Annotated in this window: 74 protein-coding genes and 6 pseudogenes (1 of these 80 running past the window's edge); 50 read left to right on the top strand and 30 right to left on the bottom strand. The window is 70.5% G+C overall.

Annotated features, from left to right (window positions below):
* From IPL40_09470 to IPL40_09445, 6 genes and pseudogenes are all read left to right on the top strand, one after another.
* Positions 1–884: the 3' portion of a hypothetical protein gene (locus IPL40_09470; GenBank protein MBK8481386.1), read on the top strand. The gene continues 85 nt to the left of window position 1, outside the view; 884 of the gene's 969 nt are visible here — the last part of the coding sequence; its start codon lies beyond the left edge, outside the window; its stop codon occupies positions 882–884.
* A 219-nt stretch (positions 885–1,103) separates the two neighbouring features.
* Positions 1,104–1,484 (top strand): ribosome silencing factor, encoded by a 381-nt coding sequence (gene rsfS / locus IPL40_09465; GenBank protein MBK8481385.1) that lies wholly within the window; start codon positions 1,104–1,106, stop codon positions 1,482–1,484.
* Between the two features lie 110 nt (positions 1,485–1,594).
* Positions 1,595–2,023, top strand: a complete 429-nt coding sequence (locus tag IPL40_09460; GenBank protein ID MBK8481384.1) for a 23S rRNA (pseudouridine(1915)-N(3))-methyltransferase RlmH — start codon at positions 1,595–1,597, stop codon at positions 2,021–2,023.
* Positions 2,024–2,072: 49 nt separating this feature from the next.
* A pseudogene (gene sctV, locus IPL40_09455) lies at positions 2,073–4,171 on the top strand (type III secretion system export apparatus subunit SctV).
* Between the two features lie 88 nt (positions 4,172–4,259).
* Positions 4,260–7,733: a response regulator gene (locus tag IPL40_09450; protein ID MBK8481383.1), complete on the top strand. Its 3,474-nt coding sequence runs from the start codon at positions 4,260–4,262 to the stop codon at positions 7,731–7,733.
* A 91-nt stretch (positions 7,734–7,824) separates the two neighbouring features.
* The gene (locus IPL40_09445) at positions 7,825–8,532 is read left to right on the top strand and encodes a glutathione S-transferase family protein (protein ID MBK8481382.1); all 708 of its coding nucleotides are present in this window, start codon (positions 7,825–7,827) and stop codon (positions 8,530–8,532) included.
* Here IPL40_09445 and IPL40_09440 read toward each other — a convergent pair.
* Positions 8,524–9,990 (bottom strand): hypothetical protein, encoded by a 1,467-nt coding sequence (locus IPL40_09440; protein ID MBK8481381.1) that lies wholly within the window; start codon positions 9,988–9,990, stop codon positions 8,524–8,526. The two genes, IPL40_09445 and IPL40_09440, sit on opposite strands and share 9 nt — an antisense overlap.
* Before the next feature lie 73 nt (positions 9,991–10,063).
* On the opposite strand from IPL40_09440, the gene IPL40_09435 reads away from it, so the two are divergent.
* Together IPL40_09435 and IPL40_09430 are read left to right on the top strand one after the other, a co-directional pair.
* The gene (locus IPL40_09435; protein ID MBK8481380.1) at positions 10,064–12,922 is read left to right on the top strand and encodes an Hsp70 family protein; all 2,859 of its coding nucleotides are present in this window, start codon (positions 10,064–10,066) and stop codon (positions 12,920–12,922) included.
* Positions 12,919–14,433, top strand: coding sequence for a GMC family oxidoreductase (locus IPL40_09430; GenBank protein ID MBK8481379.1), 1,515 nt, complete (start codon positions 12,919–12,921; stop codon positions 14,431–14,433). The genes IPL40_09435 and IPL40_09430 overlap by 4 nt, the downstream gene beginning before the upstream one ends.
* Before the next feature lie 18 nt (positions 14,434–14,451).
* Here IPL40_09430 and IPL40_09425 read toward each other — a convergent pair whose 3' ends face one another.
* The 3 genes from IPL40_09425 to IPL40_09415 all read right to left on the bottom strand — a co-directional run bounded on the left by IPL40_09425 (position 14,452) and on the right by IPL40_09415 (position 19,524).
* Positions 14,452–16,275 carry an Hsp70 family protein gene (locus IPL40_09425; protein MBK8481378.1) on the bottom strand — a complete coding sequence of 608 codons (1,824 nt, stop codon included), beginning with the start codon at positions 16,273–16,275 and terminating at the stop codon, positions 14,452–14,454.
* Between the two features lie 166 nt (positions 16,276–16,441).
* Positions 16,442–16,948: a DUF2760 domain-containing protein gene (locus IPL40_09420; GenBank protein MBK8481377.1), complete on the bottom strand. Its 507-nt coding sequence runs from the start codon at positions 16,946–16,948 to the stop codon at positions 16,442–16,444.
* Between the two features lie 185 nt (positions 16,949–17,133).
* Positions 17,134–19,524, bottom strand: a complete 2,391-nt coding sequence (locus IPL40_09415) for an ATP-binding domain-containing protein (protein ID MBK8481376.1) — start codon at positions 19,522–19,524, stop codon at positions 17,134–17,136.
* A gap of 191 nt (positions 19,525–19,715) precedes the next feature.
* On the opposite strand from IPL40_09415, the gene IPL40_09410 reads away from it, so the two are divergent.
* Genes IPL40_09410 through IPL40_09390 form a run of 5 tightly spaced genes read left to right on the top strand, consistent with a single transcriptional unit; the run spans position 19,716 to position 23,197 of the window.
* Positions 19,716–20,099 (top strand): hypothetical protein, encoded by a 384-nt coding sequence (locus IPL40_09410; GenBank protein MBK8481375.1) that lies wholly within the window; start codon positions 19,716–19,718, stop codon positions 20,097–20,099.
* A 53-nt stretch (positions 20,100–20,152) separates the two neighbouring features.
* Positions 20,153–20,767, top strand: coding sequence for a hypothetical protein (locus IPL40_09405; protein ID MBK8481374.1), 615 nt, complete (start codon positions 20,153–20,155; stop codon positions 20,765–20,767).
* Between the two features lie 40 nt (positions 20,768–20,807).
* A complete protein-coding gene (locus IPL40_09400) occupies positions 20,808–21,323 on the top strand; it encodes a hypothetical protein (GenBank protein MBK8481373.1) in 516 nt (171 codons plus the stop codon).
* A complete protein-coding gene (locus IPL40_09395; GenBank protein MBK8481372.1) occupies positions 21,316–22,494 on the top strand; it encodes a hypothetical protein in 1,179 nt (392 codons plus the stop codon). Before IPL40_09400 ends, IPL40_09395 begins: the two co-directional genes overlap by 8 nt.
* Before the next feature lie 4 nt (positions 22,495–22,498).
* Positions 22,499–23,197: a hypothetical protein gene (locus IPL40_09390; GenBank protein MBK8481371.1), complete on the top strand. Its 699-nt coding sequence runs from the start codon at positions 22,499–22,501 to the stop codon at positions 23,195–23,197.
* A gap of 160 nt (positions 23,198–23,357) precedes the next feature.
* On the opposite strand, the gene IPL40_09385 is transcribed toward IPL40_09390, so the two are convergent.
* Together IPL40_09385 and ccsA are read right to left on the bottom strand one after the other, a co-directional pair.
* Complete coding sequence (locus tag IPL40_09385; GenBank protein ID MBK8481370.1) at positions 23,358–23,645, bottom strand: hypothetical protein; 288 nt, start codon at positions 23,643–23,645, stop codon at positions 23,358–23,360.
* A gap of 74 nt (positions 23,646–23,719) precedes the next feature.
* Positions 23,720–24,403: a cytochrome c biogenesis protein CcsA gene (gene ccsA / locus IPL40_09380; protein MBK8481369.1), complete on the bottom strand. Its 684-nt coding sequence runs from the start codon at positions 24,401–24,403 to the stop codon at positions 23,720–23,722.
* A gap of 319 nt (positions 24,404–24,722) precedes the next feature.
* Between ccsA and IPL40_09375 the strand changes: the two genes are divergently transcribed.
* Positions 24,723–27,467 (top strand): serine/threonine protein kinase, encoded by a 2,745-nt coding sequence (locus IPL40_09375; GenBank protein ID MBK8481368.1) that lies wholly within the window; start codon positions 24,723–24,725, stop codon positions 27,465–27,467.
* Between the two features lie 34 nt (positions 27,468–27,501).
* Here IPL40_09375 and IPL40_09370 read toward each other — a convergent pair whose 3' ends face one another.
* Both IPL40_09370 and IPL40_09365 read right to left on the bottom strand, forming a co-directional pair.
* Complete coding sequence (locus tag IPL40_09370) at positions 27,502–28,602, bottom strand: hypothetical protein (protein MBK8481367.1); 1,101 nt, start codon at positions 28,600–28,602, stop codon at positions 27,502–27,504.
* A gap of 9 nt (positions 28,603–28,611) precedes the next feature.
* On the bottom strand, positions 28,612–29,307 hold the full coding sequence (locus IPL40_09365) for a hypothetical protein (protein MBK8481366.1): 696 nt from the start codon (positions 29,305–29,307) through the stop codon (positions 28,612–28,614).
* A 172-nt stretch (positions 29,308–29,479) separates the two neighbouring features.
* Here IPL40_09365 and IPL40_09360 point away from each other — a divergent pair, with 172 nt between their 5' ends.
* The 6 genes and pseudogenes from IPL40_09360 (at position 29,480) to IPL40_09335 (ending at position 36,205) form a co-directional block, all read left to right on the top strand.
* Positions 29,480–29,746, top strand: a complete 267-nt coding sequence (locus IPL40_09360; protein ID MBK8481365.1) for a hypothetical protein — start codon at positions 29,480–29,482, stop codon at positions 29,744–29,746.
* Between the two features lie 9 nt (positions 29,747–29,755).
* Positions 29,756–30,310: a prepilin peptidase gene (locus tag IPL40_09355; GenBank protein MBK8481364.1), complete on the top strand. Its 555-nt coding sequence runs from the start codon at positions 29,756–29,758 to the stop codon at positions 30,308–30,310.
* A 166-nt stretch (positions 30,311–30,476) separates the two neighbouring features.
* Entirely contained in the window at positions 30,477–31,931 is a 1,455-nt protein-coding gene (locus tag IPL40_09350) for a pilus assembly protein N-terminal domain-containing protein (protein ID MBK8481363.1), read from the top strand.
* Positions 31,932–31,957: 26 nt separating this feature from the next.
* A pseudogene (locus IPL40_09345) lies at positions 31,958–32,239 on the top strand (FHA domain-containing protein).
* Positions 32,228–34,018 (top strand): Flp pilus assembly complex ATPase component TadA, encoded by a 1,791-nt coding sequence (tadA, locus tag IPL40_09340; protein ID MBK8481362.1) that lies wholly within the window; start codon positions 32,228–32,230, stop codon positions 34,016–34,018. The pseudogene IPL40_09345 and the gene tadA overlap by 12 nt, the downstream one beginning before the upstream one ends.
* A gap of 36 nt (positions 34,019–34,054) precedes the next feature.
* A complete protein-coding gene (locus IPL40_09335; GenBank protein ID MBK8481361.1) occupies positions 34,055–36,205 on the top strand; it encodes an FHA domain-containing protein in 2,151 nt (716 codons plus the stop codon).
* Here the strand turns inward: IPL40_09335 and IPL40_09330 are convergent.
* The 3 genes from IPL40_09330 to IPL40_09320 all read right to left on the bottom strand — a co-directional run bounded on the left by IPL40_09330 (position 36,192) and on the right by IPL40_09320 (position 40,783).
* A complete protein-coding gene (locus IPL40_09330) occupies positions 36,192–38,111 on the bottom strand; it encodes a ThiF family adenylyltransferase (protein ID MBK8481360.1) in 1,920 nt (639 codons plus the stop codon). The genes IPL40_09335 and IPL40_09330 overlap by 14 nt on opposite strands.
* Positions 38,112–38,270: 159 nt before the next feature.
* Entirely contained in the window at positions 38,271–39,860 is a 1,590-nt protein-coding gene (locus IPL40_09325; GenBank protein MBK8481359.1) for a hypothetical protein, read from the bottom strand.
* On the bottom strand, positions 39,857–40,783 hold the full coding sequence (locus IPL40_09320; GenBank protein ID MBK8481358.1) for a hypothetical protein: 927 nt from the start codon (positions 40,781–40,783) through the stop codon (positions 39,857–39,859). Before IPL40_09320 ends, IPL40_09325 begins: the two co-directional genes overlap by 4 nt.
* A 388-nt stretch (positions 40,784–41,171) precedes the next feature.
* On the opposite strand from IPL40_09320, the gene IPL40_09315 reads away from it, so the two are divergent.
* The 3 genes from IPL40_09315 (at position 41,172) to IPL40_09305 (ending at position 44,847) form a co-directional block, all read left to right on the top strand.
* The gene (locus IPL40_09315) at positions 41,172–42,476 is read left to right on the top strand and encodes an FHA domain-containing protein (GenBank protein MBK8481357.1); all 1,305 of its coding nucleotides are present in this window, start codon (positions 41,172–41,174) and stop codon (positions 42,474–42,476) included.
* Positions 42,477–42,510: 34 nt separating this feature from the next.
* Positions 42,511–44,214, top strand: a complete 1,704-nt coding sequence (locus IPL40_09310) for a hypothetical protein (GenBank protein ID MBK8481356.1) — start codon at positions 42,511–42,513, stop codon at positions 44,212–44,214.
* Between the two features lie 144 nt (positions 44,215–44,358).
* Positions 44,359–44,847 carry a hypothetical protein gene (locus IPL40_09305; protein ID MBK8481355.1) on the top strand — a complete coding sequence of 163 codons (489 nt, stop codon included), beginning with the start codon at positions 44,359–44,361 and terminating at the stop codon, positions 44,845–44,847.
* Between the two features lie 115 nt (positions 44,848–44,962).
* On the opposite strand, the gene IPL40_09300 is transcribed toward IPL40_09305, so the two are convergent.
* The 4 genes and pseudogenes from IPL40_09300 to IPL40_09285 all read right to left on the bottom strand — a co-directional run bounded on the left by IPL40_09300 (position 44,963) and on the right by IPL40_09285 (position 52,296).
* Positions 44,963–48,370 (bottom strand): efflux RND transporter permease subunit, encoded by a 3,408-nt coding sequence (locus IPL40_09300; protein MBK8481354.1) that lies wholly within the window; start codon positions 48,368–48,370, stop codon positions 44,963–44,965.
* Positions 48,367–49,491 carry an efflux RND transporter periplasmic adaptor subunit gene (locus IPL40_09295; GenBank protein ID MBK8481353.1) on the bottom strand — a complete coding sequence of 375 codons (1,125 nt, stop codon included), beginning with the start codon at positions 49,489–49,491 and terminating at the stop codon, positions 48,367–48,369. Before IPL40_09295 ends, IPL40_09300 begins: the two co-directional genes overlap by 4 nt.
* 914 nt (positions 49,492–50,405) lie before the next feature.
* A pseudogene (locus IPL40_09290) lies at positions 50,406–50,593 on the bottom strand (hypothetical protein).
* 728 nt (positions 50,594–51,321) lie between these two features.
* The gene (locus IPL40_09285; protein MBK8481352.1) at positions 51,322–52,296 is read right to left on the bottom strand and encodes a carbamate kinase; all 975 of its coding nucleotides are present in this window, start codon (positions 52,294–52,296) and stop codon (positions 51,322–51,324) included.
* A gap of 238 nt (positions 52,297–52,534) precedes the next feature.
* Between IPL40_09285 and IPL40_09280 the strand changes: the two genes are divergently transcribed.
* Positions 52,535–53,671: an SPFH domain-containing protein gene (locus IPL40_09280; protein ID MBK8481351.1), complete on the top strand. Its 1,137-nt coding sequence runs from the start codon at positions 52,535–52,537 to the stop codon at positions 53,669–53,671.
* A gap of 14 nt (positions 53,672–53,685) precedes the next feature.
* On the opposite strand, the gene IPL40_09275 is transcribed toward IPL40_09280, so the two are convergent.
* The 4 genes from IPL40_09275 to IPL40_09260 form a co-directional block, all read right to left on the bottom strand.
* A complete protein-coding gene (locus IPL40_09275) occupies positions 53,686–56,058 on the bottom strand; it encodes a PQQ-binding-like beta-propeller repeat protein (protein MBK8481350.1) in 2,373 nt (790 codons plus the stop codon).
* Positions 56,059–56,143: 85 nt separating this feature from the next.
* Positions 56,144–57,094 (bottom strand): M48 family metallopeptidase, encoded by a 951-nt coding sequence (locus IPL40_09270; protein MBK8481349.1) that lies wholly within the window; start codon positions 57,092–57,094, stop codon positions 56,144–56,146.
* The gene (locus IPL40_09265; GenBank protein ID MBK8481348.1) at positions 57,091–57,552 is read right to left on the bottom strand and encodes a heavy metal-binding domain-containing protein; all 462 of its coding nucleotides are present in this window, start codon (positions 57,550–57,552) and stop codon (positions 57,091–57,093) included. Before IPL40_09265 ends, IPL40_09270 begins: the two co-directional genes overlap by 4 nt.
* 3 nt (positions 57,553–57,555) lie before the next feature.
* Positions 57,556–57,870 carry a YbjQ family protein gene (locus tag IPL40_09260; GenBank protein MBK8481347.1) on the bottom strand — a complete coding sequence of 105 codons (315 nt, stop codon included), beginning with the start codon at positions 57,868–57,870 and terminating at the stop codon, positions 57,556–57,558.
* A gap of 316 nt (positions 57,871–58,186) precedes the next feature.
* Here IPL40_09260 and IPL40_09255 point away from each other — a divergent pair, with 316 nt between their 5' ends.
* Together IPL40_09255 and hypB are read left to right on the top strand one after the other, a co-directional pair.
* A complete protein-coding gene (locus IPL40_09255; GenBank protein ID MBK8481346.1) occupies positions 58,187–58,495 on the top strand; it encodes a hydrogenase maturation nickel metallochaperone HypA in 309 nt (102 codons plus the stop codon).
* 3 nt (positions 58,496–58,498) lie between these two features.
* Positions 58,499–59,164, top strand: a complete 666-nt coding sequence (gene hypB / locus IPL40_09250; GenBank protein MBK8481345.1) for a hydrogenase nickel incorporation protein HypB — start codon at positions 58,499–58,501, stop codon at positions 59,162–59,164.
* A 15-nt stretch (positions 59,165–59,179) separates the two neighbouring features.
* Here hypB and hypE read toward each other — a convergent pair.
* The 3 genes and pseudogenes from hypE to hypF form a co-directional block, all read right to left on the bottom strand.
* Positions 59,180–60,200 (bottom strand): annotated as a pseudogene (gene hypE / locus IPL40_09245) (hydrogenase expression/formation protein HypE).
* 44 nt (positions 60,201–60,244) lie between these two features.
* Positions 60,245–61,333, bottom strand: a complete 1,089-nt coding sequence (gene hypD, locus IPL40_09240; protein ID MBK8481344.1) for a hydrogenase formation protein HypD — start codon at positions 61,331–61,333, stop codon at positions 60,245–60,247.
* Between the two features lie 30 nt (positions 61,334–61,363).
* Complete coding sequence (gene hypF, locus IPL40_09235; GenBank protein MBK8481343.1) at positions 61,364–63,772, bottom strand: carbamoyltransferase HypF; 2,409 nt, start codon at positions 63,770–63,772, stop codon at positions 61,364–61,366.
* A gap of 104 nt (positions 63,773–63,876) precedes the next feature.
* Here hypF and IPL40_09230 point away from each other — a divergent pair, with 104 nt between their 5' ends.
* The 5 genes and pseudogenes from IPL40_09230 to IPL40_09210 all read left to right on the top strand — a co-directional run bounded on the left by IPL40_09230 (position 63,877) and on the right by IPL40_09210 (position 81,467).
* A complete protein-coding gene (locus IPL40_09230) occupies positions 63,877–64,191 on the top strand; it encodes a HypC/HybG/HupF family hydrogenase formation chaperone (protein MBK8481342.1) in 315 nt (104 codons plus the stop codon).
* Between the two features lie 263 nt (positions 64,192–64,454).
* Entirely contained in the window at positions 64,455–66,122 is a 1,668-nt protein-coding gene (locus IPL40_09225) for an acyl-CoA dehydrogenase family protein (GenBank protein MBK8481341.1), read from the top strand.
* Between the two features lie 97 nt (positions 66,123–66,219).
* Positions 66,220–75,351 (top strand): annotated as a pseudogene (locus IPL40_09220) (SDR family NAD(P)-dependent oxidoreductase).
* A gap of 22 nt (positions 75,352–75,373) precedes the next feature.
* Positions 75,374–80,755 carry a hypothetical protein gene (locus tag IPL40_09215; GenBank protein ID MBK8481340.1) on the top strand — a complete coding sequence of 1,794 codons (5,382 nt, stop codon included), beginning with the start codon at positions 75,374–75,376 and terminating at the stop codon, positions 80,753–80,755.
* A 10-nt stretch (positions 80,756–80,765) separates the two neighbouring features.
* Complete coding sequence (locus tag IPL40_09210; protein ID MBK8481339.1) at positions 80,766–81,467, top strand: 4'-phosphopantetheinyl transferase superfamily protein; 702 nt, start codon at positions 80,766–80,768, stop codon at positions 81,465–81,467.
* 41 nt (positions 81,468–81,508) lie between these two features.
* Here the strand turns inward: IPL40_09210 and IPL40_09205 are convergent, their stop codons facing one another.
* Entirely contained in the window at positions 81,509–83,722 is a 2,214-nt protein-coding gene (locus IPL40_09205) for a diguanylate cyclase (protein ID MBK8481338.1), read from the bottom strand.
* Between the two features lie 236 nt (positions 83,723–83,958).
* On the opposite strand from IPL40_09205, the gene IPL40_09200 reads away from it, so the two are divergent.
* From IPL40_09200 to IPL40_09185, 4 genes and pseudogenes are all read left to right on the top strand, one after another.
* On the top strand, positions 83,959–84,390 hold the full coding sequence (locus tag IPL40_09200) for a hypothetical protein (protein MBK8481337.1): 432 nt from the start codon (positions 83,959–83,961) through the stop codon (positions 84,388–84,390).
* Between the two features lie 187 nt (positions 84,391–84,577).
* Positions 84,578–86,008, top strand: coding sequence for a hypothetical protein (locus tag IPL40_09195; protein MBK8481336.1), 1,431 nt, complete (start codon positions 84,578–84,580; stop codon positions 86,006–86,008).
* 41 nt (positions 86,009–86,049) lie between these two features.
* Positions 86,050–86,952 carry a zinc ABC transporter substrate-binding protein gene (locus IPL40_09190; protein ID MBK8481335.1) on the top strand — a complete coding sequence of 301 codons (903 nt, stop codon included), beginning with the start codon at positions 86,050–86,052 and terminating at the stop codon, positions 86,950–86,952.
* Positions 86,949–87,662, top strand: a pseudogene (locus IPL40_09185) (metal ABC transporter permease). Before IPL40_09190 ends, IPL40_09185 begins: the two are co-directional and overlap by 4 nt.
* Positions 87,663–87,731: 69 nt before the next feature.
* On the opposite strand, the gene IPL40_09180 reads toward IPL40_09185, so the two are convergent.
* Positions 87,732–88,460: a methyltransferase domain-containing protein gene (locus IPL40_09180; protein MBK8481334.1), complete on the bottom strand. Its 729-nt coding sequence runs from the start codon at positions 88,458–88,460 to the stop codon at positions 87,732–87,734.
* 308 nt (positions 88,461–88,768) lie between these two features.
* On the opposite strand from IPL40_09180, the gene IPL40_09175 reads away from it, so the two are divergent.
* Together IPL40_09175 and IPL40_09170 are read left to right on the top strand one after the other, a co-directional pair.
* The gene (locus tag IPL40_09175; GenBank protein ID MBK8481333.1) at positions 88,769–89,869 is read left to right on the top strand and encodes a hypothetical protein; all 1,101 of its coding nucleotides are present in this window, start codon (positions 88,769–88,771) and stop codon (positions 89,867–89,869) included.
* A gap of 10 nt (positions 89,870–89,879) precedes the next feature.
* Positions 89,880–90,590 (top strand): hypothetical protein, encoded by a 711-nt coding sequence (locus IPL40_09170; GenBank protein MBK8481332.1) that lies wholly within the window; start codon positions 89,880–89,882, stop codon positions 90,588–90,590.
* Positions 90,591–90,695: 105 nt separating this feature from the next.
* Here the strand turns inward: IPL40_09170 and IPL40_09165 are convergent, their stop codons facing one another.
* Both IPL40_09165 and IPL40_09160 read right to left on the bottom strand, forming a co-directional pair.
* On the bottom strand, positions 90,696–90,851 hold the full coding sequence (locus IPL40_09165) for a hypothetical protein (protein MBK8481331.1): 156 nt from the start codon (positions 90,849–90,851) through the stop codon (positions 90,696–90,698).
* Between the two features lie 420 nt (positions 90,852–91,271).
* A complete protein-coding gene (locus tag IPL40_09160) occupies positions 91,272–93,716 on the bottom strand; it encodes a hypothetical protein (protein MBK8481330.1) in 2,445 nt (814 codons plus the stop codon).
* Between the two features lie 1,537 nt (positions 93,717–95,253).
* Between IPL40_09160 and IPL40_09155 the strand changes: the two genes are divergently transcribed.
* From IPL40_09155 to IPL40_09135, 5 genes are all read left to right on the top strand, one after another.
* Positions 95,254–95,640 carry a hypothetical protein gene (locus tag IPL40_09155; GenBank protein ID MBK8481329.1) on the top strand — a complete coding sequence of 129 codons (387 nt, stop codon included), beginning with the start codon at positions 95,254–95,256 and terminating at the stop codon, positions 95,638–95,640.
* Positions 95,637–95,861 (top strand): hypothetical protein, encoded by a 225-nt coding sequence (locus IPL40_09150; GenBank protein ID MBK8481328.1) that lies wholly within the window; start codon positions 95,637–95,639, stop codon positions 95,859–95,861. The genes IPL40_09155 and IPL40_09150 overlap by 4 nt, the downstream gene beginning before the upstream one ends.
* 389 nt (positions 95,862–96,250) lie before the next feature.
* Entirely contained in the window at positions 96,251–97,450 is a 1,200-nt protein-coding gene (locus IPL40_09145; GenBank protein MBK8481327.1) for a Fic family protein, read from the top strand.
* Positions 97,451–97,587: 137 nt separating this feature from the next.
* Positions 97,588–98,487: a hypothetical protein gene (locus IPL40_09140; protein MBK8481326.1), complete on the top strand. Its 900-nt coding sequence runs from the start codon at positions 97,588–97,590 to the stop codon at positions 98,485–98,487.
* Positions 98,488–99,135: 648 nt separating this feature from the next.
* The gene (locus tag IPL40_09135; GenBank protein ID MBK8481325.1) at positions 99,136–100,821 is read left to right on the top strand and encodes a hypothetical protein; all 1,686 of its coding nucleotides are present in this window, start codon (positions 99,136–99,138) and stop codon (positions 100,819–100,821) included.
* Between the two features lie 1,224 nt (positions 100,822–102,045).
* Here IPL40_09135 and IPL40_09130 read toward each other — a convergent pair.
* The 4 genes from IPL40_09130 to IPL40_09115 form a co-directional block, all read right to left on the bottom strand.
* Positions 102,046–102,987 (bottom strand): FAD-dependent thymidylate synthase, encoded by a 942-nt coding sequence (locus IPL40_09130; protein MBK8481324.1) that lies wholly within the window; start codon positions 102,985–102,987, stop codon positions 102,046–102,048.
* 64 nt (positions 102,988–103,051) lie between these two features.
* Positions 103,052–103,957 carry a prephenate dehydrogenase gene (locus IPL40_09125; GenBank protein MBK8481323.1) on the bottom strand — a complete coding sequence of 302 codons (906 nt, stop codon included), beginning with the start codon at positions 103,955–103,957 and terminating at the stop codon, positions 103,052–103,054.
* A 129-nt stretch (positions 103,958–104,086) separates the two neighbouring features.
* Positions 104,087–105,016, bottom strand: coding sequence for a penicillin-insensitive murein endopeptidase (locus IPL40_09120; GenBank protein MBK8481322.1), 930 nt, complete (start codon positions 105,014–105,016; stop codon positions 104,087–104,089).
* Positions 105,017–105,019: 3 nt separating this feature from the next.
* Complete coding sequence (locus IPL40_09115; protein MBK8481321.1) at positions 105,020–105,643, bottom strand: hypothetical protein; 624 nt, start codon at positions 105,641–105,643, stop codon at positions 105,020–105,022.
* Positions 105,644–105,788: 145 nt separating this feature from the next.
* Between IPL40_09115 and IPL40_09110 the strand changes: the two genes are divergently transcribed.
* From IPL40_09110 to IPL40_09075, 8 genes are all read left to right on the top strand, one after another.
* Positions 105,789–107,798, top strand: coding sequence for a serine/threonine protein kinase (locus tag IPL40_09110; GenBank protein MBK8481320.1), 2,010 nt, complete (start codon positions 105,789–105,791; stop codon positions 107,796–107,798).
* A 341-nt stretch (positions 107,799–108,139) separates the two neighbouring features.
* The gene (locus tag IPL40_09105) at positions 108,140–108,694 is read left to right on the top strand and encodes a MerR family transcriptional regulator (GenBank protein MBK8481319.1); all 555 of its coding nucleotides are present in this window, start codon (positions 108,140–108,142) and stop codon (positions 108,692–108,694) included.
* 63 nt (positions 108,695–108,757) lie between these two features.
* Positions 108,758–109,327, top strand: a complete 570-nt coding sequence (locus IPL40_09100) for a DNA-binding protein (protein MBK8481318.1) — start codon at positions 108,758–108,760, stop codon at positions 109,325–109,327.
* A 136-nt stretch (positions 109,328–109,463) separates the two neighbouring features.
* Positions 109,464–111,023, top strand: a complete 1,560-nt coding sequence (gene purH, locus IPL40_09095) for a bifunctional phosphoribosylaminoimidazolecarboxamide formyltransferase/IMP cyclohydrolase (protein MBK8481317.1) — start codon at positions 109,464–109,466, stop codon at positions 111,021–111,023.
* A gap of 27 nt (positions 111,024–111,050) precedes the next feature.
* Complete coding sequence (gene purD / locus IPL40_09090; protein MBK8481316.1) at positions 111,051–112,328, top strand: phosphoribosylamine--glycine ligase; 1,278 nt, start codon at positions 111,051–111,053, stop codon at positions 112,326–112,328.
* Positions 112,329–112,347: 19 nt separating this feature from the next.
* Positions 112,348–112,956 (top strand): threonylcarbamoyl-AMP synthase, encoded by a 609-nt coding sequence (locus IPL40_09085; protein ID MBK8481315.1) that lies wholly within the window; start codon positions 112,348–112,350, stop codon positions 112,954–112,956.
* The gene (locus IPL40_09080; protein MBK8481314.1) at positions 112,937–113,782 is read left to right on the top strand and encodes a methyltransferase; all 846 of its coding nucleotides are present in this window, start codon (positions 112,937–112,939) and stop codon (positions 113,780–113,782) included. The genes IPL40_09085 and IPL40_09080 overlap by 20 nt, the downstream gene beginning before the upstream one ends.
* Positions 113,782–115,071, top strand: coding sequence for an adenylosuccinate synthase (locus IPL40_09075; GenBank protein ID MBK8481313.1), 1,290 nt, complete (start codon positions 113,782–113,784; stop codon positions 115,069–115,071). Before IPL40_09080 ends, IPL40_09075 begins: the two co-directional genes overlap by 1 nt.
* Positions 115,072–115,343: the final 272 nt, after the last annotated feature.

The raw sequence follows: 115,343 nt of genomic DNA, 5'->3' as shown, positions 1-115,343 counted from the left end.
TCGCTACGCCCCACGCCGCGGACGCGGGGCCGGCACCGCGCCCGGACGAGACCCCAGCGCAGCTGTGGGCGGCGCTGCGGCAGCCCTTCAGCGCTTTTGCTAGGCAGCTCGGCCCGCATCGGCTGCGGATCCACTCGCGCTTGGTGCGCACGGTGCCTGGGCGGCCGGTGGTCGAGGTCGCGCAGACCGTCGAGCTCTCCCTCGACGCGGGCGGCCGCCTCTGGGTTCGCAAGGACACCCACGACCAATATGGCCTCGAGCTGCGCTGGCTCGACGGCTGGCTCTATTTGCGGCAGCGCTGGAATCGCTTCTTACGCCGACGGGCCAGCGATCGGCAGGAGCCCTGGCGGCTGGCCGACCGGGCCTACGGCCTGCTGTCTGACGATCTCGAGCTGCTCGAGCGCTTCGTCGCGCTTGACTCAGCCCGAGCGGTGACCGTGCTCGGTCGCGCCGCCTGGCAGGTGGCGCTGCGCCGCGCGGAGCATCCGCCTGCCGCTTTCGTTGGCGGCGTTGGTCGGTCCGCGAGCGCGGCCGCCCGACGCTGGCGCCGGTCGGTGCAGGTTGAGCTGCTGAGCGGCAGCGTGTCGCTCGACCGAGCAACCGGTGCGCCCATGCTGGCGCGGCTGCGCGCGCGCTGCAGCTTCACCCTGCCCGCGGGTAGGGCGGGACCGACAGGCATACCCGCGCCGGCCGGCGCGGGCGCGGCGCGTGGCCGGCTCGATCTCGAGCTCGAACAAAGCATCACCGAGCTGGGGAGGGCGGGCGTCGTCGCAGCGCCGCCCGCCGAGGAGGTCGTCGCCGCGGTGCGGGGGCGTCGCCTGGAGCTCGAGCGTCAGATGGTGCTCGGTGAGCGTCCGCTCGACCCGGCCTGGCCCGCGCTTTGAGCGGGCGGGTCCTGCTGGCAGGGTTGCCCCGGGGGCCCCTCGGTGCGCTCGATCGCCTGCCTGGCGCCCTCGTGCCTGGCACGATATGGTCGGCGCCAGGTGCCAAGCTCGGCGCGGCGCCTGCCGGCGCTGGCCTGCTGCCGGGCGCTCTGTTGTTCGAGCCACGACGAGGCGCTGGTGGTCCGCCAATTGAGGACTAATTGAGGAGTTGACGAAACCTTGACGAATGCCCACGACTTGGCGCTGCAAGCTGTTGCGGCCGCCTGCAGCAAGAGCGCGCTGGATCCGGTGCTGCTCGATGTGACGGAAATCTGCCCCTACACCGACTTCGTGTTGTTGCTCAGCGGCCGCAGCACCCGGCAGGTCGACGCCATCGCCGAGGCCATTGAACAGGATTTGAAGGAGCATGGGCACGATCTGCGCGGGCGGGAGGGCAAGCGCGGCGGCAACTGGCTGCTGCTCGATTATGGCGACCTGCTCGTCCATGTCTTCCAAGAGTCGCATCGGGGCTACTACGATCTCGAGGGCCTCTGGATCGACGCTGAACGCTTACCCTTGGCCACTGAGAGCCCCCAACGCGCAGCGGCGGAGGCGCGTTGAGCGCCGCGCGCGTCTGAGCGCCTGCCCAGCCGCAGGCTGACCAGCGGCCGCGACGCTCGTGCGGCGCGGCCGTCCTCCCGCTGACAAGCTCCAGGGGCGTCGAGCAAAGCATGCGCCGCGTCGAAGTCGCCTGCGTTGGGAAGCTGCGCGATGCCGGGCTTCGCGCGCTCTGCGATGAGTACTATCGGCGCTGCGCGCCGCTCTTGCAGGTGGCCGAACGCGAGCTGCGCGCCTCGTCGGAGCTCGCGCGCGCGGTCGCGCCGCGCAGCCGTCTGGTGCTGCTCGACGAGCGCGGCGAGCTGCTGACCAGCCGTGCCTTCGCCGGCCGGCTCGACGGTTGGTTGAGCGCCGGCGGCCAGCGTTTGGTCTTCGCCGTGGGGGGCGCCGACGGCTTCGACGAGGCGACGCGGTCGCGCGCCGACGGGCTGCTCGCGCTGGGACGCCTGACCCTTGCCCATCGGATCGCTCGCTTAGTGCTGGCGGAGCAGCTCTATCGCGCGGTATCGATTATCGGCGGCGCGCCCTACCACCGCGATTGATCCGCTGGCCTTCGGCCCGGAGGCCGCGGCACCAGGAGGAGTCCTACCGATGCATTGGTCCCGCCTGAGACCGAGTGTCGCTGGTCTGCTGCGCCACGGCGACTTGCTCCTCGCCGCGCTCGTCGTCGGCATCGTGGGGATGATGATCATCCCGCTGCCGACCCTGCTGCTCGACATCCTGATCGCCACCAATATCGCCCTCGCCGTGGTTCTGCTGCTGGTCAGCATCTACGTGGTCGAGGCCCTGCGCATCGCCACCTTTCCCACGATCCTGCTGATCACGACGCTCTTTCGCCTCGGGCTCAATGTCTCCTCGACGCGGCTGATCTTGCTGCAGGCGGACGCCGGCGAGGTGATCAGCAGCTTCGGCAACTTCGTCGTCGGCGGTAACCTCGTCGTCGGCGCGGTGGTCTTTCTGATCCTGACCTTGATCCAGTTCGTCGTGGTCGCGAAGGGCAGCGAGCGCGTGGCCGAGGTGGCGGCGCGCTTTGCGCTGGATGCGATGCCGGGCAAGCAGATGTCGGTCGACGCCGAGCTGCGGGCGGGCACGATCGACGGGGACGAGGCGCGACGGCAGCGCGCGCGACTCCAGCGGGAGTCGCAGTTCTATGGCGCGATGGACGGCGCGATGAAGTTCGTCAAGGGGGATGCCGTGGCCGGCATCCTGATCACGCTGGTCAATATTCTCGGAGGGCTGGCGATCGGCGTGCTCCAGCGGGGTATGAACCTGGCCGACGCCGGTCGGCTCTACACCCTGCTGACCGTCGGCGATGGCCTGGTGAGCCAGATCCCGGCGCTGCTGGTCTCGACCGCGGCCGGTATCGTGGTCACCCGCGTGGCTGCGGAGGAAGAGGGCACTCATCTCGGTCATGACATCGGCCGGCAGCTGCTCGCGCAGCCGCGGGCCATTGCGATCGCCGCCGTCCTGCTGGCGCTGCTCGGGCTGGTGCCCGGTCTCCCAGGGCTGCCCTTCCTGCTGCTCGCCGCGACGGCGGGAGCCGTCGCCTGGGGCCTGCGCGTGCGGGTCGCCGCCTCGGGCGGGGGCGCTGGCGCTGGCGCTGGCGCGGCCACCTGGCCGGGGAGCCCGCTGCGCCTGGACGACGGGGAGGTCTCGGGGCTGACCAGTCGCCTCGCGCTCGAGGTCGGGCCGGCCCTGCTACCCTACGTCGATGCCAGCGGCGATGGAAGACGTCTGGTCGTCGAGCTGCTGCCGGGGTTGCGTGAGCTGATGCGCGCGGAGCTGGGCCTGCCGATTCCCGGCATCCACGTGCGGCGTGGTCGCGCGCTGCGCGGCGCTCAATACCGCTTCGCGCTCGACGAGACGCCGATCGCCGCCGGTGAGGCGGTGGTCGAGGGCGTGGTGGTGGCCGCCGACGCTGCGCGGCTGGTCGCGGTGGGGCTGCCGGCGGGGCGCGCGCTCGTGCTGCCCGGTCTCGGGGATCGGCGAGCTGCCTGCCCGCGGGGACAGCGCTGCCCCCGGGCGCGGCGCTGGACCTCGTCGATCCAGCGACCCAGCTCGTCCTGCATTTTGCCCAGGTCTTGCGTCAGCACGCGGCCGAGCTGGTTGGCATCCAGGAGACGCAGGAGCTCCTCGATCGGCTCGAGCGCGAGCATCCGGCGCTCGTCCACGAGGTTGTGCCCAAGTTGGTCTCGTTGCCGATGCTGGCCGAAATCCTGCGGCGCCTGCTCGACGAGCAGCTGCCGATTCGCGATCTGCGGACGATCCTGCACGCGATGGCGGAGTGGGCGGTCAGTGAGCGCGACCCGCTGGTGTTGAGCGAATACGCGCGGATGGGTCTACGCCGGCACATCAGCCATCGTTACGCGGGTGGTCCGCGCGGGACCCTGCGCGCCTATCTGCTGGACCCGCTGATCGAGGATGCCGTCCGCGGCGCGGTGCAGCGCACGGACAAGGGCAGCTACCTGGCGCTCGAGCCGACGCTGGCGCGCGACATCGTCGCGGCCGTGGGTCGCGAGCTGGCGGGGATTCCCGCTGATGAGCCCTCGCCGGTGCTGCTGACCAACGTCGAGGTGCGGCGCTTCGTGCGGCGGCTGCTGGAGAACGACTATCCGGCCCTGACGGTGCTGGCGTTCAGCGAGCTGCTCCCCTCGGTCAACATCCAGCCCGTGGCCCGCGTTTCGATCTGAAAGCCGTCGGTGGTTTTTCGGCTCCCGTCCCCGCGCGCGCTGAAGCTCAATTTCAAAGACCGCGCCGAATCTGCTAGCCTCCCGGATTGTGTCGCAGCTCAAGGTTCTCGTCGTCGAGGACGACCTCCACACGCGCAACATCATCGAGATGGTGCTCAAGCGCGATCGCATGCTGCGCTATCACCAGCTCGAGGTGTTGACCGCCAGCGATGGCGCCGAGGGGTTGGCGTTGTTTCGCCAGCACGCGCCGGTGCTGGTGATCACCGACCTGCTGATGCCGAAGCTCGATGGCTTCCAGCTGATCGAGGCGCTGCGCCGCGAGGGTGGCGAGGGGTTGGTGATCGTCGCGACCTCGGCGATCGTCCGCGACCCCGGCGTGCTGCGGAAGCTCGAGCGCGACTTCAGGGTGCACGTACAGCTCAAGCCCTTCAGTCCGCGCGTGCTCGCCGACCAGGTGCGTCGGCTGCTGGCTGACCTGGGCCCGGCGACCCCGGAGCGAGGGGCGGCCGAGACCGAGCTGCCGCCTCCGGCGGCCGGGGCCGCGGTGGCCGAGGCCGCGACGAGCGCGACGAGCGCAGGGCGCGCGCCGCGGGTCGCGACCCCGCCGCGTGTGGCTGTTGCGGCGATCGAGCGCGCCGAGGGCGATCTGGCGCAAGACGCGCCGGCAGCGCTGCTGCTGCGCGCCTTCGAGGAGCAGTGGTCCGGGACGCTCGACCTCGCGCGCGACAAGCTGCAGAAGCGTATCTTCGTGCTCAACGGCTTCCCGATCTTCGTGCAGTCCAATCTGCGCGAGGAGGCGCTCGGCGAGCTGCTCTTGCGCCGCGGCGGGCTGACGGAGGAGCAACACCGCGGGGCGCTGCGTCTGGCGCAGCAGCAGCGCCTGCGCTACGGCGAGGCGCTGGTGCGGGCGCGGATCATGAGCGAGACCGACGTCCTGTCCGAGCTGGTGCAGCAGACGGCCTTCAAGCTCGAGCGCTGCCTGCGCTGGCACGCTGGGCATTGGGTCTATCAAGTGGACGCGGAGGTCGCCGGGAAGGTCCCACGCTGCACCGTCGACCCGGTGCGCGTGGTCTTCGAGGGTCTGCGCGGCTCGATCGACGTGGAGGACGCGGCGGCCCGGCTGCAGCGCTGGCGCGGCTCGCTGAGGTTCTTGTCGCAACCACGCTTCGAGCGCTATCGGGAGGCCTTCGCGGCGGCCGTGGGCGACCGGGTGCTGGGGCCGGCCGCTCGAGGTTGCACGGTCGAGGAGCTGCGAGCGCTCCCGGATCGCTCGACCGTGGCGGTCCAGGTCGAGGTTCTGTTGCAGACGGGGATGGTGCTGCCCGAGGGGGGCAGCGCGGCGCTTGGCGGCCGTGACGCGGTGATCGGCCGGCCGGGCTCGTCGCCGAGGCGCGCCGGCGCCGGCCGCGCTGTGCGGTCGGGCGACCTCGCTGCAGACCCGTCTCCCGGACAGGCGACCGCGCAGAAGCTGCCGAGCTTTGATCTCCTGGCGCTGGACACGCTGGCGGCGCCGCTGCGCCAGGCGCCGGCGCTCGCACCCTTTCCGACAGGGGCCGCGATGGTCGGCGCGGGGGCGTCGCCCTCAGCGGCGGCGAGCGGCAGCCACGCCGCGCCACGCGAAGAGGGCAGCGACGCGCTGCGCCTGGCGCGGCAGCTGATCGAATCGACCTACCTCGGTCTGCACCGCAAGAACCACTATGAGGTGCTCGGCGTGATCGGCGATACCGACGCGGCCGGCATCGAGGTCGCGTACCGCGTCAAGCGCAAGCATTTCGACCTCGGTCGCTACCGCGACCTCGATCTTGGCGAGGCGTACGGGCACCTGGAGGAGATCTGCTCCGCATTCGACGCGGCCTTCGCGGTGCTCAAGGATCGGCAGGCCCGCGCGCGCTACGACCAAGAGCTCGCGACGCAGCGGGGCAGCAACCGAGGCAACGCCGCGATGCGTGCGGAGGACTGCTACCAGCGCGGCAAGGACCTGCTGCAGCGCGGCCACCAGGGCGAGGCGCTGCTGGCCTTCGCCGACGCACGCAAGCTCCACGATCAGCCGCTCTACCGCGCCGAGGAGGCGCTCGCCCACTTCCTTGGCCATGGCCGGACGCCGACCGCAGGTGCCGAGGCGATGTTGCACGTGCAGGAGGCGCTGGCTGCGGATCCGAAGCATCCGGCGCCCTACGTCGCGGCCGGGCGCATCAGCCTCGCGCTTGGCGCCGCCGACGAGGCGGTGGCGCACTTCCAGGAGGCGGTCAAGCTCGACCCGACGCGCGGCGAGGCCTTCGAGCTGCTCGAACAGCATTGGCGCGAGCAGGCGCACCTGGAGGGCCTGGAAGAGGAGTATCGGCGCACGATCTTCTTGCTCGGGAGCGCCGACCGTCGGCGCGCCGCGGCGCTGTGGAAGCGGCTCGCGCGCCTCTATCGCGACGAACTCAAGGATGACCGTCGCGCGCTCTTGGCGGCGAAGGCCGCGCTCAAGCTCGACCCCCACGACAGCGAGCTGCGCCTGGCCGTCGCGCGCAGTGACGGCGCCGATCCGCGGCGCTGGTCGGAGGCGGTGACGGGGCTCCGCGCCTGCCTGCGCCTTGATCCCAGCGACCGCGGCGCGCTCAAACAGCTCTTTGAACTCCATCGCGACGCGGGTCGCCATGAGCCGGCGCGTGACGTCGCCGCGGCCGCGATGCTGCGCGGCGTCGCGGACACCGAGCAACTGCGCTTCATCGAGCAAGCGAGGGCGCCGCTACGGTCGGTCGTCAGGCCGGCTTTCGCTGAGGCAGCTTGGGCGGCCGTGGTGCATCCGGATGCCGCGCCGTGGCTGACGGAGCTGCTCGGGTTGGTGGCGCGGGTCCTGCGCGAGCTGCATCCCACCGTGCCCGTCGCGGCGGGCCTGCCGCCGCCGATCGCCGCCCAATCGCTTTGGCCTGCGGCGCCGACTCAGCTGCTGACGGGTTTGGCCCGGCAGCTCGAGGTGCCCGAACCCTTGCTGGTGATCAGCCCTGCGGCGGACGAGACGGTCGAGCCCTTTGACGGTGAGCCGCCGGTGCTGGTCGTCGGGCCAGGGGCGGCGTCGCAGCCGGAAAGCGGTGTAGCAGCGTTTCGGCTGGCTCGGGCGCTGGCGCAGTTCCGTCCGGGTTGGACTGCGGCCTGTCGGCGCGAGCCGGCCTTGCTGCAGGACTACGTGGTCGCAGCGCTCGAGGTTTGGGGACCGCAGTCAGGCCTCGCCAGCGCCGGGGCGCGGCGCGAGGCGGCGCGGGTGCAGCAGCTCGTGCGCGCCTTCCGTGCGCGCACGACCGTGATGGACGAAGGTGGTCGCTGGGGTGCGCGATGGGGCGCCGAGGTGGCGTCGAGCGCAGGCGATGCCGTGGGACGCTGGCTGGTGGGCGTGCAACGCAGCGCCGATCGGGCTGCGCTCTTGGCCTGTGGCGATCTCGTCGCTGGTGGTCGCGTCGTGGCCGAGCGCGACGCCGCCGCCGAGACAGCGCTGATCGACTTCGCGCTGAGCACGGAATACGCGGAGGCGCGTCGGCGCCTGCTGATCGAGGGTGCGGCCCCAGCTGCGGAAAAATGACACGGGGAAATGACGCGGGCGCATGACGCGAGAGCCCGAGGGCCCTCCGGGTCGCCGGCGGTGGCTCCCGGGAGAGCGAGAGGAAAAGCCGATGAAGGCGACGACGGGAGCGGTGGATCGCGTGCGCTTGGTCAGCTTTGCGCTCTGCCCCTACGCTCAGCGCAGCGCGATCGTGCTGGAGGAGAAGCGGGCCCCCTATCAGCTCGTGCTCATCGATCTCAGCGACAAGCCCGACTGGTTCCTCAAGGTCTCGCCCTTCGGCCGCGTGCCGCTGCTGCTCGTCGATGGTCACGTCTTGTTCGAGTCGGCAGCGATCGCCGAGTATATCGACGAGACGACGACGGAGCCGCACTTGCACCCGCCCGATCCCCTGCGCCGCGCGCAGAACCGCGCGTGGATCGAGACGGCCTCGGCGATCAATGCGGCCTTGCACCGCTTGATGGTCGCCGCGACCGTCGAGCTTGGGGCGCCTGCGCTGGCGACGGTGCGCGAGCTGCTGGCGCGCTTCGCCGACCAGCTCGAGGCGGGGCCCTACTTCAATGGCGCGGCCTTCTCGCTGGTCGATGCCGCGATCGCGCCTGCGCTGCAGCGCCTCGGTCTCTTCGAACGCATCATTCCGGCCTTCGATGGCTTCGGCGCCGTGCCGCGGATCGCTCGTTGGCACGAGGCGCTGCTGGCGCGGCCGAGCGTCCAGCGTTCGACCCCGAGCGAACTCGAGCAGCGGCTGCGCCGCTACCTCCAGGGCGACCATGGCAGCAAGAGGGCGACAGAGGCGCCCTGCTGGCTGCTGTCAAAATAGCGCGGCGGCGGTCAGTCCGGCGATCCCTTGGCCGACCCAAGGACCGATCGATGGCGCGAGCAGCGTGGCGCTCGGCGGCCGCGCGCGCGAGGGCCCGCGGCGTAGTGCGAAGAGCGTAGCGGCTCCCGCCAGGGCGACGCTGCCGGCGGCGGTGAGGATCACCCCGGGCGTCGCCGTTGCGTAGCGTTTGGGGCAGCGAGGGGTCCCGGAGCAGGTGCCGTGTCCATCGATCAGCAGGAGCGGGATACCGGCGCCGAGGCTCGCCAGGCCGCCCGCCAACGCGATCCAGGGCCAGGGGCCGAAGGTCCGCGCGTCGGCGCGCCCTTGCGCGTCCTCGGAGGCCCAAGCGGCGACCAGCAGCGGGCTCGGCGCTCCGCGTAGCAGAAAGCGCGCGAGGGCGTTGATGCCCGCAGTGGCGTCGAGGGTCGGTGCTATCCCGACGCTGGCGCGGCGCAGCAGCCTGCCATCGCGCACGCGAACGACGCTGCCGGTCAACGTCGCCTGGGCGACCGCGCCCTGCACCTCGACGAGCAGTGCCTGGTCTGCCGCGACCGCCGCGCCGATGCTGCGTGCATCGCTGGCGAGCTGGGCGAGCAACTGGCCTTCCGTGGCGTAGCGCAGCGCGACCGCGCCGTTGCCGGTCTGCAGCGCCGCGTCCCGTGCGCAGTCGACGACGAGCCGCTGCGCCCCGGGGCGCAGCTCGACGAAGACCACGCGCCCGCGCTCACCGTCGAGGTGCGCGTAGACACGATAGCGGCCGACGGGGAGGCTGACGGCGCGCAGCGGCGTAACGCCGAGCGGCCGTTCGTCGAGGACAACCATGCAGCGGCGGTCACGCGCGCTCGTCACCGTCAGGAATCCACGGCGCGCCGCGCGGAGCTCGTCCAGCGCGGCGCGAAAATACTCGACCGGCTCGGGGCCCAGCGCGGCGCGACTCGGCTCGCGGTCGGGAAAGCCACGCGCCAGGGCAGACCAGAGCGCGGCGGCCGCCGCGCCCTCGCCCGCTCGCTGTCGGGCCAGCGCCAAGAGCAAGGTCGTCTGGTAGAGGGCGTCGCGCAGCGGCGGCAGCTCGCCGAGCAGAGCGGGCCGGGCCAGCAGCTCGTCGCGCAGATCCGAGAGGATCACGGCAGCAGCGCTGTATTCGCCCTCGACGAAGCGCTCCCGTCCGTGGGCCAGCCGGAGGCCGAGCCGGGACGGCGCCGTCGTTGGTCCCGGCGCCCGCGAGACACGCTGCTCGACCAGGTCGGACAACGCCTCCCCGTGGAGGACGGCGCCAGGGCCGAGCGCGTCGACCAGGCGTTCGATCAGGCGCTGATGCTCGGCGGCCACGGGCCGACCATGCTCGAGGTGGAGCAGCATCCGCCGGGCCTGCACCGGCGCCGCCAGCGCGAGCACGAGCGCGCCCGCGACGGCGCTGGTGAGAGGGATCGAGTTGAGGGTGCGCGCCAAGGCCGGCATGCGAGTCACCTAGGGTTTCCGACGCGTGCCGTCCACGGTCGGCGCCGAGCGGGGATTTTCTCAGCGAGGCGCCATGCTAGCGTGGTCGTCGGCGCCGGGCCAGCGTGATGTCGCCCGCACCGTACCCAAGGCCCTCGTCGCCTGCTATCTTCCCTACGCGATGGCTCAGGCGCGCTATATCGTCGGGATCGATCTGGGCACGACGAACAGCGCCGTCGCCTACGTCGACCTCGGTGATCCTGCGGAGCAACCGCCGCTGCGTCTCTTGCAGCTCCCGCAGCTGGTGGCCCCGGGGCAGGTTGCCGCGCAGCCCACGCTGCCCTCGTTCCTCTACCTGCCTGGCGCGCACGACCTGCCAGGCGGAGCGACGGCGCTCCCGTGGGATGCGGCGCGCGACTACGCCGTCGGCGTGCTTGCGCGCGATCAGGGCGCCGTGGTGCCGGCGCGGCTCGTCTCGTCGGCGAAGTCATGGCTCTGCCACGGCGGCGTCGATCGCCTCGCGCCCCTCTTGCCTTGGGGTAGCCCGTCCGAGGTCCCGCACCTCTCGCCCGTCGTCGCCGCCGCGCGGTATTTGCAGCACCTGCGTGAGGTCTGGGACCGCCAGCGCTCGCAGGGGCGCGTCGAGTGGACCTTGGGCCGCAGCGATGTCGTCCTGACGGTTCCAGCTTCCTTTGACGAGGTCGCGCGCGCGCTGACGATCGAGGCGGCGCGGCAAGCCGGCCTCGATCGCCTGACGCTGCTCGAGGAGCCGCAGGCGGCCTTTTACGCCTGGGTGGGCAGTCAAGGCGAGGGCTGGCGTGAGCAGCTCCGCGACGGTGAGCGGGTGCTCGTCTGTGACGTGGGCGGCGGGACGAGTGACTTCTCGCTCATCGCGGTGCACGGCAGCGGGGCGACGATGTCGCTCGAGCGCACCGCGGTCGGCGATCACCTGCTGCTCGGCGGCGACAACATCGATGTGACCCTCGCGCGCCACCTCGAGCGCCGCCTGGTCAAGCGCGCCGGCGAGCTCGACGCCGTGCAGTGGGCCGCGCTGGTCCACGCCTGCCGCCAGGCCAAAGAGGTGTTGCTCGGCGCCAGTGCACCCGAACGCTTTGGCATCACGGTCGCCGGCCGCGGCTCGCGCCTGGTCGGCGGGACCCTGCGCATCGATCTCTTTCGCGACGAGGTGATCGACCTGGTGCTGGACGGCTTCTTTCCGCTGGTCGCCTTCGACGAGGCCCCCCTGCGCGGACGCGGTGGACTGCAGGAGCTGGGCCTGCCCTATGCCAACGACCCGGCGGTGACCCGCAACCTCGCCGCCTTCCTGCGGCGCCACGACGCTCGGCCCGACGCGGTGCTCTTCAACGGCGGGGCGATGAAGGCCCTGTTGGTCCAGGACCGGGTGGTCGACGCGCTGACGCAATGGCTCGGCGCCGAGCCGCGCGTGCTGGAGAGCCATAGCCTGGACCTCGCGGTCGCCCTTGGCGCTGCCGGCTATGGGCTCGCGCGGGCGGGTAAGGGCGTGCGCATCCGTGGTGGGAGCGCGCGCGCCTACTACGTGGGCGTCGACGATCCTGGTGCGGTGCGCCGGCGGGCCGTATGCCTGATCCCCTTCGGTGTCGAGGAGGGGCAGCGGGTGCGGGTCGAGCAAGGCCGCTTCGAGGTGCTGACGGATCGCCCGGTCAGCTTCGCGCTCTACTGCTCGACGGCGCCGCTGGGGCACGATGCCGGCGAGCTGGTTGAGCTGACCGACGATGTGTTTCTCGAGCTCGCGCCCTTGCATACCGTGTTGGCCTATGGCGAGAGCGGCGCGAGCCAGCGCCTGCCGGTGACCCTCGGCGGCGAGATGACCGAGCTGGGGACGCTGCGCCTTTGGTGTGCCGCGCAAGCCAACGACCACGAGTGGCAGCTCGAGTTCACGCTCCGCGCGCCCGCGGCAGAGGCGGCGCCCGCAGGTCCGAGCCTCGGTGATTCGACCGTGGCGCTCGACGACGCGACCCTGCAGGCTGCCGCGCAGGCGATCCGCGGCACCTTCGCTCGTGGCGCGGCGCGTGGCGAGCAGGACGCGCCCCAGGGGCTGAACAAGCGCCTGGAGGCGATTATCGGCGCCGAGCGTCTGGCCTGGCCCGGACCGGTCATCCGCGCCCTTTGGCAGCCCCTCTGGGACTGCCGCAAAGCGCGCGACGCCAGCGCCGAGCACGAGGCGCTGTGGCTCAACCTCGCCGGTCTGCTGCTGCGCCCCGGCTGGGGCGACCCTCTCGACGCCGAGCGCATCGCAGGGCTCTGGACGGTCTTCCGCGCGGGTCTGGTCCACGACGACGCCCTCGGGCCGCGCGTCGCGTGGTGGGTTCTGTGGCGCCGCGTGGCCGGCGGGCTCGACCGCGGCCAACAGCTCGAGCTGACCAACAAGCTGGCGCCGCAGCTACTGAGCGGCGCGGCTGCCCGCGCGGCCGCAGCGGCAAAGAAGGGCGGCACGCATCGGCAGGAGCTGGGCGAGATGTGGCGCGCGGCGGCCAGCCTGGAGCGCATTCCGGCGCGGTCCAAGGTGGGATTGGGCGACGTCGCGCTGCGCGGCGCGCTGAGCGGGCGTGGCGAGGCGCACTACGTTTGGGCGCTGGGCCGCCTCGGGGCGCGCGTGCCGGTCTACGGCCCCCTCGACGAGGTGGTGCCCGCCGGGCGCGCGGAGCAGTGGCTGCAGCGTCTGCTCGACGCGGACTGGCAGGTTCGACGCGCGATCGTGCCGGCCGTCGTGCAGCTCGCGCGGCGCTGTGGCGACGCCGAGCGTGACGTGCCGGCCGAGCTGCGGGCGATGGTGCTGAAGCGGCTCGAGGCGGCGGGCGCGCCGGCGCGGCTGGTGCACTGCGTGCGAGAGATCACGGTGCTCGACGACGCCGAGCAGGGGCAGCTCTTGGGCGATGCGCTGCCGACGGGGCTGCGCCTCGGGGCCTCGTGAGCGGCGTCGACCTGGCGATCGTGGGGTCCGGCTACGCCGGCAGCGTGATCGCGGCGCGGCTCGCCGCGCAGGGTCGCGTCGTCCTGATCGAGCGCGGACGCCGTTGGCCGCCGGGCAGCTTTCCGACGACCCTGGCCGGGGTCGCGCGCGCGCGGATGTCGCGCCGCAATCCGCTCGGGCTGTGGGCGATGCGCCTGGGCGCGGGCACCGGCAACGCGCTGGTCAGCGGCTACGGCGGCGCGAGTCTGGTCAACTACGGCATCACCGCGCGGCCGGAGCCACGGGTCTTCGAGGCATGGGCGGTGTCGGCCGCAGAGCTCGGACCCTACCTCGATCGGGCCTGGTCAGTGCTCGCGCCCGAGCCGAATCCGCTGGCCGGAGCGCTCGGCGATCAGGCCTTCCTCGATCGCCTCGAGCCGGGGCGTCGCGTCGAGCTGGAAAACACGATCGACTGGCGGCTTTGCACGCAATGCGGTTGCTGCGTGCCCGGCTGCAATCTCGGCGCAAAGCGCTCGCTCGACTTCAGCTACCTGCCGCTGGCCGAGCGGGGAGGGGCCGAGGTGCTGACGGAGACGGAGGTTGTCCACCTCCGGCCGGATCGCGAGCGCGGATGGGTTTTGACGCTGCGTCCGACGGTCGGCGGCGCGGAGGCGTCGCTGCACGCGCGCCAGGTCGTGTTGGCGGCGGGTACCTTCGGCACGCTCGAGCTGCTGAAGCGCAGCGCGACGGCCGTACCGACGAGCGCGGCCTTTGGCCAGCGCATGAGCATGAACGGCGATGGGCTGGCGTTTCTCTACAACACGGCGCTGCCGCTGGCTGGCGAGCACGGGGCGCCGATTACGACGTCCGTGCGGCTGCCCTTTGTCGACGCGGGGGGCACGGCGCGGACGCTGACCGTGATGAGCGGGCGGGTGCCGGCCCTCGCGCGTGGACCCGCGGCCCGGGTGCTGGCGCTCCTTGCCGGCGCGCTGCCCGGCGGCGCGCTGGGCGCGGCGGCGGCCGACGACCCCTGGTGGCGACGCGTGCAGCGGCGGCTGCGTGACGCGGCGGGCGTCGCCGCCGAGGGAGCGCTGGCGCATAGCTTCATGTACAAGCTCGACGCCGAGGACTCCGGCCGCGGTTGGGCCTGCTTCGACGCGCAGGGGCGCGCCGCGATCGACTGGCCCGATTACGCAGAGGATCCGATCCTCTGCTTCGCCGCCGAGCGGCTCGAGCACTGGGCGCGCGTCGTCGGCGGCACGGTCGTGCGCAATGTCGGGAGCTGGCCGGGGATGCGCAGCTTCGGCGTGCATCCGCTGGGAGGCTGCAGTCTCGGCGCGACGTCGCAGACTGGCGTCGTCGATCCGCGCTTGCGGGTCTTCCAGCCCAGCGGCGCCGTCTATCAAGGGCTGCGCATCGTCGATGCCAGCGTCTTTCCGACGGCGCTGGGCGTTCCGCCGAGCCTGACCGTGGCGGCCCTCGCCGAGCGCGCCGCGGCCGACTTGGCCTACTGTGCTCGAGGTGGCGACTAGGGCGCTCCGCGGGCGCGACTAGCCCTGGCGTTCGCGGACCTCGTACTCCAGGCGCCAGCGTCGCCCGTCGGCAGCGTGGAGCGAGAGCTCCAAGGTCCCAATCTCGGTCACCCGACTATGGAGCTTGACGGGAATCGTCGCCCCCGGCGTGTCGCCATGGTCGTCCATCGCCGTATGGACGGGCACCAGCTCCTCGATCTCGTCCTCGGCCCAGCGCTCGAGCAAGGCGCCAAGGGCATCGCCCTGGCGCCGCGTCGACGAGAGGAAGCGAAACTCGACGGGCTCGCCGACGATCATGCCAAACTGCCGCCCCTCGATGCTGGCGTCGGTGCCCTCCTCCATGCCGAAGGGCACGACGCAGAGCGCCTTGAGCGGTGCGGGCAGGCCGGGCACCGCTGGCATCGCGCTCTCGATGCCGATGTAGTAGGAGCGCGCCACGCCGCCGCGGATGCGGATTCCGCGGCCACGCCGCACCAGTCCGTAGTAGGCGGCGCCGTGCGCCACCGCCAGGTCGAGGCTCTCGCTGGGCAGCTCCTGGAGCGCGGGGCGGTCGGCCGCCTGCAGCCAGTCGTTGACGAGCTGGACCACGCGCTCGCGCAGCGGCGCTGCCTTCATCACGCCGCCGTTGAAGAGCAGCGCGGTCGGCAGGACGCCGCTGCCCCCTCCCTGGTCACCGAGGAACTTGGCCAGGTGGCGCGTCACGGCGGCGTCGCTGGCGTAGGGGAGGCCCAGCTCCTGCAACCCGCCGCGTCGTCCACGGGCGGGTCGCGCGTCGGCGCTGCAGCGCGGAAAGAAGCCGTCGACCAGCGCGTCGCCGACGTCGTCGCGCGTCAGGGACGCCTTGATGCTGCCGCCGATCACCTTCGATCCGCGACCGAGGATGGTCACCGGCGCGCTGGGGCGCTCGGGATCGGCGAGGAGCTGCTCCTTGGCCAGCCTGCAAGCGTACCAGAGCGCGCGCGTCTGCCAGGGATCGAGGCGCTGCCCCGCGCCCTCAAGGCGCCCCGCGACCTGAAGCGCCAGCGACAGATCCATGTTGTCGCCGCCGAGCAGGATGTGCTCGCCGACGGCGACGCGCTCGAGCGCGAGGTCGCCCTGCTGGCTCTCCACGCTGATCAGCGTGAAGTCGGTGGTGCCCCCGCCGACATCACAGACGAGCACCAGGTCGCCGACCTTGAGCTGCTGGCGCCAGCCGTCGCCGTGTCGCGCCAGCCAGGCGTAGAAGGCGGCCTGTGGCTCCTCGAGCAGGGTGACCTCGCTCAGGCCGGCGCGGTGCGCGGCGGTCATCGTCAGCTCGCGGGCGACGGCGTCGAAGGACGCGGGGACCGTCAGCAGCACGTCCTGTCGCTCCAGCCGTAGGCTCGCGTCGTCGGTCGCGAAGTGCGCGTTCCAGGCGTCGCGCAGATGCTCCAGGTGTTTGACCGTTGCATCGAGCGGCGAGATCTTGGCGACCTCGTCCTCCGGCGCGCCCCAGGGGAGGATCGGCGCCGTGCGATCGACGCCGGGGTGGCAAAGCCATGACTTGGCGGAGGCCACCGATCGTTGTGGCACGGAGGCGCCCTGATCACGGGCCAACCAGCCCACGGTGTAATCGCGCCCGGCGGCCCACGGCAGATCCAGCGCGCCCGCCGCGAGCTCGTGGCCGGCCGCGAGATAGACGAAGGAGGGCAAGAGGTCGCGCGGCTCGACCACGCCGGGCGCGATGGTTTGCCGAATCGGCAAGAGCTGGACCGCGGCGACGGCCTCGGCGGCCGCGCCGGTCGCGGCGTGCGTGTCAACGTAGGCCACTGCAGAGTGGGTCGTGCCGAGATCGATGCCGATCACGTAGCGAGCGTCGGACATGGAAGCCTCCTGAGAGCCCTGGTCACCGCGGCGCGAAGGCGGCAGCCCGTTGATCGATTGCTCCCGTCGCGAGGCACAGCACTGCGACGCCGACATCAGGCCGCAGCTCTATACCTCGCTCGGTCCGCAGTAGATCAACGGCGGTCCGCAGTAGATCAACGGACTGTTAGGCCAACTCGACCTCGGCCGGGGCGATGATCATCGGGTCGCTCGCCGCGGCCGGATCCGGCAGCGTCACCGTTGCGGCACGCCAGCCGTGATGGCGCAGCAGCCCGGTGAAGGGCGGATCGCCCGTGACGTTGCCGACCAGCCGGATCCGCGAGGGGTCGAAGCCAGGCTCGATGGTCACGGCGCTGTCCTCGCTGCCCTCCAGCACCGGCGCCAGTTGCAGGTGTTCTGCCAGCGCACGCCGGCAGCCCGCGTGGATGCTGCGCACGGCCGCGCCCACCTGGTCGTCGGAGTAGCCTGCGATCTCCTCCTGGAGGAAATCGATCAAGCGGCCCTCTTTCTGGAGCACGCCGAGCCACTGCACGACCCGGGCGTGCTGCGCTGCGGCCAGCTCGGGCCGCGGGAGCGCGCGTGCACCGGGCTGTGCCGCCAGCACCTCGCGCGGCAACGACTTACCGCTGAGTACGCGAAAAAAGCAGCGCAACGCCAGCCCGAGTCGAGTCATCAAGCAGCTCCTTTGGCGGATCCGCAAGTGGACGCGCTGGGCGGGTTCTATGCGAAGCGGTCCTTGAGCGTCAAGAACGACGCCATGCGCGCCGCGGGTGGCAACGCGCGGGCGCCGCGCATGGTCGCCGGGCGATTCGCGCCGCGCGCACAGCCGCCCGCCGAGGAGCAGCGAGCGCTCGTCGCTCAGGCCGGAGCGATCAGCGTCAGCGGGAGCACGGCCGAGGGCGCGCCGGTGCTGGTCAACCAGAGCTGGTGCGCAGCGCGGGTGGCGCCGATGTGGAGCAGGTGACGGCTCTCGACGGTGGCCGGGTAGTTGCTCGCCGAGACATCGAGCAAGACGACGTAGTCGAACTCCAGGCCCTTGACCTGTGCGACGTCGGTGACCTCGATGCCCGGGCGGAAGGAGAAGGCGTGCTGGCGGACCAGGCGCACGCCTGGCACCTCGGCCCGCTGCAGATCCTGGGCATAGAGGGTCGCCTGCGCGGGGTGTCGCGTGATCAGGGCCACCGAGGCGAGCGGCTCGCGGAGGGAAAGTGACCGCAACGCCTCTGCCAGCATCGCGACCGCCTCACCCTGTTCGGCGAAGCGATGGAGCTCGACCGGCGCGCCGCGGCGGGTCGCGCGCGGTGCCGGTCCGCTCGCGGTCGGCCCCAGCAGTCCGCGCGCCAGCGTCATCACCTCCTCGGTCGAGCGGTATCCGAGCTCGAGTGTCGTATTGGCCGTCGGCGTGACGTCGAGGCGCGCCAGCAGCGTCTCCCAATCGGAGAAGGCGTTGTCGAAGACCAGGCGCTGGGCCGTGTCGCCGGCCAGCGTGACGCTGAAGTGCGGGCGCGTGGTCTCCAGCAGCACCTTCAGCTCGAGTGCCGAGAGGTCCTGCGCCTCGTCGATCACCAAGTGCGCGAAGCGCACGGCGTGCTCGCGTGGCGGCGGCTGGCCGGCGCGCAGGACCGGTCGCAGCGCCCCCTGCTTCAACCAGCAGAGATACGCCAGCAGCGCGTCATCGGCCGGGTCGAGTCCGCGGTCCAGGCCGTCGAGCGATTCGCGCCGTCCGTCTGCGGCGACGAAGGCCTCCTCGTCGTTGACGTCCTCGGGCGCACGTTCGGCCGCGCTCGCCGCCTCGCCTTCGGCATCCTGGCGCGCGGCCCAGCGGCAGAGCTCCTCGACGTGGCGCGCGCCGAGCTCGCTCGACCCCTCGCGCGCGACGTGCCGTGCGAGCTGCTCGCGACTGGTCAGCACCTCGGCCCAATCGCTGAGCACGTCGTTGGCGCGCGCGAGGAGCCGGCGCAGCAGCGCCTCCACCCGTTGGCGCAGCGCGACGGGCAAGGCCCGGTGATCATCGAAGCAGCGTCGGACCGCCGCCAGGCGCGGAATCAGCGCTAGAGCCGCCTGCGCCCGCCACTGCTCGAGCAGCGGCGCGGCGGCCTCGAGCGCGCCGAGCTCCGCCATGAGGGCCGCGCTCATCTGGTCGCGCTGGGCCTCGACGTACTCGCGCAGCAGGTCCAGCATCAGCGGATGCTTCTTCAGCTGCGTGACGGCCGCCGGCGGCTCGTCATTGTAGCGGCTGGAGGTGCCTGGAAGCAGCCGCTGACGCAGCCGCCCGAGCCAGGCGCTCGCCGTCACCACGCGCACACCGCGGACATCGAGCGCGGGCAGGACGTGTTCGACGTAGTGCGCCAGCGCACGGCTCGGCACCACGACGAGGATCGGATCGCCGCGGAAGTGCGGCGGGCGTTGGTAGCTGAGGAAGGCGACGCGGTGCAGCGCGACCGTGGTCTTTCCCGTCCCGGCGCCACCCTGCAAGACGATCAGTCCACTCTCCGGCTGCGTGATCAGCTCGAACTGCCGCGGGTCGATCAGCGCCGCGATCTGCGGCAGGTGTTTGTCGGCGCGCAACCGGGCCCCGCCGTGCAAGCCGAGTCGGCTTTGCGGGCTGCCGCGGCGCCAGGTGGGCGGACGCGCCGCTTTCCCTTGCCCGCCCTGCAGCTCGGTCACGCCCACCGGCTCCGCCTCCTGCCAGTGGCCCGCCTGATCGCAGACGTAGGCGGCCTGTGGCGAGCCGATGCGGCGCAGCCGTCCGTCTTCGATCGTCAGGTTGCGGCGCGCGGTTACCAGCCCCTCGCTGACGCGCTCACCGAAGCGCTCTTCGTAGTCGTCACCTTCGCCGTAGCGGTAGTAGATGCGGCTGACTGGCGCATGACGCCAGTCGACGATCTGCACGCCGCGCCGGCGGTCGATGAAGCCACGTCTGCCGATCAGCACGTCGCGCTCCTGCTCCCCCTCCCGCAGCTTGAGATGCGCGAAATACGGCGCGCCGAGGTCGATCGGCAGGTCGCGGCCCCGGCCGTAGCGCTGCGCGAGCGCGCTCAGACGCGTCATTTGCTCGACCAGCGGTGCGACGTCCTCGAGCTTGGCCTCGGCGATCTGGTCGCGCAGGGCGATCAGCGCCGCGTCGAAGTCGACGCTGCCTGGCGCGGCGCCGGCGGGCGCCGCCGCGGCCACGAGCACGCGCTCCAGCAGCCGCTGCTCCTCTTCGACGATCGGAAAGCGTGGGGCAGAAAGATCGAGCTGTTTCATGGTGCGTGAGGCGCAGTTAGGTGGCGCCCTGCGTGATGGCCAGCCTCGCCAGTCGAGGCGCTGGCGCAGCCTAGCCGGCGAGGCCGAGCCCGTCCAGCGCCGCCTTCCTCGATGCCTCTTTGACGCAGTCTCACGACCACCGCGCAACCGATAGGCCCGGCGGCCGATAAAGCGCGCACCAAGGGGGAACGATGGACGCGAAGGCAAGCAGCGCGGGTCTGGGGCAGCCGGCTCCCTTCGTGGGGGCCCAGACGGCGGTGAGAAGCGCAGCAGGCGCCGAGGCTTCCGGCGCCGCGCGCGCCGCCAAGCTCGACGCCGCATGGCGACGGCTACAGGCGCACCATCAACAGCTCGAGCGCGAGCTGCAGCAGGCTTATCGGCGCCTGGGCCTGGAGCGGGAGTCAGACTGGCAGCGCGTACGGGCTGCCAGTCTGCACTGCCCTGAGCGCGTACACGAGCTGGGGCGACAGCTCGCCGCGATCGATGGCGGTGGTCGGGCCAGCTGGGACGAGCTCACGCGGATGGAATTCACCACGCTCGCCGGTCGGATGGGACCGGCGCTGCTTCGCGGCTAGGGCTAGGGAGCGACCCTGGCCCGCCGCCAACTCGAGACAAGCGAGGGAACATCATGCAGGCAGTCGAGGGCAACGGGCGGGTTTCGATCGACCGGTACATACAGGGGCTCGGCGAGCGGATGGCGCTGACGAGCGACGGCGACCTGGCGGCAGTGGTGATGGCCGAGGAGATCAGGGTCCAAGATGGCCGCATCGCGCAAGCCCTGCGCGACGTGCAGCTGACCTCCGCGGCACGCGACGTGATCAGCAAGCGGGTGGCGGTGCTGCGCCAGGCGCTGGCTCAACTGCGCACCGAAAACAAGGGCAAGGACGAGGTCACCAAGCCGGTGCCCTCGCTCACGCGCGACGACCTGACGCCGCTCGACATCTCGGTCAACACGGTGACGAGCCGGATCGAGGTGGCGGACGACGGAGCCCTGTTGGACGGCGTCGTGCCGCTGCCGAAGGGCCCCGACGGCAAGGAGGGCTTCGAGGTGAGCGGGAGCGTCTTGGACGCGGAGATTCGCCGCCTGGAGGGACTTCAACAGGGGCTCGATACGGAGCGCGAGGTGCGCATGATCGACCTCAACAACCTGATGAACAAGCGCTCGAACATGATCCAATGGCTGAGCAATGTCAGCAAGAAGCACAGCGAGACGCAGGCCGGCATCATCAACAACCTGCGCTAGGCCTCGGTGCCGGCGCGCGAAGCAAGGGGGGAGGATTGCGATGCGAGGAGCGCAAGATGGGAAGGCGACGACGAGGGACGCCTGGGGCGAGCTGGGTGCCTTCGCCGCCGAGGGACTGCGGGCAGGGACCTTGACCCTACGCCAGATTGCCGGACTGACCGACGACGAGCTGCTTGCCGTGAGCGATGTGGCCGAGGAACTGCGCCGCAGCGGCGAGCTGGCTGAGGCCGCAGGGCTCTATGGACTCCTGATCGCCTACGACCCGCTGCAGGCGGCTCATTGGCGGGCGTTGGCCGGACTCCAGCAGCGCCTTGGCCAGCACGCGCTGGCGGTCGCTTGTTTCGAGGTGCTCGCGCTCCTCAGCGGCCGCGACAGCGCCGCGACCTGCAGCGAGGCGCGCAGTCTGGCGCAGCTGGGTCAGGCCGAGTTGGGGAGGGACCTGCTCCGCCTCGCCGAGCGTTGCGCTCTCCAGCAAGAGGTTGTTAGCAACCCAGGGGTGAATCCGGGCGCGCAGCGCAGCGCCTCAGCTCAGGGCGTGGGAGGCGAGCATGCCTAGCGTCGCCGCAACCCCAGCAGTGCGAGCAGCGGTCGCCGCGCGCGAGCCCGGGGCGCCAGCCGGTCGCACCAACGCGGCGGCGAAGGCGCCGCCGAGCCCGGCCGCCGCCAAGGCGAAGGGCGGGACCGCGAGCAAGGGCGGGACCGCGAGCAAGGGCGGGACCACGAGCAAGGGCGGGACCGCGAGCAAGGGCGGGATCACGAGCAAGGGCGGCGCAAGCGTCGCAGCGCCGGGAGAGGCGAGCGCCACCGCGAAGGGCGCGGGCGTGATCGCCGCGCAGGGCGCAGCAGGCGCCGTGCCCCAAGAGCTGAGCGAGTTGATCGCCAGCACCGTCGAGGCGCTGAGTCAGCTTCAGCGCGCGGCGACGCGGGTGGCGTCGCCCGCGCTTGCGAGCGCCAGCGCCAAGCTCGAGTTGGCGACGAGGACCCTGCAGTCGGGCACCGCGTCGCTCGGCGATGCCTTGGGGGAGCTAATGCGCCTGCAGAACGAGCAGACGACCCAACGCTCGGAGGACGCGCGCGGCCAGATCAAGAGCAACCTGAAACAGCAGCAGGCCCAAACGCGGAGACAGATCGACGAGATCGCGAAGCGCGCCCGAGCCGCGAGGAAATCGCACTTCTGGGGCAAGGTGATCAGCGTGCTGAAAGCGGTGGCTGCGGCGGTCACGATTGCGGCCGGCGCGCTCTCCGGCAATCCGCTGTTGATCGCCGGCGCGGCGTTGATGCTGGCCTCCCTCGTGACCAGCTCAGTTTCCGACAGCAGCGAGGCCAAATGGACGGCTCTTGGGCTCGGCCTGGCGGGGGCCGCACTATCGGCTGGCGCAGGCTTTCTCGGCGGCGCGGGTCAGGGTGCCTCCGCGCTGACCAAGGTTGTTGGTGAGAGCGCGGCGAGCGGGATCAAGCTGGCGAATCAGATCGTCCCAGGCGTGGCAGGGGGCACCGCGGCAGCGTTCCAGGCACCCCAGGGGCTGGCCGAGCGCGACGCCGGCAACGCCGAGGCGGGGCTCGCGGAGCTGCGGGCGTGGGCTGAGCGCCTGTTTCAGAGCAGCGACGACGAGCGCGATATTTTGCGCACCGTGATGGACGCGCAGACGCGCGCGGTGGAGCTGATTGTGCGGTCACTGGAAATTAACGAAGCAGCGACCGCAGCCGCGGTTGCTGGAGCGAGGTGAAGTCATGGAATCGAGCAGCATTGGTGCGGCGGGCCGCGCGGCGGCCGGGCCGCTCGGTCTGGGCGCGGGGATCGCGGGTAGCGACCCCGAGGTGGTCGCCGCGGTGGTCGCCCTGAAGGATGCGCAGCAGGCGCGGCGCGACGCGCGGGCCCAACGCGCGGAGGCGCACCACGAGCGCATCGCGCTGCAGGAGGGTCAGGTCGCGAAGCTGCGCGAGCTGGCCGGGAACGCTCTTTGGTCCGGTGTCTTCCAGGCGGCCGTGGGTGTCGCCGCCAGCGCCGCTTCCGTCAAGAGCGGGCTCAATGACCTCGCGGCGGCGCGCGCCGAGGGCGAACTGGGGTCGCTCGCGCAGGTGCGGCTCGACTCGAAGCTCGCGGAGCCCCTCGGCGCTGGCGCCCCAGTGGGAGGACCGCTGGATCCGCAGGTCGAGGCGATCAAAGACCTGAGGACCGCCAGTGCCTGGAGCAACGGGGCAGGGAAGATGCTAGACGCGCTGGCGCGGGTGGATCCGCTGCGGATCGCCTCTGCGGGGGTTGAACGCGAGAAGGCCGCAGGGCAGGTGGAGATCGAGCGCGCCAGTCAACGGGCCGAGACAGCCTCGGATGCGCTGGCGGAGGCCAATCGTCAGCAGGGATCGCTGATCGGGTTGCTGCAGCGGGTCGGGGAAGCGCGCGCCCAAGGCTGGGCTGCGGTTGCTCGCTAGCAGCGCAGCGATGGGCGACGGACCGAGCGATGCGTGGGGCTGCCGCCCGAGGCCGCGGCGGGGGGACGCGCATCGAGCGGAGCTGAGGAGCCTTCTTCTCGACCCGGGGCTCGGGTCGCGAAGCCTTGCCTCGCGCCGGGATCAAGAGCCTGGTGGGCCGCTAGGCGCTCCGCTCAGGAGGGGTCGCGGTCTCGCCGGCCAGAGACTGTTGCAGCTCGGCGAGCTGGAGCTCGATGCGGCGTTGGCGACGCCAGATCATCACGCAGAAGCCGACCACACAGAGCCAGATCGCTGAGTACGCCAGCACGACGAAGAGCGGCGCGGAGACCTCGGGGACCGCAGTGGCGGGGTCATAGTCGGCGTAGTCCTCGGCGAAGGCAGCGGCCGCGTCGATGAGGGTCAGCAACGCGGCGACCCAGGCAGAGCAGCGGGCAAAATGCGCATTCATCGGTAACTCCTTCGCGCGCGCCGAGGTTGCGGCGCGCCGGGCTGGCAAAGCAATCCCCCGCGGACCTCGCGCGTTCAGCCGCGATCAGCGGCCCGCTCCTCGGCGGCGACGAGCAGCTCATCGAGCGCGCCGTTGCTGCGCTCGACGAGCAGTCGTAGCCACAGCAGCATGAAGAAGAGCAGGGTGAAGGCGCCGAGGCTGACGAAGAAGGCCAAGCGCATCGACCCGCTGAGCGTGGGTACGACGGAGGTCTTGGGATGGATCGTGTTCCAGATGCGCACCGAGATGTAGATCAGGGGCACGTCGGCGGCGCCGAAGAGCGCAAGCGCGGCGGCAATCTGCTTGCTCCGGGGTCCTGAGTAGCGCCGCGCCAAGAGCACCGCGACGAAGATCAGGAAGAGCAGGAGCATCGTTGTCAGGCGGACGTCCCAGACCCAGTAGTGACCCCACGCGACCTTCGCCCACAGCGGCCCGGTGATCAGCACCAGCAGGCCGAAGAGGACGGCCAGCTCGGCGGCCGCGGTTCCGAGCGCCTCGCCCTGGCGTCCGCCGGTAAAGAGGTAGCGCGCGCCCGCGCCCCCGGCGAGGACCGCGCCGAGGAACATGGCCCAGGCGCAGGGCACGTGGAAGTAGAACACTTTCTGAATCAACCCCATCGTTGGCTCCTGCGGCGCCACGACGAAGATCAGATAGGGCGCCACGGCGAAGCCGAGGGCCGTGCACAGCGCGAGCAGGTAGAAGACGGGCGATCGAGGCACGGCAAGGCTCCCTTTCGTGGTCTGCGTCGTCGCCCGGCGAACTCTGGGGCGGCTGCGAGATCACTCAGACCTCGCCGTCCCTGGCGCTGCGCGAAGGCGAGGGAAGTCTGCATCGACTGCGTTTCTGGAACAAGCCTGGTGAGCAGCCGGCGAGGCTCGCGGGGTGTTTGACCGCCCCCGGCGACTGCTATATTAGTGGCCGGGACCATTGGGACCTCTGTCGGCAGTCGGTGGCGCGCGGGCGCCGAGCCCCTGCTGTTGCGATGAGCGGCGCCGAACTGCCGGCCTGCGGCGGGATCCGGGGCGCGAGGGTTGTGGCGTGAATCTGCCGGCCTCCTTCGGAAAATATGTACTGCTCGAGCGGATCAACGTCGGCGGAATGGCCGAGGTCTTTCGCGCGAGAACGACCGACGATGCCGGCTTTGAGCGTCTCGTCGCGGTCAAGAAGATCCTCGAGGACCTCGGTCGCGATCGCCACTTCATCGACATGTTCATCGATGAGGCGAAGATCGCGGTCCAGCTCAACCACGCGAACATCGCCCAGATCTTCGACCTCGGTCAGGTCGACGGCGCCTACTTCATCGCGATGGAGTACGTGCAGGGCAAGGACCTGCGCGCGATCTTCGAGCGTTGTCGAGCGCAGGCCGATCCGATGCCGATCCGTCAGGCCTGCTTCGTCGTGATGAAGGTCTGTGAGGGGCTCGACTACGCGCACAGCAAGCGTGACGCCACGGGGCGACCGCTCAACCTCGTGCATCGCGATGTCAGCCCGCCAAACTTGATCTTGTCCTATGAGGGCGAGGTCAAGCTGATCGATTTCGGGATCGTCAAGGCGGCGAGCAATGTCTCGAAAACGCAGGCGGGTGCGCTCAAGGGCAAGGTCGGCTACATGTCGCCGGAGCAGGTGCGGGGCCTGCCGGTGGATGCGCGTTCGGACGTCTTCTCGGTTGGCATCATCCTCTATGAGCTGCTGACGGGGCAGACGCTCTTCGAAGGCGTCGACGACTTCGCCCTGCTCGAACAGGTGCGTCGCGCGGAGGTGCCGCGTCCCAGCACGGTCAACCGCAAGATCAGCGACGAGCTGGAGCAGATCGTGCTCCAGGCGCTGGCGCGCGATCCGGACGACCGCTATCAGCACGCGGTTGAGCTCCATGATGACCTGCAGGCGTACCTTTATGCTTCTGGGGCGTTCTACTCGCGCAAGGATCTCGCGGCCTGGATGAAGCGCGTCTTCGCGCGCGAGATGGAGGACGAGCAGCGCAAGCTGAAGGGCTATGAGGAGCTGGAGTTGGCACCGGCGCGGGCCGCGCTGCCAGCGCCGCGGCCTCACGTCCGCGCGACGGGCCCAGCGCGACCGGGCCCGCCGACGGCTCCGCTGCGGGCGACGGGCCGTGATGGTCCGGGTGACCTCGATCGCGCCGCAGGCTCGCCCGCTGAAGCAGCGCCTGTCGAGGTAGGCGCGATCACCCACGCCGCGACCTCCGTCGACGCGCTCCCGGCCGCGCCCTCGCCGCCGCCACCGTTGGTAGAGCCGGCGGCGGTGATCGCGGCCGAGGAGAAGGCTGCGGACGCGGCTGGGGTCGCGCCCGCGGCGGAGCCCCCGACCGCACAGATCGCCTGGGTGCCGGCCTGGCGTCGTGCGCTGCCCTTGCTCGTGGCGAGCGGTGCGGTGGGGGTCGCCGTGATCGCGGCCCTGCTCTATGTGCTGCTCGTTCGCGATCGGCGAGCGGGTAGCCTGCAGCTGACCACGACGCCCGCAGACGTCGAGGTCTTCGTCGACGGTCAGCCGCATCGTGGGCGCCGACAGCCCTTGAGGATCGACGGCCTGAGCCGCGGGACCCACGGCCTTTCGGTGCGGCGGGCCGAATACGTCAACTGGAGCGGCGAGGTCGAGGTGCGACCTGGCGAGGTCACGCAGGTCAGCGTCCAGCTGAGCGTGGCGGCGTCGGGCGGTGTGGAGCTACGTACCGAGCCCGTGGGCGCCGAGGTGCAGCTCGACGGCGTGCGGCTCGAGGGCCGAACCCCGATGCGGGTCCGTCGCCTCGAGCCGGGCGTTCATCGGATCGTGGTCAGCAAGCCACCGGAGTTCAGTGCGGTGACGCGCGAGGTGCGTGTCGTTGCCGGCGCGGTGGAGCAGGTTTCCCTGGTCCTGGCCAACAAGCGCGTGCGGTTGCGGGTCGTCAGCGATCCGCCAGGCGCTGCCTACCTCCTCGAGGGCGACGGGTCGAAGTCCCTGGGCCGTACGCCGGCGGAGACGGTGCTCCAGCTCGGGCGCGCCTACTCCGTGTCTGTGCGGCGCGCTGGTTACGCTCTCTGGTCGGCGCCGGTCGTCTTCTCTGGCGCGCGTGAGGTGACGGTCGAGGCGCGGCTGAAGCTACTGACTGGCACGCCTCAGCCGGCGCGCGGCCGCGCTTCGAGGGGCGGCCCCGGGGGGGCGAAGCCTGGAGCTGAGCCGCGGGTGAAGCCGACGCCGAAGCCGACGCCCAAACCCGCGGCGAGCGCCAAGCCGACGCCGAAGCCGGCGCCCAAACCCGCGGCGAGCGCCAAGCCGACGCCGAAGCCGGCGCCCAAACCCGCGGCGAGCGCCAAGCCGACGCCGAAGCCGGCGCCCAAACCCGCGGCGAGCGCCAAGCCGACGCCGAAGCCGGCGCCCAAACCCGCGGCGAGCGCCAAGCCGACGCCGAAGCCGGTAGCCAACCCCAAGGTGGAGGCGAAGCCCAAGGCTGGAGCGGGTAGTAAGGCAGCAGCGCGGGCGGACGCGAAGCAGGGTCGCGTGGTGCCCAGGGTTGCGGTTGTCAGGAGCAGCGCGTCGGTGCCTGCGCAGAAGGCGCGAGCGACCGGGAACGCGCAGGCGACTGGGCACCTGCTGGTCAACTCGGTTCCGTGGACGAAGATCGTGGTCGACGGGCGCGACACGGGATTGACCACACCCCAGCGCGCGCTCGAGCTCGCAGTTGGGACGCATAAGATCAAATTGCGCAGCGACCAGCTGAGCCTCGAGCAGACGTTCACCGTCGTGATCCGCGCCGGCGAGGTCACGCGACTGGTCAAGACGCTGCGCTAGCGCGCCTTCGGGGCGTTTGCGGTGTGCGGCGCCGTCAGGGCGCGGATCCCGACGTCCCACGGCGCTGCGGCCGGGCACGCGACTCAGCTGCGGCGGTCTGAGCCCGCTGCTGCGGCGCAGCGCGGGCGGCGCGTTGAAACCACGCCTCGATCACGCCCTGCGCTGGCTTGCCGCGGGGTGTGTAGCCTCTGTCGTTTGGACCTCCGTCGCCGTACCAGTCCCAGACGAACACGCCGGCGAGCTCGGGCACGTTGGACCAGGCGCCGACGAAGGCGCTGAACGCTCGTCGTTGCTCCTCGATGTCCACCACTGCGGGTTGGGTATAGTCCCAGGGGAAGCGCGCGCCGCCGTCGATGCTGGGATAGCCGACTTCGGTAAATACGATGCGCCGTCGCTCGCGCCGCGCCCAGGCCACGAGGTCATCGCGCAGGCGCCCCCAGCTCGCCAGCAGCTCTTGCTCGCTGGCGTCGCGACGCGGGGTGAGCTGATGATAGGCGGTGAGGCCGACCATATCGACCAGGTCCCAATGGCCGACAGGCGCGTAGTGATCCCAGTTCGCCGAGTAGAGCAGGGCACCGCGGAAGACCTGGCGCACCTCCGCGATCAGCTCGGCCCAGCGTCCCCGTTGGCCCTCCGTGCTGACGAGCTCCGAGCCGACGCAGTAGACGTCGGCTTGGCCGCGCGCCGAGAGCCGCGCATAGTGCAGGATGAAGCGCCGATACGAGAGCCACCAGCGCCGCCAATCGTCGGGTCGCAGCGTCCCGCGCCACTCCAGCGGTTTGCGCCGCTCGACCTCGACGATCGGGAAGACCATCAGCTCGAGGCCGAGCGCTCGCGCCTGGGCCATCAACCAGCGCAGCTCGGCGTCGCTGGGGGTCCGGCCTGGCCGCGGCGCGAGCCTGTTCTGCCGCACGTCGCGCATCGACCAGACGACGGTCAGCGAGACGTGGCTCGCGCCGAGCGCTTTGATTTCGCCCAGTCGCCGCCGCAGGACCGCGCGGCTCGCGTTGCCCGTGTGGCCGAGCGCGACGCCGCGGAGGAAGGACGGGCGCGGCGGCTCGGCTCTGGCGCCACCGGGGCCGAGCGCGCCGAGCGTCAGCACGCCGAGCACCAGCAGTGGCGCGGTGCGCGACATCGCCTCGGCTCAGGGGCGCCGCTGCCGCGGCCCAGGTCGCGCGCCCGTGCGAGGGGCTCGGGCGCGGGGCGCGCGCCTGACGCGCTGCGGCGCCGCGGGTCTCAGGCTGTCGGCGAAGTCGGCGACGGCGCGCTGAATCGCCTGATCGAGGGCGTCCCGCCGCAGTGCGACCCGCTCCGGTTCGGGCAGCCGCCCGGTCGTGGCCGTCGCGACGCCGACCTCGGCCTCGGCCCCCGTGGTCATGCTGAGCTGCTGCCGCGGGAGCTGCGTTACGGTGATCGAGACGGCGATCTTGGCAAAGGCGACGTGGCGCGGCCTTCCATTTGGCCCGGCGCCGAGGCGTTCCTGACAGGCGGTGACCTGGAGCATCAGTCCTTGGGTGGGTGTTCGGGGCCTCACCGGCGCGGATCGCCGGCGCGCCCGTCGCGGCGGGGCCGGGCGTGCGCTGGTGGCGTCGTCGACCGCGGGTGGCACCGGCGCGGCCGACAACAGTTGCACCGCGCCATGCTTGCCGAGCTCGCGAGCGAGCGCGTCACCCGCCGCTCGGCCAAGGTCGCAGCGCGTGCTGTCATCGACCCGGAGGATCGTCACGGGAGTCGGTGGGGGCGGCGCCGCCTTCGCGGCGCTCGGGCTCGGTGCTGCGCTGAGGCCGACGATGGTGCTCATCAAGATCCAGCGGCGGCGAGTGAGCGGCGCGAGCGACATCGCGGCATCTTAGCCGCAGCCCCACAGCCAGGGAACGCGATTGTGAACGGCTCGAGGGCTGGCGTCGCGGCGGCTTCGGCTGAGGCGGCGCCCCATCGGCTCGTTGACCGATGTTCGGGAGCCTCAGCGATCGGCCATACTGGACCCAGGCGTTACGGGAGGAGGCTGGAGCATGCGCAGGTTTCTGGATCGAATCCGCCGCTGCGACAATGGGCAGGGCATGACTGAATACATCATCATTGTCGCACTCATTGCGATCTTCGCGATCGGGACCATCACGCTCTTCGGTGACAACATCAAGGCACTCTTCGCTGCAGCCTCCGACGTGCTCTCGGGTGAGCAGAGCGTCACCGTTCAGACCCAGAAGTCCTCGGCCAAACACACCCAGACTGGCACACTCAAGGATTTCACTAAGAACATCGCGGGCAAAGGGAAGTAGCGCGCGGCCGTGCTGCTCGTCGCCGACATCGCCTGCTTGGTGCTCTGCCTCATCGCGGTCGCCACGGACCTGAAAAGCTATCGTATTCCCAACGGCTTGACCCTGGGCGGGTTGGCGCTGGGGCTGGCCTTCAATGCGAGCGCCGGGGCGCTCCAGCTCGGCGGTCCAGCGGGTGCCCTCCAGGGGCTGGCGGCTGCGCTTGCGGGCGCGCTGCTGCTGGGTTTTGTCTTCGGCGCGCTGGGTGCACTCGGCCTCCTCGGAATGGGCGACGTCAAGCTCCTTGCCGCCGTGGGTGCCTGGTTGCGCTGGCCACTGGCGCTTCAGACGCTGGTCTATGTGGCGCTGGCGGGCGGCCTGGTGGGGTTGGTCTGGGCCCTGACGCTCGGGCGTCTGCGCGCGGTGCTCGGCAACCTCAGGACGCTGACGGGTCGTTTGCTGGCCAGGCACCCGGTGGCAGCCGCCGAAGCGACCGTGCTGCACCGCATCCCCTACGCGGTCGCGGTCTTCGTGGGCACGGCGTATGCGGTGGCGACGCGCTACTGGCCGGCGATGCGCCTGATTTGACGGGTCGCAAGGAGCATGGCGCGCCGCGGGGCCGGGCTCCACGGATTCTCCGCCACGCCGGCGGGGTGGCGCGCTGCGCTCCCCGCCTCGCGCGGAGGGCGAAGCTGGATGCATGCGGCGGCTTGACCTGCGCGCTGCACCTCGGTACCTTTTCTTCTGGTTTTTGATGGCGAAACGCAATCTCCTGCGCTGCCTGCTGCTTCTGCTCGCCCTCGCGCCGAGTGGCGGTGGTCTGGCGTTCGGCGCACCGGCCGCGCGCGTCGTACGCCTCAACGTCGGTCAGTCGACGACCATCAAGGTCTCCGGGACGATCACGAAGGTGCACGTCCTCAATCCGGAGATCGCCGACGTCGCGACCTACTCGCGGGAGAGCGTCACGGTCGTCGGCATCGACGGCGGCACCACCGAGCTGCTGGTGACCACGGCGCGCGAGACCTCGAAGTTCAGCGTGACGGTCACCCGCGTCGAGGTCGGGCGCCTGTTCAAGCAGATTCGGGAGTTTCTCGGCACGGGTATCGAGGGCATCTACCCGCGGCTGGTCGGCGAGACGGTGGTGCTGAGCGGCGCGGCGCTGACCCCTGACGACTACGGGCGAGCACAACGCGCGGTGCAGCTCTTCGGCGACAAGGTGCTTAATCTTGTTCAGTTTCGACCCTCCGCGATCGAGCAGGTGAACCAGATCCTGCGACGCAGCGGGTTGACGGACGTGCGGGCCCGCCTCGTGGGGGGGACGCTCTTTCTGGAGGGTGCCGTGGGATCGGCAGCCGAAATGGAGAAGCTGAAGTCGATCCTGCGCGCCTATGGCCTCAACGCCGAGAACCTGGTTCGCGTCGGCGGCGACAAGCAGATCCTCGTCGACGTGCAATTCGTCGAGATGCGGCGGCGGTCGGTCGAGGAGCTCGGTGTCGAGTGGCCCTCCCGGCTCGCGATCGGCTCGGATAGCGCGGGTGGCGCGATCGGTACGATTCAGGGCACCGTGCCGATCAAGCCCGGCGGCGCCGCCGATGTGTCGCTGAACTTCTCCGCGCCGCTGCCGCCCCTCTCGGTCGCGCTCAATATGCTGGTCAACTCCGGGCGAGCGCGCCTCTTGGCGCAACCCAAGCTGGTCTGTGGCTCCGGCGAGTCGGCCGAGTTCCTCGTCGGCGGAGAGATCCCGATCGTGATGCAGACGGTCGGTGCCTTCAGTGTTTCCTTCAAGGACTTCGGGATCCGCCTCAATGTCACCCCGACCTCGGACAGCCTGGGAAACATTCAGCTTGCACTCCACGCCGAGGTGAGCGCGCCCGACCAGGCGTTGCGCGTGGCGAATGTGCCGGGATTCCGCACGCGGCGCTTCAAGACCGCCGTCACCGTGCGCACGGGTTCGTCGATAGTCCTGAGCGGCTTGTTCAGCAGTGAGCAGCAAAAGGCCATCAGCAAGGTGCCGCTGCTCGGACACATCCCGATCCTCGGCGAGCTCTTCAAGTCACGCGGCTTCGCCGAAGAGAAGACGACCTTGGTCGTCTTCGTCACGCCAAAGGTCGTTTCTCCCGATCAGCCGTGGGTCGTCAACACGATCCGCGATATTCAGCAGCTCTACGGCGAGTATGAGGACGAGGTGGGGTGGCAGCTCCTCGATTGAGCTGACCGCCACCGCGCGGAGCATCTATGTTTACTGTCGTGATCACCGAAAAGGGCGGCGAGCAGCGTCGCCTGGCGTTCGACAAGGACGAGATCAACATCGGGCGGGTCCAGGGCAATGACATCATCTTGCCCAAGGGGAACGTCTCCAAGCGTCACTCGCGGATCGTCTACAAGGACGGGAAGTTCATCATCGTTGACCTGCGGAGCACCAACGGCACCTATGTCAATGGCCGCAAGATCAGCAGCCCGCAGGTGATCAAGAGCCACGACAAGGTCTACATCGGCGACTTCATCATGTACCTGGAGGACGGCAGCGATTCGGCGCTGAGCGCGTCGGATCCCGCGATCGCCGCCGATGGCGGGCGTCGTTCACCGCCGCCGCCGCCGCCCAAGCGCCAGCCGCGCGCGACGGCGGCAGAGATCGGAGCGCCGACGGCCGCTGAGCACGAGGCGGTGCGTTCGTTCGCGTCGGCGGCCGCGGACGCCTCGCAGGAGTTTCCGGGCGAGCCCTCGCTCGACTTAGCGCAGGAGGCGTCGCACGCCGCGCCCCCCGCGTCTTCGCCGGCGCACCAGCTACCGCCACCCTTCTACGGCGCGCAGGGCAGCGCCCCAGCGCTGCAGGATGCGCATGGCGCACCGGCGCCCGCGTCGTCGATGCTGGAACCAGTCGCCACGCCGCCGCCCTGGGCTGCCCCGCATGCGGCCGAGCGCGGGTCGCAGCCCGTGCCGCGGATGGCCGAGGTCCGCCCGCGAGAGGTGGCCGCTCCCGAGCGTGCAGCGCGTCCCGTGCCGGCGGCCGGCGATCCACGGCGGGCGAAGATCTTCGAGCTGCAGCAGGAGATTCACGAGCGCCTGATCAGTCATCTCGACCTGCGGCGGATGGAGCTCGAGGAGCTGGCCAGCGAGGAGTTGTGGGCCAAGACCGAGCGCGCGATCGCCGATGTCGTCGAGGCGCTGGACAACCAGGGGCAGATCCCGAGCTTCGTCGACCAGGATGCGTTGATCAAGGATGTGCTGAACGAGGCCTTGGGCCTGGGCCCACTCGAGGATCTGCTGGCCGACGCGACTGTCGACGAGATCATGGTCAATCGCGCCGATCAGGTCTTCGTCGAGCGTAGCGGGCGGCTGACGCTGACGGAGTGCGGGTTCTCGAACGACAAGGCGGTGCTCGCCGTGATCGAGCGCATCATCGCCCCCTTGGGGCGCCGGATCGACGAGTCGTCGCCGCTGGTCGATGCTCGCCTCAAGGACGGTAGCCGCGTCAACGCGATCATCCCGCCGCTCTCGCTCAAGGGGCCGACGCTGACGATTCGCAAGTTCCGGCGCGATGTGCTCGGGGCCGAAGACCTGGTGCGGACGGAGACGCTGACGCCGCAGATGATCGACTTCCTCGGCACCTGCGTCGGCGCGCGCAAGAACATCGTGATCAGCGGCGGAACGGGCTCGGGCAAGACGACTACGCTGAACGTGGTCAGCAACGCGATCCCCGAGAGCGAGCGCATCCTGACGATCGAGGATGCGGCGGAGCTTCAGCTCAAGCACGAGCATTGGATTCAGCTCGAGAGCCGGCCGCAGAACATCGAGGGTCGCGGGGCGATCACGATTCGCGATCTCGTGCGCAATTCGCTGCGCATGCGACCCGATCGCATCATCGTCGGCGAGTGTCGCGGCGGCGAGGCGCTCGACATGCTGCAGGCGATGAACACCGGTCACGACGGCTCACTGACGACGGCGCACTCCAATGGACCGCGCGACACCCTCTCGCGCCTGGAGACGATGGTGCTGATGGCCGGCATGGATCTGCCGATTCGCGCCATCCGCGAGCAGATCGCGGCGGCGATCGATTTGATCGTTCATCAGTCGCGCTTCCCTGACGGTACGCGCAAGATCACGCACATCACCGAGGTTTGCGGCATGGAAGGTGACGTGATCACGCTGCAGGACATCTTCGTCTTCAAGCAGGAGGGCTTCGATGCGCGCGGCCGGGTACTTGGTCGCTTCGTGCCCTCTGGCTTCGTTCCGCGCTTCTACGAGGAGCTGCAGCGCCGTGGCGTACAGCTCGACATGGGTGTCTTTCAGGCCTAGCGCCACGCGTCGGCGCAGCGCCACCTTGGTTTGATCGTGCCGAGCATCGCGGCGACGGACAGCAGCGGTCAGCGGGTGGGCACGCTCGAGGTCGTCCACGGCGAGCGCCTGATCGGGCGCGCCGCGGAGTGCGCGCTGGTGTTGCCCGGCCAGGGCGTCTCGCGTGTCCACGCCTCCGTCTACCTCAGCGGCGCGACGGTCGTCGTACGCGACGAGGGCGCCGCCAACGGCGTGCGGGTCGATGGCCGGCGGATCACGGAGCCGACTGCGCTCAGTGGCGCGAGCGTCGTCGGCATCTCTTCCTATCAGCTCCGCTTGGTACCTGAGGAGCGCGAGCCGGGCCCGGCCGCGTCGCGCGGATCGGGCCCGCGCGGGGGACGCGCCGCGCGCGCCGCGCCGGCTGCGCCTCGCGCGCTACCGAATCCGGCGCCCGCGGACGAGGAGGATGCGGGCCCCGAGGATAGCCCTGCTGGCGGCTGGGAACTCGAGACCGTGCTCGAGGGCTCCGCGGCGGCTGCGCGCGCACGCGCGCCGGTGGCGGCGGCTGCGTCGCCCGCGCCGCTGGCGCTGGTCGGTCGCGGTGGCCCCTACGACGGCATGCGCCTTGCGCTCGACAAGCGCGTGCTGACCGTCGGGCGCTACGCCGGGAGCGACCTGGCGCTCGAGCACCCGTCGATCAGTCGCCGCCACGCTCAGCTCCGACCGGGCGTCGCTGGCGAGCAGCTCGAGATCCTGGACCTGCGCAGCGCCAACGGTACCTTCGTCGGCGGTCAGCGAGTCAAGCGGGCGACGGCGCTGGTCGGCAGCGTGCTGCGTTTCGGTGAGCTCTCCTTTCGGCTCGTCGCCGCCGGTCGCGATGCCGAGCGAGGGACGACGCGGCGCCGGAGCTCGTGGCGCCTGGGCGCGAGCGGCGCCGCCGCGCTCGCCGTCGTCGTCGCCGCGCTGGTAGCGGGCTACGCGGTTCGCGCGCGGCATGCGTCGCCCGTGGTCGAGACCCCCGAGGATCGTCTGCGCGCGCAGGCGCAAACAACGCGACAGGTCTTCGAGGAGGCGCGTTTGCGCTTGGCGGCCCAGGATTGGGATGGCGCGCTGGCGCGGCTCGACCGCGTGCTCGAGCGCGATCCGCTCAACGCCGAGGCGAAGCGACTGCGCGAGCACGCCGCCGAGGAGCGCGAGCACGGCCGGAGCTACGAGGCAGCGCTGCGGCTGATCGCACGCGGCGGGCGTGAGGCCTTGCTCGCAGCGAAGACGGCGCTGCGTCGTGTGCCTGCGCAGTCGCCCTACGCGCGCGAGGCACGTGCCCAGACGCGGGCGATCGATGAGCGCCTGGCCGCTGACTATCGCGACGAGGGCCTGGCGCGGTGCCGTCAGGGCGCCGACCGTGAGTGCTACGAGCTGCTCTGCCGCGCCTGGCTGGCGGTGCCGGTCGATGCGCTGATCGTCGGCGAATCGGGGCTGCGCCGGCGAATGAACGAGCTCGAGCGGCGCCATGGCGCGGCGAAGGACTTCGTGCGCTGCCCCGCGCCCCGCTATGTCAAGGCCCAGACCCAGGAGTTCAACGAGGCCGAGGTCGCCGCCGCGCTGGCCGGCCGCTACGCTGACGCAGGGCTGCGTGCGGCGCTGCTGGCCTACGTCAAGGGCGGGGTCGACCAAGCGTTCGGCGAGCTGGCGCGCGCGCGGCGCGCCGCCGAGAGGGCGGGCGCCACGACCAGCCCCTTCACCGACGCCCAACGCCGCCTGCTATTGATCCGCGCGCGCCACAGCGCGGGCTTCGCCGCCCTGCGCCAGCGCGACGCGGAGGCTGCAGACGCCGCGTGGAGCGAGCTGCTCGCGACCGATCGTGAGCTGCTGCCCGAAGCGGTCTCGAGCCTCTACCGTCGCGAGGTCACCCAGGCCCTCGGCGGCTTGTATCGCGCCCTCGGCGAGGAGGAGTGGGCGGTCGGGCGCTACGCGGCCGCGCTCGAGCTCTGGCAGCGCGGCAAGCGCGTCGATCCGACGAACGCCGAGCTGCTCAGTGGGCTGTTGCAGATCGAGCAGCTCGCCGAGCAGGCGCTGCGCGAAGGCCAGGCGTTGAAGGCGACCGGGAAGCCGTCCGAGGCGCGCGCCAAGCTGCTCCGCGCGAAGGAGCTCTGCGGCGCCGCGAAGAGCCTCTGCGATCAGGCGCAGGCGTTGCTCAAGGAGCGCTAGCGGCCGCGCCGCCGCCAGTTCGCGGCGCCCGCGCCGACCTCGCCTCGGAGGGCGTCACGAGGCGGCGCGGCGTTTGGCCCCTGTTGGGGCCCCTGTTGGGGCAATGGACCGCTAGCGCGGCCCTGATCACGACGGCGAGCAGGGCACGGCGCCAAAGCGACGCGTTGCCGCGAATCGGATAGGCGCGGCTCTTGCCCGAGTGAAAGGGATCGACCTGCGTCAAGGTCGAGGGCGTGGGCAGGCCAAGGAGGTGCGCCAGGGTCTGGTGACTCGTCAACGCGGCCGTGAGCACACAGGCGCTGGCTAGCGAGGGCGCGCGGCCCTTCGCGAGGTCGACCTGGGGCTTGATCGTCGGCGTGCGCATGTAGTGAAGATGCGTGCCGAGGCCGCCCGCTACGACAAGCATGTGGCGAGCCAGCATTTCGGTTGCGTTCATGTGAGCAGGATCGCTGCCCGTCAGCGCGCTCCAGAGGCCATCGCGCGGCAGGAAGAGGCCCCCGGCGCTCCCGCGGCCGAAGGGCCCGCGGTCGAGGAAGGGCAGCCCGGCGCGGCCCGCCGCGTCGCAGAGTGCCTGGCGCGCCGGCTCGGCAAAGATATCGACGGCAGGAATGACAGCGTCGAGACCCGCCAGCAGCGCATCGGCGTCGTCGGCCCCGAGCATCTGCTTGCGCGCCTCCACGGTGGGCGCTCCGGCCCCGAGGGCGGCGAGCAGCGAGGCGAGCACCTCGACCTTGGCCTGACCGATGGTCCTGAGCTCGGCGCCGAGCTGGCGTTGGATGTTGGGCCAATCATAGCTATCGCCGTCGACGAGTCGCAGACGATAGGCCACCTGGGGAGCGAGCTGGGCGGTGGTGCGGGCGAGGATCCACGCGACCCAGCCGCCGACCGCGCCAGCGCCGAAGATGCCGATGCCCTTGTCGGCGAGGCGCGACCAGGCCTCGGCCGGAGCCTGCGTGAGCGTGCCGCTCTTCATCCAAAGTGTCGGGGCCAACGTGGCGCCCGTGTGGAAGCTGCCCGTGGAGGGATCGAGAAAGGTCAGCTGCGGTGCAGGCGGCAGGCCGGGGAGCCCGAGCACGCGCGCCATCGTCGCATCGGTCAGCAGCGCGGCCGCCATGCCGATCGCGGAAAACGCCGAGGGTCGGAGGGCGGCCTCGGCGATCGTCGCTCGCGCTCTCGGGGTGGCGAGGAGCTGCGCGCGGGCGGCCGGCTGGGCTCCGGCTGCCGTGCGCGCGACCTGCGACGCGTGATCCTCGCCCTCGCTTAGCCCCATCACCTCGCTGTGGGTCGGCCCGCCCGGCTCGAAGCGCGCGAGGCGCGCGCCGTCGCCCAGCGTCAGCGCCTGGATCACGGGCACATGCCTGAGCCGCGCCGCATGGTGTAAGGCCCAGCGACTATCTGGCGCAGCGTTGGGCAGCACATCGAGGACCAGCGCGGCGCCCCGCGCGAGCTCGGCGAGTTCGCGTGGGCCAGCGCCCTCCGTGACCTCGAGCTGCAGCGAGGGGTTGAGCTGCCGCAGGTAGGCAACGAGCGCCTCGATCGATCCGCGCGCCGGGGCGGTCTGCCCAAGCTCGCGCTCAACCTCGGTCTGGCCGAGTTCGCTCAAGCGCAGCGCGCCCACCCCAAGGCGGGTGAGGAGCTCGGCGCTGAGCCAGCCGAGCTCCGTCGTGGCCCCCGCCACCGCCAGCGTGCTGTCCTGGAGCACGCGATCTTGGCTCGCCGTGAAGCGGAGGTTGCGCTGGAAGATCGCCCGACGGTAGCGCGCCACCAACGCGGCGTCGGCGTCGGCTCCCTGCGACTGAAGCCGAAGCAGCTCCTCAGCCGTGAAGCCGCGCGGGGCATCCGACGCGGGCTGCGCGCGCGCCGGAGTGCTCGGCAGGAGCAGCAGTCCCAGCATCAGCGCGGCCACGAGGCAGCCGCTCGCTTGCGCGCTGGCGCCAAAGGCTGGGCGGCGGCCGGGCCGCTTGGTGAGGGTGCCGCGCCTCGCGGAGCAGCGCCGCGGCGCACGCTCGACCCTGGAGGGGCAAGAGCCGGCGCGCGTTCGGTGGTGCGGGTCGATGGGGCGCTCCTAACGTCCGGGACGGAGCGGCATGCTGGCGACCGCCAGCAGCGGATCGCCCTGCCGGTCGCGGCCACTGAGCTGCGCGAGCAGGCGCCGCGCGCGCGGGTCGGCGCTGAGCGCGCTAACCTGCTGCGCGGAGAGGTCGTCGACCAGCGCGCCGCTCTGGCGCTGATCGCGGTCCAGGGTTCGTTCGGTCAGCAGGCGTCGGTTGCCCTCCAGGTCCTCGACCCACCAGCTCAGCTGGCCGCGACCAAGCGCGGGTCCGAGGTGACGGACGGCCACCCCGCCCGAGGTCAGCGGCTCGAGCGCGAGCGCGCCGCGCAGCAAATGGGCCAGCAGCCCGAGCGTGTAGCGCAGCACGCGTTGCAGCGTGTCGCGGGCGGTCGCGGCGTGACAGCGATCGTCGAGCCAGAACTGCAGTCGATCGTGAGCATCGACGCGATAGGCGAGCTGCGCGCCCTCGGGACCCCGGGCGTAGCACACCCGCGCACGCGCGCAGCCAAGGTCGATCGGCGCCAGCGCCGGCGCCGCGTAACGCAGGTCGCGCGAAAGCGCTCGATGGACGGTCGCGGCGCTGGCGTGTAAACCGATCGGCAGCGATCGAGGCAGCGTGCCGGGCGAGAAGAAGCGCGCGTGGGTCAGGTCCGCCAGGCCTTGCCAGTCTGCCGCGCTGAAGAACGCGCGGAGGTTTGGGCGGGTGATCGTCGGCTGGCGGGCGGCGCGGTCGGCCTGCGCTTGCAATCCAACGCGCCCATAGCGGCGTGCGACGAAGCGCTCAAAGGCCGAGCCGCGGTCGAAGACGCTTCCGCCGAGCCGGTCGAGCATGCCCGGGGCGAAGTCGTTGCGCACGTGCGCCGGTGAGCCCATGTCCTGCAGGAGGTGCAGGACGCCTCCCAGCGCGAGCAGCGCGAGCACCAGATGCTGTTCGCGCGCCGGCCTAGCGCGTGCGCGCGTCGCGCCCTCGAGGTGGAAGAAGAGCGCATCGACCGAGAAGCGGTTGTCTGCGGCCCGCAGCCAGGCCGGCGCCGCCATGCCGCTCAGGTCGAAGCCGACGCCGGCAAGCAGCGCGCGAAGCTGCTCGCCGCCCTCGATCGTCGCCAGCGTTGCCGCGGCGGCACTCGTGCCCCATTGCCCTTGGTCGAGCCCACGCTGCGTCACCGGGTCGAGAAAGTGATGGCGCTCGAGCTGCGCCGGAAGCCCCGCCAGCACGCTGCCCGCGGTGATCCAGCCGAGCGCGGTTTGCACGCCATCGTCGCCCGGACGGTAGCCTTCGGCGGCGTCGAGGCGGGATAGATCAACGCGCAGACGCTGCAGCTCGCCAGCCGAAGCGGCCAGCGCGACCGGGCCGAGGCCCAGTGACGCAAAGAGCCCCTGCGGCTGGCCGAGCGTCCGGAGAAGCTGATGGACCCCGCTCCGCAGCACCGCCTCGCCGGTCAGCCCAGCGTGCGTCGTCGGCCCGTCAAAGGCCGCGGCGGGACCCATCAGCGCGAGCAGCAGCAAGGGGGCGAGGGCGCGGGCCAAAGCATGCCGTGCCGCCAGCGCGTTCCCGCGCGCGCGGCCCTGGGGCCGCGGGGCGAGGGTGGTGCGGGTGGTCATGGCTCCACCGCCGGCGTCGCGTCGGAGGCTGCCGGCGGCGTCGCGTCCCAGCGCGGCAGCCGCGAGAGGCGCGCAGCCGCGCGGCGGGCCAAGCTCACGGCCTGCGCCTCGCTTCGGCATTGCGCGCGGCCGCAGGTCAAGAGCACGAGCGCCGCGTGTTCGGCGTCGAGAAAGGCGACGCCGCGAATGTCCTCCTGGGCGACCACCAGGGCGCGGTCGGCCAACCCTGAGAGGGGGCGACTCCCTGGCAACTCCTCGCGCAGGCCCTCGAGCTTAGCCACCAAATCCTCTGGCGATCGACGCCAGAGGCGCAGCGCGACGTCGTGGCGCTCACCCTGACCTTCGGCCTGCAGGTGCAGCGTGTCGGTGGCGTCGCCGGCCTCCGCCAAGCGTTGCCGCGTGAAGGCGCCGTGGTAGCCGGTCACGGCCTGCACGTCCTCGGTCGCCAGCAACAGCTCGGCCCAGGCAGGCGCGGCCGCCTCGGGCGCGGCCTCCGTCCCGGTTGCGGCGACCTCGTCTGAGCGGGTCGTCGCGCTGAGGGCGGGTTGATCGAGCTCCATCGCGGCGCGGCTCCGCTCGCGCGGGGTGGCTCCGCGGATCCCTGCGTCGCCCCCCAAGAAGAGCAGGTGACGGGCGTGTGAAAGCTCGCTGCCAAAGTGCGAGAGTCGCACCACGTTGCCACGTTGAGCGAAATCGCGGCGGTGCAGCCGTGGCGCGAAGGCGAAGTCCGAGCGGTAGGCCACATAGTTGGGGTGGTAGATCAGCAGTGTGGTCCGCGCCAGGCGGGTGCTCAGGCCACCTGGGAGGTCCTTGAGCTCAGGGATGCGGTAGACGCCATCGAGGTCGGTTTCGCCCTTGAACGCCCGGTTAGCCTCGGGTGCCACCGCGCCGAGGCCGCGCACAAAACTCCAGCTGCAAAGCACCCTCGCGCGCTCGATCGGGCGGCCGGTCTCCGCATCGACGACGCGGCCCTGGAAAGGGCCGAGCGGCCGACCCCGCTGGGCGGCATCGGGACGCGAGCGGAAGGCCGCGGCTCCGACGATGGGGCCGCAGGCGCCAAAGCAGAGCGCGAAAACGGCAAAAGCGCAGGCGAGGAACGCCCGCCGCGGGCAGCAGCGCGGCGTGGCTTGCCTGGGGCGTGCGACTGCGGCAGTCCAGTCGCTGCCAGACCCGTCGCGGCCAGTTCGGCGCCGCGCCTCATGCGTTGCTTGGTTGCGTTGACGTGGAGATGCCAAATTGCTACTTTCTTTCAGCTAATTGGCGTCACTCCTATAGCCCAGTTGCGCTGGCACGGCAAGAGAGGAAAACGGGATGCGAGGTTGTCCGAGCTGTGGGGTTGAGAATCGGTCCGACTTCCGCTTCTGTCGGGCCTGCGGCCGGGCGCTCGGGCAATCGGGCTCCGCCGCCGACCAGGCGGCGGGCGCCTCCGCGGCCCTGGCCGGCGAGGCGCTGGACGATACGGCGATCGATCGCCGCTGTGGGCAGTGCGGCGCGCTCAACGCGCCAACGATGCGCTTCTGCACGCAATGCGGCACGGGCCTTCCGGCTGCCGCGGCGCCTGCCCAGGTCGCGGCCTTTTCCGCCGCCAGCAGCCGCAGCGGCGACGCCGATGCGCCCGCGCCCGCGGCCTCGCCGCCCCTCGTTCGCGGGCCGGCCGTCAGCGAGTTCGAAGCGTCGCAGCGCACGGAGCGCGACGTCGAGGCGGTCCCGCTGGCACCGCTCAAGGCCGCGGCGGGTGAAGCGGCAGGTGAGGCGGCAGTCGAAGCGGCAGTCGAAGCGGCCAAGCAGTCGGGCGAGGCCGAGCGGTCGCTCGCCAGCGCTGCCCGGCCAAGCGCCTCGGCAATAGAGCTGGCGCGCGACGTGGCGTCGCCGGGCGTCTCGAGCGCGCTGCCGCCGACGCAGGCCGTGGGCGCCGTCGCTGCCGTCTCGGGAACGGGTGATTACCCGCAGCCGGGACTGCGCCCAGCGGTGGCTGCGCGCCTGGTCACCGTGCGACGCGACGGCAGCGATGGAGCAGCCTACGAGATCGACGAGGTCTCCTTCGACATTGGGCGCACTGCAGGACGGATGAGCTTCCCTGACGATCCCTATCTCGCGGAGCGTCACGGGCGCTTCCTGTCGCGCGGGGGCGCCTGGTTGGTGCAATGCCTGCAGCCGGCAGGTAATGGCATCTATCTGCGCGTGAGGGAGCCAGAGACGCTACAGGATGGGGATCGCATCTTGGTCGGGCGGCAGGTCTTTCGCTTCGACCGCGTCGCGGAGAGCGAGCGCAATCTCGGACCCGCGCTGCAGGATGGCGTGCTGCTCTTTGGCTCGCCGATCAATCACCCCTGGGCGCGCTTGCGTCAGCTCTCCGTCGCCGGGGTCTATCGCGATTGCCACTACCTCCACCGACCGCGGGTGGCGATCGGGCGCGAGGGGCCGGACATTTGTTTCCCTGACGACGAGTTCATGTCGCGCCGCCATGTGGCGATCGCCTTCGACGGCCAGCGCGCGGAGCTGCATGACCTGGGCAGCTCCAACGGCACCTACCTGCGCTTGCGCGGTGAGGCTGCGCTGCGCAGCGGTGATCAGCTGCGGCTCGGCGATCAGCTCTTCCGCTTCGAGCTCCTGTGACGCCGCGCCCCTACCGAGCCGGCTAGCGGCGCGCATGGCCCTTCGCGGAAACAGTCGTAGCCCACGTGAACGGCGCAAGCTGCTGTGGCGTCGCCTGCTGCGCGCGGCGCTGCTCGTCGTGGTGGCAATCGTCCTGGTGCTGACGGCGCTGCGCCGCTGGACCGAGTTCCCCGCGCCCGAGGACGAGCGCGCGCAGGCGGAGGTCGGTCGCCTGCGCAGCGAGCTCACGCCGAGCGGTGTACGCTTGCTCGTCGGTCAGGGCTGGGCCGAGCAGCGAGACGGTGTTTGGCAGCTTCATCTCGCCGGCGATCCGCAGGCGCTCGGGCGGGCCCACGGGCAGCTCGTGGCGCCGTGGCTGGGGGCGCTCGATCGCGAGCTCGCGCGTGACCGGCACGAGGCGGGGCGTGGCGCGCTTGCCCGCTGGTGGGGCGATCAGCGCTTGCGCTGGCAGCTTCGCGGGCTCGCGCATGCGGTACCCGCGGCGCAGTTGCTCGAAATGGCCGCGCTCTCGGCGCAGATCGTCGAAACGGAGCCTCTCCCCGCCACGCCCTTTCAGCGCCTCGTCTCCTATCATGCGCTTCCCGAGCTGGCGCTGCGACGCGAGCCGTCGGGCGCCGAGGCCTGGCGTTGCCTCGCGGCTGCGGGCTGGCGCGGCGGCAGCGTGGACGGGCGCGTGGTGGTCGGCTACTCGATCGACCCGGGCGTCGGTCGCGCGGCTCAGCGTCGGGTCGTGCTGGTCGTGCGGCCCCGGGCGGGCCTGCCCTTCGTGGCGCTCGGTTGGGCCGGTGCCACCGGGGTCCCGATGGGCGTCAACGCCCGCCGGCTGCTGATCGCTGGCTGCCCCGCGCGGACGGATGGCGGGCTGCAGTCGGGGATTCCCCTCTTGCCGCTGGTGCGCGAGCTGCTGGAACGCGCGGGCAGCCTGGGTGAGGCGCTGAAGCTGGTGCAGCGCACCCCACGGATGGGCGCGGGCTCGTTGCTGGTCGCCGACGGCAAGACGAATGAGGTTGCGATCCTCGAATGGTCCCCCGACCGGGTCGTGCTGCGGACGGATGCTCGCCAGCTGATCGCCATGGTCAACCATCTGCAGGACGAACGCTTCGAGGCCGATGCGAGCAATGACCGGGTCCGTCGTTATTCGACGAGCGAGGCCCGCGGCAGGCGCGTGGCTGAGCTGCTGCGGCGCGGTGCGGGGCGCTTCGATGCGGGCTTTGCGCTCCGCCTGCTGCGCGACCGAGCGGGGCCTGGTGGCGCGCCGCTGGCCCCAGGGCATCCGCAGGCCCTCGACGCGCTCGGCTTCAGCGCCGCTGGCGTGGTGGATCTGCGCGAGCTGGTGTTCTGGACTACGGGAGGACCGCTGCTGTCCGGGCCCTTTGCGGCGATCGACCTCAAGCCGATCTTCGGTCTGCCCGTGCAGGCGGGCCAACTCGCGCAGGCGTTGCCCGCCGACGCCACGCTCGGTGGCGCCGAGCTCTTGCGGTGGCGGCTGGCCCGCGAGGAGCTCGTGCGCGCCCGTGAGCTGGCGCGGGCCGGGGCTTGGGCAGCGGCGGCGGCGATGGCCGAGCGCGTCGAGCAGATCGCACCAGCGCTGCCCCAGGCGCAGATCTTGGCCGGCGACGCGCTTTGGGCGGCGGGGGCGGCCGGTGCCGCCAAGCTGCAGTACCGTGCCCTGCTCGCGAGTCACCCGCCCTTCCTCGAGGACGTCGAACGGGCGCGCGCGCGCCTCGCGGAGAACTAGCCGAGGCCAGGCGAGGTGCAAAAAGGGAGCAAGGCGGCGCGGCCGCGGCCATCTCGCTGCGTCGCGCGATCGCTAGCCGCGGCTAGACGAGAAGTGTTATGAGCGGGCGGTTGCGGCGCGGCCGCCGCTGGAGGGGGCAAGAACGTGGGCGCAGAGAGCACTCTATATACGCATCTGCTCGGCGTGCATTCCTATTGGCGCTGGGTGGTCCTGCTGACCCTGCTCGCGGCCATCGGTCGGGCGCTCGCCGCCGGCTTGGGGCGGCGTCCCTTCGGCCGGCTCGATCGAACGCTCGGGCTGGCGGCGACCATCGCGGTCGATCTCCAGCTGCTGACCGGGCTCGTGCTCTTCGCTGGTGTCAGCCCTCTGACGCGGGCCGCCTTCGCCCACTTCGCTGCGGCGATGCGGAGCCGCGCGCTGCGCTTCTGGGCCGTCGAGCACCTGACCTTGATGCTCACGGCGGTCATCGTGCTGCACGTCGGCCAGCGCCTGGCTCGCCGTGTCGCCGTCGACCAACCGGGGCGGCAGCAGCAGCGCACCTTGATCACGTTGGTCGCCGCGCTGCTGCTGATCCTCGCCGCGATACCCTGGCCCTTCCTGGTGCCTGAGGTTGCCCGCCCGCTCTGGCGCTGACGCTGGGCGCCGGGAGGCGCGGGTGGATCGCGGAAGACGCGCCGCCGAGCGCCTGGCGTGGCCTCCGCCCTGGCACCGCCGGGGTCACCCAGCCGAGCGCGCCGAATTGCTCGCGCTAGCTCGCGGTAGCGGCGGCTGCCGCCCGCCGTGGAACGCGCTGGCGGTAGGCCATGTAATAGAGCACGGGGACGGCCATCCGGCTGATCGCGAGCGAGGCGATCTCGCCGGCCATCAGGGCAATGGCCAGCCCTTGGAAGATCGGATCGAAGAGAATCACCCCGGCCCCGACCACGACCGCGAGCGCGGTCAAGAGCATCGGCCGAAAGCGGACGGCGCCTGCGTCGACGACGGCCTCCGCCAGCGGCATGCCCTCGGCCAGCCGCAGCTCGATGAAATCGACGAGGATGATCGAGTTGCGCACGACGATCCCTGCGCCCGCCATGAAGCCGATCATCGACGTAGCGCTGAAGAACGCATTCAGCGCGCCGTGGGCCGGCAGGATGCCGATCAGCGAGAAGGGAATCGCGGCCATCACGATGATCGGCGTGAGGAAGGACGCGAACCAGCCCACCATCAGCACGTAGATCAGCAGCAAGACGGCCGCGAAGGCGAGGCCCAGGTCGCGGAAGACCTCGAGCGTGATCTGCCATTCCCCATCCCACTTGAGGGAGGGGAAAGCGTCACTGACCGGCTGGCTGGCGTTGAGGACCTCGAGTCGCGCGCTCGACGCGCCGAACTGGCGCGCGTCGAGCTGCGCCAGCTCGCGGTTCATCGCGAAGATCGCGTAGACGGGGCTCTCGATGACGCCCGCGACGTCGCCGATTACGTAGCTCACCGGCATCAGGTTCTTGTGGTAGATGGACTTGTCGCTGATCGTGCGCTCGATCCGCAGCAGCTCGCGCAGCGGCACCAGCGGCGGAGCACCCGCAGCGCGACCCGGCTCCGGCAGGGCATTGCCGTCCCCCGAGCGCACGCGCAGCCCGAGCAGATCCTCGGGCAGTGAGCGCGCCCCAGGCGGGAGGCGCAGCACCAGCTCGACGTCTTCCTTCTCGCGCGGGAAGTGCACCAGGTCGACGGCCTCGCCGCCGACGGCGATACGGAGCGTCTGCGAGATCGTCGCCACGCTGATGCCGTGGAGCGCGGCCTTCTCCTTATCGACGACGAAGCGCGCCTTGGGCTGGTCAGCCTCCAGGTACCAGTCGACGTCGACGACGCCTGGCGTGCGCTGGAAGATCGCGCGCACCTCGGCGGCCAGGGCGTGGCGCTGCGCCTCGCTCGGCCCGTAGATCTCGGCGACCAGCGTCTGCAGGACGGGGGGGCCGGGTGGCACCTCGGCCACGGCCACGCGTGCGCCGTGACGCGCCGCGATGGCGGTGACCTTGGGTCGGATGCGCTTGGCGATCGCGTGGCTCTGCGCCGAGCGCTGATGCTTGTCGACGAGGTTGATCTGCACGTCGGCCACGCTGGCGCCACGTCGCATGAAGTAGTGCCGCACCAGGCCGTTGAAATTGAAGGGTGCCGCGGCCCCGACGTAGATCTGGTAGTCGCTGACCTCGGGCTCCCCGCGCACGGCGGCGGCCATCGCGCGCGCCACGCGGGCCGTATGCTCGAGCGAGCTTCCCTCGGGCATGTTGAGGATCAGCTGTAGCTCGCTCTTGTTGTCGAAGGGCAGCATCTTGACCTTGACCCAACCACTGACGACGAGACCACAGGCGAGGAGCAGCAGCGTGCTGGTGCCCAGCAGAAAGAACCAGCGCCAGCGGACGCTCGCCAGCAGAGGTGCCATCAGCCGCCGATAGACCCGGGTGAAGGCGTCCTCCTCATGATCGCCGTGACCGCCGTGGCCGCCGGTGGTGGTCTCGGCGACGGGGAGGGAGTCGCCCGCGTCAGCGGTGGACTCGCCGCCTTCGGCCGGCAGGTCGCCTGGCGCCTTGCTCGCGGTGGCGGGTAGCGCCGCGCCAACCCGCCGGCGCCCGAGGAGGCGCAGCGCGGCCCACGGCGTGACGATGAAGGCGATCGCCAGCGAGAAGAACATGGCCGCGCTGGCGCCGATCGGGATCGGCCGCATGTACGGCCCCATCAGGCCGCCGACGTAGGCCATGGGCAGGACGGCGAAGATCACGGTGAACGTGGCCAGAATCGTGGGATTGCCCACCTCGTTGACGGCCTCGACCGCGATCGTGGCGGCGCTGCGCGCGCGGTTGCCCGGGAGACGAAGGTGGCGAACGATGTTCTCGACCACGACGATCGCGTCATCGACGAGGATCCCGATCGAGAAGATCAGGGCGAAGAGCGTGATGCGGTTGAGCGTGAAGCCGTAGAGATAGAAGACGAGCAGCGTCAACGCCAGCGTCGAGGGAATCGCGACGGCGACGATCAACGACTCGCGCCAGCCCAGCGTGAAGAGGATCAGCAGCGAGACGCTGAGCACGGCGATCGCCATGTGAAAGAGGAGCTCGTTCGACTTCTCGGCGGCCGTCTTGCCATAGTGGCGCGTCGTCGTGATGCTGACGTCGGCGGGCACGATCCGGCCGCGCTGCTGCGCGATCTTGTGCAGCACGGCCTCGGCGACGGCGACGGCGTTGGCGCCCGGACGCTTCGCCACGCTCAACGTGACCGCGGGCTGCTCGTTCGCCCGCGAGGCCTTGGCGGCGCCCTCACCGTAGAACACGTACTGCGCCGGCTCCTCCGCCGCGTCCACCACCTGAGCGACCTCGCGCAGGTAGACCGGCTTGCCGGCGTTGATGCCGACGACGACGTTGCCGACCTCCTCGGCCGTGCTGAGGAAGCCGCCCGTCTCGATCACCACCTCGCGGTCGTCGGTGGTCAGGCCACCGGCACGAAACTGCCGATTGCTCTGCTGCAGCAGCGGGATCAGCCCCGCCGCGCTCAGCTCACGCGAAACCAGTCGCGCCGGGTCGAGCAGCACTCGAATCTGCCGGCGCGCGCCGCCGGTGATTGTGGTCTCGGCGACGTCAGGAACCTGCTTGATGGCGTCGTCGAGCTGCGCGGCGAGCCGTCGCAGCGCCAGGTGGTCGTGCACTGCGCTATGCAGCGTTAGCGCCAGAATCGGCACGTCGTCGATCGACCGCGGCTTGATCAAGGGCAGTGAAACGCCCTGGGGCATGCGGTCGTAGTTGGACTGCAGCTTCTGATTGAGCTTGACCAGGCTGCGCTCGACGTCCTCGCCGACCTTGAAGCGCACGATCACCAGCGCTTCGCCCGGGCGCGAGGTGGAGTAGAGGTACTCGACGCCCGGGATCTCCCAGAGCAGCTTCTCCATCGGGCGGGTGGCGCGTTCCTCGATCTCGCGCGCGCTCGTGCCGGGCATCGCCACGAGGACGTCGACCATCGGCACCTTGATCTGGGGTTCCTCCTCGCGCGCCAGCAGCACGACGGCGCCGAGCCCCAGCAGCACCGAAGTCACGACGACCAAGGGCGTCAGCTTGGAGTCGATGAAGGTGCGGGCGATCCGCCCCGCGAGGCCGAGCTCGGCGTCGCCCTGCGGCTGCACGGCGCTCATCGTTGCGCCTCGAGCGGCTGGCCGTCGACCAACATCGCCGCACCCATGACCACCACCGCCTCGCCGGCGCTCAGACCGGAGACGATCTCGATCGTCGTGGCGAAGCGCTTGCCGGTCTTGACCAGCCGCAGCTCGGCGCGCCCGTCCCGCGCGACGAAGACGATCTCGAGCTGACCGCGCTCGACGACGGCGTCAAGCGGTGCACGCAAGATGCTCGTGTGTCCGGTCGGGACGAGCGCACGGCCGAATTGGCCGCTGCGCAGGACGGGGCTCCCCGCCAGGTCGAGCTGGGCGCGGAAGGTCCGGCTGTTGGGGTCAGAGCTCGGGCCGACCTCGGTGACGGTGCCCTGCACCAGCTCGGGCAGCGTGTCGATGCGCACCGGCAGCGTGACGCCGACCCGGACGTGTTCGATCAACGCCTCGGGTACATCGATCTCCAGACGTAACGCCGAGGGATCCTCTAGCTCGATCAGCGCGCGACCGGGACTGGCGAGGTCACCAACGTCGGCCAGCTTGCGCGTGACCACGCCGGCGAAGGGCGCCGTCAAGGTGGCATAGCCGAGCATCGTGCTCACTTCGCGCAGTGACGCCTCGGCGATCCGCGCACGGGCCTGCGCGGCATCGAAGTCCTGGCGAGTGATCGCCTGCCGCGCCAGCAAGGCGCTGACGCGCACCAGGTCGGCGTTGGCCTGCTCAGCGACAGCCTTTGCCTGGGCCACGCGCGCCTGCGTCTCGCGCAGATCGAGCCGCACCAGCAGGGCACCGGCGGCGACGCGCTGGCCGAGGGCGACCGGGAGCTTGAGAATGCGCCCGCTGACCTTCGCCTCGATGCTCGCGCGTAGCTTGGCGCGCACGGTGCCCATCACCTCTTCGCGGCCCTCATGGGACTGAGCCAGCACGCGCTGCGTGCGCACCCGAGCCACCGCGAGGGCCGGGGCCGCGGGCGGCGCGGGCGGCGCGCTGTGGCATCCGGCGGTGTGGCCCGCGAGCGTCAGCGCGAGGGCGAGAGGCGCCAGGCCGGTATGGCGCCGCGACGATTCGCTGCGCGCGGCGGGGCCTGCGGAGGGCTGGTGACTCGTGGCGCCCGTCGCGTTGCGCGGATTGGGCCTGAAGGTGCTCATCGTGTGGTCCTGGGGCAGCGCGCTCCGCACGTCGCCGAGCCCCGTGCCCGCGCCGCCGTCTCGCGTTCTCTTGGCTCCGTGCGCGGCACCGAAGCGATCCGTCGGCGACGACGGTCGCGCTCCGCGCGCAGGCCCGCTTCTACCCCGCGGAAGGCCGGCGAACAAGCAAGGGGCAACAGCGAGGGGCGGCGGCGGAGAGGAGGGGCGAAGGGCCGCCGCGGCGAGTGAGCGCGGCGCGTTCAGGCGTGAGCGCCGCGGAGGCAGACCGGCGTGACTGCTGACTAGGAGGTGGGGATCAGCGTCAGCGCGAGCGTCAGGCTCTTCATCGCCTTGCCGCAGGGGGTAATCGTGACCTGTCCGGCGTTCAGCTCGGCGCGGGTGATCAGCTGGTTGCAGCTGCCATAATGGCCGTCACCGAAGGTCAGGAAGCTGTCGGCCTCGCTGACCTCGAGGCGCAGCCAGCGGTTGAGGAGCTGATCCTCGGTCGCCTCGAAGACGACCTCGTGCCACTCTGGATCCTCGTTGCTGTCCTCGTCCGTTTCGCCGCTGAGCACCGGCTCGCTGTTGACGCCGAAGAGGGTCGCGGTCACGTACCAGTCGGGGTCGCCGAAGAGGCCGTCCACCAGGTACTCGATCGGGTTGTAGCGCGCATCGTTGCCGTAGTTGCGGCTCGACCGCCCGCTGACCACGATCACCTGGTAGCGCCGGACCTCGCAGCTGCCGCGTGAGGGCGTGCACTGCTGCGTCAGCGAGCAGGTGCTGCAGCTTCCGCCGCTCAGGCCGCAATGCTCGGCGCTGGGCGTATGGCAGGCGCCCAGAGCGTCGCAGCAACCGCTGCAATTGGAGGCGTCGCAGACCGGGATCGGGACCGTCGCGGGCGTCGCACCGCCCGGGTTGCTCGGAACAGCCGGGTCGCCGCCGGGGCCGCCGGTATCGCCGGGGCCGCCGGGGCCGCCGGTATCGCCGGGGCCGCCGGGGCCGCCGGGGCCGCCGTTGTCGATCGGCGCATCCCAGCAGTTCTCGGCCCACGGCGTCGCCGCACAGGGATTCGCGGTGGGTCCGCCAGCGCCGGGATTGCCGCCGCCAGAGGAGGGCTTGCAAAGCGCCTCGTCGTCGACCTCTCCGTTGCAGTCATTGTCTATCCCGTCGCCGCAGACATCCGGGAGGGGGGTGGCCTCGTCGCTGCAGTGACCCCAGGTCTTGAACTCCTGGTCGCCCAGGCAGCGCTGCGTGCCGACGTGGCAGATGCCCTGGCCGTGCGAGGCAGCCGAGCCCGTGTAGCACTCCTGCACGCCCCCGTTGACGGCGGGGTCGCAGGGACAGTTCTCGTCGACCTGGCCGTCGTGGTCGTCGTCGAGCTGGTTGTTGCACTCCTCCGGCCTCACCGGATCGTCGTTGGTGAGGGGAAGGTTCGCGACCTCGTTGGTGGGGCTCACCGGGTCGAAGCTCGGGTCGAAGAGCTCCGGGTTGTCGCCGTCGGTGGAGTCGGTGCTCCCGACCGTGCCGGCCCCGCAGCCGATAAGGAGCGTCGCGGCCAGTCCGAAGGTGAGTGTGTACGTCTTGAACATCGGAAACCCCTCGATGAAGAACCTTGCTCGCTTCTCAAGCAACGAGCGTGCCGAGCGCCGATGGCCTGCGCTGCCCATCAGCGGCGAGGGTGGATCCAGCGATCACTGGCAGTTACGGATCCTGGTCTGCGCGCGGCATTGGTGGTGGCGTGTCGCCTGGCCTGGTCGTGGGGTCGCTAAACCGTAGCCCCGGTGTCAGTCGGCCCGAGGGTGGAGGCCCCAGCCGAGGGCTCCGCTCCGGGCCGCTGGCGCGGGTTGCGCCCTAGAGCCGCCCGACGAAGTGCGTGCCGCCGCGCCCCTCCAGGGCTGCGGCGAGGTCGGCGGGCGCGGTGATCAAGCCACGTCGTCCGCCCTTGCGCAGAAAAGCGTCGATCGCCTCGACCTTCGGCCCCATGCTGCCCGGCGCGAAGTGGCCTTCCGCGATCAGTCGCTCGGCCTCTTGCATGGTCACGGCATCCAGGCCTCGCTGGCTGGGCCTGCGGTAGTCGACGTAGACCTGCGGCACATCGGTCAGGACGATCAGCAGGTCCGCGCCGATCGCGGCGGCCAGGACGCTCGACGTCCGATCCTTGTCGATCACCGCCTCGACGCCGCGCAGTTGGCCCTCCGCCGACCGCACGACCGGAATGCCGCCACCCCCGGCCGCGATCACGATGTGGCCCTGCAGCGCGGCATCGCGAATCATGCGCCACTGGACGACCTGGCGCGGTTGCGGCGACGGCACATGGCGCCGCCAACCCCGACCGGCGTCCTCGGCGACGTGCCAACCCAGCCGATCGCGCGCGCTCTCGGCCTCCGCTGCCGACATGAACGCTCCGACGGGCTTGGTCGGCGCGGCGAAGGCCGGGTCGTCCTCGTCGACCAGCACTTGGGTGATCATCGTGACGACGAAGCGCTGCGCGTGCCGCGCCTGGAGCTGATTGAGCAGCGCCTGTTGCAGCACGTAGCCGAGCCAGCCCTCCGTGTCGGCGACGAGCACGTCGAGCGGCATCGCCGGCACCTGGTCGCGCGTCAGATCGGTCTGCAGCAGCAGCTGCCCGACCTGCGGCCCGTTGCCGTGGGTGAGGACGAGATCGTAGTTGCGCTCGACGAGGTTGAGCAGCACCGCCGAGATCTCGGCGGCACAACGCTCGTGGATCGCAATCGATGCGCTCTCGCCCTGGCGCACGAACGCATGCCCGCCGAGCGCCACCACCGCCAGCGGCCGCTCCGGGCCGCGACCTTGTCCGCTGCGCATGGGCTTCAGTCTACCCGATTCGCGACCGGGGGGCCCTTCGCCGCTCAGGGGGGACGCGGCGGCTCACGGGCCGGGTGCGGCGACTTGCTGCCTGGCAATTGACCGCGTCGAGTGCCTCCGCAACAATGATGCGGCCCAAATGATGCCGCCCACGCAGTCGCGGCTCGCGCGCTCGCGCGGGCCGCGGAAAGCCCGGTCGCCGCAACCCGCGGCGGCCGCCACGTGAAGGGAGCGCCGCATGCTGGTCGAAGTCGTTCAGAGCTTGGACAACACGGGCGAGCTGATCGTCAGCCGTTTCCCCGAGGATGGTCAGGCCGACCTGAAGCTCGGCGCCCAGCTGATTGTGCGGCAGACGCAGACTGCGGTCTTCTTCCGCGGCGGCAAAGCCCTCGATACCTTTGGTCCCGGGCGTCATACGCTGGTCAGCGGAAACCTGCCGCTGCTCGGCGAGGTGCTCAACTGGGCCGTCTTCCGCGGCGACAGTCCCTTCAACGCCGAGGTGATCTTCACCAACCACAAGGTCTTCACCAATCAGAAGTGGGGCACCAAGGAGCCCGTGCTCTTTCGCGATCGCGAGCTCTCGATGGTGCGGCTGCGGGCCTTTGGCATCCATTCGTTCCGCGTCGAGGACGCGCACCGCTTCGTCGACACGATTGTGGGCACGCAGGGCATCGTCACCACGCCGCAGATCGCCGACTTCTTGCGCAATATCATCATCGGCCGACTGACCGACTTCCTCGGTGAGACGCTCAAGACGATCTTCGACCTGCCGAGCAGCTACGATGAGATCGGCACGGCGATGAAGGCGCGCATCCGCGATGACTTCGGCAAGTACGGCCTTTGCGTCGAGGATTTCATCATCTCGGCGATCACGCCGCCCGAGGAGGTGCAGAAGCGCATCGACGAGCGCTCGGGGATGGCCCTCTTCGGCAATCTCGACCACTACATGAAGTACAAGACGGCTCAGGCCTTACAGGATGCCGCGCAACAGCCCGGAGGCGCCGCTGGCGCCGGCGTCGGCGCTGGGCTTGGGCTCGGCGTTGGGTTGGGCATGCTCGGCGGCTTGCAGCAGGCGCTGCAGCCGGCGGGTGGCGGCGCCCAACCCGCTGCGCCCGCAGCGGCGGCGCCCTCCGGTCCGCGCTGCGAGCAATGCCAGACCGCCAACCCGCCGGGCGCGAAGTTCTGCAGCGCCTGCGGCACTCCCTTTCGCAGCGCGCAGGCCTGTCCTCAGTGTCGGGAGCTAGTCGCCGCGGGGGCGAAGTTCTGCAGCGGCTGCGGCGCGGCGCAGGTCGTGACCCCGGTGGCTTGCCCGCAATGCCAGACGCCCGTGGCCCCTGGCGCGAAGTTCTGCGCCGACTGCGGGCACCGCTTCTAGTGGGGCGCTAGGGCCTAGGGCGCGAAGGGCACGTCGAAGCGGAAGATCCGTCCGTCGGTCGTGCTGACATAGAGTCGCTGGGCGTGAACCGGGCTGCCCACGGCCGCGCTGCCGTCGCCCACGACCCGGCTGCCCTGCGCGGCGCCGTCGGCCAGGTTGAACTGGTAGAGGCGGCCGTCACTCGAGCCGACGTAGACGCGATTGGTCGGCTCCGGCAGCACCAGGGGGGCGCTCGCGCCGGCGATCGGTGCTGCGCTCTTCCATTGCAGGCCCCCGTTGCCGTCGAGCATCCGCAGGAAGCCGTCCGCGGTGGCAAAGACGACGCGGCCGGCGGAGGGTCCGCTGAAGATCGGTGAGGGACCGCCGACCACGCTGCTGCCCGCGGCACAGCTCGCGGCCCGGGCGTCGCTCGCCGTGCAGAAGGCCTCTTCGGCCCCCGAGGCATCCGCGCAGGTGGTGCCGCTCGCCGCCCAGCAGCTGGCACCGTCACTGGCGCGGACGCGCCAGAATCGCCCATCGGCGCTGCCGAAGTAAAAGCTGACGCGCGGCGCACTGGCCTCGCCGAAGGCTGGCGAACCGCTGCTCGGACCCAGATCCCTGCTCCAGAGCACGCTGCCGCCCGCGCTCTCACCGGCGTCGATGGCCCAGAGCGTGGCGCCGCCAGCGCGGCGTGTGCTGCCGAGGTAGAGCGGCCGTGCGGCAGCGTCATGAATCGGGCCGGCGTCGGTGGCGCCGACCGCGAGCGTGCCCGTGGCCCCATCGCAGTCGCCGTTGAAGACCCAGCGGCAGACCCCCGTCTTGGCGTCGAAGGCAAAGAGGCGGCTGGCCGCCGAGGCGGCGCCGCGGGCCGCAAAGAAGGCCAGGTTGCGCGAAGGCGACACCACGGGGGAGGCCGCCAGCGCCTCACCCAGGGGTTGCAGTCCCGTGCTGCTGGCATCGCCGTCGGTGCGCCAGCGAAGCGCGCCATCCGCCGCGTTGACCGCGTAGCCAAAGCCGCCCTTGGTGCCGACGAAGATCGTCGCCCCGGTCTCGCCCTCGAGCCCGCCGACGGGCGCGCGGTTGCCGACAGCGCCGTCGAGGGCGACCGGCCGGTAGAGCGGAATGCGCTCGAAGTCGCGGAGGGCGAAGAGCAGGCCCGCGCTGGTGCCGGCGAAGATCACCCGGTCGGCCGGCGTCGCACCCGGCAGGATCGAGATCCGCGGCTGACCGGCCAGCTCGGTGTCATAGAGCACCGTCTCGTCCCAGGCTGGTTGGCGCTTGGCGATCACGCCGCCGCGACCCACCGCGTAGCCATGAACCCAGTGCGCGGGGAAGGAGAGTCCGCGCAGCGCCGGGTTGCCCCGGACGTTTTCGCGGCGCCAGCTCGCCCCGCCGTCACGCGTGCGCAGCACGATCCCCGTGTCGCCGACCACGCAGCCGTGGAGGGCATCGACAGGGAAGGCGACCGCCCGGAGGTCCGGCGCACCGTCGATGATCAGCCGCTGCCAGCTGAGCCCGGCGTCCGCGCTCTTGATCAGGGCGCCGTCGGCCCCGACCGCGTAGGCCGTGCTCGTGCCCGGCCCAAAGGCGACCGCGCGCAGGTCAGTGGCGACGGCGGCGGTGATCACCGGTGTCCAGCTGTTGCCGCCGTCGCTGCTGCGGACGATCAGCCCACCGTCGCCGACGGCAAGCGCATGCTGCGCATCGGCGAAGGCCACCGAGCGGAGCGTGGCGCCGGCGCTGTTGCTCGCGCTGCCCCAGCTCGCCCCGCCGTCGCTGGTGCGCAGGATGGCTCCCCCATCGCCGACGGCCAGGCCGTGCAGCGCATCGACGAAGGCCACGCCGCGCAGCGCGCCCGTGAAGCCAGCGGCGCTCGTGGTCCAGCTCGCTCCGCCGTCGACAGTGCGCAGGATCGTGCCGCTGTCGCCGACGACCACGCCCTGCAGCGCGTCGACGAAGTGCATCGCGCGCAGGGTCGCCTCGACGGCGGGCGTCGTCGGGGCCACGCTGGTCCAGAGCAGGCCGCCGTTGCTGGTGGCGAGCAGCGTGCCCGCGGCGCCGGCGGCATAGCCGCGCAGCGAGTTGACCGGAAAGAAGACGGTCTCGAGATCGCTGGCTGCCGGTGCGCTCTGGCTCGTCCACAGGCCGCAGGCCCCGCAATCGCGCTCGCAGCTGTTGCAGTCCTCGCCGGCGCTGCAGAGCCCGTCGCCGCAGCCAAGCACCGCGGCGTCCGTGCTCACCCCGCGATCGGCGGCGCCATCCCGCAGCGGTGGGGCACTGTCCGTCCGGACGCCTTGGGCATCGAGGCGAGCGGCGTCGAGGCCGCCGTCGCGCTGGGAGGAAGCGCTATCGCTGCAGCCCGCTGCCAGGCCCGTGATGACGATGATCCAGAAGCCTCGCTGCGCCATGCTGCCCCCCCTTTGCGCGGTACCACCTTGGCGCGGTATCAACACCGCGACTGGCCCCCCTCATACCACCCTGTCATGGGGCGAGCTAGCGAGCTCCTTGGCGAGTTCCTGGGCGTTGCCCTGGTCCTGCCTGCGCCCCTCCACTCCCCTCAGGCCGAGGCGCCGCGTCCTTCTGCCCCTGCGGGGGCGATGATCGCGGCTTTTCGACCAGCGGAGGGCAGCCGCTCTCGACCTTGGCCCAGGGCTGTCGTGGCCCTTCGCGCCAGCCGCGCTGCTGCACCAGCGCCCTCAGCCGCGCCAGCCGCTGCGTTGCCGCGGGGTGCGTCGAGAACCAACCGAGGAGCGCCGCTTCCGGCCGTTCGCGGGCCATCCGCAGGAAGAAATCGGCGAGCCCGCCCACGTGGCCGTAGACCTTGGCCAAGAGCTCGGCGCCAAAGCGGTCAGCGGCCACCTCCTGCTCCTGGCTGTAGCGCATCGCCACCAGCCGGCCCGTGCCGTTGATTAGGGCCGAAGCGTAGTGGGTGCCGAGGTGCAGCAGCGCCATCACGCTGACCCAGACCAGGCCGCGACCGAGCCCCCGCAGGTGGTGCCGCAGGTGAAAATGACCGAGCTCGTGCGCGAGGATCAGCGCCAGCTCGTTCTCTGAGCGCACACGATCGAGCAGGCCTTGTAGCAGCACGATATGCCCGCCGGGCAGGGCCAGGGCGTTGATCGCTGGGTCGCAGGCGATCTGCACCCGGATCGGATAGGGCAGCGGCGGGGCCTTCTCTACCAGCCGGTCGAGGAGCTGCTGCGGGGCGCGCCGAGCGCGGCGCTTGGGCGCGAGCGCCTCGGTCGCCGGGAGGAGCAGCCGTGCAAGTCGGGCCTCGGTTTGCGGGGAGATGCGGGCCACGAGCGCGTCCGCGACCAGGCCAAGCGCGAAATAGACGAGCACGACGGCTGCGACGACCCCGGCGAGGAGGTACCCGAGCTCGACGAGAGGGCTTTGCGCGCTGGCGTTGATCCCCTCGGGGGGCAGGCGATTCGTGAGCTTCAAGCGAGTGCGAGGGCCGTGCCGTAGGCGAGGACCTCGATCGAGGCGACGCGGCTGGAGCGACCGTCCGCCTTCATCCCACTGATCGACGAGGTCTCGAGCCGCACGTTGACCACGACGACCTTGCTACCCAGCACGGCCGCCTCCTCCTTCATCCGCAGCAGCGCCTCACGGCGCGCGCGATCGAGCAGGTGCTCATAGGCCGAGACGCGCCCGCCCACCAGGTTGCGCAGGCTGGCCGCCACGCTCTTGAAGTAGTCGACCGAGATCACGCAGACCCCGGTGACCAAGGTTGCCTGGGTCACCTGCCAGTCTGGATCGATCGCCTTGCCGGTCAGCAGCGAGAGCGAGAGCGAGGCCGCCTCACGCGCGCGAATGCTGCGATAGTGGCTGCGTTCGTAGTATCCGCCGATGAAGTACCCGCAGCCCAACAACCCGGCGAAGACGATGAGATCGAACATGGCCTACTCGACGCGCACGGCGGTGCCGTAGGCATAGAGCTCGGCGGCTCCGGCCGCGACAGCGGAGGTCGAGAAGCGCACGTTGACGATCGCGTTCGCTCCCAACGCCCTGGCCTGCTGGGTCATCCGCTCGATGGCCTCCCCGCGGGCCTCGTTCAGGAGCTCGGTGTAGCCCTTGAGCTCGCCACCGAAGATGTTCTTCAGCCCGGCCATCAGGTCGCGCCCGACGTGCTTCGAGCGCACGGTGCTGCCGGAGACCAGCCCCATGTGCTCGACCACCTGGAAGCCGGGCACGTTTTCGATGTTGGTCAGAATCATGGGACCCCTCTGCTTCGAGACGCCATTGTCGTCTGGTCGTGCGACGGTGTCCACGCACATCTGGGCGCACATCTGGGCGCGGCCCAGACGGCGCCTGATCGGCGGCGCAGGTTCTCTCCGACCGGGCCTCGTTCGCCCAGCGCCCAGCGGTCGGCGCTGAGCGCGGCGGCGGCGGCGGCGCGCCCACGTGCAAGGCGATGGGCGCGCGGGGGCGGAAAGGGTACATTGCCGGCGGTCCAGGTTACCGCTCGGCGCAGCGGGTGGCCTGCGTGAGTCCCTCGTGCATGAGCTGACTGTTGCCTATGAATTGCTGGCGTTGATTGCGCGAGTCGCTCGCGAGCAGGGTGCCGCCCGCGTGAACTCGGCGACAGTCGCCATCGGCGAGCTCTCGACCGTTGCGCCCGCGGCGCTCGAGTTCGCCTTCGAGGCGCTGCGGGCGGGCACCGTCGCCGCGGACTGCCGGATCGTGGTGCAGTCCGTGCCGCTGGTGCTGTGTTGTCCACGCTGCGAACTGGAGCGCCCGGGCCGCCGCGAGCGACCCGGCTGTCCACGCTGCGGGGCGGAGTCAGCGGCTGTCGTGGCTGGACGTGAGCTGCGCCTCTTGGCCATCGACGTGGAGGACTAGGCCATGCACGAGATCGCCGTCGGGGCCGGAATCTTGGCCCACAATGACACGCTGGCGCAGCAGAACCGGAAGCACTTCCGCGAGCACGGCGTCTATGTGCTGAACCTGATGAGCGCCCCGGGGGCCGGCAAGACGACCCTGCTCGAGCGGACGGTCGTCGCGTTGGCGGCGCGCTATCGCCTGGCCGTGATCGAGGGCGACGTGCAGACGCGCCTCGATGCCGATCGCATCGCGCGTCATGGCGTCCCGGCAGTGCAGATCAATACCGGCGCCGCTTGTCATCTCGATGCCCGCATGATCCAGCAGGCGCTGCAGGTCTTCGACCTCGATGCCCTCGATCTCCTGCTGATCGAGAACGTCGGCAATCTCGTCTGCCCGGCGGAGTTCGACCTCGGCGAGCAGGAGAAGGTGATGCTCCTCTCGGTCGCCGAGGGGGACGACAAGCCGCTCAAGTACCCCGTGATGTTCCATGCCGCGCGGGCGTTGCTAATTAATAAGGTCGACCTGCTGCCCTATGTCGACTTCGATCCGGCGCGCGCCGAGCGCGATGCCCGGGCGCTCAATCTCGACCTCGAGGTCTTGCGGCTGTCGGCGCGCACGGGGGAGGGGCTGGAGGCCTGGTACGCCTGGCTCGCCGGACGCATCGAAGGCCAGCGGGCGCGGGGCTGACCGGCGCGGGCGGCCTCAGCAGATCCGCGGCAGTTGCTCGCCGCTGAGCAGGTCGACGACGCGCGAGCCGCCGATCGTGGTGCGCAGGACGACGCGGCCCGCATGCTCTGCGGTCACCGTGCCGATCGCGACAGCGTCGCAACCCAGAGGGTCGGCGCGCAGCGCGGCCAAGAGCGCCTCCGCCGCGTCCGCGGCGACGATAGCGAGAAAGACGCCCTCGTTGGCGACGTAGAGCGGATCGAGGCCGAGCAGCTCGCAGGCGTTGCGCGCGCCCTCTGGCACGGGGATCGCCGCCTCCTCGAGGCGCAGCCCCACGCCCGCCGCCGCCGCGATCTCGTTGAGGGCGCTGGCCACGCCGCCGCGCGTCGGATCCCGCAAGACGTGGACGGCCTGCGGGGCGACCTCGAGCAGACGGCCGACCGGGCGGTGGAGCGCGGCGCTGTCGCTCTCGAGGGTGCTCTCGAAGCCGAGGCTCGCGTTGCGCCATGATCGCCATGCCGTGGACGGCGATCGGCCCGCTCAGCAGGACGACGTCGCCGGGCCGCGCGCGCTGGGGCGCGATCTCGACCCCGGGGCGCACGAGGCCGATGCCGCTGGTGTTGATGAAGACGCCGTCGGCCTGACCCCGACCGACGACTTTGGTGTCGCCGGTGACGATGCTGACGGGGACCGCGCTCGCGGCCTGCTGCAGCGAGCCGACGATGCGCCGCAGCGTCGCGAGCGGCAGACCCTCCTCGAGGATCAAGGCCAGCGAGAGGCAGAGGGGCGTCGCGCCGCACATCGCCAGGTCGTTGACCGTGCCATGGATGGCCAGCGAACCGATGTCGCCGCCGGGAAAGAAGAGCGGGCTAACCACGAAGGAGTCGGTGGTGAAGGCCAGGCGCCCGCTCGGCACCGCGAGCACCGCGCCATCGTGGAGGCGCCGCAGCTCGGGATTGTCGAAGGTCGGTAGCAGCAGCTCTGCGAGCAAGCGCTGGCTCAGGCGCCCGCCGCCGCCGTGGGCGAGGAGCAGCGTGTCGTCGCCGTCGATCGGCAGCGGGCAGCCAGGATGCGTGCTCGGGGCGGAACCCGCGGTGTCGCTCACGTGATGCTCCGGTAGCGATAGTAGGCGGCGCAGGCGCCTTCCGACGAGACCATTGGCGCGCCGAGCGGATGGTCGGGCGTGCAGTGCGCGCCGAAGGCGGGGCAGGAGGGCGGCTTGCGCAGGCCGCGCAGAACCTCCCCGGCCAGGCACGCCGTGCTCTCCGCTGCCGCGGGCTGGGTCAGGGGAAAGCGCGCGGCGGCATCGTAATCGCGCCAGGCGTCGCGCAGGCGTAGGCCGCTGGCAGGCAAGGTCCCGAGGCCGCGCCACGGCCGGTCGCAGCGCTCGAAGACGCGCTCGAGGAGCTGCTGCGCCGCTCGATTGCCCTCTCTGCGGACCGCGCGCCGGTACTGGTTCCAGACCCCGGCGCGCCCCGCTGCCAGCGCCGTCACGGCGCGGTAGATGCCCTGCAGCAGGTCGAGGGGCTCGAAGCCGGTGACGACGATGGGGACCTGGTGGCGTGCTGCGATGGGCTCGTATTGCCAGTAGCCCATCACCGCGCAGACATGCCCCGCGGCGAGGAAGCCCTCGACGCGATGGTCGCCCTCGCTGAGGATCGCCTCGATCGCGGGCGGAACCAGCACGTGGGCGCTGAGCAGCGAGAAGTTCCGCAGCCCCGCGGCGTGCGCCTGCAGTAGGGCGAGGGCGTTGGCGGGCGCGGTGGTTTCGAAGCCGACGCCGAAGAAGACCACCTCGCGCGCCGGATGCTGCTGTGCCAGGCGCAGAGCGTCGAGCGGCGAGTAAACGACGCGCACGTCGGCCCCGCGCGCCTTCAGGGCGCGCAGATCGTCGCGGCTCCCGGGCACGCGCAGCATGTCGCCGAAGGAGGTGAAGATCACGCCTGGCTGCGCGGCGATCGCCAACGCATGGTCGATCAGCGCGATCGGCGTGACGCAGACCGGGCAGCCGGGACCGTGGACCAGGGTCAAGGCCTCCGGCAGGAGGCCGTCGAGGCCGCACCTCAAGAAGGTATTCGTCTGGCCGCCGCAGACCTCCATCAAGGTCAACGGGCGCGTGATTGCGGCGCCGATCGCCGCCAGCCACGGCGCGACCTGCTCGCTGCGACGATACTCGTCAAGGTAGCGCACGCTCGAATCCTCGCGCGCGGCAGCGTAGCATCAGTGCGCGCCCGCGGCGCAGGGGCGCGCGTCGAGCGGGTCGGGTTGCTCCAGCCGAGCCGCAGCGACGAGGAGCTGGCCGACGCTAAGCCCGCCGTCATTGGGCGGTAGCTGCCGATGCAGCAGCACCTCGAAGCCCGCCGCGCCCAGCGCGCGCGTCGTGCGCTCGACGAGCGCTGTGTTCTGAAAACAGCCACCGCTGAGCGCCACGCGCGCTTGCCCGCTGCGCTCCGCGACCGCGACGATCGCCGCGGCCAGGGTTTGGTGAAAGCGAGCCGCCAGCCGCGGCAGCGGCAGGCCGCGGCGCAGGTCCGCGAGGAGCCCCTCGAGCAGGGGCTGCCAATCGAGCAGCAGCGGGCTCGCGGCGCTCGGGCCCGCGCGAAGCGGCAGCGGGTAGCACCCTGCCTCCCGCGGATCGGCCAGCGCCTCGAGCGCGATCGCCCCCTGGGCCTCGTAGCTGACGCGCCCGGGTCGCCCGAGCAGCGCTGCCACGCCGTCGAAGAGGCGACCGGCGCTGCTGGTCAGGGGCGTGTTGATCCCGCGCTCCAGCATCTGCAGCAGCACGCGGGCCTCGACCGCGCTGGCGTCGCGCAGCCCGGGCAGGTCGCCGGCCGCGGCCAGCGCGGCAGACCCACCGGCCGTCCACAGCAGGGCACGCGCCACGCGCCAAGGCTCGCGGATGCTGGCCTCGCCGCCGGGCAGCGGAAAGTGGCGCAAATGGGCGAAGCGACGATAGCCGCGGGCGTCGCCCAACAGAAACTCGCCGCCCCAGATCGTGCCGTCGGTGCCGTAGCCGCTGCCATCGAAGATGACCCCCAGGGCGGGCCCCTCTGCCGCGTTGTCGGCCAGGCAGGCCGCCAGGTGGGCGTGGTGATGCTGGACGCCGATCAGCGGCAGCCCGGCGAGCCGCGCCGTCTCCGTCCTCGCCTGCGCTTGCTCCCCCGCCGCGACGCGGTGGGCCCACTGGGTCGAGACGTAGTCCGGATGCAAATCGTGGGCGATGGCGCGGGGACAGGTCTCGTAGAGGCGCATCAGGTCGGTGGCCGCGCGCAGGAAGGCGCCTTGGCTCTCGAGCGTGCCCAGGTCGCCGAGGTGCTGGCTGATCAAGAGCTGTGCGCCGGCGCTCAGCGCCACGGTGCTCTTGAGCTGGCCACCGACGGCGAGCAGCGCGGGCAGCGCGCGCGAGTGGCGCAGGGGCAGGGGCGCAAAGCCTCGCGCGCGGCGCAGGAGCCGCGGGGTGTCGCCCGTCAGCCAGACCACGCTGTCGTCGACGGGTCGCGCGACCGGGCGGTCGTGGACGAGAAACACGTCGGCGAGGTCGCCGAGCCGGGCCAGCGCCTCGCGTTCGTCGATGCAGAGCGGTTCCTGGCTCCGATTGCCGCTGGTCGCGACCACGGGGCCCGGCAGCGCGGCGAGCAGCAGCGCATGCAGCGGCGTCGTGGGCAGGAGCAGGCCGAGACGATGGCTCTCCGGCGCGACCGCCGCGGCGAGTGGCGCAGCGGGTCGTCGGGGCAGCAGGACGATCGGTCCGGCGGCCGAGGCGAGCACCTCGGCCGCCGCCGCCGAGAGCGACACCAGGGACGCGGCCGCCTGGAGGTCGCGCACCATCACCGCGAAGGGCTGGTGCGGGCGCCGCTTGCGTCGGCGAAGGGTCTGCACGGCCTGCTCGTCGGTGGCGCTGACCAGCAGCTGAAAGCCGCCCAGCCCCTTCAACGCGAGGACCGCGCCGGCGAGGAGGGCCGCGGCGGCCGAGCGCAGCGCGGCCGGGCCGAGCGCCAGCGCGCGGCCGTCGGGCGCCCAGAGCGCCAAACGAGGACCGCAGCGCGCGCAGGCGTTGGGTTGGGCGTGAAAGCGCCGATCGCCCGGAGCGTCGTACTCGCCCTGACAGGCCGCGCACATGGCGAAGCGAGCCATCGTCGTCTTGCCGCGATCGTAGGGCAGCGCCGCGATAATGCTGAAGCGCGGTCCGCAGTCGGTGCAGTTGGTGAAAGGGTAGCCACAGCGACGATCGCCCGCCGTCATGATCTCCGCGCGGCAGGCGCCGCAGAGCACGAGGTCGGGCACGATCAGCGCCGTCTTGAGCGTGGTCGCCGGGTCGCTGTTCCGGATCGTGAAGGCCGTGTCGCCCTCAACGCTGAGCCAGCGCTGCGCTTGGGCCACCACCCGCGCCTGGCGCGGCGCCTCGCGCAGCAGGCGGTCGGCGAAGCGCTGCAGCGCGCGGGCCTCGCCCTCGACCTCGATCTGCAGGCCCGCGCTGTCGTTGCGGACCCATCCGCTGAGGCCGAGCTCGGTGGCCAGACGAAAGACGAAGGGGCGATACCCGACGCCCTGCACGACCCCCTGCAGCTCGAGGCCGAGGCGGCGCCGCGCTGCGTCTCCAGCGGCTGAGGTCTCCGTCCGGCTGCCCATCGTCGCGGCGCTACCCCGAGGCTTCGGCGGGTTGTTGCCCGACCCGAGGGTCGCTAGAGTAGCACTCGTTGAGCGGGCGCTCGTCGCCGTCAGGAGTCAGGTCCGTGTGTCTCGCCGTTCCAGGACGCATCCTTAGCCTCAGCGGGAGCGAGCTGGCGCGCGCGGCGCGGGTCGATTTTGGCGGTGCAGTGCGTGAGGTCAGCCTCGCCTTCGTGCCCGAGGCGCAGCTCGGCGACTACGTCGTCGTGCATGTCGGGGTCGCCATCAGCCGCCTGGACGAGGAGGAGGCAGCGGCGACGCTGCAACTCCTCGGGCAGCTCGGCGAGGAGGCGGGCGCGGACACTGCCGCCGAGCGCGCCGAGGGCGCCGACAGCGCAGCGGCAGCCCGCCCGCCCGCCGCTGCCCGCACGCGCGGCTGAGCCCAAGACGCGCGGCCGGGCCGCCGCGGGGGCCGCGCCCCTTTGACGTCCGAGGATCTTGGTGCGGGCCTGGTGCGGGCCTTTACACGACCGAGGGTGCGACGTAGGCTGCCCGCCGCCATTGCCTCCCAGCGGGTTGCCTGTGCTCGGCGCGCCGCGCGCGCGGCCGGGCCCACGTCTTGCGCCCGATCCCGGGGCGCGGCGCGATCCACGACGAGGGCGAGGCGCGGCTACACGGCTACACGGCTACACGGAGGAGAGGCATGGCGCAGGCATTGCGTGGATTGGACAGAGAGACGCTCGATCTCACCCTTGCCGCCTTTCGCGACTTCGCGCGCGATCACCTGCCCGACGCGCGGCTGATCGACCTCGACACGCGCGACGAGTTCCCGAACGAGACGGTGCGCAGTCTCGGGGGCGAGGGCTTGGGGATCCAGCTCGCGTTCATTCCGGAGGCCTACGGCGGGATGGGTGGCGGGGCCTTCGACGTCTACCGGATCTGCGAGGCGCTGGCCCGCGTCGACGTCGGGGTCGCCACGGGCGTGCTCGCCACTTTCTTGGGCAGCGACCCGATCGTCTACGGTGGCACGCCTGAGCAGCAGGCTCGCTGGCTCGGTCGCATCGCCAACGAGGGCATCCTGATGGCCTATGGGGCGACGGAGCCCGAGGCTGGCAGCGATCTCGGTACGCTGCGGAGCACGGCGGAGCCCGTGCGCGAGCATGGCGTCGTCGTCGGTTACCGCCTCAACGGCAACAAGCAGTGGATCAGCAACGGCGGCTTCGCCGACGTATATACCTTCCTCGCCAACGCCCCTGGAGGGCCGAGCTGGTTCGTCGTCGAGCGCGGAGCCAAGGGCCTCAGCCACGGCAAACCCGAGGACAAGCACGGCATTCGCCTGAGCAACACCGCCACCGTGCACTGCGAGGACGTCTATGTCGACGCCGACCGGCTGGTGGGGGAGGTCGAGGGACAGGGCCTGGTGCAGGCCCAGCTCGTCTTCGGCTTCACGCGCCTGATGGTGGCGGCCTTCGGGCTCGGTGGTGGTTGGGCGGCGGTCGATCGCGCGATCGCCTACTCGCTCGAGCGGGTCCAAGGTGGCGGCCTGTTGGCCACCAAGCAGGGCTACACGCATAAGCTGATCGTTCCACACGTCGTTCAGCTCGAGGGTGCGCGGGCCTTCATCGAGGAGACCGCCGAGCGCATCGATGCCGGTGAGGGAACGCTCAACACCGAGGGGGCGATCTCCAAGTACCTGGCGACCGAGGCGGGCAATAACGCGGCCGAGGCGGCGATCCAGGCCCACGGCGGCTACGGCTACACCAAGGAATACATGGTCGAGAAGATCAAGCGCGACGTGCGCATCACCACGATCTACGAGGGCACCTCGGAGATCATGGAGATGACCATCGCGCGCGATCGCTGGCAGATCCAGATCAAGAGCCGAGGACAGCACTACCACGCGCAGGCGCGCGAGCTGGAGCAGCTCCACGCGCGGCAACCAGCGGTGGGTGCCGACGTGGCGGCGCTGGCGGCGCATGCCTTGGCGGAGGTGCTGGAGGCCGCGCGCGTGGCGCGCTTGACGCGGCATCAGCATGTGCTCTTTCGCGTCGGTGAGCTGGTGGCGTTTGTCGAGGCCGCTGGCGCCTTTGCGCGACGGGCCGCGCGGGCGGCCGAGGGCGAGCTGCCTGAGAAGACGGATCGGCGCTTCGACGCGACCGTCCTCGCCACGATGAGCCGGGTCTTCGCCCGCAAGGTGGCCCTGAAGGTGGTCTTGGAGGGCCCGCAGTGGGTCGCCGGCGCTGATGGCTTGCCAGACAGCGAGGGACCAGCCTTCGCGCAGCGCTGCGGCCTCGCCGCCGTGCAGGGGGCACAGCGCGGGCTGATCGCCGATATGGACCGAGTCGCCGACGCGCTCTATCAGCGCGGTTGAAGCGGGCGCTCGTCGGCGCCGCTGGGCACGCGGGCCTTCGCTGGCCGGCACCGGCGGCGCGCGGCTCTGGCGCGGCCTGCACAGGGAGTTTGTAGAGATGCGAGACACGTCAGCACGAGCGGTGGCGATCGTTGGTGTCGGAGCCGTAATGCCCGACGCGGCCGATGTGCCGTCCTTTTGGAACAATATTAGGTCCGGTCGCTACAGCATCACCGACGTGCCCCGCGAGCGCTGGAATGCGGACCTCTACTACGATCCGGATCGCGGCGCGCCCGACAAGACCTATTCGAAGATCGGCGGTTGGGCGCTGCACTGGAACTGGGATCCCCTCGCCTGGAAGCTGCCCGTGCCGCCGCGCGTGGGCGAGTCGATGGACCGTGGTCAGAAGTGGGCCGTGATCACCGCGCGTGAGGCGCTCGAGGACTACGGCTACCCAGAGCGGCCGCTCGATCCCGAGCGTACGGCGGTGATCATCGGCACCGCGATGGGCGGCGACCGGGCGGTCTTCAGCGCCGCGCGGGTGCTCTTCCCCGAGCTGGCCGAGGAGCTGCGGCAAGCGCCGACCTTTGCCGCGCTCACGCAGCAGCAGCAGCAGGCGATCCTCGAGGAGGGGCTGCGCGGTTACCGCCAGCGGATGCCGGACGTGACCGAGGACGCGATGCCCGGCGAGCTGGCGAATATCGTCGCCGGACGCGTGGCGGCGCTCTTCAACTTCCGCGGACCCAACTACATCGTCGATGCGGCCTGTGCCTCCGCGACGGCGGCGATCGGCACGGCGATCGAGGGCCTCGTGCAGGGCGACTACGACGCTGTGATCACCGGCGGCGTCGACGCCAATATGAACCCGTCGAGCTTTATCAAGTTCTGCAAGGTCGGCGCGCTCTCGGCCACGGGTACGCGGCCCTTTTCAGCGGGTGCCGACGGCTTCGTGATGGGGGAGGGTGCCGCGGCCTTCTTGCTCAAGCGTTTGGCCGACGCCGAGCGCGACGAGGATCGCATCTATGCGGTCATTCGCGGCGTCGGAGGTTCGAGCGACGGACGGGGCAAGGGCATCACTGCGCCCAACCCCGTCGGCCAAAGGCTGGCCGTGCGACGGGCCTGGGAGCACGCGGGCGTGTCGCCGGCCACGCTGAGCTTGCTCGAGGCGCATGGTACCTCGACGCGCGTCGGCGATGCGACCGAGGTCGGATCGCTCAACGAGGTTTTCGGCAGCCTCGGCTTGCCTCTCGGCGCGATCGCCCTCGGCTCGGTCAAGTCCAACGTCGGCCACCTCAAGGGCGCGGCTGGGGCTGCTGGGCTGCTCAAGGCGGTCCTGGCGCTGCACGATAAGGTGCTGCCGCCGAGCCTCGGCTTCGCCCAGCCCAACCCCAACATCGACTTCGCGCGCTCACCCTTTCGCGTCAACACGGAGCTGCGGCCCTGGGAGCAGCGCGCCGACGGGGTGCGTTGCGCGGCGGTCAGCTCGTTTGGCTTCGGGGGCACGAACTTCCACGCCGTGCTCGAAGAGCATGTGCCGGGCCGGCTGACCCGCGGCAGCCGGCGCAGCGCCAGCGTGCCGGGCGCCTGGGGCGACGCGGTCTCTGGGCTGGTCGCTGGGGCCGCGAGCGCGGCTCTCGGGTCGTCGCCCGCGGTCGTCGCGCTGGCCGCGGCGCCCTTGCGCGGGGCCCTCGTGTTGGGGGCCGCGGCGCCGGCTGCCCTGGCCGATCGCCTGCGCCAGGTCTGCGTCGAGGCGGAGGCGGGGCGGGTGCCGTCGGCGGCGCGGCCCGCGCTGGCCGATCTGCGCGCGCCGGAGCGCGTGGCGATCGACTACGGCGACGCATCAGAGCTGGCGAGCAAGGGCGCCAAGGCGCTCAAGGCGCTGGCCAGCGATCAGCTTGGAGTGTGGAAGGCGCTGCGAGCGCAGGGCATCTTTCGCGGCCGCGGGGCGGCGCCGAAGGTCGCGTTTCTCTACACCGGCCAGGGGTCGCAGTACGTCAACATGCTGCAGGTGCTGCGCCAGCAGCAGCCAATCGTGGCTGAGGTCTTCGCCGAGGCCGACCGCGTGATGTCGCCGCTGCTCGGGCGTCCGCTCAGCGATTACATCTTCGTCGACAGCGCGGACGCAGCCGAGATGGCTCGCGCAGAGGAGGATCTGCGGCAGACGGCGATTACGCAGCCTGCAGTGCTCGCGGCGGACGAGGCGCTGACGCGGCTGCTCGCGGCCTATGGCATCGCGCCCGACATGGTGATGGGGCACAGCCTCGGCGAGTACGGCGCGCTGGTAGCGGCCGGGGGCCTGCCCTTCGGTGACGCGCTCGAGGCGGTCAGCGCCCGTGGCCGCGAGATGACGCGCGTGGCGATCGGGGATTCTGGTGCGATGGCGGCGGTCTTCGCGCCCCTGGCCGAGGTCGAACGCATCGTCGCAGCGGTCAACGGCTACGTCGTCGTGGCCAATCACAACAGCAACAGCCAGGCGGTGGTCGGCGGGACGGTCGAGGCCGTCGCGCACGCCGTCGCCGCCGTCGAAGCGGCGGGCTATCGGGCCGTGCCCTTGACGGTCAGCCATGCCTTCCACACCAAGCTCGTGGCGCCCGCGAGCGCGCCGCTCTGCACAGTGCTGCAGCGGCTGCGCCTGCAACCCCCACAACTACCGCTGGTGGCCAACCTCAGCGGTGAGTTCTATCCGATGGGCGCGGCCGCGGTGCCGCAGATGATCGAGATCCTCGGTCAACAGGTCGCGGCGCCGGTGCAGTTCATCCATGGGCTACGCACCCTGCATCGGGCGGGCGCACGCCTCTTCGTCGAGATCGGGCCGAAGAAGGCGCTTCACGGCTTTGCCGAGGATGTCCTCGGCGACCAGCCCGACGTCTCCGCGCTCTTCACCAATCATCCGCGCCAGGGTGATGTCGTGTCCTTCAACCAGGCGCTCTGCGGGCTCTACGCGGCGGGGCTTGGCGCGTCGCGCGAGCAGGTGGCGGCTTTCGCGGCGACGCCTGCGGTGGCCTCGGGCGGCGGGTACGCGCTGCTCGGCGCGGCGGCTGCCGGAGGGGCGAGCGCTGGCGCCGAGGCGCTGGTGAGCGGGGGCCGTCGCCACGGCTCGGCGGAGGAGCACGAGCCGGTGGTGATCACCGGCGCCGCGATCGGTCTGCCCGGCGCCGGACGCGTCTTCGATCCGACCAACGTCGAGCGCATCCTGCGCGGCGACCAGCTGATCGACGCGCTACCCCTACGGCAGCGACGCGAGATCTTGGCCAAGCAGATCGTGCGCTTGGTCAAGAGTGAAGAGGGCGCGCGCTTCGAGCCGATCACTGATCTGAAACAGATCATCAAGCTCGCGGGGCGCGGCGGGACCTTCGACCTGACCGCCGAGTTCGGCTACCCGGCGGATCGGCTGCCCGCGCTCGACATCGTCACCCGCCTGGCGATCGCGGCAGGGATCGACGCGCTCAACGACGCCGGGCTGCCGCTGGTGCAGCACTACAAGACGACGACCCGCGGCACCCAGCTGCCGGCCGGTTGGCGCTTGCCCCAGGCGTTGCGCGACGACACCGGGGTGATCTTCGCCTCGTCCTTCCCCGGCTACGACGCGCTGGTTGCCGATCTCAAGCACTACTACACCGATCGCGCGCGGCGCGAGCGACTGGAGGAGCTCGAGAGCCTGCTGGTGCGCGTCAGCGGCGCCGACGCGCTGCTGCGTACGGAGCTCGAGCGACGGATCACCGCGCTGCGGGGTGAGCTCGAGCGTGAGGGCTACCAGTTTGATCGCCGCTTCGTGCTCAAGGTGCTGCCGATGGGGCACTCGCAGCTCGCCGACTTCATCGGTGCGCGTGGCCCCAATACGCACGTCAACGCGGCCTGCGCCAGCACGACGCATGCGCTTTCGGTGGCCGAGGACTGGATTCGACGCGGGCGCTGCCGGCGCGTGCTCGTGGTCTCCGGCGACAATGTCACCAGCGACCACATGATGGAGTGGTTCGGGTCGGGCTTCCTCGCCAGCGGCGCTGCAGCCACCGACGAGATCGTCGAAGAGGCGGCCGTGCCCTTCGATCGGCGACGCCACGGGCTGATCCTGGGGATGGGCGCCTCGGCGATCGTGCTCGAGAGCGCCGCGGCGGCCCGCGAGCGGGGTGTGCGCCCGATTTGCGAGCTGCTCGGCTCGCTGACCGCGAACAGCGCCTTCCACGCGACACGGCTCGATGTCGAGCATATCTGTGGGTTGTTGGAGCGGCTGATCGGCGACGCGGAGGCGCAGTGGGGCCTCGATCGGCGCGAGCTGGCGCCGCGTACGCTCTTTGTCTCGCACGAGACCTACACGCCGGCGCGCGGGGGCAGCGCGCAGGCCGAGATCGAGGCGCTGCGGCGCACCTTTGGTGCCAGCGCCGAGCAGATCCTGGTGGCGAATACCAAGGGACTGACCGGTCATGCGATGGGGGTTGGCATCGAGGACGTGGTGGCGATCAAGGCGCTCGAGACGGGCGTGGTGCCGCCGGTGCCGAACTACCGCGAGCCGGATCCGGACCTTGGCCCGATCAACCTCTCACGGGGCGGCGCGCACGAGCTTGGCTATGCCCTGCGGCTCGGCGCTGGCTTTGGATCGCAGATCAGCTTCGCGCTGCTGCGCTGGGCGCCGACGGCCGACGGCCGGCGCCCGGCCCCGAGCGCCCTTGGGCACGCAACCCGCGTCGTGGACCGTCAGCGATGGGAACGCTGGTTGGCGGAGGTCAGCGGGCAGGCAGCGCCCGAGACCGAGGTCGTACAGCGAACCTTGCGGATCAAGGACCATGGGCCGACGCCGGCCGTGATCCAGCCTTTGGCGCCAGCGTCTGCCGGACAGTCGGCGCAGGGACGGGCGAGCGTCGGCTCCCTGCCGGCGCCCGCCGCGACCAGCGCTGCCTCGCGCGCGCCCGCGGCGGTGGCGCTGTCTGCGCCGATCTCGGTGGCCGCGCCTGCTGGGGCTGCAGCACCTTCAGCCCTGGCGGCCAGTCCGCCGCTAGGCGCTGGGCCGGCCAGCACGGGCGTGTTGTCCGAGATCCTGCAGCTGGTGGCAGACAGTACGGGCTACGCGACGGACATGCTCGATCCCGAGCTCGATCTGGAGGCAGATCTGGGAATCGACACGGTGAAGCAGGCGGAGACCTTCGCCCAGGTACGGGAGCGCTACGCGATCCCGCGCGCAGATCACGGCGTTGGTGGCGGAGAGCACGGGCTACGCCGCGGACATGCTCGATCCCGAGCTCGATCTGGAGGCAGATCTGGGGATCGACACGGTGAAGCAGGCGGAGACCTTCGCCCAGGTGCGGGAGCGCTACGCGATCCCGCGCGATGAGGGGCTGCGGCTGCGCGACTTCCCGACGCTGCGGCACGTGACGCAGTTCGTCTACGACCATCGGCCCGACCTGCGCGTGGCGCAGGCGGTGGCGCCCGTGCTCGTGGCGGCGCCTGCAGCGCCTGCAGCGCCTGCCGTGTCTGCCGTGTCTGCCGTGCCTGCAGCGCTGCCCGCGCCTGCAGCGCTGCCCGCGCCCGCGGTCGTTGGTAGCGCGCCCGCGGCCGGCCGGGTCGACTCGGTGTTGGCGCAGATCACGGCGTTGGTGGCGGAGAGCACGGGCTACGCCGCGGACATGCTCGATCCCGAGCTCGATCTGGAGGCAGATCTGGGATCGACACGGTGAAGCAGGCGGAGACCTTCGCCCAGGTGCGGGAGCGCTACGCGATCCCGCGCGATGAGGGGCTGCGGCTGCGCGACTTCCCGACGCTGCGGCACGTGACGCAGTTCGTCTACGACCACCGGCCCGACCTGCGCGTGGCGCAGGCGGTGGCGCCCGTGCTCGTGGCGGCGCCTGCGGCGCCTGCAGCGCCTGCCGTGTCTGCCGTGCCTGCAGCGCTGCCCGCGCCTGCAGCGCTGCCCGCGCCCGCGGTCGTTGGTAGCGCGCCCGCGGCCGGCCGGGTCGACTCGGTGCTGGCGCAGATCACGGCGTTGGTGGCGGAGAGCACGGGCTACGCCGCGGACATGCTCGATCCCGAGCTCGATCTGGAGGCAGATCTGGGGATCGACACGGTGAAGCAGGCGGAGACCTTCGCCCAGGTGCGGGAGCGCTACGCGATCCCGCGCGATGAGGGGCTGCGGCTGCGCGACTTCCCGACGCTGCGGCACGTGACGCAGTTCGTCTACGACCACCGGCCCGACCTGCGCGTGGCGCAGGCGGTGGCGCCCGTGCTCGTGGCGGCGCCTGCAGCGCCTGCAGCGCCTGCCGTGTCTGCCGTGCCTGCAGCGCTGCCCGCGCCTGCAGCGCTGCCCGCGCCCGCGGTCGTTGGTAGCGCGCCCGCGGCTGCCCGGGTCGACTCGGTGCTGGCGCAGATCACGGCGTTGGTGGCGGAGAGCACGGGCTACGCCGCGGACATGCTCGATCCCGAGCTCGATCTGGAGGCAGATCTGGGGATCGACACGGTGAAGCAGGCGGAGACCTTCGCCCAGGTGCGGGAGCGCTACGCGATCCCGCGCGATGAGGGGCTGCGGCTGCGCGACTTCCCGACGCTGCGGCACGTGACGCAGTTCGTCTACGACCACCGGCCCGACCTGCGCGTGGCGCTCCAGGGCGTGGTCGGCCGGTCCGCGTCAGCCGCGACGGCGGACGTCCAGGTCGCCACGCCGGAGCGCGCGTCGGGGTCCGCGAGTCTCGCGGCGGCGCCCGTCGCGCTGCTGCCGCGGGCCAGCCGCGAGGCGATGGACTCGGTGCCTCGCCGCGTGCCCCTGCCGCAGCTACGCCCCGCGCTCGAGCTCTGTCAGCCGACGGAGATCGAGCTCGATGCGCGAAGCCGCGTGGTCGTCATGCTCGACCGCGGAGGCGTCGGTGCACAGTTGGTCGCGCGTCTCGAGGGAGCAGGCGTATCGGTCTTGGCGATCGGCGACGCGCCAGATGCGGCGACGCTGCTCCAGCGGCTGACGGCGTTCAGCGCCGAAGGGTCAGTGCAGGGCGTCTATTGGTTGCCTGCGCTCGACCCCGAGGGCGACTTCACCGCGCTCTCCCCAGAGGCCTTCCGCGAGGCGCTGCGCCTGCGGGTCAAGCTGCTGCACGCGACGATGCGCGCGCTCTATGATCAGGTGGCGGCGTCGAGCAGCTTTCTTGTCGCGGCGACGCGTTTGGGTGGGCTCCACGGCTACGAGCCCGTGGGTCCCTTCGCCCCGCTCGGCGGCGCGGTCAGCGGCTTCGTCAAGGCCTTCAAGCGTGAGCGGCCCGAGGCGCTCGTCAAATGCGTCGACTTCGAGCGCGATTGCGAGAGCGTAGCCGTCGCGGCGCTGGTCCTCGACGAGACCCGGCGTGATCGCGGCATCGTCGAGGTCGGCTACCAGGACAATCTGCGCTGGACCGTGGGCCTGGCCGACGTTCCCCTCGCCGCGAGCGCTGGGGGGGCGGCGGCCCTCGCGCCGGCTGGTGAGCGGCCGGTCCTCGTCGTGACGGGCGCTGCAGGCAGCATTGTGGCGGCCATCGTGGCTGACCTGGCAGCGGCCTGGCCGGGGGTCTTCTATCTGCTCGACCGCGTGGCCGAGCCGGTGGCCGACGACCCCGACCTGCTGCGCTTCTCGTCGGACCGCGAGGGGCTCAAGCTCGAGCTCTTCGAGCGCCGTCGAGCGCGCGGCGAGCGCGTCACCCCGGCCCAGATCGAGCGAGAGCTCGCGGGTTTCGAGCGGGCCGCCGCTGCGCAGTCGGCGATCGACGCCGTGCGCGCCGCTGGGGGTGAGGTGCGCTACCGGTGCCTGGATCTGCTCGACGGGGGTGCCGTCGCGCAGGTCCTCGACGAGGTGCGGCGTGCGCATGGCCGCATCGACGTCCTGCTCCACGCCGCTGGTGTCGAGATCAGCCACTTCCTTCCCGATAAGGAGCCAGCCGAGTTCGACCTCGTCTTCGACGTCAAGGCCGAGGGCTGGTTCAACCTGCTGCGCGCCGCGCGCGGGCTTACGGTCGGGACCACCGTGATTTTCAGCTCGATATCGGGGCGCTTCGGCAACGGCGGGCAGACCGACTACAGCGCGGCGAATGACCTGCTCTGCAAGACCAGCGCAAGCCTGCCACGCTTCTGGCCCGGCACGCGGACGATCAGCATCGACTGGACGGCGTGGGGCGGGATCGGGATGGCGGCGCGGGGATCGATTCCCAAGCTGATGGAGCGCGCCGGCATCGACATGCTGCGACCGGAGGCGGGAATCGGCATCGTGCGGCGTGAGCTCCAGGCGGAACCCGTCGGTGCGGTCGAGGTGCTCGTTGCCGATCGGCTCGGTCTCCTGCTCGCGGAGTGGGAGCCTACGGGAGGGCTCGCGCCGGCGCTGGCGCCCGCGGGCACGGCTGGTCCGATGCTGACGCGTGCTACGGCGATGACGCTGCACGGCGGCCTCTCGGTCGAGGTGAGGCTGGATCCGAGTGAGCAGCCCTTCCTCTTCGACCATCGAATCGAAGGTACGGCGCTGCTGCCCGGCGTGATGGGGATCGAGGCCTTCGCCGAGGCCGCGCGCTGGGCCTTGCCGCAATGGCAGGTCGCGGCGGTCGAAGACGTCGAGTTCTCGAAGCCCTTCAAGTTCTACCGCGGCGAGCCGCGGACCGTGACCGTCAACGCACAGTTCCAGCGCGACGGTGAGTATGTCGTGGCGCACTGTGTGCTGCGGGGCCTGCGGCAGCTCAGCGGCCAAGCGGCTCCGCAGCTCAGCACGCACTTCCGCGCGCGCGTACGGCTCGCGCGCGGGGGCGGCGCGGGCCTGAAGGCCGAGCAACCACGCCTCAGCGAGCTGCCCCGCGTCGTCGCCGAGGACATCTACCGGGTCTACTTCCACGGTCCGGCCTATCGCGTGCTGGAGGCCGCCTGGCGTGATGGCGAGGTCATCTATGGGCTCTTGCCGGCCGAGCTGCCCGTGCACCATCGGCCCGAGACCCTGCTGACGGTGATGGCCCCACGCTTGATCGAACTCTGCTTCCAGACCGCCGGGGCCTACGAGATCGGCGTGCTCGGCCGCATGGGCCTGCCGGCGACGGTTGAGCGGGTCGAGACCCTGCGCGATCCCGCCACGGCCGAGGGCCGGCTCTACGCCGTGGTGCGTCCCGTCGCGGGGCGCGCCGGTGGGCTCGCTGAGCCCAGCTTCGACGCTTATGTCACCGACGAGGCCGGCAACGTCTTCGTCACTCTGCGTGGCTACCGCACGATCGCTCTGCCGAGCGGCGTTGCCGAGGCCGCGCGCGCGCCGCTGCGCTTGGCTATGCGCTGACCCAGCGCTTCGACGGACACCGATGCAACCATCAGCCTTTCAACGAATTGCGGTAGTGAGCCGCGGCGAGCCTGCCGCGCGCTTCGTACGTACGGCCCGCGAGTGGGCGATCGCCCGGGGGCGCGCGCTGCGCACCGTGGCGCTGCACACGGCAGCCGATGCGCGTAGCCTCTTCGTGCGCGAGGCTGACGTGTCCTGCGCGCTCGCCGCGCCCTGGCTGCCCGGTGAGGGCGGCGCCAACGCCCGGGGGGGCGGATCTAGCCCCGACCTCGCCGTGCTCGAGGTCGCGCTGCGGGCCTCTGGCGCCGACGCGCTTTGGGTCGGCTGGGATCTCAGCGCGCACTACGCCGTGCTGGCGCAGCTGGCTCAGCGCCTCGGTCTGAGCTTCCTGGGCCCGACCGGCGACGCCCTGCAGCGAAGCGCTGACCGGTCCGCGTTGCAGGGGTTATGCGAGCGTCTGACCCTGCCTTGGGCCGGCGGCGATCTCGCTGGCTGGGCGCGCGCGCGGCGCATCGCCGTCCACCTGGCGAGCGACGGCGCCGGGACGGTTTGGACCCTCGGCGCCTGTGACGTGACCTTGCAAGCGCAGGGTCAGGCGCAGTTGGTTGAAGCGCCGCCGCCGGGGATCGCGCGCTCGCTCGGCGACGCCCTGGACTGCGCGGCGCTGCGTCTCGTGCGTGAGCTTGGCCTGAACAGCCTCTGCGCCGTCGAGTTCGTTTTCCAGCCGGAGACGGAGCGCTGGGGCGTGGAGCGGCTACAGCTCGGGCTCTCGCTCACGCATGGCGCTGTCGAGGCCAGCAGCGGCGTCGACCTGATCAAGCTCCAGCTCGATCTCGCCGACGGGCAGCGGCTCGAAGGGGAGGCGCCGCTTGCGACTGGCTCTGCCCTGGAGGTGCGCCTGCAGGCCGACGCGCGGGTCGGGGTCGGCGCTGCGAGTGGCAGCCCGCTGCACACGCTGCGACTGCCACTGGGCACCGGTGTCAGCGTCGAGATCGGTTATGCGGCCGGGGACCTGGTCCCGGCCGGCGCGGCCGTCGACGTGGCGCGGCTGGTGACGACCGGGCTGCGCCGCGAGCAGGCGCTGGCGCGGATGGAGCAGGCCCTGCGCGACACCGCGCTGTTGATCGGCGACGGGGCCAGCAATCAGGGCCTGCTGCTCGGTCTGCTGGCCCAGCCCGAGGTGCAGTCAGGCCGTGCCGACGCGACCTGGCTCGAGCGCTGGTCGGCCGCCCGTGGCGGAGAGGTGGCTCCCGGTGCTGCGCTGGCCGTGGTGGTTGCGGCCGTCGTGACCTACCGCGCCGAGCTGGCGGCCGAGCGGCTGCACTTCTACGTGACGGCGGCTCATGGGCGCCCCGAGCTCGACGATGAGGTCGGCCGGGCGATCGAGCTGAGCTACGCCGGGGAGAGCTATCGCCTGCAGGTGCGCCGACTCGGACCACAATCCTACCGCGCCTACGTCAGCGGGTTATTCATCGACCTCGACCTCGAGGAGCTCGAACCCTCGAGCTACCGTGTTCACTGTGCGGGACGGCGGTACCGCGTGGTGGCTGGCGCCAACGGCCCCGCGCAGGTCGTCTTGCTCGATGGCGTTCCCCATCGCGTGCAGGGCGACCGCGGGGGCGTTGTCAGGGCGCCGGCGCCCGCGGTGGTGGTGTCGGTCGGGGTGAAGGAAGGCGATGAGGTCGCGATCGGCGACCGGCTCGCCGTGCTCGAGGCGATGAAGAGCGAGACTGCGCTGCTGGCGCGCTTTTCCGGTCGCGTCCGCCGCGTGTTGGTCGTCAACAACGGGCAGGTCGCCGCGGGCGCGCCCCTGTTCGTGATCGAGCCGCCGGCGGCGGCCGGCGAAGCGGCGGGCGAGGGCGTGCGGCTGCGCTTCGACGGGGTCGGCGTGCGTGAACGCGATGGAATGGGCGAGAGCGCGGGGCGCGAGCTGCTCGCCGAGCTGCGAGCGTCCGTCCTCGGCTTCGACGCGGACGCCGCCCGGCTGCGTCAGGCGGTCGCCGAGCACGGTGTGCTGACGCCAGGGCTGCCCGCCGACGACGCCGAGGCGCTGCGGCTGGAGGACGAGCTGCTCGGCTTCTTCGTCGACCTGCGCTCGCTCTTTCGCCGCAAGGGCCTCGATCGCCACGAGGACGAGGAGACGGCCGAGAGTGCCACGGAATACCTGCTGACCTACCTACGCGAGCTCGACGCGCAGGGCGAGAGCCTGCCGCGCGACTTCGTCGAGCGCTTGCAGCGCGCGCTGCAGCACTATGGCGTTCGCCAGCTCGAGCGCTCTGCGGCGCTGGAGGAGGCGCTCTTTCGCATCTTCAAGGCGCAGCAACGGCTCGAGGATCAGCTCACGCCGGTTTACAGCGTGCTGCAGCGGCGGCTCGACCGCCGCGACACGCTGGCGCCGCTGGTCAGCAGGGGATTTCTGGCGGTGCTCGATCGGCTGATCGTCGAAACCCAGGGCCGCTTTCCGGCGCTCAACGATCTGGCGCATGAGGTTCGCTACCGGTATTTCGACCAGCCGGTGCTCGATCGGAATCGCAGCCGCGCGCAGGCGGAGGCGGCCGCCCAGGTCGCCACGCTGGCGCGGCTGCCCGCCGGACGAAGCGACGAGGCCGCGATGCAGGCCCTCGTCGAGCTACCGCAACCGCTGACCCGGCTGCTCTTCGAGCGCTCCGACGAGGACGCGCCCGGCCGGCAGCGGGTGCTGCTCGAGCTGCTGCTGCGGCGGCACTACCGCATTCGGTCACTCGAGCATGTGCGCGCGCTCGGGCACGAAGACGGCCCAGTGCTGGCCGGCGACTACCCCTACGAGGGGCAGCGGATCCGAGTGTTGAGTGCGTGCAGCGAGCCTGCGCGCCTGGCACAAACCCTCCGCGCGCTCGCGTCCCTGGACGAGGGCGGTGAAGCGGGGGCGGAGCTCGCGCTCGAGATCTACTGCCGACGACAGGAACCGATCGCCGAGGTCGAGCAACTCGGTGACGAGCTGCTCGCGCTGCTGCAGCGCGTCGAGCTCGGACGACCACTGCGGCGCGTGGTGATCGGGGTCTCGCATGCCGGTGGGGCCTCGCGGGTGGCCTACTTCACGTTCCGGCAGCGGGCGGAGGGCTTCTACGAGGATCGCCTCTATCGGGGCCTTCACCCGATGATCGGCAAGCGCTTGCAGCTCTGGCGACTGAGCAACTTCGCGATCGAGCGCCTGCCCTCCGTCGAGGACGTCTACCTCTACCGCGCCAAGGGGCGCGACAACCCGAAGGATGAGCGGCTCTTCGCCTTGGCCGAGGTCCGTGACCTGACCGCCGTGCGCGACAGCCAGGGCCGCGTCGAGCGCCTGCCCGAGCTCGAGCGGATGTTACAGGAGGCGTTGGCGGGCATTCGCCGCGTGCAAGCGCAGCGGCTCCCGCAGCAGCGCCTGCAGTGGAACCGCGTGCAGCTCTTCGTCTGGCCGGTCTTCGACCTGCGCGCCGAGGAGCTCAACGCGGTCGTGCATCGACTGGCGCCGACGACCGCGGGTCTCGGGCTCGAGCGCGTGCTGCTTCGCGCGATGATGCCCGATCCCGAGACCGGCGAATTGCGCGATCGCGTGCTCGACATCGCCAAGCGCGGCGGCGCCGGGGTCACGGTGCGCTTTCGCGAGCCACCGACCGCGCCGATGCAGCCGGTGACGGAGTACGTGCGGAAGGTCGTCTCTCTGCGCCAGCGCGGCTTGCTCTACCCCTACGAGCTGATCGAAATGCTGACGCCGGCGCGCGAAGGGGTGCAGGCCGAGTACCCGCCCGGGGAGTTCGTCGAGTACGATCTCGACGCCGAGGGCAAGCTCGTGCCGGTTGAGCGGCCTTACGGTTTGAATCAGGCGAACATCGTCGTGGGCGTGATTCGGCATTTCACGACGCGCTACCCGGAGGGGATGAGCCGCGTCGTGCTCCTCGGCGATCCGAGCCGGGGCATGGGGGCGCTGGCGGAGCCGGAGTGCCGCCGCATCAACGCCGCGCTGGCCTTGGCGCAGGCGCTCGGGCTGCCGCTCGAGTGGTTTGCCGTCTCGGCGGGGGCGAAGATCTCGATGAGCAGCGGCGTCGAGAACATGGATTGGATTTCGTTGGTCTTGCGCCGGCTGATCGAGTTCACGCAGGCCGGCGGCGAGGTCAACGTCGTCGTGATGGGCATCAACGTCGGCGCCCAGCCCTATTGGAACGCCGAGGCGACGATGCTGATGCATACCCGCGGCATTCTGATCATGACGGCGCAAGGCTCGATGGTGCTGACGGGCAAGCGAGCGCTCGACTACTCGGGTGGCGTCTCGGCGGCCGACAACGAGGGCATCGGCGGTTACGATCACATCATGGGGCCCAACGGGCAGGCGCAGTACTTCGCGGCCGACGTCCACGAGGCCTGCAAGCTGCTGCTGCGCTACTACGAGCACAGCTACGTCGCGCCGGGCGAGCGCTTCCCGCGGCGCGGCGTCAGCAGCGATGCCGTCGATCGCGACGTGCGCAGCGCTAAGCACGGCCATATCGACGGCACGAGCTTTCTCACGGTGGGTGAGATCTTCTCCGATGAGCACAATCCCGGGCGCAAGAAGCCCTTCGACATTCGCCGGGTGATGCATGCGGTGGTCGACCAGGACGACCAGGCCCTCGAGCGCTGGCGCAACATGCGGGACGCCGAGACCTCGGTCGTCTGGGATGCCTGTATCGGCGGTTATCCGGTCTGTCTGCTCGGCCTGGAGTCGCGGCCGCTGCCGCGCCTGGGCTTCGTCCCGGCCGACGGGCCGCGGCGCTGGACCGCGGGGACGCTCTTTCCTCAGTCCTCGAAGAAGGTGGCGCGCGCGATCAACAGCGTGGGCGGTCGGCGCCCGCTCGTGGTGCTGGCGAACCTCTCCGGCTTCGACGGCTCGCCCGAGTCGATGCGCAACGTGCAGCTCGAGTACGGCGCCGAGATCGGTCGCGCCGTGGTCAACTTCCGCGGACCGATCGTCTTCGCGGTCGTCTCGCGCTACCACGGCGGTGCCTTCGTCGTGTTCTCGAGCCAGCTCAACGAGCGGATGGAGGTGGCCGCCCTCGATGGCACCTTCGCCTCGGTCATCGGCGGTGCTCCGGCGGCGGCCGTCGTCTTCTCGCGCGATGTCGACAAGCGCACGCGGGACGATGCGCGCATGCGCGAGCTCGAGGCCCAGTGCCAGCAGGCCGAAGGGGTCGAGAAGGTGCGCTTGCGGGCGCGGCTCGACGCCCTGATGCGCGTCGTCGAGTCCGAGAAGCTCGGAGAGGTCGCCGAGGAGTACGATCGCGTCCACGATATCTTCCGGGCGCAGAAGATGGGCTCGGTGCATCACATCATCCCGCCGGAACGGCTGCGGCCCTACCTGGTCGAGGCGATCGAGCGCGGCCTGCAGCGCGAGCTGACGCGGCCGGCCTGAGCAGATCGCGATGCTGCCGCCCGGCGTGGCCTGGTTGCTGCAAACCGCGGCCGCTGTTGCCGAGGGCGATGCGTGGCTGGCGCCGGCAGAGCGTCTGGTCCAGGGCGGCCTGCTGCTGCCACGGCGCCGCGGGCAGTGGCGACTGGGGCGCTGGACGGCCAAGCGCGCGCTGGCTGACCGGCTCGGGGTCGCGCCTCAGGAGCTTGCGCGACTCGAGGTGCGGGCCGCGAGCGACGGGGCGCCCGAGGCCCAACTCGACGGCACTGCCCTGCCGCTCGTGCTTTCGCTCAGCCACTGCGCCGACCACGGTCTCGCCGCGCTCGCGGCTGAGGGCATCGCGCTCGGCGCCGACCTCGAGAAGGTCGAGGCGCGCAGCGGCGCCTTTGTTCGTGAGTTTTTCACGCCTGCCGAGCAGCGCTGGCTCGCCGAGCTGTCGGCCGACCAGCAGGCCGAGTCGGCGACGCTGATCTGGAGCGCCAAGGAAAGCGCGCTGAAGGCGCTGCGCACGGGTCTGCGCCGCGACACGCGCAGCGTCGAGGTGAGGCGCGCGCCTGCACTGCGGGTCGCCCCTTCGGGCGCGGCCGATGCGCCCTGGACCGCGCTGACCGTCCGCGATCTCGAGGGTCGCCGCAGCTTCAGCGGCGTCTGGCGCCGGGTCGGCGAGCGGGTCCTGACGCTGGTCGCCGACCCGTGGGAGGGCGTGCTTCCCTGAGGCCGCGCAGCGACCTGGGGTGCGAGCCCGGCGGCAGCAGCTCAGGTCGAAGGCGGCGCTTCCTCGGTTGCCACGACGACCCGGTTGCGGCCGGCGCTCTTGGCTTGATAGAGGGCCGCGTCCGCCTGTCGCAACAAAGCGGGCAGGTCGTCGGGTTGGGCCCGGCCGGCGACGCCGACCGAGAGCGTTACGGGGATCGTCTGCCCATCGACCATGATGCTCAGGGCCTCGATGGTTCGGCGGATGCGCTCCCCCACCTCTCGCGCCAGGGGCGGGGGCGTTTGGGGCAGGAGCGCTGCGAATTCCTCGCCGCCGTAGCGCCCGACGAGATCCATCTCGCGGATCTTCGTCTTCAGGCATTCGCCCACGCGGGCCAGTACCAGGTCTCCGGCCTGGTGGCCGTAGCGGTCGTTGATCCGCTTGAAATGGTCGACGTCCACCATCAGCACGGAGACCGGACCGCCGAGCCGGCGGCAGCGTCGTAGCTCCTGCTCGGCAAGGTGGAAGAAATGCGTGCGGTTGAGCAGACCCGTCAGGCCATCCGTCGTCGCCAACGAACGCGTCTCGCCAAAGAGCCGCGCGTTCTGGGCGGCCACGCCCGCCGTCCCGGTGAAGGTGTTCACGAGATCCAGGTCGCGCTCGGAAAAGGGCTCGCCCGTCCTGCGGTCCAGCGCGAGGATGCCGATGACCTCGTCGCGGGCCCGCAGCGGTAGGGCGAGCCATGACGACACCCGTTGCAGGCCCAGGTAGTGCCCCTCGCCCGGGGAGGGGGATGTCGGCGTGCAAAGGACCTGCTCGCCACTTCGCGCGATCTTGGACAAGGCGCGAAGCTCGTCCAAGGGCACGGGGCCCGAGGGGAGCTGCTGCGCAGCGAAGCCCCGCGACGCGACGACACGAATCCCTTCACCTTCAAGCGCGAACACGACCGCCTGATCGAACCTCACGAAGCGAGCCACATGACCGAGCAGCCGATCCAACACCTCCGGAAGCTCGAGGGTCGAGTTGAGGTCCGCGCCAACCTGCCGCACCGTATCCGCGAGGCGTGCCTGCGCCTGTTCGGCCCGTAGCACGTTCAACTCGCGCTGGCGGCGGATGATCAGCGCGGCGAGCCAGAAGGCGGCTTGAACGAGGCTGCCGAGGGGAAAGGCGAACGCCGCCAGACGGTTGACCTGGAGGCCGGTGCCGATGACTGAAAAGGCCTGCACGCCCCCACCGATCATGGTCGCGCCCAGTCCGAGCGTGAAGAGGCGGATCGAGGCATCGCCGCTAACCACCGCCCGCGCCAGTTGGACGATCGTGGCCAGGGCCAGACCGGAAAGAATGGCCGCCCCGACGCGATACCCCGCCGCATGCCAGGCCGAAGCGAGGAAGCCGAGCGCGCTGAGCACGACGAAGCCGCCGACCGCGGCGCGTGCGCGCCCGCGAAGCCGCAGAAACTCGAGCACGGCAAGACCTACGCCGAGCACGACGCCGGCGACCGAGATCGCCTGCAAGAGCGGAAAGGACTGCGGGCCCGGCCAGGAGGAGAAGCACGCCGCGCCGATGCCGAAGTTCTGCACCAGCCAGACCTGCAGCGCCAGGCAGTAGAGGGCGTAGGCCGAGGCGACGCGGCTCCCCGCGTAGGCGCCGAAGCCGAGGGCGACGACGATCATCATCAGCAGGAGACCGCTGTAGACGCCTGCACCGACCCATAGCAGGGCGTTCTCGCGGACAAAGCGGGTCTCGTCGGCGAGCATGATCCACGGACGAATCGTCTTGAAGTCCTGCACGATCGCCGTGATCACCGCGCCCTCGGGTAGGTCGGGCAGCCGCGCATTGGGGAAGGGGCTGATGATCGCCCGCTGCGCGAAGGGCAGGGCGCGACCGGAGACGAAGATCGAGGGGCAACCGCGCACGTCGGTGGCGACGACCATAAAGATCTCGGCGATTGGATCCTGCAGGTAGACGATCGGCGATCGCCCCGCGCGTTGCTGGCGATCGACCTTGAGCTGCAAGGCGCGGGCTGGCTTGCTCAACGACAGGTCTGGGAGCGCGAGGCGATCGCAACCCGCGCGCGGCCGCGAGACGGCGTCGCGGAGCTTGGTTAGCCAACGGAGCGCATCGTCCGAAGCCGCGGGACCGCGCGGGGCATCCCAGAGCATGGTCAAGGGCGCCGAGGCGGTCTTCGCGTGCGCTGCAGCCCCGGGGAAGAACCCGGCGAGCACAGCCCATAGCAGCAGAGCGAAGCAAGGCCGCTTGCCGATCGGAGGCGTCATGTTGAACGCGCCCTCCAAGCTCCGGTCGCCGGCCCCGGGACCTTGGCCGCCCCTTGACCTTCGAAGATTGACTCCTGGAACTTTCGCAGGTTAAGTGACATTTGCGCGCTCGTCCATCTGGGGCTTGGATTGGAATGCCCTCGAAGGGACGACTCTCCGGCAGGTCGCTCGCAACCAAGAAGCGGCTCAGCGCCGGTTGACCAGCCCGCGGGTGCGCTGATAGCGTGCCCGCGCTGATGGCTTCCAACGGCTTCCGCTATCGCTCGGCCTTGCTCGTCGCCCTCTGGCTCTCGGCGCCGCTGGCCAGCGCGCTGCACGCGATCGCGTCGTCTTCCCCGCTGGGTCGCGCCCACGTCCATCGCTACTGCGGTCAGCACCGAACGATCGAGGAAGGGCCGGCGGCCGCAAGGCAGGCGCCTTCGCCCGCGCCGCAGCAGCGCTCGGCGTTGCTGCAAGGCAGCGCGGCGCACGGCGGCGACGATCACGCCTCCTGTCCGCTGGCCGATCGCTCCAACCTCAGCGAGAAGCTCCGCCACGGCGTGCGGGGGATCAGCGCTGGCTTTTGCGGCAGGGGGGCCTCCCGCGGTCCCTGGCTCCCAGCGCCCGCCGCCGATCGATCGACCGGCTTGCTGCGCGTCGCGCCAAAGACCTCGCCTCCGCTCGTGTGATCCCCTGATCCCTTGATCCCCTGATTCAGTGATTCACTGCTTTAGTGGTCACCGATCCCTGATCACTGTTTGCTCCTGCCCTGATCGTCAGGGGCACGCGGACGGCACGCTTGCGCGGCCCGCCTGCGCGCGGCGGCGGCGGCGGCGGCGGCGGCCATGGGTCTGCACCCGCGGAGAAGGTAAAGCCATGTCCCAGCGTCCTCGTCGCCTCCGCGCAGCCTGCGTGGGTCGCCTGACGCTCCTGCTGCTCGTCCCCGCGCCGCTCGGCGCAGGTCTGGCGCGCGCCCAGAACCCATCGGATGGCGCGCCTGCCGACCACGTCGCCCCCGCCGCGCGGGAAGCGGAGCCCTTGCCCTCCCGCGTCGAGCTGCTGCGGCGTATCGAGGCGTTGGAGCAGGCGGTGACCGAGCGCACCCCGTCGCCCGGGCCACCGCCCGTGGGCGCGCCGGCCTCGACCCAGAACGCTTTCAATCCCGAGATCTCCATCATCACCGACCTCACCTTCGCTGCGCCGAACCTCGCGGATCGGGAGGCGAGTGCCCTGGCCCTTCCCGGGCTGCTCGAGCAAAGCGATCGCGGCGGGAAGCTGCGCGGCATCAACTTCAACTACTTCGAGCTGGTCTTCAACGCCGCGGTCGACCCCTACTTCGACTTCTTCGGTGTCCTCACGCTCGAGCCTGATGGCCTCGAGATCGAAGAAGCGTACATCGACCTGCGCTCCTTGCCCTTCGGGTGCCGCCTCCGCGTCGGGAAGTTCCTCTCGGCCTTCGGGCGGCTCAACGGCCTGCATAAGCACCTTTGGGACTTCAATGATCCACCGCTGATCTACGAGGGACTGATCGGCGGCGAAGGGCTCAAGAACCCCGGCGTCCGGCTCTCCTGGACGGCTCCCCTCGACTACCTGCTGCAGGCTCACGCCGAGGTCTATCAAGGGGCCTTCGACCAGGCGCCGACCTTCAACGCCGCCGGCTTTGAGCTGTCCACGGCAGACGGAGCGACGCTCTCGGCCAAGGCCCCTGCCGTCCCTGTCTTGTACATCGGCTCGCTCAAGACCTCCTTCGATGTCGGCGATCACGTCCTTCTCCTCGGCGGGTCGCTGATCTACGGTCACTCGACCCAGAGCCGCATCGAGGGCCTGCCGACCGATATGGCCCTCAGCGCCCCGGGCACCCTCGTCTACGACGCCGAGCTCACCTACAAGTACCTGCTCAGCTCGTACAGGAGCATTACCTGGCAGACCGAGTACCTAGGGCGCCTCTCGTCCGGGCGACTCGCCCTGGCCTCTGACGGCGCGATCCACGAGGCCGAAAAGCGGCAGGGCGGGGGCTATAGCGAGCTGATCTGGCGCTTCGATGCTGCGGGCCAATGGCGAGTGGGTGGCCGTCTGGATCTGCTGACGGAGAACGTGGTCAGCGTCGACGACGTGCGGCAGCCGCTCCAGCGCCTGCTTCCACGCTATGCCGCGATGTTGGAGTTCAGCCCCTCCGAGTACTCCAGATTTCGACTCCAGTACGACCTCGATCGCTCGCGCTTTCTTGAGGGGGCGCAGCGGGACGTCCACGAGCTCCTGCTGCAGGTGAACATCGCCGTCGGCCCCCACGGCGCGCATGCCTTCTGACGAACCCAGGCGCCTGTTGGCGCCAGCAGAGGAGCGTTGAGATGAAGCTCAGGTTGATCGGCGTGCTGGCCGCTGCGGTGGTCGGCTTCGCCCACGCAGGCTCCGCCCAGGCCAAGCGCAAGATCGTCGTCAGCTATCCCTACGTGGCGTCGTTGGTGCGGGAGATCGCGCGCGAGCGAAGCGAGGTCGCCGTGCTCGCCAAGGGCGACGAGGATCCGCATTTCGTGGTGCCGCGGCCCTCCTTCATCGGCAAGCTGCGCCAGGCCGACCTGCTGATCATCAACGGCGCGTCGCTCGAGATCGGCTTCATCCCGCCGCTGATCCGCCAGGCCAGCAACCCCCGGATTCTGCCTAGCGCTCCCGGCTTCCTCGATCTATCCGCGTCTGTCGCGCTGATCGACAAGCCCCGCTCCCTGAGCCGATCCGAGGGCGACGTCCATCCAGAGGGCAATCCGCACTTCATCCTCGACTGGCATAACGTGCCGGCGCTGGCGCGGGCGATCGCCGAGGCGCTCGGCCGCATCGACCGCGCGGGGGCGGCGGGCTATCAGCAGAACCTCGAGGCCTTTCTGTCGCGCTGGAGGCCGCGGTCGGCGGCCTGGGACCGGCGCGCCGCGCCGTTGCGCGGCCAGAAGCTGCTCCAGTACCACCGACTCTTCAATTACTTCGCCGGACGCACGGGCATGATAATCGTCGGCGAACTGGAGCCGAAGCCCGGCATTCCACCGACCAGCAGGCACCTCGCGGAGCTGATCGAGGCGAATGGCTCCGGCACGGTCCACCTGATCGCCGCCGACGCCTATCACGAGCAGTCCTCGCCCGCCGGCCTGGCGAAGAAGCTGTCGGCGCGCTGGGCCGTCTTGCCGCATGACCTGGGCGCCGTTCCCGGCGTGCAGGACCTCTTCGGCCTCTATGACACGCTGCTCGCGAGGGCGCTGCCATGATCGACGTGCTCTTTGGCGCCTTCTTGCTCTCGGTCGTCCTGCTCGGCATCCATTCCTACTATGGGCTGCACATCATCGAGCGCGGCATCATCTTCACCGACCTCGGGATTGGCCAGATGGCCGCCCTGGGCGCCGCGACGGCCATCTGGTGCTTCGACGGCCAGCACGTCTACCTGGTGTCGCTCCTCTTCTCGCTCGCCGGTGCGCTGCTGATCGCCCTCTCGACGAAGCGCGCGAAGCATCAGGAGGCCTTCATCGGGCTGCTCTACGCCTTTGGCATGAGCGCCGCCGTCCTGGTGCTCAGCCGCGCGCCGCGCGGGGGTGAGGAGCTACAGCACCTGATCGCCGCCGACATCCTCTTCGTACCGCTGAGCGCGGTGCTCAAGACAGCCGGGCTCTATCTGGCCATTGGCGCGCTGCTCTGGCTGACGATGGGGCGACTGCGGGGGTTGTGGAAGGAGCTGGTGTTCTTCGGCTCCTTCTCGCTGACGGTCACCAGCTCTGTGAACCTCGCCGGAGTGCTGGTGGTCTTCGCCATCCTCGTCTCGCCCGCCTTCATCATGTCGGCGACGCGCTACTCCTTTAAGGTGAAGCTGCTCGGCGCGTGGGGGCTAGGGACGGCGCTGAACCTGATCGCCATCACCGCCTCATACTTCTTCGACCTCCCGACCGGCTATACGGTGGTCGCGCTCTACGCGCTCAGCGGGATGGTCTTCGCGCTCGCTCGGGGGCCAGGAGCGAACGAGCGTCCCCCCGTTCAGGCTCGGCCGGCGGCTACGCTAGCCCGTCTTGCGCAGCTCGAGCAGATTGAGGAAGCAGAAGCCTGGCCAAGCGGCGGTGGCATTGAGCAGCCGGTGCAGGGGGAGGGCGCGGGCCGGGGCGAGCCAGGTCAGGGCGGAGACGATCGGGTACGTCGGAAAGATGCCGCGCCGGCTCAGGACCTCGAAGCCGCAGGCTTCGAGCAGCTCGAGGTACTCGGCGATCGGCCGATCGCCCGGGTGGCGCTCTGGCTCGGAGGTGCGAATCAGCCGTCCAGCGAAGAGGAGCGCCAGGCGTGAGGCGAAGTGCGCGAGGTTTGGGAGCGAGACGTAGGCGCGCCCACCTGGTTTCAGCACCCGCGCCATCTCGCGCAGCGCCTCGGGCTGCCTCGCGTAGCCGAGGTGCTCGATCACGTCGAGCGCTAGCACCAGGTCGAAGCTCTCGGCCTCCCAGGGCATGTGCCCGACGTCGCCGCGGGTCACCGCGGGTGAGCTGTAGTTCAGGTCGAGCCCCTGAATATCGCGCCCCTGCTTGCGATACTCCTCGACGAGCAGCCCCTCGCCGCAGCCGACGTCGAGGATGCGCGCCCGCTCCAGGGCCGGCTGGTCGAGATACGCACGCACCCGAGCCATCTTCTCGACGTAGACCGGGTAGTAGCGCCAGCTCGGGTCCGGCGCGCGATGGTAATCGCCGCGCTGCTGATACTCGCCAGCGCGAGCCGCCGGGGTTGAGGAGGTTGCGCCGTCCATGCGGCCCCCTATAGCGCGAGAGGGGCCCGGCGCGTCAATCGAAAAGCCGCAAACGAGCCAAGCACCGGCGAGCCGCCTTGGTGACTGGGCCCCCGGGGCTGCGCCCCCACTACCCAGGCCCCTGGAGTTCAGGGCAGACAAAAGTCCCTGTCTCGGCGTGCGGCGCGGGCGGCGCGCCGCTGGGCGGAAGAGGGCACGGCCCTTGCTGAGGGCCTTGCTAATCGGACGAGCAGTCGCGTGCCCGCTTGGCTTTCACGCGTTGAGCCCAATCCACCAGGGCCCGCAGCACCGCAGAGGAGGATCCGCCAATGAAGTCTCGCCACACCCTGATCTTCGCATCATGCCTGCTCCTCGCATCCTGCGGCCTCGCGGCGGACGAAGGACCGCCCATCGGAGGCGACGGTGTCGACGCCCTCCCGGAACGGGTCGGCTCGACCGCGCAGGCGCTCAGCGCCAACCCGATCAAGGGCCATGTCGATCAGGTCCTGCAGGTCAACGGCAGCTGGTACATCACCGGCTGGGCCTGTGAGAAGGCGCAAAGCCGCTCGATAAAGGTGCTCTTCTACGCGTCGCCCAGCAGCAGCGCCTACGCGAGTGGCGCCCTGATCAGCAGCACCCTGGCCAATCTTCCCAGCTCGGCAGCCGTGGCGAGCGCCTGCGGCAGCACCCTGCTGACCCATCGCTACCGGATTAGGATCCCCACGACGACGCTGCAGCTCCGCGGTGGCGCCTATGTTCACGTGCTCGGCGTTCGGGCCACGAACAGGAACGCCGCGGCGCCGCTCATCAGCTCTGGCTCGTTCCGGGTGCCGAGCCTGACGGAGAACTACGCCTGCACCGAGAGGAACGCCGATCTCTGCGTCTTCCCGTCCGCGAGCGCCAACAACACGCTCGCGATCCTGTCCGAGTCGCACGACAGCAACACCACCACACACCGGCTGAGCTCCGGCGGCGTGGTCCTCGGCGTTAGCAGCTTCGGTGGCGGCTTCATCAACGAGCTCGCCTTGCCCGGTGTCGGCGACATCATCGGCGCCAAGTCCGGCCGCTTCGGTCGCGGCGGTCAATCGGCGATTCGTGACCGGCTGCACAAGGCGGTCTACAACCCGACGCAGGCCGGGTTTTCCGACATCGCTGGAACCTCGGCTCGGGTCACCATAACCCGTGACTACCAGACGCTGATCCTGCGGCCGCGCCGCCTGGCCACCTATAACGGCGACGGCAACTACGACTACGTCAAGGCGACGGACCTCGCGCGCGACCGCTATCTCCCCGCCAACGGCGACAAGGACAACTTCGCCGACTCCGGTTCCCAGGCCGACGAGGTCACCTCGGAGTTCGACTTACGGCACCTACAGAAACTGCCGGGACGGCGCCTCGATCACCATCCCCTGCTTCAAACACTACTATGAGTATCGCTTCGTGCGGACAACGGATGAGTCGGCGGCGCTGAAGCAGTTCATCCACGGGACGATGGAGAAGAACGGCTCCAGCGTGCTCGACAGCACGCTCTTGGGTCGGACGATCACGTCGCTCTATGGCCCCGCGATCGGCAACGCGGGTCAGTATGACCTTGGACAGCTTATCGCGCGTTGGTCGCTGCGCTTCGACAACGCCGTATGGAACCCCACCTTCCTCTTCTACCTCAAGAGAGGGAACATTCTGACCAGCGCGATCGCCCGGAGCGGCGGCGCAAAAGAGGCTGCGCTAGGTAACAAGATCAGCAATCCGCTCCAGGCCGGCTATGAGAAGGCGCTGATCCTCAGCACCTCGAGCAATCCGACCCAGGGCACGGCGATCGCCATCTACAAGCCGCGCTCGGCCGCGAACGCCGAGCCGATCGTGACGAGGGTCTTCGGCGGACAGACGCTGCGGGCCGAAAGCCGCCGCACGAGCGACAACCTCTTCGACGACAACGCCGCCCTCTCCAACGTCGGACTTGGCGAGAACATGTCAAAGCTCGCGTTCACCGATGTCTTCACCGGGCTGCTCAACCCGACCAAGCTGAACAGATCTGGAACGGCGCTGGCCGAGCGAAAGTACGAGCTGCTCCGTTCAGAGGTCTATCTGCTGATCGGCACCCCAATCGCAATCAGGGACACAATCGCCCGCATCGCTGCCACGACGCACTAGTCGCCGCATCGGAAGAGGCTAAACGCACCATCGCTAGGGTGAGCTACGGATGTCATGGCACGCACCGAACGTGTCAACGCGGTTGAGACAGTGGGCACGTGAATTCTATGTAGCGATAGCCACCGCGGCCGGTCGCCCGTAGGTCGGCCCGGTCGGCATCGGCATGTCGGTGGCAGTTGGGTTTGGTGGCGCAGGACCGTAGTCGTCGGTGACCGGGTCCGGTGCGCTGTCGATGGCCAGCGCGGCGATATCGGCCTTCAAGCTGTTATGCTTGGCCGTGCACAACGCGCAGAAGAACTGGGGAGGCCGACACCGACGCTGGAACAACGCGCTGCTGCAGTTCGCCATCTACTTCGAGGGGCGTATCCCAGAATGAACAACCGCCGCCGGCCCCGTACACAGAATTCCTGACACCCTCGGGCGAAGTAGTGCTGGATTGCTGCGGCGCGATAGTGTTCGGTGTTCAGGTCCTCGCTGACCGCCAACTGACGAACCTGCATCAGGAGGGACGCCTCATCGATCAGGCCGTACTCGAGCCAGCGCGCGTCATAGCCCAAGGTGTTGATGGCGTTGAGTGCTTGGCTGGGCGTGGTCATGACAGCAGTCTCATGTTGCGCCATCGGCCCCGTGTGGGCGTTGCGAGAGCAACTCTCGCATGAAGGCCGCGCGGCGCGTGGGCGACTACTCCACGACCACCACCGTATATACCCGCACCGCCGGCACTTGAACGCGGCCGTCCTTGATCGCAAGCGGCTGGATCGCCCCGTCTGGGGTCAGCAGCCGCGCCGACCGTGCCTGTCCGACATTCAGCGTGACGGGTCCCGCCGGCTCGATCCGTTGCAGCGCGTAGTCCGCATCGTAGCGGAAGTCGCTGTTGACGAGGTGCGCAAGCAGCGCGCCTCCCGGCCGCGCGCGCGTGAGATTGAGCAACAGCGTGTTCGGCCAGGCGCCGACGGGCGTCAGCGGCTCCAGATCGCGCAGCGCCGCCCAAACCGCTGCCGCCGCCGTCTCTTCGGCCGCCGTCAGCTGCGCCAGCGAGGCTCCCACCTGCCAAACCCATCCCTTGCCAATCGGTGTTTTGGCAGCCAGCGTCGAGCCCAGGTCTGTGTCCACGCGCAGGCCATCGAAGCGCGCGAACTCGCCACCACCGGGGTACCCCACCACCACGATCTTTGCTCCGGCCTGCAGCCGCACCGCCGGTGATACGTAGTCGAGGGACTTGTCGTTGTCCTGATCGTTGTCCCACTTGCCGACGAGTCGGCCGTCGACCAACAGCTCGAAGCGGCCCTGTCCGTCATGCTCGTCGAAGTAGGAGACGGTCAGCCGGTAGGAGCCGGCCACCCCTGCGAAGGTGAAGGTAGCCTTCCCCACTGGGTGCTTGACCCCTACTGTTGTGACCTTCACGCGGGGCAGGACCCCAATCGGCTCGGGCTCGTAGCCGTCCAGCGCCCCCTCGTCGGCCTTGAAGGCGTAGCTGTTCACGGCCGTGGCCAGCTCCGGAAAGAAGGCACCGACCGAGCGCGCCTGCGTCAGGGCCGCATAGCGCTCGCGCACCATGCCCGGTTTGGCGAAGACCACCATCCCACCGGCCTCGGCGAAGTTCCTCAGGCCTGTGACCGCCGACGGCTCCAGCGAGCTGATGTCGTCGACCACCACCGCTTTGAGTCCCGCCCACCGCGCGGGCGTGAGGTCGGTTTCGACGATTACTTCCCCAGCGATGCCGTGCGCGTTCAGCGCCGCAAGCAGGCTGTTGATGTTCGCGCGGTTCATGCCCAGCAACTCGCCCTCACGCGGCCCCTTGGTCAGGCTGAAGAGCGCGGCGACCGTCGCTCCGCGTTGCGCCTCCCCGTAGAACTCTGGATGGGCCTTGGCGAAGTCGCCGTACTTGCGCAGCGCTGCCCAGATCCGCGCGTCCTCGGGATCCGTGAGCTCCTCGATGCGTCGCCCGAGATTGAGCTGGGTGTTGACGATGAAGTTGCCGCCGAGCGCCAGTCCCGTGGCATAGCCGAGCTCGAACTCCTCGGCGATCGGCGCGCCCTCCCACATCGTGCCTTGTTCGGTGGAGGTATTGGGTACCTCGTTTCCGCGCTTTTTCATCACCGCAGTGGGCAGGTAGTTCAAGATCCCGGTTGGCTTGCCACCCGAGGCGGCCAGCCCGAGTTTGTACGCTGCCACATCCATCTGGAACGGCGGATGAGCGCTGGCCTCGCCAAACACCCCATCCACGAGGCCCTGAGCGACGAGGTGGTAGGTCAGGTTGTTGGCAACGATGAACAGGTGTTTGCGCCGGGCGTAGGCGTGGAGCTCCTTCCAGAAGCGCTCGGCGGTCTCGATGGTAAACCAGCGCTGGAGCTCGACGTGCTGATGCTGGGCCGGGTGCTCGGCGAGCTGCAGCTCCTGGCCGGTCTTCTCCTTTGCGAACTCCGTGTAGAGCTGCTGACAGCGCGGGCAATGGCATTCCCAGGTCATCGGGTTGTCGAAAAAGACCGCCTCCACGCCGCTCTGCTCGAGCTGGTCCATCCGGCCCTTGAGGTAGTCGACCCAGGCGGGTTGATTCCAGCAGCCGGCATAGCGCTTGTCGTTGAAGTAGATCACCCTGTAGGTCTGGTCGGCGTTGCGGATCGCGGCATCCCGCAGCTCGGGATGCTTGGGAAAGAGCTGCTCGTGATAGATGGTCCGGCTGCAGATGTACTGCATCGCGTGCGCGTCGGGGGTGTCCTTGATCAGCTGGAGCGCCTCGGGATCGTGAACACCCTGAATTAGGTTGATTTGCGCGTCCAGCATCAGCTTGACCTGGGCCCGATTCACTTCCTTGTAGTCGATCAGCCAGCGGACCTGGCCCGGTACGGCCCAGGGAAAGGCCGGGGCCGCACCGTCCGCAGGGGGGAGCCCGGCGTCCGAGCCACGCTCGCTGCCGGAAACGACGGTCCGGTGGTCGCAGGCACCCAGCGTAGCGACCGCGACCGCGAAGGCCCCGCCGCAGCAGAAGGCGTGGCGCAGCTGACCCCACTGCCGACCCTGGTGCGCGTTCCGGTTGCCAGGTGAGCGCCCAGCCGCTTGGGCCACTGTCCTACCGGCGAGTGCGGGTTGGCCGAGCACCGATGGGCTTGCGTGAGGGGATGACAACTCGGTCTTCTCCTGGTCGAAGACAAGGATCCGTCAAGGGGCGACGATCGATCTTAGCGGCGCCGCGGACTTCCTCAAGCGCCGTTCCGTTGCGTGCCCAGGAGGGCGCCCGGCGCAATTCGGGCGCCGGGGTGTCGATCTCGGTGTGGGGTGGAGCGCGCTACTTCACGTAGCCTTGAACCCCCTCAATGGTGTAGCCGGCCTGGGCGCACTCGACGCGGTTGGTGGTGGTGAGATGATCTCGCGTCTGCGGCTGGTAGCACCGCACCAGCTCGCGGCTCGCCAGCGGTCCGGGGCTCGCAGCAATCCACCCCGGGGTCCCATCCGCGAGCTGGCCTTCGCAGCTGTAGGCCTCCCCCGACCCGAGGCGCCCCACCCGGAGGCGCCCCACCCGGGTTGATGATCTCCCGCACCCGACTCGAGGCGCCCCACCCGGGTTGATCACCGAGGCGCCCCACCCGGGTTGATGATCGTAGGCCTCCCCCGATTCAGCATGCGGAGGCGCCCCACCCGGGTTGATGATCTCCCGCACCCTGCGGAGGCGCCCCACCCGGGTTGATGATCTCCCGCGCCCGACTCTGCGGTGGCGCCCCACCCGGGTTGATGATCTCCCGCACCCTGCGGAGGCGCCCTGCGGAGGCGCCCCACCCGGGTTGATGATCTCCCGCACCCGACTCGGAGGCGCCCCACCCGAGGCGCCCCACCCGGGTTGATGATCGTAGGCCTCCCCCGATTCAGCAGGTTTGGCGCAACCGGCTCGAGGCTCGAGGCGCCCCACCCGGCGGGGGCGCCCCACCCGGCGGGGGCGCCCCACCCGGGTTGATGATCGGGCGGGGGCGGGCGGGGGCGCCCGATTCAGCAGGTTTGGCGCAACCGGCTCGAGGCTCGAGGCGCCCCACCCGGCGGGGGCGCCCCACCCGGGTTGATGATCGGGCGGGGGCGGGCGGGGGCGCCCCAGCCGGGTTGATGATCGGGCGGGGGCGCCCCACCCGGGTTGATGATCGGGGATGGTCGGGCCCGCAACGCGCGACGCCGCCGGCGACGGCCCTTCGTCGCGGCGAGGCTGCCGGAGCAGGGGCGGGGTGCCGGGCTGCCGGCGGGGCCGGTCCGACGTTCGGACGGAAGGCGCAGCGCTTTGGGCTAACCGTTCAGGATCAGGCAGCTGGGTGATGGGCACGTGGTCTGCAGACGTCCCGGGGCCGCATGAGCCTGCCGCAGCCTGTGATCGCTGGAGAGACGGTGATGGTGACGCGCCGCTGCGCGCAGCGGCAGTTTCTGTTGCGGGCGTCGGGCGCGGTCAACGGCATCGTCGGCTACTGTCTCGCCGTCGCGGCCGAACGATATGGCGTGCGGGTGCACGCCTTCTGCGTGCTCTCCAATCACCTGCATCTCGTGATCACCTACGTCCGCGGAACGCGGCCGGTACGTCCGCGGAACGCGGCCGGAGTTCTTCCGCTGGCTCTTCGAATTCACGGCGAAGTGCCTCAACGCGCACTGGGGACTCTGGGAGAACCTCTGGGCGAGCGAGCCGCCGTCGGTGGTGCGGCTGGTCGATGGCGAGGCCCAGCTCGCCAAGGTCGTCTACACGCTGACCAACCCCATGGCAGCGGGCCTGGTGACAGAGCACCATCACTGGCCGGGGCTGATCAGCCGTCCGGCGCGGATCGGGCGCGCCGAGTCTTTCAAGCGGCCGAAGCGCTTCTTCCGTGAGCAGGGCCCGCTGCCGGCAGCGGCTAGCCTGACGGTAGCGCCGCTGCCGGCGTACGCGGCCCTGCAGGCGGCGCAGTACGTCGCGCTGCTGAAGGACGCGGTCGCCGCGCGCGAACTCGCGCTTGCAGAGCAGCGCCGCGTGGAGGCCAGGGGCGTGCTCGGCCGCCGGGCTGGCTCGAGATTCACTACACGCCGAAGCACGCCAGCTGGATGAACATGGTGGAAACCGAGATCGGCGTCATGGTCTCGCAGTGCCTAGACCGGCGCATCCCGACGGAGGAGCACCTGGTCAAGGAGGTGCGCGCCTGGGAGAAGCGCCGCAATCTCGAGAGGGCGCGGACTCGCAGGCTCTTTACGCTCGAGAAGGCACGGCGGACGCTCGGCCGCTCGTATCCTGATCGCGCTGCAGCCACTGCCAATCAGGCGGCAGCCTGATCACAGTTATCTTCCCTGTGGAGCGGTACTATCTGCGTTCAGGCGCGTAAAGGCGCCCCCTCACGCGCCTGAAACCAGCGTCTATCGGCGCCGTCGTGGTCAATCGCGTCCCGCCTCTGGTCCCGCTCACGCGCACCTTCGCGCGTCGCACCTCCTGTGCACCCTGACCGCAGGCATCCCGAACGCATCAACCGGGGTCGGGGCCCTGCGCACACTGGCGGCCCTGCGCATGTCGTGGTCTCGGCGGGGCACGACCCAGCATCGCTAGTAACGCATGCTTGACTAACGACTGGCGCTGGTAAAGGATTCGTTCCTAGCGAGTCGGCCTAGTAACGCCAGCTTTCCTAGCCTGCGCACCTGGTCAAGCGGGCGTTCCGAGCGGAGCCGACATGCCCAGACGAGTCACCGGACGATACGAGCGGGCCACCGTGGGTGGGGAGGAGGTCGCGGCCTTCTTCCCGTACGCGCTGCCGCCCGCGGATCCGCCCATCGTCGTCGACGCCGCCCTTGCCGAGCGCCTCCGTGGAGCTGAGCAAGCGCTCGTTCGCCTCGAGCTGGCTGGGGAGATGGTCCCGTCGCTCGACTGGTTCATCTACGCGTTCGTCCGCAAGGAGGCCGTGCTCTCGTCTCAGATCGAGGGGACACAGGCGACCCTCGTCGACCTGCTCACGTTCGAGGCCCAGGAAGGCGCCGAGCAGAGCGCTGCGCCCAACGCCGACGTCGAGGAGGTGTGCAACTACCTCGACGCGCTCGCGTACTCGCGCGCCCAGCTCGCCGACCCAAAGGGCCTGCCGCTCTCGATGCGCCTCCTGAGCGAGACGCACCAGCGGCTCATGCGCGGCGTCCGCGGCGCCGAGAAGCTGCCCGGCGAGGTGCGTCGCAGCCAGAACTGGATCGGTGGAAGCCGCCCCGGCAACGCCGCGTACCTGCCGCCACCTCCGCACGCACTCGGCGAGGTGCTCGGCGCGTTCGAGAAGTACCTGCACGGAGGCGACTCTCTGCCGCCGCTCGTGCGCGCCGGGCTCCTGCACGTGCAGTTCGAGACCATCCACCCGTACCTCGACGGCAACGGTCGCATCGGGCGCTTGCTCGTGACGTTGCTGCTCGAGCACTGGAAGCTGCTGACCAAGCCACTCCTTTACCTGAGCCTCTTCTTCAAGCGCCATCGCGAGGACTACTACCGTCGCCTCAACGCGGTGCGGGTCGAGGGCGACTGGGAGGGGTGGCTCGACTTCTTCCTCGACGGGGTCGCGACGATCGCCGACGAAGCGGTCGCGTCCGCCCGGGAGCTCTTCGCACTCGTGGCCGCGGATCGCGCACGCGTGCTCGCGCAGGAGGGGATGTCCGTCGTCGCGCTGCGGCTCTTCGAGCTGCTGCCGCGCCACCCAGTCGTCACCGTCGCATCCGTGATGAAGCTGGTGGAGACCACCAAGCCCACCGCGGGACGTGGGATCGAGCTGCTCGTGGCCGCGGGCATTCTCGTCGAGACGACCGGCAAGAAGCGCGACCGCTCCTTCGTGTACCGGGGCTACCTCGATCGACTCCGGGTTGGAACCGAGCTCGACGGCGCCTCGCGAACCAGGACGTAGCCCTGCTGCGGCGCCCCACCGGGCTGCCGGCGGGGCCGGGACCGAAGGTCGGACGGAAGGCGCAGCGCTATGGGCTAACCGTTCAGGATCATGCAGCGGCATGATCGGCACGTCGTCTGCAATCGCCCCGGCGCTGCATGAGCCTGCCGCGGCCTGTAATCGCTGGTGAGACGCTGATGGTGACGCGCCGCTGTGCGCAGCGGCAGTTTCTGCTGCGGCCGTCGGGCGCGGTCAATGGCATTGTCGGCTACTGTCTCGCCGTCGCGGCCGAACGTTATGGCGTGCGGGTGCACGCCTTCTGCGTGCTCTCCAATCACCTGCATCTCGTGATCACCGACGTTCGCGGGACGCGGCCGGAGTTCTGCCGCTGGCTCTTCGAGTTCACGGCGAAGTGCCTCAACGCGCACTGGGGACGCTGGGAAAACCTCTGGGCGAGCGAGCCGCCGTCGGTCGTGCGCCTGGTGGATGCTGAAGCCCAGCTCGACAAGGCCGTCTACACGCTGACCAACCCGGCGGCAGCGGGCCTGGTGACAGAGCACCATCACTGGCCCGGGCTCATCAGCCGGCCGGCACGGCTCGGGCGCGCCGAGTCCTATAAGCGGCCCAAGCGCTTCTTTCGTGAGCGGGGGCCGCTGCCAGCAGAGGCCAGTTTGACGGTAGCTCCGCTGCCCGCGTACGTGGACCTGGACGCGGATGAGTACGTTGCGCTGCTGACCGACGCGGTCACTGCGCGCGAGCTGGCGCTTGCAGACCAACGCCGCCTGGAGGGCAGGGGCGTGCTTGGCCGCCGCGCCGTGCTGCGGCAGTCGGCGTTCGATACGCCGAGCCGGCCCGAACCACGCCGTAAAACGAGTCCTCGGGTGGCCGGTGGGAACAAATGGGCGCGCATCGAGGCGCTGCAACGCCTGCGCGATTTCGTCGCGGGCTACCGGGACGCTTGGTTACGCTGGCGCGCGGGCGACCGGGGCGCAACCTTTCCCTTTGGCACCTACGCGCTGCGGCTTTACGCGGGCGCGTGTTGCGCCCAGGCGCCCTGAGGCAAAGTCCACCCGGCCCGCGCGCTCCCCGCTGCCCTCGTGCCTCGCGCCTCGCCACGCTGAGATGGGCTGGCTGCGTTCAGGCGCGCAAAGACGCCCCCTCACGCGCCTGAAACCAGCGTCTGTCGACGCCGTCGTGGTCAATCGCGTCCCCGGCCTGGCCCCCGCCGCGCGCATCTTCGCGCTTCGCACCTCCTGGGCACCGGGACCGCAGCTATCCGGAACGCATCAACCTATCCGGCACGCAGCAACCCGGGTCGGGGACCTCCGGCGGGGACCTCCGGCGGGTCGGGGACCTCCGGGGGCACGCATCAACCCGGGTCGGGGACCTCTGGCGGGACCTCCGGCAGGTCGGGGACCTCCGGGGGCACGCATCAACCCGGGTCGGGGACCTCCGGGTCGGGGACCTCGGGCGGGGGCACGCATCAACCCGGGTCGGGGACCTCTGGCATCAACCCGGGTCGGGGACCTCGGGCGGCGGGTCGGGGACCTCCGGGGGCACGCATCAACCCGGGTCGGGGACCTCTGGCATCAACCCGGGTCGGGGACCTTCCTCGGCCTGGCGACGATGGCCTGGCGCGGGCCTGCCCTCGCGTCTTCGGCGACGATGGCCTAGCGCGGGCGGCAATGTTATTTGTCGCGACTGCGATGTTGCGATTGACGGAAATTAAGCTGCCGCTGGATTGCGGCGCGAGCGAGCTCGAGGCGGCGATCGTCAGGCGACTCGGCATCGACCGCGCTGAGCTCGTCGGTTACACGATCTTTCGTCGCGGCTACGATGCGCGCAGGCGCTCCGCCATCGGCTTCATCTATACGGTGGACGTCGAGCTCCGGGAGGAGCGCGCGGTAGCCGAGCGGCTACGCGGGGATGGCCGTGTGCGCCCGACGCCCGATCTTCGCTACCGGCACGTCGCCGCGGCGCCGCCAGGTTTCGCAAACCGCCCGCTGGTGATCGGGGCCGGACCCTGCGGCCTCTTCGCGGCGCTGACGCTCGCTCAGATGGGCTTCCGGCCGATCCTGCTCGAGCGGGGCAAGGCGGTGCGCGAGCGCACGAAGGACACCTGGGCGCTGTGGCGCCGTGGCGAGCTCGATCCGGAGTCGAACGTGCAGTTCGGCGAGGGCGGCGCGGGCACGTTCTCCGACGGCAAGCTGCACAGTGGGATCAAGGACCCCGGCCACCGCGGGCGCAAGGTGCTGAGCGAGCTGGTCGCCGCCGGCGCGCCGTCCGAGATCATGTACGTGAGCAAACCGCATATCGGCACCTTCCGCCTGGTGCGCGTGGTCGAGCACCTGCGCGCGACGATCACCGCGCTGGGCGGCGAGCTTCGCTTCCAGAGCCGTGTCGCCGAGCTCGAGCTGGAGCGCGAGGCCGACGGGACCGGTCGGTTGCGCGGGGTCGTCCTGGCGCAGGGCGAGCGCCTCGCCGCTGATCACGTCGTGCTGGCGATCGGCCACAGTGCCCGCGACACCTTCGAGCTCCTCTTTGCGCGGGGCGTCCACCTCGAGGCGAAGCCCTTCTCAATCGGCCTGCGCGTGGAGCATCCGCAGGCCCTGATCGATCGCGCGCGCTTGGGTGCGGCCGCCAGCCATCCGCTGCTGCGCGGCGCCGACTACAAGCTGGTGCATCACTGCGCCAACGGACGCTCCGTCTACAGCTTCTGCATGTGCCCTGGCGGCCAGGTGGTGGCCGCGGCCTCCGAGCGCGGGGGCGTCGTGACCAACGGCATGAGCCAGTACTCACGGGCTGAGCGTAACGCCAACGCCGCGCTGGTCGTTGGCATCGATCCGAGCGATTTCCCGGGCGACGCAGCCGTCGACCCGCTCGCTGGCCTGGCCTTGCAGCGCCATTGGGAGGCGCGGGCCTTCGAGGCCGGTGGGCGCAGCTACGCCGCGCCGGCGCAGAAGGTCGGTGACTTCCTCGCAGGTCGTCCATCCACTGAGCTTGGATCGGTGCAGCCTTCGTACACGCCGGGCGTGCGCTTGACGGACCTGGCCTCCTGCCTCCCGGACTACGCCCTCGCCGCGCTGCGCGAGGCGCTACGCGCCTTCGATCGGCAGATCCCTGGGTTCGCGATGGATGACGCGCTGCTGACGGGCGTCGAGACGCGGACGTCGTCGCCCGTGCGCATTACGCGCGACGAGCGCTTCGAGAGCCTGAACACTCAGGGCCTCTATCCGGCCGGTGAGGGTGCGGGCTACGCCGGGGGAATTCTGTCCTCGGCGGTCGATGGCATCCGCGTGGCCGAGGCGGTGGCGCTCGACTTGCTTGGGCTGGCACCCGTCGCCACGCGGTCGAGTAGCTTGCGGCCGAGCCGGCGCAGCGTGCGCGTGTAGGGCTCCCAGAGGGCGCCAGAGTCGAGGTCATCGACCAGCTCGTCGTAGAGCGGCGCCATTTGCTGCGTCCAATTGGGGTCGATCGTCACCGCCTTATCGGCCCAGTGGTGGCAGTAGCGGCAGGCCTCGCAGTCGAGCTCCATGCAGCCCTCGGTCTTGAAGCGCTCGATGAAGCCGTCCAGCGCGCGGTTGTCGATCTGCACCGGATTGGGCCCCTTGCGCGGATAGAGCATGCTCGCCGCCTTGCCGAAGCCGATCAGCGACGGCAGGCGCAGCAGGTTGATCCCCCCGGGCTTGGCGAAGTACTTGACCAAGCGCCGATAGGAGTAAGCGTCGCGCGCGCGGCCGCCGAAGGCCTCGACCGGGTAGGCATAGTTCTGCACCAGGTCGAGCAGGTTGCCGTCGTAGCGCCGCTCGGCGTAGGCTTTGGTCCGCAGCAAGAGGATCGGCGTCGGGGTGTTGCGTTCGACGATCTTGAAGTTGTGATAGCCGAGCGCCTCGTAGACTTCGAGGTCTTCGGGGCGGATCCAGTTGGCGCGCACGTAGTTCACCGGCGCGTTGAGCCGGATGTGATTGCAGCGCACGGAGCAGTAGTCGAGCGGGTAGCCCTTGCTCTTGCGCTGCGAGGCCGACGAGAGCGTGACGGCATGGTTGCCGGCGATAGCGCAGTCCTGACGACACCAGTTGTTGACGATCAGCGAGAGCTCGACGTTGCCGTTGGCCGCCTGCTGCATCGCCTCGAGCACCTTCAGCTCGCGGTGAATGTTGACCTCGGAGACAACGACCGTGTCGGCTCCCTCCTCGGCCCAGAAGCGCACTTTGCGCGCGTTGTCGGTGAACCGATGCGAGCTGATGCGCACGCGCAGGCGCGGGTGCCGGCGCTTGATTAGCCGTAGGAGATAGATGGTCGCGACGGTGACGGCGTCGACGCCGATCTCGTCCAGCCAGGTCAAGAGCTCGTCGATCTGCCGCTGCCCCTCGCGCGTGAACTCGCGATTGTCCATCGTCGAGGCGTTGAGCAGGTAGTTGAACTCGACGCCGTGCTGGTGCGCGAGGCGCACGTAGCGCGCCAGCTCGCTCCGGCCAATCTGTGGCAGGTAGAACGACGGTCGTCCGCCGCCGAAGTAGTCGCTGGTCAGCTTGCCGTAGACCTCGTAGACCGGATAGGGCGCCAGGCCGGGCAGGAGCGCGTCGTCGAAGTTGCATGCCACCGAGAGTTTCATCTCAATCCCTCCAAGGAATTTGCAGGCCGAGCTGAAGCAGCTTCTGCTCCAGCTCGGCGCGTTCACGGTTGCGCTTGTAGCTGCCCGCGCTATCGCGCTGCAGCAGCCCGAGCTCGCTGGCGCGGGCGGAGGCGGCTGCGCCACCGCCTTCGTTGAGCGCGCGCAGCACCTCGAGCTCGAGTCGCGTCAGCTCCAGACGCTCTAGTCGGTAGTCGACGAAGGCCTCCCACGTCAGCGGGCACCAGCGGCGGACGATCTCGTAGCCGATGGTGCGCGCATAGCTGCGGATCTCGAGCTGCGCGTGGCTGTCCATCCGCAGCGCGAGGAAGTGCAGCAGGTTGTGCAGGTCGATCTTCCAGTAGGCCTCGGTGTAGGTCGAGAGCGGCAGGTCCTTGCGCGCCAGCTCCCGGGCCACGCCTTGACTGAGGCGACCCTGGTAGACCTCACGGGCGCGGGCTTGGAACTCGAGCTCCTGCTCTGACAGGAGCGCACCGGCCGCGGCATCGAGGACGCCGGCGCTCCCCTGGCGGTTGTCGCTGGTTTGCAGCCGCCACTGCTCAGCGCTCGTTTGATAGGCCGCATCGACCGCCATCGAGTAGCGCGTCGAGTATTCGTTGACGTTGGCTGTGCGGTGGCGAATCCACTGACGCCAACAGTCCATCGGCACGCGGACGTGGAGCTTAAGCTCGCACATCTCGAAGGGGGTGCTGTGGCGATGGCGCATCAGGTAGCGCAGCAGCCCGCGATCCTCGTGCACCTGGCGCGTGCCCGTGCCGTAGGAGACCCGCGCGGCCTGCACGACCGCGGCGTCGCAGCCGAGGTAGTCGACGACACGCACGAAGCCGTCGTCGAGCACTGGCAGCGGCTGGCCGAGGATCTCATCCAACTCGGCGATCGCAGGCCGTGTGACGTGCTCTGCTGCTTGCCCGTCCAGCTTCCCCATGGTCCGGATTACTACTCTGGGTTGCGCGCCCGGGTCCACTGCCGTTTAGGGCGGGCCGTTGCGATTAGGGTTGACCCTTGGCTGGGACTGAGGGCGGCCGCTGGCGCTGGATGGCGGCCAAATGGGTTTCGAGCGCGGCCTCCGCCCCCGGGGCCAGCAGATCAGCGAGCCGTCCAAGGGCGTCACGCGCGCGCTGCAGGGCCTCGCCGACCGCCTCGCGGTTGGTCAGCAGCACGTCCGCCATCATCTTCGGATCGCTGGCGGCCAGGCGTGAGGTGTCGCGGAAGCCGCTGGCGGCCACCTGGCGTGCCGAGCGCGGCAGCTCGGCGCAGGCCGCGACCAGCGCCACGGAGAGCAGGTAGGGCAGGTGACTGACATGCGCTACGGCGTGGTCGTGCGCCTGCGGGTCGAGCAGCAGCGGGAGCGCCCCGACGGCGTGGACGAGCCGCTCCGTCAGCGCCAGCGCCGCGTCGTCGCTGCGCAGACTGCGGCAGAGCACGAAGACGCGCCCGCGAAAGAGCGCGCCATCGGCATGCGCCACCCCGGCCTGCTCCTTGCCGCACATCGGATGCGCTCCGACCGCGCGCACCTGCACGGGCAGGGCGTCCATCGCCGCGATCATCGCCGTCTTGGTGCTGCTCAGGTCGATCAGCAGCGTGCCGGGCGCGACGATCGTTCCGAGCTTTGCGATCAGCGCCAGATTGGTCCGCACTGGCGCCGCGAGCACGACGAGCTGCGCCTCGCGCACGCCCTCCTCGAGCGTCGCGTAGGTCGCGTCGACCAGTCCGCCCGCCAGCGCGAGTTCGCGCGTGGCGGGATTCGGGTCGACCCCATGCACTCGGGCGACCTGCGCGCGGAGCGCCAGCGCCAGCGAGCCGCCCATCAGTCCGCAGCCGACGATACACAGGGTCTGGGTCGCGAGCGTGTCGGCGGCGGGCTCGCGCGGTAGCTGCATGTGACTTGCCTTCATCGCCGCGGCGGCTCCTTTCGGGGCGGGCGATGATAGCCGGTCTGCTCCGATCAGGGGATGCTCGATCTGGTCCCCTTGGAGATCGGCGCAGGGTGCCCCACGCGCTGGCCGCAGCAGGTCAACCTGTTGCTAGAGCAGGGGATATCGTCGCGCGAGCAGCGTGAACCGCTCCAGCAAGAGCGGTGGCATGGGCGGCGAGGGAGGGCCGGCGAAGCCGAGCGCCTGCTCGTCCCAACGTGAAGGGCCAGCATCCTGACAGCCGAACGCGCGATCATTGACCGGGCAGTAGATTCGCAGATGCAGGTGGTCGTCGTGCAGCCCCGCGTCGCTGGGCTGATGCATCACGCTGGCCGCGCGTTCCAGCAAGGACGCTGACTCGCCCGTGCGGCGTGCATGGTCGAGCAGGAGGCGTGCGAGGTCGCGATTGATGAAGATCCACTGCACAGCGATCGCGCGGTCGTTGAGCAGCGCGCGAACGAAGCTCCAATTGCGACGGACATCGAAGCGTTGTGGGGGAGGACGAGGCTGCTCGGCGAGATCGTGATCGCTCGCTGGCGTTGGCGGCGGGCCGGCTCGGTCGTCGGGCGCCGCCTCAGACGCGGGCATTGGACCGAGGGCAGCCGGCAGCGCCAGGCCTGCCGCGTCGTAGGCGACCATCGCCTGCGGGATCACCGGCCGACCCTCGAGGTTCGTGGCGTAGAAGATGACGTCGGCATCGCGGCCGCTGGTATGCGAACCGTGCTCGCTGGTCGGTCCGCCCCCGGCAGGGCTGAGATCGGCGAAGCCGACGACGGCACCACGATGCCCGCGCTCGACCTTATAGGCCGCGCGCATCAGCGCACTCACCAACTCGTCGGTGCCGTAGTTGCGGCGTCGAAGGCGCCAGCGCTCGGGCACGACGAAGCCGCGGCCCCGGAAGGGTAGGCGCGTGCCGTGGCGGAGCAGGCCACTGCGGTGGTCGCCGATCGACACCGAGCTACCATCTGTCAGCAGCGCTGGACCGATGCAGCTGACGATCGCTGGCAGCAGCGTGACCAGGGCGACCGGCGGTGCGCGCACGGTCTAGTCCTTCCCCGGGGCGACGCCGGTCGTGTTCGTGCCCCGGTTGAGCGGGCCCGCCAGAGGGCCCGTCACCGCCGCCGGAAGCGGAGCCCCGCCAGCCTCGATCGAGGCGAGGAGCGCGTCGCGGTCCAGTAAGAAGGTCTTGATCTGGCGCTTCGGCGCCGCGAGCGTCAGCACGAGCAGCCGCCCAACGAGCGCCGGCAGGTAGAGCTGGCGCAGCTCCCAGGGGCCGGCCGCATCCGCCGCGTCGCGCCGCGCGATCACCCGCCAACCGGCCTGCGGCTGCGGCTGCCGCGGCGTGGCGCTTTCGAGCTGCAGGCCCACCGCGCGCATCGCCGCCAGGTTGGCACGGACGCTCGCCGCCACCTCGTCGACGCCTACACGCGAGCGCGTGCTGGCGACCGCCAGTGCCATACGGGCGTTGCTGTGGCTGTGCGTCACCACCGCCAACAAGCCGGGATAGCCGGTCTGTCGCGATAACACCCAACCCTCCGGCACGGCGAAGCGAAGGCCGAGCTCGCGGTTCGAGTAAATCTGATCGTCCAGGTCGAGGGCCAGCGCGCGTGCCGGCAGGAGCGGCCAGAGCAGCAGGCCGAGCAGTAAGCTTGAGCCGTAACGCAGCATGCTGATGCTAGTATACCCGCGACGCCCGGCCGGTGCGCGTGGGTAGGCGCGGCGGGGCGTGGCCGACGCTCCGCCTTGGCATAGCGCCGCTGTGGCCCTGGGGGGCAGGCGCGCGAGACGCGCGCGGCCGATGACGGTGGGGACCATGGCTGAGCGTTTCGGCAAGTACGAGCTGGTGCGGCGCATCGGCGCGGGCGGCATGGCCGAGGTTCACGTCGCGCGAGCCTTCGGCGCTGAGGGCTTCGTCAAGGACGTGGTCATCAAGCGCATCTTGCCGGCCTTCAATGCCGATCGCGAATTCGTCGGTATGTTCATCAATGAGGCGCGGCTCGCCGCGCGCCTGCACCACGCGAACATCGTGCAGGTGATCGAGTTCGATCAGGTCGAGGGCGTCTTCTACATCGCGATGGAGTGGGTGGACGGCACGGACCTGCGGCACATCCGCAGCGTGTCGCGTCGGCGCCGACTGCCGATCCCCGAGGTGCTGGCCGTGCACGTGGGGGTCGAGGCGCTCAAGGGGCTGCACTACGCGCACGGCAAGATCGAGCACGGTCGCCCGTTGGGGCTGGTCCACCGCGATATCAGCCCGCACAATCTGCTGCTCTCCTTCGCGGGCGAGCTCAAAATCGCAGATTTTGGCATCGCCAAGGTGGCGGCACTCGCCTCCGTCACCCGTACGGGGGCGGTCAAGGGCAAGCTGACCTACATGGCACCGGAGCAGGTGCGCGGGGAGGCGATCGATCAGCGGACGGATCTCTACGCGCTAGGCATCGTGCTCTGGGAATTGCTGAGCGACCGACGCCTCTATGGCGATAGCGGCAGCGAGGGGGAGCTGATTGCGGCAGTGCGTCGCGGCGGCGCGCCCCCGCTCGCCTCCGTCAGCCCGACGGTGGCGGCGGGGCTCGCGGCGGTGATCGATCGGCTCCTGGCGCCGCGCAGCGAGGAGCGCTTCGGCAGCGCCGCTGAGGTGCTCCCGGCGCTCAGTCAGTTCGCCTCGACCGGCGACGGCTTGGCCGTTGCCGACTACCTGAGACGCTTGCTGCCGGCTGAAGCGGAGCGGGACCAGCGCGGCGTGACGGTGCCGCAGGGGGCGGTGCTGACCACGGACATGCCGATCGCGGGGCCCGATGCGGCGACGCATAGCGCGACGCCAGGCCTCGAGACAGGGCCGCCTCGCCCCGCCGCGCCCGCAGCGCGAGCGGGGGTGCTCGTGCCGAACGCAGGAAGCGCTGACGCTAGCGCTGCGCTGGCTGCCGTCGACGCGCCGGCGGCGGTTGGCGGGGCGGCTGCCGGTGGCGAGGCGAGCGAAGCGCGGCGCCGGTGGCGGTCCAGCCGCGGTCGCGTGGTGCTGGCGCTGGGGTTGGCGCTGGCCTTGGGGGGGGTCCTGATCGGCAGCCCGTGGCTGATCCGTACCCTTGGCGGCGGTGGACGGTCTCAGCGCGGTCCCGCGGCGGATCCTCGGTCCATGCCCATGCCCTCGACCGCTAGCCTGGTGATTGGGTTGGTTCCGCCCGATGGCGAGCTGATCGCCGATGGCGTGGCCTTGGGGAGACGCGGTCGCTGGACCCTCACGGGGCAACCTGGCTATCGCGTCGGGCTGATCGCGCGCTGGCCCCAGGGCACGGTGGCGCGGCAGGTCGCCTTTGGGCGAGGGGGAGCAGAGGTGCAGCTCGTCGCGCCCGCGGGGACGGCGGAGGTGCGTCCATCGGCGGACGCCGGGGTCACCGCGGCCAAGATCGCCAAGATGCCGTCGCCCACAATTGGCGCCGAACCCGCTCACGCTGAGCGTCAGCCCGCACGCAGCGGGCAGGCAGCGCCCTCGAGGGCCCTCGGCCTTCGGCCCGCGGCCGGCACAGGGAGGCCGGCGCCGGCGGGCGGTGGCGGTCCTCGCGCGTCGCGTCGTGCCGCGCCTGCGCCGGCGACGCTCGACGTGATTGTTATCCCGTGGGCGCAGGTGCTGCTCGACGGTCGGTCCATCGGCACGACGCCGATCACCGGCTTGAATCCGGGCGCGGGCCGACATCTCGTCGAGCTGCGCAACGACGATCTCGGTCGACACGAGCGCGTGCGCCTGAGTCTCAAGGCGGGCGAGCATCGCCGCCTGCGCCGCGAATGGACGGGCGCTCCGAGCGCGGTCCCCACCGCCGATCGGTAGTCCTCGCTTTCGCTCCAGCCCTGCTGTGCGCAGCGCCCACGGGGCCTTGTGGGCCCTGTGGCTGAGGATCCGCGCGCCCACCCTGCAGAGCTGACCAGGCAAAGGGGCGGCGGCAGCGAACACCCCAAGAGAGCCGTCTATTCCGTCGGAGCCGAACCCTGCCGGTGAATTTGTTTGACCGTGATCTATTCAGTGGAATACATTCAGCGCCTACCAATCAGTATCTTCCTTTCAGTAGCATCTATTCAGTAGACTCCACTGAATAGATGATGCGGAGGCGGGTTCGCGATGCTGCGCTGCCGTGCGTACGAGACCGGGCCAAGCAGAAGGGCCGTCGGACGGTGAGCGAGCTGCTGCGCGACTCCTTGCTGAGCGAGCGCGATCTGATCGAGATCGAGCGGGCGCACCCGCAGGGGCTCAGCTCGGCGCAGATCATCGGCATCTGTCAGGCGCGGGGTCTGCGGCTCTCCGAAGCGACCTTCCGCAAGTACGTGCAGCTCGGGCTGCTGCCGCGCAGCCGCCGCGTGGGGACCAAGGGAAAGCACCGTGGTTCGCACGGCGTCTATCCCTGCGCCACCGTGCGGCGCATCAACGGGATCAAGCATCTGATGGCTCAGAGCCTGACGATTGAGCAGATCCAGTCGCGCCTGGCCGGTTTCAAGCAGCGCATCGACAGCGTCGAGTCGGCGCTCGACGAGCTGCTCGACGCGTTCGAGCGCGAGATCGTTCGACCGCAGCTCGATTTGTCGCTCCGTCGGGATCTGAGCCGGGACGTGCACGCTGCGCGGCGTACGGCGGCCGACCTGATGCGGCAGCTGATGCAGATCGAAGGCCGAGTCACGCTCGCTGACCAAGAGGGGCGAGGTGCGCAGGCCGGGGTGTTCGCGGATCGCTAGGGCCGTGAGGCCGTGGTGTCGTTCAAGGTTGCGTCGATGGCCAGTGGTGCCGAGGAGGTTTGCATGGATCCCGAGAGCCAACTCAAGCTCGATCCCGTCGCTGACGAGGAGGACACCGGCGAGCCGGAAGGTGAGGGCGAGGACGTGGCCGAGGTCAGTCGCAAGCTGCGGCGCCGGCGGCGGCGCGACCGGCCGCGCAGCAAGACGATCGCGATGCGGCGGCTGACTCGCGAGGAGGTCAAGCAGGGCGCGCTGCTGCTGCCCTTCATGGACTACTCGAAGCCGCTGACCCGCGGCGAGTGCGCAGGCGCGGAGCGCCCCTGCGCCTACGTCAGCTGCAAGTATCACCTCTACCTCGACGTCAATCCCGAGACGGGATCGATCAAGCTCAACTTCCCGCACATCGATGTCTGGGAGATGCAGGATAGCTGCGCGCTCGACATCGCGGGTCGCGGCGGGATCACGCTCGAGGATGTCGGCGAGATCATGAACCTGACGCGCGAGCGCATCCGCCAGGTCGAGGTCCGAGGCCTGCTCAAGCTGAAGATGAGCGCCGAGGAGGGGACATCGCCCCCGGTTAGGCATGCCTCGGCCGCCTGCCCCGCGACGCCCGCAGCCCCTTGCCGGCGCTGACGCCATGACGCCACAGCGACGCCGTCGCGGGCCGCGGCGCCCTGCCTCGACCCCGGCGCGCTGGCGCTTGACCCCGTCGGAAGCGCGTTGCTAGGTTGCACCCCCGCAAGAGGCGAGGCGGGGAGGAGGGTGCACCATGGCGCGAATCGAGCGGGCGCTGCTCAGCGTCTCCGACAAGAGCGGGTTGGTCGACTTCGCGCGGGCCCTGCGGCGGCGTGGGGTGGAGCTCATTTCCTCGGGCGGGACCGCGGCGCTGCTGCGCCAGCACGAGGTGCCGGTAACCGCGGTCTCCGACTACACGGGTGCGCCCGAGGTCCTCGACGGGCGCGTCAAGACCCTTCACCCCAAGATCTTCGGCGGGATCCTGGCGCGAGCGACCGCCGAGCACGATCGGCAATGCGCCGAGCACGGGATGGCGCGGATCGACCTGGTCGTCGTCAACCTCTACCCCTTCGAGCAGACTGTGGCGCGCGCCGAGACGACGCTGGCCGAGGCCATCGAGCAGATCGACATCGGTGGCCCCTCGCTCATTCGAGCGGCGGCGAAAAACCACGAGCGCGTGGCGGTGGTGGTCGACGCGGAGGATTACGTGCCGCTGCTTGCCGAGCTGGACGCAAGCGACGGCGAGGTGGGAGCGCTCCTGCGCCAGCGGTTAGCGACCCGCGCCTTCGGCTATACGGCCGCCTACGACGCTGCGATCAGCAACTATCTGCAGCGGGCGACGGCGCCGGAGCCGGGTTGGCCAGAGGTGCTGTCGGTTCAGTTGCGGCGCGCGCAGGCGCTGCGCTACGGGGAGAACCCGCATCAGGCGGCGGCGTTCTATCTGCCTGCGAGCGCCATCGACCCGCGGCCGGTCCTGCCCTACCAGCAGCTTCAGGGCAAGGAGCTGAGCTACAACAACCTGCTCGACGCGGATGCGGCCTGGAGCCTCGCGGCCGAGCTCCCACGCTGCGGCGTCTGCATCGTCAAGCACACGAACCCCTGCGGTGCGGCGACGGCGGCCCCGGGCGCCGTCGCGGAGGCCTTCCAGCGCGCGCTCGCGACGGATCCCGCGAGTGCGTTCGGTGGCATCGTCGGCTGCAACGAGGCGGTCGATGAGGCGCTGGCGCTCCAGCTCAATGAGCTTTTCCTCGAGGCCGTGATCGCCCCGGCCTTCAGTGATGAGGCCCTCGCGCTGCTCGGCAAGAAGAAGAAGGTCCGCCTGCTGCGGGCGCGGGCGCGGTCCGCGGCGGGACCTGCGGCGGGGCGCTGGCGCAGCGCGCTCGGTGGTCTGCTGCTGCAGGACGACGACCAGGCCCTGGAGTCGTTGGCGGCCGCCGCGCAGCGCAGCCAGCGCGCCGCGAGTGCGCAGCAGCTCGCCGATTTGCAGCTCGGCTGGGTGATTGCCAAGCACGTCAAGAGCAACGCGATCGTCTTGGTCAAGGACGGTCAGCTGCTCGGCGTCGGTGCGGGCCAGATGTCGCGGGTCGACTCGGTGGAGCTCGCCGTGCACAAGGCGCGTTTGCCGCTCGAGGGTTGCGCGCTGGCATCGGACGCATTCTTCCCCTTCCGCGATGGGATCGACCGCGCGGCGGCCGCCGGCGTCGCCGCGGTGGTTCAGCCGGGAGGCTCGCTGCGTGACGAGGAAGTCATCGCCGCGGCCAATGAGCACGGGCTGGTGTTGCTCTGCACCGGCGTGCGGCATTTTCGGCACTGAGCTCCGGGTCGGCCGGGAGGAGACGGCGTGAAGGTACTTGTCGTTGGGGGAGGGGGCCGCGAGCACGCGCTGTGCTGGCGACTTGCGCGCAGTCCGCTGCTGACGCGGCTCTATTGCGCGCCGGGCAATCCCGGCAGCGAGCGCTGCGCGACGAACGTTCCGATTGCTGCCGATGACCTGACAGGGCTCGCTGATTTCGCTGCGCGTGAGTCGATCGATCTGACGGTCGTTGGGCCGGAGGTGCCGCTCTGCGCCGGTCTTCAGGCGGTCTTCGCGTCGCGTGGACTGCTCGTCTTCGGGCCAAGTCCGGCTGCGGCTCAATTGGAGGGATCGAAGATCTTTGCCAAGCAGGTGATGGAGCGCTGCGGTCTGCGCACGGCGCCCTTTGCCGTCTGTGAGCAGCTCGCCGAGGCGCGGGCGTACATCACCGCGCATCCGGAGGCACGGGTGGTCAAAGCCGACGGATTGGCCGCCGGTAAGGGCGTCGTCGTGGCGGCGGACGCGGATCAGGCCTGCCGGGCGGCGGAGGGCTTTCTCGAGCGCGCGGTGCTCGGATCGGCCGGTCGACGCATCTTGATTGAAGAGCGCTTGCGGGGCGAGGAGGTCTCGGTGCTGGCGCTCTGCGATGGCGAGCGCATCTTGGCGCTGCCGAGCTGCCAGGATCACAAGGCCGTGCTCGACGGCGACGAGGGGCCGAACACCGGCGGCATGGGCGCCTACTCGCCGGCGCCAGTGCTGGGGCCTGAGCTGCAGCGGCGCGTTGAGCAGGAGATATTGCTGCCGGTGGTGCGCGGTATGGCTGCGCAGGGCAACCCCTATCGCGGGGTGCTCTATGCCGGGTTGATGATCGTGGAAGGCGAGCCCTATGTGCTCGAGTTCAACTGCCGCTTCGGCGATCCCGAGACGCAGTCGCTGATGCTGCGTTGCAGTGATGACCTCCTGCCCTACCTCCATGGCGCGGCACGCGGTGAGCTGCCGCCGGCTCCGATGCAGTGGGATGCTCGCGCGGCGCTTTGTGTCGTGCTGACGGCAGAGGGCTATCCGGGCGCCTACGCCAAGGGCCAGCCGATCGCCGACCTCGAGCCGGCCGAGGCGCTCAGCGACGTGGTGGTCTTCCACGCCGGGACGGCGCGGGATGCGCAGGGCAGGTTGGTCACCGCCGGCGGTCGCGTGCTGGGCGTGACGGCGCTCGGCGAGGATGTGGCGGCCGCGCAGCAGCGCGCCTACGCCGCGGTGAACGCGATCGACGGCAAGGGCCTGCACTACAGGCGCGACATAGGTCATCGCGCCTTGGGCCGGCGCTGAGCGCGAGGCGTTGGGCTTGATGCACGACGATCGGGCGGCCGAGGTATGCGCGGCCGACGCGACGACCATTGCGCGGGCCGCGCGCTATCTGCGTGACGAGAGCGCGGTGGTGGGCTTTCCCACGGAGACCTGCTACGGCTTCGCGGTGGCGCTCGACGCTACGGCCCTGGCGCGCCTCGCGCGCGTCAAGGGGCGCGCTGCCGACCACGCGCTGCCGCTGATTGTGGCTGATCACGCGATGCTCGCGCAGCTCGTCGCGCGGCTGCCGCCGCTGGCCGAGCGGCTCATCGCGCGTTACTGGCCGGGCGCCTTGACGCTGGTGCTCCCGGCGGTCTCCGGTCTCCCGGCCGCGGTCGTTGGCCCCGGCGGCGGCGTCGGTGTGCGGATGAGCGCCGACCCCGTGGCGCAGCAACTCGTGCGCGCGCTGGGCGCGCCGCTGACTGCGACGAGCGCCAATCGCTCGGGTGCAAGGCCGGCGCAGTCCGCCGCAGAGGCCGCTCTTCCCGGGGTGGCGCTGGTGCTCGATGACGGGCACCGTGGTGAGCTGCCGACGACGCTGATCGAGCTGCTCGACACGCCAAGGATATTGCGGCAGGGACGTTGTGTCGTTGACCTCGACAGCGCCTGACGCCTCGCAGGCTGGGCTCACCGACGACGCGATTTTGCGCGGCAGGCTGCGCCTGCTCCAGCCGGCGCGCGGCTATCGCTTCAACCTCGATGCGTTGCTGCTGGCGCATTTCGCCGCGGCTGTCGTGCCCCAGCCGCCGACGCTGGTGATCGACCTCGGCGCCGGCTGCGGGGTCGTCGGACTGCTCCTGGCGCGGCGCTGGGTGCGGTCGCGCTCGCGGCTGGTGGAGCGCCAGCCCGCGCTGGCGCGCCTGGCGGCGAAGAATGCCGCGCGCAACGGTCTCGCGGGTCGCGTGCGCGTGCTATTGGGTGACCTGCGCGACAGCGGGCAGTGGCGGCCGCGGGCCACGGCAGCGCGCGTGCTCGCGGTCTGCAACCCGCCGTTCTTTCGGCTCAACAGCGGGCGGTTCAGCCCAGACCCAATGGTGGCGGGGGCGAAGCACGAGCTGACCTGCACCTTGGCCGAGCTGCTGCAGGCGAGCGCGGACGGTTTGCGGCCGGGCGATACGCTGGCCCTGATCCACCTGGCGACGCGCCAGGACGAACTCCTGCGCGCGTTGCCCGAGCATCGGCTGCAGCCGCTGCGCTCGCGGATCGTGCTGCCCGCGCCCGGGCGGTCGGCGACGCGTGTGCTGGTCTTGGCGCGCCGCCGGGCCGATTCCAGTGCGGACGAACGCCGCGCGAGCACCCACGCGGGGCCGAGGCGAATCGAGGATCCACCGCTGGTCGTGCATTGCGCGCCGGGAGTATACTCCGCCGAATTGCGGCAGCTACTGGGTGACGAGCACACGGTCCCGCTGGGACCGCGGAGGGCGAGGAGACTGTGATGGGTAATTTGTCCGTGGTGGGCGCGCAGTGGGGGGACGAGGGCAAGGGCAAGATCGTTGATCTGCTGACGCCGGGCGCCGATATCGTCGTGCGCTTCGCCGGAGGCAGCAATGCCGGCCACACCCTGGTCGTCGACGGCAAGCGCATTGTCGTCCATCTGTTGCCCAGCGGGGTCGTGCACCGCGGCAAGGTCTGTGTGCTCGGCGACGGGGTCGTCGTCGATCCCGCGGGGCTCCTGCAGGAGCTGAGCGACCTCGATGCGAGCGGCCTTCGGCCCGAACCGGCCGGGCTGCGGCTCAGCGCGCGGGCGCATCTCGTGCTCCCTTATCACCGCGAGCTCGATCGGCGCCGCGAGGGTGTGGCCGAGACGCTGGGAACGACGCAGCGCGGGATCGGACCCGCGTATGAAGATAAGATGGCGCGGCGCGGCCTGCGGGTTTGTGACCTGCGTGCGCCGGAGCGCCTGCGTGCCCGTCTGGCGGTGGCGGTCGACCACGTCAACGGGCAGCTCGCCCTGCTCGGCGGCCCCCGCTTCACGGTCGACGAGTTGCTGCCGCAGGTCCTCGAGCATGCGCGCCAGCTCGAGCCCTATATCGAGGACACCGGGGCGTTCTTGCAGCGCGCCGTCGCTGACGGGCGGAAGATCCTCTTCGAAGGCGCCCAGGGTGTGCTGTTGGACATCGATCACGGCACCTATCCCTTCGTCACCTCGAGCACGACGCTGGCTGGGGGAGCCATCGCCGGGGCGGGCGTGGCGGCGCGCGACCTTGGGGCGGTGGTTGGCGTTGCCAAGGCCTATATCACCCGCGTGGGCAAGGGCCCCTTTCCTACCGAGCTGCACGGCGACGACGGGGCGCGCCTGCGCAAGGAGGGGGGAGAGTTCGGTTCGACGACGGGGCGGCCGCGGCGCTGCGGCTGGCTCGATTTGCCCCAGCTGCGCTATGCCGCGCGGGTCGGCGGGCTCGACTGGCTCGCGCTGACCAAGGCTGATGTCTTGGCGGGAATCGAGCAGATAAAGGTCTGTGTCGCCTACCGCTGGCAGGGCAAGCAAATCGAGACCCCGCCGGTCGACGCCGAGGACTTGGCCGACTGCGAGCCGATCCTCGAGGATTTGCTGCCCTTTACTGGCTCCCTTCGCGAGGTGCGCGACTATGACGCGCTTCCGGCTGGACTGCGCGCGCTGGTTGCGTTGATCGAGCGTGAGGTTGGGGTGCGCATCGGGTTGCTTTCGCTGGGACCGCAGCGCGATCAGACGATCCTGCGGCACGGCTTCGAGTCCGTGAAGTGAGCCGAATAGTGGTGCGAAAGGTACGTTATCGCAGCGAAATTGCATTTCGCTGAACGGCTCTTCTATAATGTTTCGGTTGGGCGACGGGTGCTCGGGCGGTCGAGCGGTGGGCCATGTGGTGGCTCACCGGGTGCGGCTGCTGTTCCGACGCACTCCCGGCATCGCTCGGAATCAGGCGCGGGCGCGTCCAGCGGGCCCGCCGGACGCGCGGCGAGGCACACGATGAGGATCACCTGCGACAGCTGTGGCGCTAAGTACTCGATCGCCGACGA

The sequence above is a fragment of the Pseudomonadota bacterium genome, from assembly GCA_016711215.1.
Classification (GTDB): domain Bacteria; phylum Myxococcota_A; class Polyangia.
Note: the sequence above shows the minus strand (reverse complement) of the source record. Positions and strands in the feature narration are given on the sequence as shown.

Excerpts from the sequence above, each read along its gene's own strand:
- IPL40_09440 (MBK8481381.1), bottom strand. The coding sequence starts at position 9,990 with ATGCCGGCCTTGGCGCGCACCCTCAACTCGATCCCTCTCACCAGCGCC.
- IPL40_09425 (MBK8481378.1), bottom strand. The coding sequence starts at position 16,275 with ATGTCCGACGCTCGCTACGTGATCGGCATCGATCTCGGCACGACCCAC.
- IPL40_09395 (MBK8481372.1), top strand. The coding sequence starts at position 21,316 with ATGCCTAGCGTCGCCGCAACCCCAGCAGTGCGAGCAGCGGTCGCCGCG.
- tadA (MBK8481362.1), top strand. The coding sequence starts at position 32,228 with ATGTACCTGGAGGACGGCAGCGATTCGGCGCTGAGCGCGTCGGATCCC.
- IPL40_09205 (MBK8481338.1), bottom strand. The coding sequence starts at position 83,722 with ATGACGCCTCCGATCGGCAAGCGGCCTTGCTTCGCTCTGCTGCTATGG.
- IPL40_09415 (MBK8481376.1), bottom strand. The coding sequence starts at position 19,524 with ATGAAACAGCTCGATCTTTCTGCCCCACGCTTTCCGATCGTCGAAGAG.
- IPL40_09385 (MBK8481370.1), bottom strand. The coding sequence starts at position 23,645 with ATGAATGCGCATTTTGCCCGCTGCTCTGCCTGGGTCGCCGCGTTGCTG.
- IPL40_09225 (MBK8481341.1), top strand. The coding sequence starts at position 64,455 with ATGGCGCAGGCATTGCGTGGATTGGACAGAGAGACGCTCGATCTCACC.
- IPL40_09285 (MBK8481352.1), bottom strand. The coding sequence starts at position 52,296 with ATGCGCAGCGGACAAGGTCGCGGCCCGGAGCGGCCGCTGGCGGTGGTG.
- IPL40_09180 (MBK8481334.1), bottom strand. The coding sequence starts at position 88,460 with ATGGACGGCGCAACCTCCTCAACCCCGGCGGCTCGCGCTGGCGAGTAT.
- IPL40_09435 (MBK8481380.1), top strand. The coding sequence starts at position 10,064 with ATGCTAGCGTGGTCGTCGGCGCCGGGCCAGCGTGATGTCGCCCGCACC.
- IPL40_09215 (MBK8481340.1), top strand. The coding sequence starts at position 75,374 with ATGCAACCATCAGCCTTTCAACGAATTGCGGTAGTGAGCCGCGGCGAG.
- IPL40_09460 (MBK8481384.1), top strand. The coding sequence starts at position 1,595 with ATGCGCCGCGTCGAAGTCGCCTGCGTTGGGAAGCTGCGCGATGCCGGG.
- IPL40_09365 (MBK8481366.1), bottom strand. The coding sequence starts at position 29,307 with ATGTCGCTCGCGCCGCTCACTCGCCGCCGCTGGATCTTGATGAGCACC.
- IPL40_09210 (MBK8481339.1), top strand. The coding sequence starts at position 80,766 with ATGCTGCCGCCCGGCGTGGCCTGGTTGCTGCAAACCGCGGCCGCTGTT.
- IPL40_09130 (MBK8481324.1), bottom strand. The coding sequence starts at position 102,987 with ATGGGGAAGCTGGACGGGCAAGCAGCAGAGCACGTCACACGGCCTGCG.
- IPL40_09405 (MBK8481374.1), top strand. The coding sequence starts at position 20,153 with ATGCAGGCAGTCGAGGGCAACGGGCGGGTTTCGATCGACCGGTACATA.
- IPL40_09400 (MBK8481373.1), top strand. The coding sequence starts at position 20,808 with ATGCGAGGAGCGCAAGATGGGAAGGCGACGACGAGGGACGCCTGGGGC.
- purH (MBK8481317.1), top strand. The coding sequence starts at position 109,464 with ATGGCGCGAATCGAGCGGGCGCTGCTCAGCGTCTCCGACAAGAGCGGG.
- IPL40_09085 (MBK8481315.1), top strand. The coding sequence starts at position 112,348 with ATGCACGACGATCGGGCGGCCGAGGTATGCGCGGCCGACGCGACGACC.
- IPL40_09310 (MBK8481356.1), top strand. The coding sequence starts at position 42,511 with ATGGCCCTTCGCGGAAACAGTCGTAGCCCACGTGAACGGCGCAAGCTG.
- IPL40_09100 (MBK8481318.1), top strand. The coding sequence starts at position 108,758 with ATGGATCCCGAGAGCCAACTCAAGCTCGATCCCGTCGCTGACGAGGAG.
- IPL40_09420 (MBK8481377.1), bottom strand. The coding sequence starts at position 16,948 with ATGACTCGACTCGGGCTGGCGTTGCGCTGCTTTTTTCGCGTACTCAGC.
- IPL40_09265 (MBK8481348.1), bottom strand. The coding sequence starts at position 57,552 with ATGTTCGATCTCATCGTCTTCGCCGGGTTGTTGGGCTGCGGGTACTTC.
- IPL40_09445 (MBK8481382.1), top strand. The coding sequence starts at position 7,825 with ATGAAGGCGACGACGGGAGCGGTGGATCGCGTGCGCTTGGTCAGCTTT.
- IPL40_09325 (MBK8481359.1), bottom strand. The coding sequence starts at position 39,860 with ATGACCACCCGCACCACCCTCGCCCCGCGGCCCCAGGGCCGCGCGCGC.
- IPL40_09390 (MBK8481371.1), top strand. The coding sequence starts at position 22,499 with ATGGAATCGAGCAGCATTGGTGCGGCGGGCCGCGCGGCGGCCGGGCCG.
- IPL40_09190 (MBK8481335.1), top strand. The coding sequence starts at position 86,050 with ATGAAGCTCAGGTTGATCGGCGTGCTGGCCGCTGCGGTGGTCGGCTTC.
- IPL40_09350 (MBK8481363.1), top strand. The coding sequence starts at position 30,477 with ATGGCGAAACGCAATCTCCTGCGCTGCCTGCTGCTTCTGCTCGCCCTC.
- IPL40_09360 (MBK8481365.1), top strand. The coding sequence starts at position 29,480 with ATGCGCAGGTTTCTGGATCGAATCCGCCGCTGCGACAATGGGCAGGGC.
- IPL40_09295 (MBK8481353.1), bottom strand. The coding sequence starts at position 49,491 with ATGAGCACCTTCAGGCCCAATCCGCGCAACGCGACGGGCGCCACGAGT.
- IPL40_09175 (MBK8481333.1), top strand. The coding sequence starts at position 88,769 with ATGAAGTCTCGCCACACCCTGATCTTCGCATCATGCCTGCTCCTCGCA.
- IPL40_09300 (MBK8481354.1), bottom strand. The coding sequence starts at position 48,370 with ATGAGCGCCGTGCAGCCGCAGGGCGACGCCGAGCTCGGCCTCGCGGGG.
- IPL40_09280 (MBK8481351.1), top strand. The coding sequence starts at position 52,535 with ATGCTGGTCGAAGTCGTTCAGAGCTTGGACAACACGGGCGAGCTGATC.
- IPL40_09195 (MBK8481336.1), top strand. The coding sequence starts at position 84,578 with ATGTCCCAGCGTCCTCGTCGCCTCCGCGCAGCCTGCGTGGGTCGCCTG.
- IPL40_09145 (MBK8481327.1), top strand. The coding sequence starts at position 96,251 with ATGCCCAGACGAGTCACCGGACGATACGAGCGGGCCACCGTGGGTGGG.
- IPL40_09150 (MBK8481328.1), top strand. The coding sequence starts at position 95,637 with ATGAACATGGTGGAAACCGAGATCGGCGTCATGGTCTCGCAGTGCCTA.
- IPL40_09275 (MBK8481350.1), bottom strand. The coding sequence starts at position 56,058 with ATGGCGCAGCGAGGCTTCTGGATCATCGTCATCACGGGCCTGGCAGCG.
- IPL40_09135 (MBK8481325.1), top strand. The coding sequence starts at position 99,136 with ATGTTGCGATTGACGGAAATTAAGCTGCCGCTGGATTGCGGCGCGAGC.
- IPL40_09115 (MBK8481321.1), bottom strand. The coding sequence starts at position 105,643 with ATGCTGCGTTACGGCTCAAGCTTACTGCTCGGCCTGCTGCTCTGGCCG.
- IPL40_09370 (MBK8481367.1), bottom strand. The coding sequence starts at position 28,602 with ATGTCGCGCACCGCGCCACTGCTGGTGCTCGGCGTGCTGACGCTCGGC.
- hypF (MBK8481343.1), bottom strand. The coding sequence starts at position 63,772 with ATGGGCAGCCGGACGGAGACCTCAGCCGCTGGAGACGCAGCGCGGCGC.
- IPL40_09125 (MBK8481323.1), bottom strand. The coding sequence starts at position 103,957 with ATGAAGGCAAGTCACATGCAGCTACCGCGCGAGCCCGCCGCCGACACG.
- IPL40_09200 (MBK8481337.1), top strand. The coding sequence starts at position 83,959 with ATGGCTTCCAACGGCTTCCGCTATCGCTCGGCCTTGCTCGTCGCCCTC.
- IPL40_09140 (MBK8481326.1), top strand. The coding sequence starts at position 97,588 with ATGAGCCTGCCGCGGCCTGTAATCGCTGGTGAGACGCTGATGGTGACG.
- hypB (MBK8481345.1), top strand. The coding sequence starts at position 58,499 with ATGCACGAGATCGCCGTCGGGGCCGGAATCTTGGCCCACAATGACACG.
- IPL40_09315 (MBK8481357.1), top strand. The coding sequence starts at position 41,172 with ATGCGAGGTTGTCCGAGCTGTGGGGTTGAGAATCGGTCCGACTTCCGC.
- IPL40_09110 (MBK8481320.1), top strand. The coding sequence starts at position 105,789 with ATGGCTGAGCGTTTCGGCAAGTACGAGCTGGTGCGGCGCATCGGCGCG.
- IPL40_09410 (MBK8481375.1), top strand. The coding sequence starts at position 19,716 with ATGGACGCGAAGGCAAGCAGCGCGGGTCTGGGGCAGCCGGCTCCCTTC.
- IPL40_09260 (MBK8481347.1), bottom strand. The coding sequence starts at position 57,870 with ATGATTCTGACCAACATCGAAAACGTGCCCGGCTTCCAGGTGGTCGAG.
- IPL40_09075 (MBK8481313.1), top strand. The coding sequence starts at position 113,782 with ATGGGTAATTTGTCCGTGGTGGGCGCGCAGTGGGGGGACGAGGGCAAG.